Here is a 115343-nt window from a genome sequence, read left to right as displayed (position 1 = left end):
CGCCTCGTGCAGCTCGGACCGGCCGACGACCCGCACCTCCGGGCGCGGTCGCAGCTGGCTCGCGACGCCGGCCTCGGAGATGGGGTCCCTCGCCAGGACGTGCACCCCGATGCGCTCCATGTCCACTCCTCCCCGTCGCGGTCCACCCCCTCGGGGACCGCATGCCCGGGAGTCTGCCGCCGGCCGATCTTCGTGCAGTCAACAGGGACACAACGGGCATCCCGGGCTGCCCCGAAGTCCGGCCCGGCAGCACGGGGACCGTCCCGCGCGCCGCCCTACCGTCGGTCCATGACCACGACAGCCACCCTCGACCCGACCCCGGTCATGCTCGACCCGGGCGGGGCTGCGGCCGTCCCGCTGCAGATCTACAACAACGGCGAGCTCGTCGAGGGCTACCACCTCGAGGTGGTGGGCCCCGCGAAGGGCTGGGCCTCGATCGAGCCCGAGGACGTCTCGCTGTACCCCGGTGCCTCGACCACCGCCACGGTGATGTTCTTCCCGCCGCGCTCGGCCGCCGTGCCCGCGGGCGAGCTCCGGTTCGGGGTGCGCGTCGTCCCCACGGAGCACCCCGAGGAGACCGTCGTCCCCGAGGGCGCGGTCGAGGTGCTCCCGTTCATGGAGACGACCGCCGAGCTCGTGCCGCGGACCTCGCACGGCCGGCGTGGCGCCAAGGTGCGGGTCGCGGTCGACAACCGGGGCAACCAGCCGGTCACGGTGGCGCTGCGCGGGGCCGACCAGGCCGACGCCCTGCGCTTCGGGGTCAAGCCCGCGGTCTCCACGGTCGGCTCGGGCAACGCGGCGTTCACCGACCTGCGGGTCGAGCCGGTCCGGTCGATGTGGCGCGGGCAGCCGAGGACCCTCCCGTACACGGCGACGGTCGAGCCGCGGGACGGGACCCCGGTGACGCTCGACGGCACGTTCGTCCAGGAGCCGCTCATCCCGTCGTGGCTGCCCAAGCTGCTGCTCGCGCTGCTGGCTCTCCTCGCGGCCCTCGTGGCGCTGTGGTTCCTCGTGCTCCGCGGCGCCGTGGAGTCCGCGGCGCAGGAGGCGGTGAAGGGGGAGGTCGCCGCCGCGGAGGAGCACGCCGCGGCCGCCGAGCAGGCCGCCGAGGCTGCGGGGGCCTCCGCCGGAGGGGCCGAGCAGTCCGCGCAGGTCGCGGGCGACGCCGCGGTCAAGGCCGACGAGATCGTGGGCGGGACGCTCCTGCCACCCACCGAGATCCCGACGTCCGGGCGGCTCGAGGTCACGACGGTGGCCGGCTCCACGGCTGCGGACATCTTCGAGGTCCCCGAGGGGCAGACCATCGAGCTCACCGACCTGGTGCTGAGCAACCCGCAGGGCGACTTCGGCCGCGTCCGCCTCGAGATGGGCGAGCAGGTGATCCTCGACTCGGCGCTCGAGAACTTTCGCGACCTCGACTACCACTTCATCTCGCCGATCGTCGGCAACGCGGGTGACGAGCTTGTCATGACGCTCGTGTGCAACGAGGTCGGCAAGCCGCCCGGCGAGGCCACACCACCCGACGAGTGCGCGTCCTCGATCTACTTCGGCGGCTCGCTGATCACCCCGGCCGCCCCGGCGCCCTGACGGAGCGGGGCGATGCCCACCGGCCCGGCCCTGCGCGCGGGCGACAGCGCCCTGTGCCCGATGATGGACGGACCGAAGCCGCACGTCGGCGGCCCGATCACCCCCGCAGCGGCGGTGATGACGGTCCTCATCGGGTCGATGCCCGCGGCCGTCGCGAACGCGGTGCCGGGCGGCATCGTGTGCGTCTCCCCGGCACCGAACGGGATCGCGATGGGCAGCACGACCGTGCTGATCGGCGGGTTCCCCGCGGCCCGCCTCGGTGACCAGTCGCTGCACGGCACCCCGATCGCCCCGGGCCCAGGCTGCCCGACGGTGATCGTCGGCGGATGATCCACGCCCTCGGGCCGTCGCGCGCGCCGACGTCCGGCCGGCCCCGCACCGGCTGCGGGGGAGCGGGGGACAATCACCCGAGCGGCCCAGCCTGGACGGTTGACCAACACCCGCGCGAAGCCGCACACTTGAACCTGACAGTGCGCATCGCCTGCCCCCTGCGCGGTGCGCACTGTTCACACGTCACGATCGGGCGGGTCCTCTCCGAGGGCCCGCCCGATCGTCGTTCCGGCGGAGCCGGCGGGGTGCGGATCGACGTGCTGCCGGGTCCGGGCACGGCCGTGCGCACCGGCCCGCTCCGGGTCGCGCCGCCGGCCCCGCTCGGCCTCGTGCCGGCTCCGCTCGCCCTCGTGCCGGCCCCGCTCGCCCTCGTGCCGGCCCCGCTCGCCCTCGTGCCGGCCCCGCTCGCCCTCGTGCCGGCCCCGCTCGTCCTCGTGCCGGCTCCGCGCCCCGGACCGCACCGCGCTCGGCTCCCGGGCGCGCGTCGCTCGAGCGGATGACTTCCGCGGGATCACGCGCCTCCCGGCGTGCCATGCGGCGTCCCCGGAGGGTGGCGGTTAGCGTTCCGAGGGTGATCGTCCCTGCGCGCAACCTCGGCCCCGGTGCAGGCTCGGGCTCGCGACCCGACCCGAGCGCGCCCTCCACGACCCCCTCGGCCGCGGGCGGTGCCCCCGTCGACGGTGCGGTCGACACGCCCGACCCCGCCGCGGCGACCGCCCCCGTCCTCGTCGAGCCGCCGTCCGCCGAGGAGCTCGTCGCCGGTGCGCTCGCGGGCTGGCGCGCGCGCCTCGTGGAGACCGCGGGCGGCTCGACCCTCGCGGACGTCGACCTGCTCGGCGACGCGGCCCTCGACCTGTCGGCCGCGCACCCGTCGGGCATCGCGCAGCTCTTCGCGGGCCGCGAGACGCGCCTGTCGAACCTCGTGCGCGAGGGCGGTTCCCTCGCGACCGCCAAGCGCCGCGCCCGGGCCGTCGGCGCGCGCGCCGAGCAGTACGCGCAGCGCTACGGCATCGCCCCGACGTACCTCGCGATCGGCGTCGCGACGTGGACCGAGCGCACGACGCCCGACGTCGCCGAGGACGACGTCGCCGCCCTGGCCGCGGTCACGCGCCGAGCGGCCGGCACGGACCCCGACGACGCCCTCGCCCTGGGCGGCGTCACCGCACCGGCCGGTGCGACGACGGCGAGCGAGCCGCGCACCGTCCGTGCGCCCGTGCTCCTGCGACCGGTGTCGCTGCGGGCACGGGGGAGCGGCGAGAGCGACTACGAGCTCGTGCTCGAGCAGACCCTCGAGGTCAACCCCGTGGTCGCCCGCGCGCTGCGCAGCCGCGGGGCCCTGCTCGACCCCGGCGCCGTCGCGCGCGGCACGTTCACCGGCACGGGCTTCGACCCGCGCCCGGCGCTCGCCCGGCTCGCGTCGCTCGGCGGCGCGGTCCTCGAGGGCTTCCGGCTCACCGAGAGCCTCGTCGTCGGGACGTTCGTGCACCCCGGGCAGGTGCTCGTCGACGACCTCGACCAGCTCTCCGGGACGCTCGACCGCCACGAGGTGGTCGCGGCGCTCGCCGGTGTCGACGAGGCGCGCGAGCGCGTCCGGCGCCCGCTGCCCGAGATGCGCCGCGGCGACCGCGACCCCGACGTCGAGCGCGGCGTCGGCGACCTCGACGCCGCCCAGCAGCACGTCCTCGACCTGCTCGCGACCGGCGAGCACCTGTTCGTCGACGCGCCGACCGGCTCCGACGTGACCGGGACGCTCGCGGCGGTCGTCGCCGACGCGGCCGCGTCCGGGAAGACGGTCCTCTACGTCCCCGGGCACCGGCGTGCCGCGGGGGCCCTCGCGGCCCGGCTCGCGGAGCTCGGGCTCGACGACCTGCTGCTCGACGTCGCACCCGAGGCGGGCTGGCGCACCGCCGCCGCGCGCCGCCTGCTCGACGCGATGACCCTCGAGAGCACCCCGGTCGACGCCGCCCGCACGACGCTGCTGCGCCGGGACCTCGTCGCGCACCGCGAGCGCCTGCGGGCCTACGTCGACGCGCTGCACGCCGAGCGCACCCCGTGGGACGCGTCCGCGTACGACGCGCTCCAGGCGCTCGCGAGCCTGACGGCGACGCGCCCGGCCCCCCGCACGACCGTCCGGCTCGCACCCGACGTCGCCCGGGTGCTCGACGCCGAGAGCCGCGCGGTGCTCGCCGCGGACCTCGAGCGTGCGGTCACGCTCGGCGCCTCGACGCTGCGCCCCACCGACAGCCCGTGGTTCGGCGCCGACCTGACGACGGACCGCGCCGCGCGCGAGACGCTCGACCGGATCGGCCGGCTGCTCGACCACGTGCTGCCGATCCTCGCCTCGCGCGTCAAGGAGGTCGCCGCGGCGACGGGCCTGAACGAGGCGACGACGGTCGACGCGTGGGGCGAGCAGCTCGTGATGCTCGGTGGCATCCGCGGCGCCCTCGACGTGTTCCAGCCGCTCATCTTCGAGCGCACCGCCGCCGACCTCGTCGCCGCGACCGCGACCAAGCAGTGGCGCGAGGAGCACGGGATGCCGATGGGCTTCTGGCTCCGCCGGCGGCTGCGCAAGCAGGCGAAGGACATGGTGCGCCCCGGGCGCCCGGTCGCCGACCTGCACACCGCGCTCATCGGCGTGCAGGAGCAGCGCCAGATCTGGCAGGCGCACTGCCCGGCCGGCGGCTGGCCGCGCCTGCCCGAGGGCCTCGCGACCATCGAGGACGAGTACCGCACGGTGCGGGCCGACCTCGACTCGCTCGACGCGGTGCTCCGGACGACGCCCGGCGGGGGAGGGCTCACGGCCCTGACGCTGCCCGCGCTCGTCGAGCGCCTGCGCCGGCTGTGGGGCGACGCGCGCGCCCTCGACGCGCTCCCCGAGCGCACCCGCCTGGTCCGGTCGCTGACCGCCGCGGGCCTCGGCTCGCTGCTCGACGACTTCGCCGCGCGCCGCGTCGAGGCCGAGCTGGCCGGGCCCGAGCTCGAGCTCGCGTGGTGGAGCACCGTGTTCGAGCAGATCATCGGCGACGACCCCGCGCTCGCCGACTACGACGGCGCCGCCCTCGGCCGCCTCGCCGCGCAGTACGCCGCGCTCGACCGCGCGCACGTCGCGAGCCTGTCCGGGCCCGTGCGCCGCGCCGTCGTCGGGCACGTCGCGTCCGCGCTCCGGGCGAACCCGGGGCAGACGCAGGCGCTGTTCGCCGAGCTCGTCGAGGACCGCATCACGAACCTGCGCGAGACCGTGACCCGCTACCCGGACCTCGTGCGCCGCCTGCGCCCGGTCCTCGCCGCGTCCCCCATGCTCGTCCCGCAGGTCCTGCCCTCGACCCGCACCGTCGACCTCGTCGTGCTCGACGCCGCGGCGCACCTGCCGCTCGAGGTGGCGCTCGCCGCGATCGCGCGCGGCCGCCAGGTCGTCGTGCTCGGCGACGCCCGCTGCGCGTCCGGCAGCGCGGTCCGCGAGCTCGCCGAGGTGCTGCCGGGCGTCGCCCTGCGGGCCGACGCCTCGCGCCGCGACCCGCACCTGACGGCGTTCCTCGCCGCGCACGGCTACGGCGACGTGCTGAGCCCGACCCCGCTGCCGCAGAACGCCCCGCTCGTGCGCCTCGACGTCGTCGACGGCACGGGGATGCCGGATGCGACGAGCGGAGCGGTCGACAGCACACGCGCCGAGGTCGAGCACGTCGTCGAGCTCGTCCTCACGCACGCCCTGACGCGGCCCGACGAGTCCCTCGCGGTGATCACGCCGTCGTCCGTGCACGCCGAGCACGTGCGCGAGGCCGTCCTGACCGAGGTGCGCGACAACCCCGGGCTCTCGGCCTTCTTCGACGCCGGTGTCGCCGAGCCGTTCGTCGTCGCCGACCTCGCGGGCGTCGCCGGGCTCAGCCGCGACGCGGTGATCCTGTCCGTCGGCTTCGGCCGGACCCCGCACGGGCGGGTGCTGCACCGCTTCGGGCCCATCGGCGGCCCGGGCGGGGACGCGCTGCTCCTCGCCGCGCTGGGTGCGACCCGGCACCGGCTCGACGTCGTCTCGTGCTTCCGCGCCGGCGACCTCGACCCCGAGCGCCTGCGCGGTCCGGGCCCCCGGCTCCTCGCGGACCTGCTCGCGTTCGCCGAGCGCCGCAGCGCCGACTCGGGCGAGGTGTCGTTCACGCCGTCGACGACCGCACCGTCGGTCGCGTCGGTCGGTGCGCCGGTCGCGCCGGCTGCGCCGTTCGTGTCGATCGCTGCGCCGGTCGTGCCGTCCGCCGGCACGACCACGCCTGCCGACCCGACCGCGCCGGTGAGCCCGACCGGTGCCGGCGCGGCGACGACCTCGGCGGGCCGCTCGGCCGCCGACCCCGACACCATGACGCTCCCGCAGCACCCCGACGAGGGCACGGGGCACGAGCCCGACCGGCTCGTCGTCGACCTCGCGGAGCGGCTCTGGCGCCACGGCCTCACCGTCGAGCTCGACCACGGGCTCCCGGGCGGCACCCACATCCCCCTCGCGGTCGGCCACCCGGACCTCCCGGGCCGCCTGCTCGTCGCGGTCCTGACCGACGACGAGGCCTACGTCGCCGAGCCCAGCATCCGCGTGCGCGACCGCCAGGTCGCCGAGCGGCTCGAGCGCCTCGGCTGGACGGTCGTGCAGGTGTGGTCCGCTGCGGCGTTCCTCGACCCGCAGGCCGAGGTCGACCGGGTCCGCAGCGCCGTCGAGGCGGCGATCCCGGCGGCTCCCGCGGCGGTGCGCCCCGCGGCGGGCACCCGGGCCCCCGCCCGCGTCGACGAGCCCGAGGACGACGCGGACGTGGAGACCCCGGCGCACGGCGTCGCGATCGCGCCCGGCGGGACGACCGCACCGGGCGGGACGACTGCACTGGGCGAGACGACCGCGTCGGGCGGGACGACTGCGCTGGGCGAGACGACCGTGCCGGGCGGGACGAGCGTTCCCGGCGTGGCGAAGGGGCCGGTCGGGACGACCGTTCCCGGCGAGACGACGACGCCTGACGGGACGACCGTGCCCGGCGGGACGACCACGCCTGGAGACGACGGAGCGGCGGCGGCGGACCCGGGGGCACCGGGCTCCGGTGCCGGTGTCGGAGCCGCCGTCTCGCGTCCTCCGGAGTCCGACGGGCGGTCCGACGGGTCCGCGACCGCCGACTCGGCCTGGGCCGAGCCCGTGACCCGTGCGCGCCGCCGGACGCCTCCGCCCGCCGCACCGCAGAGCCCGCTCACCCCGCCGCGAGGGACCCTGACCGCGAGGACGAGCCCGTGGCATGCCGTGACACCTCCGGCCCCGCCGACGGCCCCCGCGCCGCCCGCCACCTCGCCCCCGGCCGCGGTCGAGGCCCCACGCACAGGCCCGGTCCCGGTGCGCACGGGTGCGTGGCCGACGATCCCGGCGGCCCGGCGCGGCGGCAGCACGGGGCCGGACGTTCCCGCGCGCCCCGGCGTCGAGGACGCCGACGGCCCGGTCCCTCAGGACGGGCACGCCGCCGAGGGTGGTTCCCGACGCTCGGACGCCCCGCACCCCGAGCCGGCACCCGCCGGGACCGGGCGGCGGGTGGCGAGCCCCGCGACGGGTGCGCTGCCCCAGGTCGAGCGCCGCTCGACGGGCGTCATCACGCGGGTCGGCGAGGGCGCCGCAGGATCGCGTCACGTCGAGCGCGTCAGCACGGGGAGCCTGCGCCGCGTCGCACCCGCGGGCACCACCACGAGCGCGGGCACCGCCACGAGCGCGGGCACGGCCACCGCGACGAGCACAGGGACGGCCACGAGCGCGGGCACGGCCACGGGCGCGGGCACGCCTACGAGCGCAGGCACGGGCAGCGCGCCGACGGTGCCCATGCCCGGTGACGCACCCGTCGCCGCCGCCGCCGGAGCCCCTGGGACGCACCGGCCGGGCACCGCACCCACGCCCGGCAGCGGGCGCCGGGCGCTCGTCGACGGCCCGGCCTCGGGACCGACGCCCCGCGTCGAGCAGCCGACGCTCGCCGTCCCTTCGCGACCGCGTCCGTCGATCCGCCCCGGCCTCCCGATCAACGCCTACAGCGACGACCAGCTCGACGAGGTCGTCACGTGGCTCGTCTCGGACGGCGTCGAGCGCGGTCGCGAGGAGCTCGCCGCCGCGGTGCGCGAGGCGCTCGGCATCACGCGCCGCAGCTCGCGGGTCGATGCGGTGGTCGCCGGCGCCGTCCGGCGCGCGACGTCCTGAGCCCGAGGCCGGTTCTGCCGAGAGGCAGCGCCGAGCCGCGGGTCTGCGCGACGGGCTCAGCCGTGTGCCGAGCGACGAGGGGGCTGGCCGGGCCGCGGGTCTGCGCGGCGGCGGGGCGACGCGGCGGCGAGTGCCGAGGGGCGGTCGGGCCGCGGGTCTGCGCGGCGGTGGGGCGACGCAGCGGTGGACTCCATGGGGTGGTGCCTGGCGCTGGGTCCGCGCGGCGGTGCGACGATGGAGCGGTGAACTCCGAGAAGCCCCGTGACGTCCCGACCGACGACGCACCGCGTCCGTCGGCGCGCCCGGTCGCGGACGCACCGCTGATCCCGACCCGGAGCGCCGACGACTCGGACGCCGGCTGGGGCGAGCGCACCGAGGACGCGGACGACGACCGCCTGCTCCGGGACGTCCCGCCCCACTGGTGACCCGCCGCCGTCCCGGACGCAGCACGCGCCGGACAGCACTGGTGACCCGGCGCTGTCCAGCACACGCCACGCGTGATGCGCCACGCGCGCGCACGCCCTCACCCCGCACGCACGACGGCCGCGGCGACCCGGAGGTCGGCGCGGCCGTCGAGGCGTGCAGGCGAGAGCGTCAGTCGCGCGGCGTCGTCGGGGGGAGCGAGGGGCCGGTGTCGTTGCGGAGCGCCGCGGACTGCTGTCCGGCGAGCAGGTCGCGGATCTGCTGGAGCAGCAGGATGTCCTCGGCAGGGGCCTTCGGCTCCTCCTCGAGGCCCTTCTTGCGGCGCTCGGCGAGCTTGTTGAGCGGCAGGACGATGAAGAAGTAGATCGTGATCGCCGTGATGAGGAACTGCAGGATGGCGTTCAGGATCAGGCCGATCGAGAACACCGTGTTGTTGATCGTGAAGGTCGCGACGTCGCTGATGTCGGGCTGACCGAAGATCAGGGCGATGAGGGGCCCGAGCAGCCCCGCCTGCAGCGAGGCCACGATCCCGGCGAACGCCGTCCCGATGATCACACCGACCGCGAGGTCGATCGCGTTGCCGCGTGAGATGAAGTCCTTGAAGCCGTTCAGCAGGCTCTTCACTGTCGCTCCTGTCCGTGGTGCACGCGCACGGCCGGGTGCACGCGTCGAACGGGATCATTCCACGAAGACGGCGCTGAGTCCGGACGAACCGGACAGCGCCACCGACTCCTCGGGGGACACGGCCAGCAGCACGAGCGGGGAGCGGTCGGTGTCCCCGCCGCCGCCCCCGAGCAGTCCGCCGCCGAACGGCTCCGCGCCGGACGAACCACCCCCGTCCGTCGCGGCGGGCCCCGCGAGCACCAGCGCGGCGCGGGCGAGCACGCGCCCGGTGCCGGGTGTCCCGTCGAGGTCGTCGCCGCCGACCACGTCCACGACGACTCCGGGCGTGAGCATCGCGGCGACGCCGGGGTCGGCCAAGCGGACTGGCGCGACGACGGTGCCGGGCGGGCCGTGCACCGACGCCTGGGTGAAGAGGCTCGGCACGACCGGCAGCCCTGGTGTCCCCGGCACGGCGAGCGTCGCGTCCGGGAGCTCGCCGGCGGCGCCCAGGCTCGCGTCGGGCACGAGATCGACCGGCAGCCGCACGGTGCGGACGTCGTCCGGGGCCAGGCGCTCACCCGCGGCGATGGCGCGGTCGAGGACGAGGACCGGCGCTGTCGGGGGCGGGACCGGCCGGACGGCGCTCACGACCACCGCGCACGCGCACCCGAGGAGCACGGCGGCCACGGGGAACCGCGCACGCCACAGGAGCAGCCGTGCACGCACGAGCGGCCGGGGTGCGGAGCGCGTGGTCGTGCGTGCACCTCGACCCGGCGCACGGCCCGGGGAGCGGTCGCGGGACGGCGGGGCGGCGCGGAGCAGGGGCATGCCGCGACGCTAGGTCGACGGCAGCCCGACGGTCGGTACCGGCCTCCCCGCGTCTGCTCCGGCGCTCAGCCCCCGGGGCTGGGGGTGCGCGACCCGCGCCCACGCGCCGAGTTCGGCCCGAGACCCTCCCGCGCCCGCCGCAGGGACGCGGCAGGTCGTGCTCCCGCCCCGCGTCCCGCGAGTGCCGCCGTCAGCCCGCGGCGGCTGCGGGAGCGGAGGACGACCCGCTCGACGCCGCGGGCTTCGCGGGCGTCGAGGTCGACGACGACCCCTCGCCGGACGAGCCGGAGGACCCCGACGAGGACCCACCGTTCGACGACGACGACGAACCCGACGAGGACGTGCTGGACGACGACGACGAGGAGCCCGACGAGGACGTGCTCTTGCCCGACGTGCGCGAGTCGTTGCGGTAGAACCCCGAGCCCTTGAACACGACGCCCACGGCCGAGAACACCTTGCGCAGGCGTCCCTCGCACTCAGGGCACACCGTCAGGGACTCGTCGCTGAACGACTGCTGGATGTCGAAGGCGTGCCCGCAGGCGGTGCACGCGTACGAGTAGGTGGGCACTGGTGTCTCCTGGTTCGGGCGGGACGGCCGGCCGGGGACGCCGGGCGCTCACGAGGGGCGCGCGACGCCGGCCTGGTCGTCCGACGTGCTGGCACTCTCCAACTTCGAGTGCCAAGTCTACCGGCGGACGCAAGCCCGGGCCGCGCCCCGCTCCACCGGGTGCGCGCGAGGGGCGGCGTGCACCCGGTGCGGCTTCCCGGCACGCACTAGTCTCGCTGCGTGCCTCGTCGTCGTGCCGTCCGACTGTCCCTCGCCGCCGCGGCGGCGGTCCTCGTGCTCGCTCTCGCGGCGACCGCCGTCGGGACCGTCCTCGTCGTCCGCGAGCCGCTGCCGCAGGTCGCCGGACGCGTCGAGGTGCCGGGCCTCGGGTCGACCGTGACGGTGAGCCGCGACGAGCGCGGTGTGCCGTTCATCGAGGCGGACACGTCGGGCGACCTGTTCCGCGCGCAGGGCTACGTGCACGCCCAGGACCGCTTCTTCGAGATGGACTACCGCCGCCACGTGACGGCCGGGCGCCTGTCCGAGCTGGTCGGCGAGAACGAGGCCGCGCTGCAGGCCGACGCCGTGATCCGCACCCTCGGCTGGCGCCGCGTCGCCGAGCAGGAGTGGGAGCTGCTCCAGCCCGAGACCCGCGAGAACCTGCAGGCCTACGCCGACGGGGTGAACGCGTACCTCGACCAGCGGGACCGGTCGGCGCTCGCCGTCGAGTACAGCATCCTCGACGTGCGCCTCGACCTCGCGGACCCGGAGCCGTGGACACCCGTCGACTCCCTCGCGTGGCTCAAGGCCATGGCGTGGGACCTCAAGGCGAACTACTCCGACGAGCTCGCGCGCGGCATGGCGTTCGAGACGATCGGCGACGTCGCACGCGTGGACGAGCTGTTCCCGGCGTACCCGCAGGACGTGAACCTGCCGATCCTCCAGGCGTCGAGCGTGCAGCCGACCGCCGCCGCGGAGCAGGGCGGGTCCGTCGACCTCTCGTCGTCGCACCTCCAGGAGGCCCTCGCGTCGGCCGAGCGGGCGCTGTCGTCGGTCCCGCACCTCCTCGGCGAGGGCGACGGCATCGGCTCCAACTCGTGGGTCGTCTCGGGCACGCACACCGCGTCGGGGCTCCCGGTGCTCGCGAACGACCCGCACCTCGGCATCTCCTCCCCAGGGATCTGGACCCAGGTGGGCCTGCATTGCCGCGAGCGCTCAGCGGAGTGCCCGTACGACGTCTCGGGCTTCTCCTTCGCCGGGCTCCCGGGGGTCGTGATCGGGCACAACAGCGCGCTCGCGTGGGGGCTGACGAACCTGGGTGCGGACGTCACGGACTTCTTCCTCGAGCGCGTGTCGGACGGCACGGCGCTGCTCGACGGCGAGCGCGTCCCGCTGAGCACCCGTCGCGAGGTCATCAAGGTCAACGGCGGCGACGACGTCGAGCTGGAGATCCGGTCGACCCAGCACGGGCCGATCGTCTCCGACGTCCTCGAGATCGGGGCGCTCGACGACGTCCCCGTCCCCGAGGGCTCGCCGTACGGGCGGTACGAGGTCGCGCTCGGGTGGGCCGCACTGACCCCGGGCCGCACGGCGGACGCGATCTTCGCGCTCGGGCGCGCCGCGGACGCGGACGACGTCGCGGCGGCGGCCGCGCTGTTCGAGGTGCCGTCGCAGAACATCGTCTACGCGACGACGGACGGGCACATCGGCTACCAGGCGCCCGGCCGCATCCCGGTGCGCGCGGACGTCGCCGGCTCGGCGGTGCCGTCCGACGGCTCCTGGCCGCGGCCCGGCTGGGACAGCGCGTACGACTGGCAGGGCTGGGTCCCCGCCGAGCAGATGCCCGCGGTCCAGGACCCCGCGGAGGGCTTCGTCGTCGCGGCGAACCAGGCGGTCACCCCGGCCGGCGTCGGCCCCTACCTCACGTCCGACTGGGACTACGGCTTCCGTGCGCAGCGCATCCGCTCGGTCCTGGAGGAGCAGATCCGCTCGGGCGAGCAGATCGACGTCGCGTCGACCCGGTCGCTGCAGGCCGACGTCGACAACCCGTACGCGCGCGTCCTCCTCCCGGCGCTGCTCGCCGTCGACGTCCCGGACTCGTTCGACGACGACGGCCAGGAGCTGCTGCGCACGTGGGACCTGCGCTCCGACCCCGACTCCGCTGCGGCCGCGTACTTCGCGTCGGTGTGGTCGAACCTGCTGGAGCTCACGTTCTGGGACGACCTGCCCGAGGGCTACGAGCCGACGGGTGGCGCGCGCTGGCTCGAGGTGGTCCGCCGTCTCCTCGAGACGCCCGACGGGTCGTGGTGGGACGACCGGAGCACCGTCGGCGTCGTCGAGGGGCGCGACGAGATCCTGACCCGCGCGCTCGTCGCCGCACGCCGGGAGCTCACGGCCGACCTCGGCAAGGAGCCGTCCGACTGGCGCTGGGGCAAGATCCACACCGCAGCCCCGGAGCACGACGTGCTGGGTTCGCCCGCACTGCCCGCGCCCGTGCGCCGGCTGGTGAACCCGGCCCCGCGCGAGGTCGGCGGCGGGGCGTCGCTGGTCAACGCGACCGCGTGGGACGCCGGGAGCGGCTCGTTCCGGGTGACGGCGGCGCCGTCGATGCGCATGGTCGTCGACCTGGCTGCCCTCGACTCGTCGGCGTGGATCACGATGACGGGCGCCTCGGGGCACCCGGGCTCCGTGCACTACGCCGACCAGCTCACCCCGTGGGCGGAGGGTCGGCTGTTCCCGTGGCCGTTCAGCGCGGACGCGATCGACGCCGCCGCGGCGGACGTCCTCGAGCTCGAGCCGCCGGCCTGACCTCGCGTCAGTCGACGGGGCGCAGGGGTGCGGGCACGCCCGCGTCCTCGGTGCGCAGGCAGTGCCAGCCCTCCGGGGTCGCGACGGCGTCGACGGTGCGGTCGTGCGCCTCGCGGGGGAGCGGGCGCAGGTCGGCGTCATACAGCTCCTCCGGGAACACGAGCGCGACGACGCGGACGCCGGGGCGTGCGTGCAGCAGCGCGCGGTCGTACCAGCCGCCGCCTTGGCCGAGCCGGGTGCCGCGCGTGTCCACGGCGAGCGCGGGGGCGACCACGACCTCCGCGTCGGCGATCGCCGCGGCACCGAGCGTCGGGGTGCCCGGCTCGGGCGGTCGGCCGGGGGCGCGCTGGCGCAGGTCATCGGGGCCGGCGTACTCGGCCCAGTCGCGCTGCAGGCCCGTGCCGAGCACGGGGAGCAGCACCCGGACGCCGCGCGCGGCGAGACGCTCGAGCAGCGGGCCCGTGTCCGGCTCGCCGGGGCGGGAGGCGTAGACCGACACGCACGAGGCCTCGGCGATCTCCGGGACGGTCTCGACGACGTCGGCGAGCGCGAGGCCGGCCTCGGTTCGTCGTCGGGGGGAGCGGGTGGTGCGCGCCTGGCGGATCGAACGGCGCAGGGCGTCCTTCAGGTCCTCGATCTCCGTGCCGTCAGAGGCGTGCGGATAAGGCTGAGCAGCGCTGCGCATGGGGACCAGTATGGCCAACGTTTGCACTCCCTGGGGGGATCGTGCGGGTGGAGATCCTGTGACGTCGGCCTGAACTGTCGTCCGACACGGCGTGGACACGGTGACACCGCGTGACCCCGCGCGCCGCCGCGGCCCGGGTGGGGGTGGGGCACGGCACAATGCGGGCATGAGATCCGTCCAGGACCACCTGGCGGCGGTGCTCGCCGCCGTGGGCCCGGTCGCCCCGCTCGACGTCGTGCTCGCCGACGCGGTCGGCTGCATCCTCGCCGCCGACGTCGTCGCGTCCGTCGACGTCCCCGCCCTGCGGCTCGCGGAGCGTGACGGGTACGCCGTCGCCGCGCAGGACACCGTGCTCGCGCTCGACGCCGGGGGCGCGGTGCAGAGCATGCCCGTCGCGCACGACGTCCTCGCGGGCGCCACCGCGCCGCTGCGCCTCGCGCCCGGTCAGGCCGTCCGGGTCGCCTCCGGTGCGCCGCTGCCGACCGGCGCCGACACGGTCGTCCCCGTCGAGGAGACGGACCACGGCACGGCGCGCGTGTCGTTCCAGCGCATCGCGCGCGCCGGTCAGCACATCCGCGAGGTCGGCTCCGACGTGCGGTCCGGCGACGTCCTCATCGCGGCCGGCACGCGGCTCGGTGCCCGCCAGCTCGCGGTCGCCGCGGCGCTCGGCCGGGGCCGGCTGCGCGTGCACCCGACGCCGCGCGTCGTCGTCGTCTCGATCGGCGACGAGCTCGTGGAGCCCGGTTCGCCGCCGCGCGACGGGTCGGTCTACGAGGCGAACGGGCACTGGCTCGAGGCCGCGGTGCGCGACACCGGCGCGGCCGCACGCCGCGTCGGCATCATCGGCGACGAGCGGGTCGCGCTGCGCGAGGCGCTCGAGGACCAGCTCGTGCGCGCCGACCTCATGCTCACGACCGGCGGGCTCAGCGAGTACGCGCGCGACACCGTCAAGGACGTGCTCGCGCCGCTCGGCACGGTCCGCTTCGACAACGTCGCGATGACGCCCGGGCACCGGCACGGCTTCGGGACGGTCGGGGGCGGGCTCGGGGGTGACGGCGCCGTGCCGATCTTCGCGCTCCAGGGTCACCCCGTCGCGGCCCAGGTGTCGTTCGAGGTGTTCGTGCGCCCCGCGCTGCGCGCGATGGCCGGGCACCCCGAGCTGTTCCGCCCGTCGGTCACCGCGACCGCCACGACGGGCTGGACGTCGCCCGCCGGGATGCGCCAGTTCGTGCCGGCCGTCGTCGTCGGCTCGCCCGACGAGGGCTACCAGGTCTCTCCCGTCGGCGACCCCTCCGTGGGGTCCGTCGCGGGGCTCGCGCGGGCCAACGCGCTCGCGGTCGTCGGCGAGCAGGACCTCGCGGTCCGTCCCGGCCAGCGCGTGCACTGCCTGGTGCTGGAGGGCTGATGGCGGCACGGTGGCCCGTCGTCCTGGCCGACGGCGACGTGCGGTTGCGCCCGCTGCGGAGGCGCGACCAGGGCGCGTGGATGGCGCTGCGCACGGCGAACTCGACGTGGCTCGAGCCGTGGGACGCGACCTCGCCCGTCCCGGTGCCGGGGCCTCGGCCGACGTTCGGGGAGTTCGTGCGCGCGCTCAACCGGCAGGCGCGCACGGGCGCGGCGCTGCCGTTCGCGATCGACTACGGGGACCGGCTCGTCGGGCAGCTGACCGTCTCGAGCATCACGTACGGCTCGCTGTGCTCGGCGGCGATCGGGTACTGGGTGTCCCGCGACGTCGCCGGGCGCGGGATCATGCCGACGGCGGTCGCGCTCGCGACGGACCACTGCTTCGGGCCCGTCGGGCTGCACCGTGTCGAGGTCAACATCCGGCCGGAGAACGCGCCGTCGCTGCGCGTCGTCGAGAAGCTCGGGTTCCGTGACGAGGGGCTGCGCGAGCGCTACCTGCACATCGGCAGCGAGTGGTGCGACCACCGGACCTTCGCCCTCACGGTCGAGGACGTGCCCGACGGTCTGCTCGCCCGGTGGCGCGCGAGCCGCTGACGGGCGGCGCGAGCCGGGGCCGCCACGTGGCCCGCGGGTCCACACCTCGACGGCGCACTACGGGACAGAACCGACATCGGCGTGGAGGTCAAGGCCGACACGCCGCAGGCGCGTCCCGAGAGCCGGGCGCCGCTGCACCTACCGTCGTGACGTGAACTACCAACCCACCGGCGTGGTCGTCCTCGCGGTCGCCGCCCTGTGGATCGCGTACCTGGTGCCGCACAAGCTGCGGTACCGGCAACAGCTGCTCGAGTCGCGGGCGGACGACCGTTTCTCCGGGGCGCTGCGCGTGCTCGCCGTCACCGGCCCACGGGGCCGGGAAGCGCGGCGGGACGCGGAGGCGGCGGCCCGGGCGTCAGCGGGCGCCGACTGCGGCCCGACGACGGAGAAGCGAGTCGGGCTCCTCACCCCGGGGCGGGGTGTCCCGCTCCTGACAGCCGGCAGAACCGGAGGCACGGCCGTGGATCGACCGCACGGGACGCAGGACAGGATCAGCGCGGACGCCGCGAGGCGGGCCGCTCAGCGTCGTGCCGCGCACGCGGCCGCCGTCGCCCGCCGGGGTGCTGCCGCGCGCCGGCGCGCCGTGCTGGCCCTCGCGCTGCTCGTCGCGACCGTCGCCGGGTGGACCGTCGTCGGGCTCAGCACGGTGACCGTCGTCGCGGGTGTCGTCCCGTCGGTGCTGCTTGGCGGGGTGCTCGTGCTCGGGCGGCGTGCCGTGCTCGCCGGGCGCGCGGCCGACGCCGAGTGGGAGCAGCGACGCCACGAGGCGCCGCCCGCGACCGGCTCGGTGCCGCTCGTGCGGAACCCACCGGCTGCTGCGCCGGCGCGTGGCGCGGCCGGCTCCGCGAGCGCGGGCGCGGGCGTCAAGGGGCGTGCGGTGCACCCGTCCGAGGCGCACACCGAGGTGTTCGCGCGCATCGTCGACAAGGTCGAGGGCACGACGGCGGCACGTGCGCCGATGTCCTCCGCGGGCCGCCCGGCGACGGGTGCGATCCCGGTGGTCATGAAGGCCGAGACCGGCGCCGAGCCGGCCGTCTCCGGGGCTGCGGCGGCGTCCGCCGAGCAGGCCGACGGAGAGCCGTGGTCGCCGGTGCCCGTGCCGCGCCCGACGTACACGACCAAGGCCGCGGCCCCGCGCCGCGAACCCGCACCGCTCGGGGACGTCGAGGGCTCGACGGCTGCGGCCGCCGACTCCGCCGGTCAGGGTCGCGTCGAGGTCCCCGCCGCCGACTCCCGCCCGGCCGTGCGTGGGGACGAGCGTGCGCCGCTCGAGCCGCCCGCCGCGACGACCGGGTCGATGAACCTCGACGAGATCCTCGCGCGCCGACGGGCCGCGGGGGAGTGAGCGTGGGGCCCGCCGTTCGGGTCTGGCCGGTGGTCGGTCCAGGGGCGGCGCGCCAGGGGCTCGATTTCACGTCCGGGGCTGTCCTGGGCTAAGGTTGAGCCCGCTCGAGGGGCTGTGGCGCAGTTGGTAGCGCGTCTCGTTCGCAATGAGAAGGTCAGGGGTTCGAATCCCCTCAGCTCCACCCCACGATCGGCCCCCGGTGCCCTGAGCGCCGGGGGCCTTTCTCGTTCCGGGCCCTCGCTGAGCCCGTGCGACCGTCCGCGACAGGCCGTCGACCCGCGTCAGCGCCGGGCGAGCGTGATGACCAGCCGACCGGTGTTCTCCGCGTTGCCGAGCTCCGTCAGCACGAGCTCGCCGCTCGCGCCGACGTACCTGCCCGTCCCGCCGACGACGGCGAGCGTCTTCACCGGCGCGTTCGACGCGCGGCCCTGTGCGCTGATCTGCCCGTCGGGCAGCTCGTACGTGACCTGGCACGCGAGGGCGAGCGGCGGGTCGGCGGGGACGATGGCGGTGACCGTGCACGTCCCGCCGCCTGCGCCGACCTCCCGGCCGCCGCGCAGCAGGGTGTCCTCGAACACGATCTGGTCGCCGCGGCTGGGGCTGAGGTCCGGGTCGGTGATCGACGTGACCTCGCGGACGCCGTCCGGGCCGAAGTCGAGCAGGAAGAAGCCGGAGAACTGCACGTCGAACGTGAGGGCGCGGTCGCGGTCCCGCCCTCGGTCGATCGTGTCGCCGCCGAGGGACGCGCCCGTGAGCACGAGAGCTCCGAGCGCGGTGGCGACGGCTGCGGCGAGTGGCTTGCGCATGGCGGCTCCTGACGACGGGCGGGCGTGCGGCCGACGGAACTGCGGCCACGTTCGACGCTCTGCGCGTGGTCCGAGGCGGTCAAGGCTCGCGACGGCGCCCCGCCCTCACGTGCACCGCTGGCGGCACCCGCGACCTGAGGACGAGACCGGGGGCGGTGCACACCCGGGGTCGAGGGCGCAGCCGCCGGCTGGTCACGGGCGAGGAGGTCCGAGACACCGGCCCGGCCGTCCGGGGGGACGCGGCTGCCCGCGGAGTTCGGTTCCGGGGCGGAAACCTCACGATGGCATGATGACGCGATGCCCGGCAGCCCCTCCGAGTCCCCCGGCGGCGCGCGCCGCACCTGGTCCGCCGTGAAGGCGTGGATCGACCCGCTCGTCGTGATGATCGTCGCGGTGCTCGTGCTCGGGCTCGTGCTCCCGGCCAGCGGGGTCGCCGCCGACGTGCTCGGCACCGTCAAGACCGCCGCGATCGTCGTCCTGTTCTTCCTCTACGGCGCCCGGATGGCGACGCGCGAGGTGTGGGACGGGCTGCGCGCCTGGAAGCTGCAGGGCTCGATGCTCGCCGCGACCTACGTGCTGTTCCCGGTGCTCGGGCTCGCGATCCAGCTGCTGCCCGACGCGGTCCTGGCGCCCGAGCTCAAGACCGGGCTGCTGTTCCTCTCGGTGCTGCCGTCGACGATCCAGTCGTCGGTGGTGTTCACGTCGATCGCGCGCGGCAACGTCGCGGGGGCGATCTGCGGGGCGACGGTCTCGAACGTGCTCGGGATCGTGCTGACGCCGCTGTTCGTCGCGGTGCTGCTCAGCCGGACCGGCGGCTCCCTCGGCGGGTCGGCCGCCGCGACGCTGCTCCAGCTGCTCGTCCCGTTCGTCGCCGGGCAGCTCGTGCAGCCCTGGATCGGGCCCTGGGTGCGCGCGCACCGGCCACTGACCCTCGTGACCGACCGGGCGGCGATCCTGCTGGTCGCGTACGCGTCGGTCAGCGAGGCGCAGGTCTCGGGGGCGTGGGACGAGATCACGTGGGTGTCGCTCGTCGTGCTGCTCGTCGTGTGCGCGGTGCTGCTCGCCGCCATGCTGGCGACGACCTGGAGCGCCGGTCGGTGGCTCGGGCTGAACCGGCCCGACCGGATCGCGCTGCTCATGTGCGGGTCGAAGAAGAGCCTCGCGACCGGGCTGCCCATGGCGTCGGTGCTGTTCAGCCCGGTCGTCGCGGCGAGCGTCGCGCTGCCGGTCATCGTGTTCCACCAGCTGCAGCTCGCGACGTGCGCGGTCCTCGCGCGGCGGCTCGCGAGCACCGACCCGGACGCGGTCCCGGCGCGCACGGCCTGACGCGCCGGAGGGTCAGCGCTCCTGGACCGGGTTGGGCGCCGCCTCGGGCGCCGGCTGGTCCGCGGGCCGCTCGGGCGACGCCTCGGGCTGCGCGACCGGCGCAGCGCCGTGCGGACCCGGCTGCGGCGCGTGGCCGCCGTACGCGGGCGGACCGCTCTGCGGCGGGGCGGCCGGCGCACCCACCCACGGGCCCGGCGGGTAGGGCTGCGGCGCCCGGGCCGGCCGGTGCGCGCGGACCCACCGCCGCAAATGGACGACGCCGAACGCCACGAGCCCGCCGAGCACGAGCCACGGCAGCAGCACCCCGAGCACGAGGACGAGGGTGCCGAGCATCGCGACGAGCGCGTCCCAGCCGACCGCGAGCCCCCCGAGGAAGCCCTCGGGCGCCGGCTCCTCCTCGACGACCACCGGCTCGTCGGACGGCTCGGTGATCGACACGCGCAGCGTCGAGAGCGCGACCTGCTCGGCGAGCCGGGCGCGCTGCGCCTGCAGCGTCTCGAGGTTCGTCTGCCGCTCGGACAGCGCGACCTCGGCGGTGATGAGGTCCTCGCTCGTCGTGGCCTTGCTCAGCAGGTCCTCCATGCGCGCCACCGAGACCTGCAGGGAGCGGATCCGGGCGTCGAGGTCGGTGCTGCGCGCCGTCACGTCCTCCGCGGAGAGGTTGACCGACTCGACGGTGCCGATCTCCTCGAGCGCGTCGAGCGTCGGGGTCAGGTCGTCCGACGGCACCCGCACCAGCAGCTCCGCGCCGGCCTCCTGACCGGAGGTCGCGGCCCGCTCGTAGCGCTCGTCGACGCGCCCGTCAGCCGCCTCGACGAGCCGCACGACCTCGTCCGCGGCGTCGCGCGGCTCCTCGGACGTCAGGAGCACCTCGCCGCTCGTGACGACCTGCCGCCCGCCCGCGTCGGACTCCTCGGCCGCGCCCTCGGCGCCCTCCGCGCCGGCCTCACCGCCGACGGAGCCCTGGGCGGCGTCGGCGGCCTGCGGGGCGTCCTGCAGCGACGCTCCCGCGTCCGACGCGGCCTCCGAGCCGCCCGAGTCACCCGCGGAGCAGCCCGCGAGCACCCCGACGATCAGCAGCGGCACGGCGGCCAGCACAGCGGTCCTGCGTCCTCGCACCCGGAGTCGTCCCATGCGGCGACCGTAGGGGTGGGCACCCGCCGGCCGGGCCGTCGTGGCCCGATCGTGACGGTTCCGTCATCCGATCGCTGCACAGGGGCCGCCGTGCGGGGCCAGGAGCGTGCGCGCGGACCTGCGCCTCGGGTGCGGGCCTAGACCCAGGTGTCGAGCCACATGTGCGCGTGCCAGAAGGAGTAGGGGATGACCCACGCGGTCCAGATCGGGTAGAAGAACGCGCTCACCGCGACGATCACCACCACGAACGCCGACACCCCGGCGATGGCGCGCCGCCGGTGCACGGGGTCGCCGTCGCGCTCGCCGATCAGCAGCCCGAGCACGTAGACGAGCGTCAGCACGACCCACGGCGTGAACGCGATCGAGTAGAACGCGAAGATCGTGCGGTGCGTGTAGGCGAACCACGGCAGCCAGCCCGCGGCGATCCCCGAGAGCACGGCGCCGGCGCGCCAGTCCCGCTGCCACACGAGCCAGCCGAGCGCGACGAGGATGGCGGCGGCCGCGGACCACCAGATCAGCGGGTTGCCGAGCGAGGTGATCGCCTGCGCGCACGCGTCGGCGCCGCACGCCTCGCGTGCCTGGTCGGGCGGCAGCGTCGAGACCTCGGCCGGGTAGAAGTACGACGTCGGGCGCCACTGCACGATCCAGCCCAGGGGGTGCGCGGCGTAGGAGTGCTCGGCGCTGAGCGACGTGTGGAACGCCCACATGTCGGTGTGGTACTTCCACAGCGAGCGCAGCCCCTCGGGCAGCCACTGCACGCCCTGCCCCGGGTTCTGCTCCGCCCACAGGCGTCCGTAGGCGTCGGGGGAGCGGAACCACGACCACCACGTGCCGACGTAGGTGAGCACCGCGATGGTCACCATCGCGACCCCGGCGAGCACGGCGTCCTTCACGAACGCCGCGAGCGGCCACGCGCGGACCCCGACGGCGCGGCGGGCCGTCGCGTCCCACAGCACGCTCATCAGCCCGAACACCGCGAGGAAGTACACCCCCGACCACTTGGTCCCGGCGCACAGCCCGAGGAGCACGGCCGCGGCGAGCCGCCACCACCGCACGCCCATCCAGGGCCCCCAGCCCAGCGCGGCACCCGAGTCCAGGACCGCCGCCGTGCGCGCCGCGAGCCGGCGCCGCGCCTGCTCGCGGTCGATCAGCAGCGCGCCGAACGCCGCGAGCGCGAAGAACATGACGAATCCGTCGAGCAGCCCGATGCGCGAGTGCACGATCGCCATGCCGTCGACCGCGAGCAGCAGCCCCGCGAGCGTGCCGAGTGCGGTCGACGCGAACAGCCGCCGCCCGATCCGCGCGACCATGAGCACGCTGAGGATCCCGGCGATCGCGGCGCCGAGGCGCCACGCCGCCGGGTTGTCGACGCCGCCGCCGAGCTGCAGCCCGAGCGCGAGCATCCACTTGCCGACCTGGGGGTGCACGACGTACTCCGCGGCGACCTGCAGCGCACCGGGGTCGCCCGCGGCGAACCGCTGGTTCGCGTCCTCGCCGAGCCACTGCGCCTCGTAGCCGCGCTCGAGCATCGAGTAGGCCTGCTTGACGTAGTACGTCTCGTCGAACACGAGGGTGCGCGGGCGGCCGAGGTCCCACAGGCGCACGAACGCGGCGAGCGCGGTCACGGCGAGCGGCCACAGCCAGCCCAGCAGGCGCGCGCGGGGGGTGGCGTCGAGCTCGAGCGTCGCGGTGCCGAGCAGGCGGCGGAGCAGGCGGGTCTCGGTCGCGACGATGGGCTCGGCATCGGACGCGTCGGACGCGTCGGCCGTGCCGGACCCGTCGGCGGCGTCCGTGCCGTCGACCCGCTCGGTGCAGTCGGCCTCCGCGTCACCGTCCGCGCCGACCTTCGCGGTCGTCACGGCGGGGAACCGGCGGCGGTCGTCGGGTCCGCCGGTCCGGTCCGCCGGTGCGGGCCCTCCCTCGGCCGTGCCCGCCCCGCGGTGGTCCGGGGGCTGCTCCCCGGGCGCGCGGGGACCTGCCGGGTCGGTGGACGTCGAGGCGCCCGTGGGCGCGGCGTCGTCGTCGAAGGTGCGCGGCACCCGGTCATCGTAGGGGGAGCGCTCCCGCGAGCGCCCCCTCCGGACCGGGGCCGTTCCGGTCCGTGGGCACCGGACAGCCTTCTCCCCGACCGGGCGTCGGAGGTGGCACACGTGGTCCGCAGGGCCGTGGCCCGGCGCCGGTCGCCGGGCGTCGGAGGGCACGGGTCGGCGGCCCGGCCGCCGCCGGTGGCCGGGCACCGCCGCACCGGGTGGCAGGCTTGCGGAGTGAGCGCACCCAGCACCCCGGCCGGCCGGCTCGTCCTCGCGGCGACCCCGATCGGCGACGTCGAGGACGCCTCGCCGCGCCTGCGCCGGCTGCTCGAGGAGTCCGACGTCGTCGCCGCGGAGGACACGCGCCGGCTGCGGGCCCTCGCCGCACGCATGGGCGTCACGGTCGGCGGGCGGGTCGTCAGCTACCAGGAGCACAACGAGGCGGCCCGGGCGCGCGAGCTGCTCGACGTCGTCGCGCAGGGCGGCACCGTGGTCGTCGTGACCGACGCCGGCATGCCGTCGGTCTCCGACCCGGGGTTCCGCGTGGTCGCCGCGGCGGTCGAGGCGGGGCTGCCGGTGACCGCGGCGCCCGGTCCGAGCGCGGTGCTGACGGCGCTCGCGCTCTCCGGGCTGCCGACCGACCGCTTCTGCTTCGAGGGGTTCCCGCCCCGCAGGGCGGGGGAGCGGGCCCGGGCGCTCGCAGGCCTCGCGACCGAGCGGCGCACGATGGTCTTCTTCGAGGCGCCGCACCGGCTCGCCGAGACGCTCGCGGCGATGGTCGAGGCGTTCGGCGGCGACCGGCCCGCGGCGGTGTGCCGGGAGCTGACCAAGACGTACGAGGAGGTCCGCCGCGGTCCGGTCGCCGAGCTCGCGGCGTGGGCGGCCGACGGCGAGGTGCGCGGCGAGATCGCGGTCGTCGTCGCGGGGGTCGCCGGGCCGGCGGCGACGTCGATGGCGGACCTCGTCGTCGAGGTGCTCGCGCGCGCCGACGGCGGCGAGCGGCTCAAGGACGCCGTCGCCGAGGTGGCCGTCGCGGGGCAGGTCGCGAAGCGGGACCTGTACGCGGCGGCGCTGGCGGCGCGCTCGCGCTGAGCCGGCGCCGGCGCCGGCCGCACTCGTCCGTGCCGGTGCGCGCACGCCCTGACCCACGCCCGCCCCGGCGCGCCGCCGGCCGCACACCGGCCCGCCCCGCAGTCGCCGGTCCGGACCCGACCGCCACGGCCCGCCGGATCACCCGGTGCCCTCGCTGTCGAATCGTTACGATGCTGCGGTGACCGGCGAGCTGCTCGAGGACCGCTACCAGGGCGGCCGACCCCTGCGCACGCTCGCCTACCTGTTCACGGGTCAGCGGCGGCGGCTCCTCGTCGCGGCCGTCGCCTTCGCGTTCAAGCACTCGCCGGTGTGGATCATGCCGGTGCTGACCGCCGAGGTCATCGACATCGTCGTCGACCACCGGCCGCTGCGGGACCTGTGGTGGGCCGCCGCGCTCATGGCGCTGTTCATCGGCCAGAACTACCCGCTGAGCGTGCTGTTCATCCGCCAGCTGTCCCTCTCGGTGCGGACCGTCGAGACGAACCTGCGCATGGCGCTGTGCCGCCGCCTGCAGGAGCTGTCGATCGGCTACCACCGCCGGATCAGCGCCGGCGTGCTGCAGGCGAAGATCGTGCGCGACGTCGAGAACGTCGTCGAGAGCACCCGCCAGACGTTCGACTCCGGCATGGCAGCGGTCACGACCCTCGCCGGCGCGATCGTCATCACCGCGGTGCGCGTCCCCGAGTTCCTGCCCGTGTTCGCGGTCGCGGTGCCCGCGTCGGCCCTGCTCGTCGTCGCGATGCGCCGGCGCATGACCGCGCGCAACGCCGCGTTCCGCGCGCAGGTCGAGCAGATGTCGGCCCGGGTCAGCGAGATGACGCACCTCATCCCCATCACGCGGGCCCACGCGCTCGAGAACGACGAGCTCGACCGCATGGACCGCTCGCTCGTGGGCGTCCGGGAGGCCGGGATCCGGCTCGACGTCGTCAACGGCAAGTTCGGCGCGCTCGCGTGGATCACGTTCCAGCTGCTCAGCGTCGCGTGCCTGGTCGGCGCCGCGTGGGTCGCGTGGACGGGGGTGTTCGACGTGAGCCCGGGGGACGTCGTGATGCTCTCGAGCTACTTCATGGCGCTCACCGGCTCGGTGACCGCGCTGCTCAGCCTCGCGCCCGTCGTGACCAAGGGCCTCGAGTCGGTCCGGTCGATGGGCGAGGTCCTGACCGAGCCCGACCTCGAGCGCAACGCCGGCAAGGCCGGGGTGACCGACGTCGCGGGCGCGGTCCGCTTCGAGGACGTGCGGTTCGCGTACGACGACGCGCCGGACGAGCACGCGGTCGACGGGCTGACGCTCGACGTCCGCGCGGGCGAGACGGTCGCGCTCGTCGGGCCGTCGGGCTCGGGCAAGTCGACGGTGCTCAACATGGTCATCGGGTTCCTCGCCCCGACGCGGGGGCGCATCCTGCTCGACGGCCGTGACATGGCGGAGCTCGACCTGCGCACCTACCGCCGGTTCCTGGCCGTCGTGCCGCAGGAGTCGCTGCTGTTCGAGGGCAGCGTGCGCGCCAACGTCACGTACGGCAGCCCCGAGCTGTCCGACGACGCGGTCCGCGCGGCCCTCCGGGACGCCAACGCGCTCGAGTTCGTCGAGGCGATGGGCGGGCTCGACGCCGTGATCGGCGAGCGCGGCGCGCGCCTCTCGGGCGGTCAGCGCCAGCGCCTCGCGATCGCCCGTGCGCTCGTGCGGGACCCGCGGGTGCTCGTGCTCGACGAGGCGACGTCGGCGCTCGACACCGCGTCGGAGCGCCTCGTCCAGGAGGCCCTCGCGCGCCTGATGAAGGGCCGCACGACGTTCGTCGTCGCGCACCGGCTCACGACGATCCGGGGCGCCGACCGGATCGCGGTGATGCGCGACGGGCGGCTCGTGGAGATCGGCGCGCACGAGGAGCTCGTCGCGCGCGGCGGTGCGTACGCGCAGCTGCACGCGATGGGGCCGCTCGCGGGCTGAGCGCCTACGCGTCGTACGACGCGACGAGCTCGACCCCGGCCGCAGCCAGCTCGGCGCGCGCCTGCGCACCGAGCTCGGGGGTCACGGGCACGGTGAGGTCGGTCAGGACCCGGGTGCGCAGCCCCAGCGCGTGGGCGTCGAGCGCGGTCGCGCGCACGCAGTGCGACTCGGCGATCCCGACCACGTCGACGTCGGTCACGCCACCCTCGCGCAGCAGGTCCGCGAGCGGGCGCCCGTCGGCGTCGACCCCCTCGAAGCCCGAGTACGCCGCCGCGTACGCGCCCTTCCGGACGCTGAGGTCGGGCAGCATCGCGGCGAGCGCGGGGTGGATCGCCGCCTCGGGCGTGTCCGCGACGCCGTGCGGCGGCCAGGTGTCGACGAAGTCGGGGGTGTCGCTGAAGTGCGCGCCCGGGTCGACGTGCCAGTCCTGGGTCGTGACCACGAGCGGGTACCGGTCCCGGTGCACGTCCACGTAGCGTGCGATCGCCGTGGCGACGCCGTTGCCGCCCTCGACCGGGAGGGAGCCGCCCTCGCAGAACGTCGGCTGGACGTCGACGACGAGGAGCGCGCGCACGGGCCCGGCGCCGGGAGCCGCCGCCCGGGGCGCGGCCTCGGGCGCCGTCGGGTCGGTGCCCTCGGCGGGGGTGGAGGTGCCGGTCGGCGTCGGCTGTGCCTGCGGGTTCTGCTGCGTCACGGTGCTCCTCCAGGTCGTGCGGACGGCCATGCGTCCCGAGTCTCGCAGCGTGGCGGACCGGGTGCGCCCCCGCACGCGGGCACTAGCGTCGGTCCATGGAGTTCCGCCGCATCCCGGGCCTGCCGCCCTACGTGTTCACGATCATCGACTCGCTCAAGCTCGAGGCCCGCCGAGCCGGCCACGACGTGATCGACCTCGGCTTCGGCAACCCCGACCTGCCGAGCCCGCAGGTCGCGGTCGACAAGCTCGCGGAGGCCGCCCAGAACACGCGCAACCACCGGTACTCCGCGTCACGCGGCATCCCCAAGCTCCGGCAGGCCGTCGCCGACCTGTACCAGCGCCGCTTCGGGGTGAGCCTCGACCCGGACACCGAGATCATCTCGACGATCGGCGCGAAGGAGGGCTTCAGCCACCTCATGTGGGTGCTGCTGCAGCCGGGCGACGCCGCGATCGTCCCGACGCCGAGCTACCCCATCCACATCTGGGGCCCGTACTTCGCCGGTGCCGACGCGCGGCAGGTCCCGATCGGCGACGGCGACGACGGCGCCGGGTACATCGACCGCGTCATGGAGGCGTGGGAGCTCGGCTGGCCCAAGCCGCGCGTCGTCGTGCTCTCGTTCCCGCACAACCCCACGACCACGACCGTGGACCTGCCCGACCTGCAGCGGCTCGTCGACTGGGCGCGCGAGCGTGACGTGGTGCTCGTGCACGACCTCGCCTACGCCGACATGTGCTTCGACGGGTGGACGCCGCCGTCGATCCTGCAGTGCGAGGGCGCCAAGGAGGTCGCCGTCGAGCTGTACTCGATGACGAAGTCGTTCTCCATGGCGGGCTGGCGCGTCGCGTTCCTCGTCGGGCGCCCGGACGTCGTGGGGGCGCTCGCGAAGCTCAAGAGCTACCTCGACTACGGCACGTTCCAGCCGATCCAGATCGCCGCGACCGTCACGCTCAACGAGGCCGCCGACTACCCGACCGAGCTCAACACCGTCTACGAGTCGCGGCGCAACGCGCTCTTCGACGGCCTGACCCGCATCGGCTGGGACATCCTCAAGCCGCGCGGCACGATGTTCGCGTGGGCGCGGATCCCCGAGCAGTACGCCGAGATGGGGTCGATCGAGTTCGCGCAGCACCTCGTGCGCGAGTGCGACGTCGCGGTCTCGCCGGGCGTCGGCTTCGGTCCCGGGGGTGACCGGCACGTGCGGTTCGCGCTCATCGAGAACGAGCAGCGGATCGCGCAGGCCGTGCGCGGGCTGCGGCGCGGGCTGACGCGGCTGGGGTGACGTGGCGCGCGGGATGGCGCCGAGTGCGGGCACACGCTGGGCGTGGGCTGACGCTGGGTGCGGGCTGACGCTGGGTGCGGGCTGACGCGGCCTGGGGTGACGTGGCGCGCGGGATGGCGCTACGCGCGAGCCGAGGTCCCGGCGCCCGACGCGGCTCCGGCGGCCCGGCGTCGCTGCGGTCGAGAGGCGCCCCTGCCCGCGAGCCGCGAGGCTGGCCGCATGGTCGAGCGGGCGCGGTGGAGCGGTCGAGGCGTGGACGGGACGGTCGCGCTCGCGGTGGCGCTGCTGCTGCTCGCGGGGTGCACCACGTCCGGCGCGGGCAGCGGGGCGGCGACGCCGGGGCTGAGCCCGGGGTCGTCGACACCGCCCGCGACCGGGTCCACCGCCACCGGTGCCCCGCTCGTCGAGGTCCCGACGGTCGAGGTCACCGCGGTCGACGAGGTCGCGACCGGGCTCGACGTCCCGTGGGGTCTGGACTTCCTGCCCGACGGCCGTGCGCTCGTGACGCTCCGCGACGCGGGACGGCTCGTCGTCGTCGACCCGGCGGGCGAGGTGACGGACGTCGTCGGGCCGGGGGCGGATGCGATCGCGGCGGCGACCGACGCCCAGGGTGAGGGCGGGCTGCTCGGCGTCGCGGTCCTGCCGGTCGAGGGGGCGCCCGGTGGGTCGGCCGCCGCGCCGGACCCCGGGGCAGGCGCGACGGTCGCCGTCTACCTGACGTCCCGGCGCGACAACCGGGTGCTCACCGCGGAGCTCGACGGCACGACGCTCGGCGAGGTCACCGAGGTCCTGACCGGCATCCCGAAGGGCCAGAACCACAACGGGGGTCGCCTGGAGGTCGGTCCCGACGGCTTCCTGTACGTGACGACGGGCGACACCTACGACACGTCGCTCGCGCAGGACCGCGACAGCCTCGGCGGCAAGGTCCTGCGGGTCACGGCCGAGGGCGAGCCGGCGCCGGGCAACCCGTTCCCGGGCTCGCCGGTGTGGACGCTCGGGCACCGGAACGTGCAGGGCGTCGCCTGGGCGGCGGACGGCCGGATGTTCGCCTCCGAGTTCGGCCAGGAGACGTGGGACGAGCTCAACGTGCTGACGCCCGGCAGCAGCTACGGCTGGCCCGTCGTCGAGGGGGCCGTCGGCGAGGACGAGGGCTTCGTCGCGCCGGTCGCGACGTGGGCGACGTCCGACGCGTCGCCGAGCGGGCTCGCGGTGACCGGCGAGGGCGTCTACCTCGCGGGCCTGCGCGGCGAGCGGCTGTGGCGCGTGCCGCTGCGGTCCGACGGCGTGGGGGAGCCGCAGGCGCTCCTCGACGGCGAGCACGGTCGCCTGCGCGCGGTCGAGGTGGCCCCGGACGGCTCGCTGTGGGTCGTCACGGGCAACACCGACGGCCGTGGGCGGGTGCGCGACGGCGACGACCGGATCCTGCGGGTCACCGTCGCGCCTGTCCCGTGACCCCGGCGGGCACCTCGAACGCAGGGCCGAGCTGCCCGCGCGTCCGGACCTTCAGCCGGGGTCGCTCGCGTGCCCGGCCGCCGGGCTCGGCCGAGCGCCGCCCAGCAGCTGCTCGACCGCCGTCTCCACGAGCCCGTCGAGCAGCTCGGGCCGCACGAGGCTGCCGTTGATCATCGACGCGATGCCCTGGAGCGTCGCGAACACGACGAGGCCCGTGCGCTCGGGGTCGCCGGCGGGGAGCGCACCGAGCTCCTGACCCTCCACGACCAGCCCGTGCATGAGGGTGAACGGGGCCGACGCGGCCTCGAGGATCCGCTCCGCGCCGGCCCGGTGCTTGCTCGTGTACATGAGCTCGAGCAGCGCGGCGTTCTCGGTCGCGAAGCGCACGTAGGCCGTCATGGCGGCGCGCAGGCGCCCGGGGAAGTCGGCACCGGCGTCGGCGAGCGCGCCGCGCAGCGCGGTGTCGAGCCGCGCGAACCCGGCCTCGGCGAGCGCGTCGAGCAGGGCCTGGCGGTTCGCGAAGTGCCGGCGCGGGGCGGCGTGGCTGACGCCGATCTCCCGCGCCAGGTCGCGCAGCGTCACCTGGTCGGGGCTGGTCTCGCGGAGGCGCTGCTCCGCCGCGTCGAGCAGGGCGGCGCGGAGGTTGCCGTGGTGGTAGCGGCGCTCGTCGGTCGTCTCGGGCACGCCGTCAGCCTACCGTCGATGTTGCCGTTGACGACATTGTCGCCGCTGCCTACTATGTTGCGCATGACAACATTCTCCGCGGCGGACGTCCCCGCCATGACCGGGCGCACCGTCGTCGTCACGGGTGCCAACAGCGGGATCGGCCGGGTCACGGCGCAGGTGCTCGCCGAGCGCGGCGCGCGCGTCGTCCTCGCGGTGCGCGACGTCGAGAAGGGCCGCGACGCGGCTGCGGAGATGGGCGGCGACGTCGAGGTGCGCCGGCTCGACCTCGCCGACCTCGCCTCGGTGCGCGCGTTCGCGGACGAGCTCACCGGGGACGTCGACGTCCTCGTCAACAACGCCGGCGTCATGATCCCGCCGCTCACGCGCACCGCCGACGGGTTCGAGCTGCAGCTCGGGACCAACCACCTGGGCCACTTCGCGCTCACGAACCTGCTCCTGCCGCGCGTCCGCGGGCGCGTCGTGACCGTCTCCTCCAACGGCCACCGGGTCGGGTCGATCGACTTCGGCGACCTCCAGTGGGAGCGCAAGGCGTACCAGCCGATGGCCGCGTACGCGCAGTCGAAGCTCGCGAACCTCCTGTTCACCACCGAGCTGCAGCGCCGGCTCGACGTGGCCGGCTCCCCGGTGATCGCGACCGCCGCGCACCCCGGCCTCGCCGCGACGAACCTCCTGCGGCCCGAGGGCCGGAGCCGTGCGCGCCACGCCGTCGAGCGCGCCCTCAGCGGGCTGATATCGCAGAGCGAGGAGCAGGGCGCACTGCCCACGCTCTTCGCCGCGGTCGCCGACGTCCCCGGCGACTCCTACGCCGGGCCGGGCGGCCTCCTCGAGAGCCGCGGCGCGCCGACGCTCGTCGGCCGGTCCGCGAAGGCCCGGGACCGCGCGCTCGCACGACGTCTGTGGGACGTCTCCGAGGAGCTCACGGGCGTCACGTTCCCGCGCGCGGCACTCGACCCTGCCGCCTGACGGCGTGCCGGACGGGCCTCGCCCTGCACCCGTGCGGAGGTCGGGCCCGCGTCGCCGAGCAGCAGCCGGGCTCACGCAGAGCGGCTCGAGCGAGACGGTGCGCAACGAGTCGTACAACGGCGCGCTCGCGGCCGACGCCTCGACGACGTTCGGCTTCCAGGTCAGCGGCGCGGCCCCGGGGACGCCCGCGCTCACGTGCACGCCGTCCTGACCCCGACACACCGGCGCCCCGTCGCGGCCACCACGGTCACGGCGGGGCGTCGGTGCGGTCCAAGGTGTCGCGACGGTCCACCCGCGGGCAATGACGAGGACCCGGCGCACGCCCCCGCCTACGATGTCGCCATGCCCGAGTCCCGCTCGTCCTTCTACCTGACCACGCCGATCTACTACGTCAACGACGCACCCCACATCGGGCACGCGTACACGACGGTCGCGGCCGACGTCCTCACCCGCTGGCACCGCCAGCGCCAGGAGCGGGTCTGGTTCCTCACGGGGACCGACGAGCACGGGCAGAAGGTCATGCGCACCGCCGAGGCGAACGGCGTGAGCCCGCAGGAGTGGGCCGACCGGCTCGTCGAGAGCCAGTGGCAGCCCGTGCTGCAGACGCTCGACGTCGTCAACGACGACTTCATCCGCACCACGCAGGAGCGCCACACGACGCGTGTGCAGTCGTTCATCCAGGACCTGCACGACAAGGGCGAGATCTACGCGGGCTCCTACGAGGGCCCGTACTGCGTCGGCTGCGAGGAGTACAAGCTCCCCGGCGAGCTGCTCGACGGCACCGGGGAGTACGAGGGTCAGAAGGTCTGCCCGATCCACGGCAAGCCGGTCGAGATGCTCTCCGAGCAGAACTACTTCTTCCGCATGAGCGCGTACACGGAGCGCCTGCTCGAGTTCTACGAGGCGAACCCGACGTTCGTGCAGCCCGCGAGCGCGCGCAACGAGGTCCTCGCGTTCGTGCGGCAGGGCCTGCAGGACCTGTCGATCTCCCGGAACACGTTCGACTGGGGCATCCCGATCCCGTGGGACACGAGCCACGTGCTGTACGTGTGGTTCGACGCGCTGCTCAACTACGCGACGGCCGTCGGCCTCGGGTCCGACGACCCGGAGGAGAAGGCGCGGTTCGAGCGGGTGTGGCCCGCGGACGTGCACCTCGTGGGCAAGGACATCCTGCGGTTCCACGCCGTGATCTGGCCCGCGATGCTGATGGCCGCAGGCCTCCCGCTGCCCGGGCAGGTCTTCGCGCACGGGTGGCTGCTCGTCGGCGGCGAGAAGATGAGCAAGTCGAAGCTCACGGGCATCGCCCCGAGCCAGATCATCGACACCTTCGGCTCCGACGCGTTCCGCTACTACTTCCTGCGCGCCATCGCGTTCGGGCAGGACGGCTCGTTCTCGTGGGAGGACCTGCACGCCCGGTACACCTCCGAGCTCGCGAACGGCTTCGGGAACCTGGCCTCGCGCGTCACGGCGATGATCGCGAAGAACTTCGGCGGCTCGCTGCCGGAGCCGGGGCCGCTCACGCCCGCCGAGGAGGCGCTCGCCGAGGTCGCCGCGCGTGCGGTCGCCGACGCCGAGTCCGCGATCGACCGGCTCGCGCTGCACGAGGCCATCGGGGCGGTGTGGACCCTGGTCGACGCGACGAACCTCTACCTGACCGAGCAGGAGCCGTGGAAGGTCGCCAAGGCGCCCGGCGAGGTCGGCGAGGACGGGCTCGGCGTCCCCGGCGGGCGGCTCGCGACGATCCTCGTGACCGCCGCGGAGGCCCTGCGCTCGCTCGCGGTGCTGCTGCACCCGGTGACCCCGCGCGCCGCGCAGTCGCTGTGGTCCGCTCTCGGCGCCGAGGCGGCGCTCGGTGCGCTCGGCGCGCAGCCCGTCGCGGACGCGGGCCGCTTCGGTGTGCTCCCTGCCGGCACCACCGTGACCAAGGGCGCGTCGCTGTTCCCGCGGATCGAGGAGCCGGCCGACCAGTGAGCCGGTCGCGCAGCCGCGAGCGCGGCTGGCCGGCCGACCCCGAGCCGCTGCCGTCCCCGGTCTGGGACAACCACACGCACCTCGAGAGCGTGCTCGCGTTCGACGTGCCCGACGACGCGGTGGGCGCGGACGGTGCAGCGGCGGCGCACGACGCGGCGTCGTCCGGCGAGCGGCCCGACGGTGACGCCGGCTCCGGCGGTGCTGCCGCGCGGCGCACGCTCGACGACCATCTGAGCCGGGCGGCGGCGGTCGGCGTCACGACGCTCGTCCAGGTCGGCTGCGACGTCGACGCGATCGCGTGGACCGACACGCTCCTGCGTGAGCACCCCGAGGGCCTCGCCGGCGTCCGGCTGCTCGGCGCCGTCGCGATCCACCCGAACGAGGCGGTGCTCCACGCACGGGTGCTCGAGGTCGCGCCCGACGGTCTCGAGCCCGCCCTCGACCCGCGCCACGAGCTCGACCTCGACGCGGCGGTCGCCCGCGTCGCCGAGGTGGCGCGCACCAACCCGCGGGTGCGGGCGGTCGGGGAGACCGGGCTCGACCACTTCCGCGCGGGCCCGCGCGGCCGGGAGGTGCAGGTCGAGGCGTTCCGCGCGCACGTCGCGCTCGCGAAGGAGCTGGGCCTCGCCCTGCAGATCCACGACCGCGACGCGCACGCCGAGGTGATCGAGGTCCTGGAGCGCGACGGTGCGCCGGAACGCACCGTGTTCCACTGCTTCTCGGGCGACGCGGCGATGGCGCGGCTCTGCGCGGGCCGCGGCTGGTACCTCTCGTTCGCGGGCCCGGTGACGTTCGGGGCCAACGACGACCTGCGGGCGGCGCTGCGCGCGGTCCCGCTCGACCGGGTGCTCGTCGAGACCGACGCCCCGTACCTCACCGCGCACCCGTTGCGGGGGCGGCCGAACGCGCCGTACCTGCTCGGCCTCACCGTGCGCCGGGTCGCCGCCGAGCGCGGCGTCGGGCTCGACGCGCTGTGCCGCACGCTGAGCGCGACCTCCGAGGCGGTGTACGGCCCGGCCTGACGCCGCCCGGACGCGACCACGCCGGCCGACGGCGCAACCGCGCCGCCCCGCCGGCACGACCGTGCCGCCCCGCCGGCACGACCGCGCCGCCCTGCCGGCACGACCGGGCCGCACCGGACGTGCCCCCGGCGGGTGAGACGTCCCGGCGAACCCGGACAAGCGTCCGGCTCCGGCTACCCGCCGGGGTCACGGATCGGTTACGGTCGGACGTGCCGCGCGCGGACCGTGCCCCCGGGGGTCACGGGTCACCGCAGGCGCAGCACCCACCGGAGGACCGAGAGGACGCCCGTGCCCGAGCCCGACGCGTTGCCGATGACGCGGCGCGAGCGTGCGGCGCTCGAGCGGGCGCAGGCGCGCACCGCGCTCCCCGGCCTGGCCCGACGCGCGGCCGGCGGTGCCCAGCGCCCGGCCTCGGCCCCGGCGCCCCGGACGGTCTCCCGCCCGGTCCGCCTCGCCGCGCAGGGCGTCGTGCTCGCGCTCGTCGCGGGCGGCACGAGCGCGTTCGCGGTGCTGCACAAGTCGGTCACGGTCGACGTCGACGGCGCGCCCGTCGAGGTCACGGCGTTCGGCCGCACCGTCGCCGACGTGCTCGCGGGTGCGGAGATCGAGGTGGGCGAGGGGGACCTCGTCGCACCGGCGCTCGACGAGCACATCACGAGCGGGTCCCAGGTCGTCGTGCGCCACGGGCGAGAGCTCCAGGTCGAGGTCGACGGCGCGCAGCAGACCGTGTGGACCACGGCGCTCACCGTCGGGGAGGCCGTCGAGGGCCTCGGCCTGCGCGGCGGCGACACGCTGCTGTCGGCCTCGCGGTCCTCGTCGCTCGGGCGCGACGTGCTGCGCGTCTCGACCGAGAAGACGCTCCACCTCGTGGTCGACGGGCAGGTCATCGACGGTGTGAGCAGCGCCCCGACGGTCCGCGAGGCGCTCCGGGAGATCGGCCTCGTGCTCGAGGAGGGCGACCACGTGTCCGTCCCGCTCGATGCGACGGCGGTCGACGGCCTCGTCGTGCTCGTCACGCGCGCGAGCCAGGGCGACCAGACGGTCACCGAGGTCGTGCCGTTCCAGACCGTCGAGGTCGAGGACCCCGAGCTCGTCAAGGGCAACAAGGTCGTCGAGACCAAGGGCCGGGCGGGTCAGCGGCAGACGACGTACTCCACGTCGCTCGTGGGCGGCGCGGTCGTCGAGCGGACCGTCCTCGCGTCGGCGGTCACCGTCGCGCCCGTCGACCAGGTGATCCGGGTCGGCACCGCCGAGCTCCCGGACCCCACGACGGTCGCGGTCGAGCCGGGGACGGCGCAGGCGATGGGCAAGGAGATGGCCGCCGCCCGCGGGTTCGGGGACGACCAGTTCGCGTGCCTGCTCGCGCTCTGGAAGAAGGAGAGCGGCTGGCGCGTCGACGCCGAGAACAAGTCGTCCGGCGCGTACGGCATCCCGCAGTCGCTGCCGGGCAGCAAGATGGCGACGGTCGCGGACGACTGGCGCACGAACCCGGCGACCCAGATCACGTGGGGACTGAACTACATCGAGGGCCGCTACGGCGACCCGTGCGGGGCCTGGGCGCACTCGCAGGCCAAGGGCTGGTACTGACCCGACCGGTCTCACGTGACGGTCTGTGACGTGACGGTGACGGCGCCGGGTCGGCAGCCGCCGGCTCGGGCGCCCCGCCGCCGCCGGCACTCCCGCGCTGCCGCTGCACGCGTCGGACGAGCGGGCGGGGACACGTCGCTGGCGGGAGCCGGCGGGGCCCCACACGGCCGTCTGCTATGTCCTGCTCTGCCCCGGTCTGGACCTGCGTCTCGGGGTGATCTCGCGCACAGAGGGTTGGGCGCCACATCACGGGTCGGTTACGGTCGCGTGTCGCTGCACCGGCCGGACGTCCCTCGCGGGGCTCCGACGCGGACCGCGGGCGACGGGCCCACGCGCCTGTGCGTGAGCCGTTGACGGCCGGATCGGGGATCCGGGAACGACGGGCACGTCCTCCCTCCAGGACGCGCAGAGCCACCGGCCCTCGGGCGACGGGGCACCGCCGTGCGCCGCGTGCGGTGCGCCCGCTCCCCGTGCCCGGGACCACCGACGTCTGGAACCGTGTGCGCTTCCCCTCCCTGAACCCCGCCGGCGACACCGCCGAGACAGCCACCGAGCCCCAGCTCACCGACACCCCCTCCCTGCGCTCGCGCCTCACCGGGTCCGCCGACTCCGGCCGCGTACGCCTCCGCCTCGTCGCCGCGCTCTCCGCGGCCCTGGTCCTCGTGACCGGCACGGCCGTCACGGCCCAGGCGCACAAGACCGTCACGCTCGACGTCGACGGCGTCGAGACCGAGGTCACGACCTTCGCCGGCAGCGTCGACGGGCTCCTCGAGGAGCACGACGTCACCGTCGGCACGCGCGACACGGTCGCCCCCGACGGGGCGCTGCAGGACGGCTCCGACGTCGTGGTGCGCCACGCGCGCCTCGTGACCGTCCGGACCGACGGCGTCGACGCGTCCGTGTGGACCACCGCGCTCAGCGCCGACGAGGCCCTCGAGGCGCTCGCGGGCCGCGGCGGCGATGTACAGCTCGTGGCCTCGCGCTCCAACGGCACGGGCCGCCCGTTCCTCGCAGGCGACCTGACGCTCGACGGGCCGGCCGACGTGCTGCGCGACGGCGAGACGATCCCTGTGCCCGACGGCGTGACCGACGTCGCGACGGCGCTCGAGCGGCTCGGCGTGGTGCTGGGCGAGCGCGACACCGTCGCCGTCCGGCCCGGTGTCGACGGCCGCGTGACCGTGGTGGTGACCCGCGTCGTCGTGCAGGACGTCACGACGACGGTCGAGCTCCCGTTCGCCTCGGTGACGCAGGACGACGCCGAGCGCTACGTCGGCCAGAAGGCTGTCGTCACCGAGGGTGTCGTCGGGGTCCGCACGGTCGTCGAGCGCGTCACGACGGTCGACGGGGTCGAGACCGCGCGCGAGCCGGTCTCGGACCAGGTCACGCAGGCCCCGGTCGACGAGGTCGTCGCGGTCGGCAGCAAGGCCCGCCCCGCGGCCACGCCCAAGGCGGCTGCGGCTCCGGCTGCGGAGTCCGCGCCCGCGACCGGTTCCCCGGTCACGGCGGGCGGCGACGCCGACTCGCTCAACTGGGCCGCGCTCGCGAGGTGCGAGTCCGGCGGCAACCCGTCGATCGTCTCGGCGAGCGGCAAGTACCACGGGCTCTACCAGTTCTCGGTCGCGACGTGGCAGGCGGTCGGCGGCGCCGGCGTCCCGTCCGCCGCATCGGCGGAGGAGCAGACGGCACGCGCCAAGATGCTCTACAACCGCTCCGGTGCCGGCCAGTGGCCGCACTGCGGGAAGAACCTGTTCTCCTGATCGACCGACGACGCCCCGCCCTCGCTGCCCGCAGCGGCGGCGGGGCGTCGTCGTCCCCGCCGGGCGGCTGCGGTTCCCGGTTAGGCTCCTGCGCATGACCGACACCCCCGGACCCCTGCTCGGGCCCGCGGAGATCCGGCAGCTCGCCGAGCGTGCGGGCATCCGTCCGACCAAGACCCTCGGGCAGAACTTCGTGCTCGACGGCGGGACGGTGCGCAAGATCGTCCGGCAGGCGGCCGTGCAGCCGGGTGAACGGGTCGTCGAGATCGGCCCCGGGCTCGGTTCCCTGACGCTCGGGCTGCTCGAGGCGGGCGCCGACGTGCTCGCGGTCGAGATCGACCCTGTGCTGGCCCGCCTGCTGCCGGCGACGGCGCGGGCGCACGTCCCGGGCCTCGTGGTCTCCGGCCCGCACGAGGGCGACCGGCCGGTCGCGGACACGGACGTCGACGCGGCCGCGCGGCTGACGATCGTGCTGGCGGACGCGCTCGACGTGCGCGCGCTGCCCGGGCGTCCGCCGACGGCCCTCGTCGCGAACCTCCCGTACAACGTCTCGGTCCCGGTGCTGCTGACGTTCCTCGAGCGCTTCCCAACGCTCGAGCGCGTGCTCGTGATGGTCCAGGCGGAGGTCGCCGACCGGCTCGCCGCGCCGCCCGGCAGCCGGGTCTACGGCGTGCCGTCCGCGAAGGTCGCGTGGTACGCCGAGGCGCGCCGCACCTCGACGATCGGGCGCAGCGTGTTCTGGCCGGTGCCGAACGTCGACTCCGCGCTCGTGCGCCTCGACCGCCGCGAGCCGCCGCGCACGTCCGCGACGCGCGAGCAGGTGTTCGCGGTGGTCGACACCGCGTTCGCGCAGCGGCGCAAGATGCTGCGCTCGGCGCTCGCCGGGCTCGCGGGCTCGGCCGACGCCGCGGTCGCCGCGCTCGAGGTCGCCGGCGTCGACCCGCAGGCCCGCGGGGAGCGCGTCGACGTGGACGGGTTCGCCCGCATCGCCGCGGCGCTGGCCGACGCGTCGCCCACCGACGCCGCGTCCGCCGACTCGTCACCCACCGACGCCGCGCTCGCCGACGCCTCCGCGCCGTCCCCGGGCCGACCTGGCACAGTGGAACCGTGACGTCGAGCCCCACGGAGATCCGCGCCGACCGTGAGGTCCGGGTCCGCGCACCCGGCAAGGTCAACCTGTCGCTGCGCGTCGGCCGGCGCGAGGCGGACGGGTACCACCCGCTCGCGACGGTGTTCCAGGCGGTCTCGGTGTACGAGGACGTCGTCGCGACACCCGCCGAGGGGCTCTCCCTCTCGGTGACCGGGCCGCAGGCGCACCTCGTGCCGACCGACGGGTCCAACCTCGCGCTGCGCGCCGCGCGCGCGCTCGCCGACCACGCCGGGATCGACGAGGGCGTGCACCTGCACGTGCACAAGGCGGTCCCGGTCGCGGGCGGCATGGCGGGCGGCTCGGCGGACGCGGCGGCCGCGCTCGTGGCGTGCGACGCGCACTGGCGCACGGGCCTGCCGCGCGAGGAGCTGCACGAGCTCGCGGCGTCGCTCGGCTCCGACGTGCCGTTCGGGCTGCTGGGACACACGGCGGTCGGCTCGGGGCGCGGCGACCTGCTGACCCCCGCGCTGTGCCGCGGCGAGTACCACTGGGCGTTCGCGGTGCAGGACGAGGGGCTCTCGACCCCGGCCGTGTACGCGGCGTTCGACGAGCTGCACATGGGCGGCGGCGGCCACGAGACCGAGGTCGCGCTCATGCAGGCGCTGCGCGCGGGCGACCCGCGGGCGCTCGGGCGGGCCCTGCACAACGACCTCCAGTCCGCCGCGCTCGAGCTCGCCCCGAACCTCGCCGAGCCCCTCGCGGTCGCCGAGGACGCGGGCGCGCTCGGCGTCGTCGTCTCCGGCTCTGGGCCGACGATCGCCGCGCTGGCCCGCAGCCGCCAGCACGCGCTCGTCATCGCCGCGGCCATGACCGCGGCGGGCGTCGCCGACTCGGTGCTCACCGCGGTCGGCCCCGTCCCCGGCGCGCGCGTCGTGACGTCCGGGCCCGAGTGACCTGACCCGCGGCTCCCGCGACCCTGGCCCGCCGCCGCCGCCGCCGTCGTCGTCCGTCCGCCCCCACCCGGCCGGGCGGCCACGACCGGCACCGGGCGGCGCCCGACGTCGTCGCCCGCGTACCCTCGCCTGGTCGTGCACCCGCACCCCACCCCCAGCGGAAGAACCTGATGGCCCACCTGCTCGGAGCGGACTCCGTGTCGCTCACCCTCGGTACCCGCACGCTCCTCGACGACCTGAGCATCGGCGTCGACGACGGCATGCGCGTCGGTGTCGTCGGCCCCAACGGCGCCGGGAAGTCGACGCTGCTGCGGGTCCTCGCCGGCCTGCAGCCTGCCGACTCCGGCCGCGTGACCCGCGCGGGCGGGGTCCGCGTCGCGCTCCTCGACCAGCGCGACGAGCTGCCCCCGGGCGCGACGGTCCGGGAGATCGTGCACGGCGACGCCGACGAGCACACGTGGGCGCGCGACCCCCGCGTCCGCTCGGTGCACGCCGGGCTGCTGGCCGACCTGGACCTGACCGACGACGTGGCCAACCTCTCGGGCGGCCAGCGCCGCCGCGTCGCGCTCGCAGCGCTGCTCGTGCGCGACCACGAGGTCCTCGCGCTCGACGAGCCGACCAACCACCTCGACGTCGAGGGCGTCGCGTGGCTCGCGGAGCACCTCGTCGCCCGCTACGCGCGCGGCACGGGGGCGCTCGTGGTCGTCACGCACGACCGGTGGTTCCTCGATGCGGTGTGCACGCGCACGTGGGAGGTCGCCGACGGGTCGGTCGAGCAGTACGACGGCGGGTACGCGGCGTACGTGCTCGCCCGCGCCGAGCGTCAGCGCACCGCGTCGGTCACCGAGGAGAAGCGCCAGAACCTGCTGCGCAAGGAGCTCGCGTGGCTGCGCCGCGGGGCACCCGCACGGACCTCGAAGCCAAAGTTCCGCCTCGACGCGGCCGCCGAGCTCATCGCCGACGAGCCGCCGCCGCGCGACCGCCTCGAGCTCACCCGCATGGCGACGAGCCGCCTCGGCAAGGACGTGCTCGACCTCGAGGACGTCACGCTGCGCTTCGACGCCCCGGACGACGCGACGGGGGCCTCGACGACGCGCACGCTGCTCGACGACGTGACCTGGCGGCTCGGGCCGGGGGACCGGTACGGGGTCGTCGGCGTCAACGGCGCCGGCAAGACGACGCTGCTCAAGCTCCTCTCGGGCCGCCTCGAGCCGACCACCGGGCGCGTCAAGCGTGGCAAGACGGTCCAGGTCGCCGAGCTCACGCAGGACGTCGAGGACCTCGACGAGCTCCGGGAGCTGCGGGTCGTCGAGGTCGTCGAGCGCGAGAAGCGCACGGTCGTCGCGGGCGGCAAGGAGCTCACCGCCGCGCAGCTCGTCGAGCGTCTCGGGTTCACCAAGGAGCGGGCCCGCACGCCGGTCCGCGACCTCTCGGGCGGCGAGCGCCGCCGCCTCCAGCTCCTGCGCCTGCTCGTCGGCGAGCCGAACGTCCTGCTGCTCGACGAGCCCACCAACGACCTCGACACGGACACCCTCGCGGCGCTCGAGGACCTGCTCGACGGCTGGCCCGGCACGCTCGTCGTCGTCTCGCACGACCGGTACCTGCTCGAGCGCGTGTGCGACCGCCAGGTCGCGCTGCTCGGCGACGGCCAGGTCCGCGACCTGCCGGGGGGCGTCGAGCAGTACCTGGAGCTGCGCCGCGCGGCCATGGCCGGCGGTGGCGGCTCGGGTGCGCCCGGCGCACTGAGCGCCGACACCGGCCGGCCCGGCGCCGGCGCCGGGGTGCCCGCGCCCTCGGACGCCGGCGGCGACGAGGGAACGGCGGCGCCGTCCGCGGCCGACCAGCGCGCCGCGCGCAAGGAGACCCAGCGGATCGAGCGCCGGCTCGCGAAGATCACGGAGCTCGAGGGGAAGCTGCACGAGAAGATGGCCGCGCAGGCGACCGACCACCAGGCGGTCCTGGCGCTCGACGCGGAGCTGCGCGCGCTCGCGGTCGAGCGGGAGGAGCTCGAGGAGGCGTGGCTCGAGGCGGCCGAGACCGCCGGCTGAGCGCCCCTCCGGCGGCCGGTACCGGCGGCGAGCCCCACTCCGGCGGCCGGTACCGGCCGCGAGCCCCGTCGTGCCGGGGCCGTCACGCGGGCGGGCCGGCGTCGTGCCCGGTCGTCCCACGGACGGGCCGCGTCGTGCGGTGTGCCGACCCGCGTCGCGTCAGGGCGCGTCGAACGGGGCGACCACGTCCCGCAGCAGGGTCGCGAGCGTCGTGTGCTCGGCCTCGGTGAGCACCGCGAGCAGCCGCCGCTCCACGTCGAGCAGGTCGCTGAACGCCGCGTCGACCCGCGCCAGGCCGGTGTTCGTGAGCTGCACGAGCACCCCGCGCCGGTCCTCCGGGGACGGCTGGCGCTCGACGAGCCCGCGCTCGGCGAGCCGGTCGATCCGGTTCGTCATCGTGCCGCTCGTCACGAGCGTCTGGGTCAGCAGCGCGCCGGGGGAGAGCCGGTAGGGCGCACCCGCGCGCCGCAGCGCGGACAGCACGTCGAACTCCCACGTCTCGAGCTCGTGGCGCGCGAACGCGCCGCGCCGCGCGAGGTCGAGGTGCCGTGCGAGGCGGCTGACGCGCGAGAGGACCGTCAGGGGGGTGACGTCGAGGTCCGGTCGCTCGCGCCCCCACGCCTCGACGATGCGGTCGACCTCGTCGCGCACCTCGGTCCGGGCGGCGCCGGTCCCGGCGGCCGGCGCACGCGCGGGCTCGCCGCCCCGTCCGTGCGCCGCTCGAGCCGTCATGGCGCGAGGTTACTCGACATCGAGATACCCGGCGGGAGCCGTCGGCGGCGCGTCAGCTCTCGGTCGAGGTGAGCGTCGGGCGGCGCTCGAGCCCCGAGAGCCCGTTCCACGCGAGGTTGACGAGGTGCGCCGCGACGTCGGCCTTCCCGGGGCGGCGCGCGTCGAGCCAGTACTGCCCGGTGAGCGCGACCATGCCGACGAGCATCTGCGCGTAGATCGGGGCCGTCTTGGGGTCGAGGCCCTGGCGCTTGAACTGGTCGGCGAGCAGGTGCTCGACCTGGGTCGCGACGTCGCCGATGAGGCTCGAGAACGTGCCGGTCGCCTGCGCCACGGGGGAGTCCCGCACGAGGATCTGGAAGCCGTCGGTCGACGTCTCGATGTAGGTCAGGAGCGCGAGCGCGGTGCGCTCGACGAGCACCTTGGGGTGCCCGCCACCCGCGAGGGCCGCGGTCAGCGCCCCGGTGAGCGCGCGGATCTCCCGGTCGACGACGACGGCGTAGACGCCCTCCTTGCCGCCGAAGTGCTCGTACACGACGGGCTTCGACACCTCGGCGCGCGCGGCGATCTCCTCGACGCTCGTGAGCTCGAAGCCCTTCTCCGCGAACAGCCGCCGGCTGACGTCGAGCAGCTGCTCGCGCCGCTGGACGCCCGTCATGCGCGCGCGCGTCGTCCGCCTCGTCTCGGTAGCCACGCGCCCATCATCGCAGCCGCCTGCGGGCACCGGGGCGGCGCGGGCTGGCAGACTGGTCGGCCGACGGTCGTCCCGTCGGTCGCCGGCTCGTGGCGGCCGACGGGCCTGCGCGTCGGTGCGGGCCCCGGGCGGCTCCGGGCAGCTCACGGCAGCTCCGGGCAGCTCCGGGCAGCTCCGAGCACGGTCGAGCCGACGATCCGCCCTGGTGTAACGGCAGCACGCAGGCCTTTGGTGCCTTGCGGTCCGGGTTCGAATCCTGGGGGCGGAGCACACGCGCGGTCGGTGTGCGGGGTGCGCGGGACGCGCGCGGCACCGGCGCGCCGCCCACCCGCGCCGCCCACCCGCGCCGCCCACCCGCGGGGTGCGCTGCGCCACCCCGCACCGCTCCCTGCGCTCCCGCCGGGACGAACCGGGCGCACCCCCGCGAACCCGGCGGCGCGGGTGCGGGCCCGAGCCTCGCGCCGGCCCCACCGGACAGCCGGCGGCGCGGGAGGCCCTCCGCGCGGCGGTAGAGTGCACTCGCGCCAGATCCGCCGCCCGAGCCTTCGGGCAGTCCGCGAGGAGCACCCACAGGTGACCACCCCCCGCCCAGCCGCCGTCGTCGTCCTCGCCGCAGGTGAGGGCACCCGGATGCGCTCGGCGACACCCAAGGTCCTGCACACGATCGCCGGCCGGAGCCTGCTCGGGCACGCGCTCGCCGCAGCCCGCCGGCTCGAGCCGGCGCGGGTGACCGTCGTCGTCCGCCACGAGCGGGAGCGTGTCGCCGCGCACGCCCGCGAGCTCGACCCCACGGTGCTGCTCGCCGACCAGGACGCGATCCCGGGGACCGGCCGCGCGGTGCAGTGCGCGCTGTCGGTGCTCGACGCCGCGGCCCAGGCCGAGCAGGTCGCCGCCGCCGACGGCCCGGGCAGCAGCGGCAGCGCCGCGGGCCTGCAGGTCGAGGGCGCCGTCGTCGTCCTCGCGGGCGACGTCCCGCTGCTCGACGGCGACACGCTCGCGGAGCTGCTCGCCGCGCACGTCGCGGACGCCAACGCCGTCACGGTGCTCACGACCGAGGTCGACGACCCGACGGGCTACGGCCGCATCCTGCGCGAGGCCGGCACGGCCGACGTGCTCGGGATCGTCGAGGAGAAGGACGCCGACGAGTCGCAGCGCGAGATCCGTGAGATCAACTCCTCGGTCTACGTCTTCGACTCGGGTGTGCTCCGCTCGGCGCTCGGCCGGCTGGGCCGCGACAACGCGCAGGGCGAGGTCTACCTGACCGACGTGCTCGCGATCGCGCGGGCCGACGGCGGGCGCGTGCGCGCGCTGCGCACCGACGACCCGCTGCTCGTCGAGGGCGTGAACGACCGCGTGCAGCTCGCGGCGCTGCGTGCGGAGCTCAACCGCCGGCTGCTCGAGGACTGGATGCGGGAGGGCGTCACGGTCGTCGACCCGGCGACCACGTGGGTCGACGTCGACGTCGAGCTCGCGCGCGACGTGACGCTCCTGCCCGGCACGCAGCTGCACGGCGCGACGACGGTCGGCGAGGGCGCGACGGTCGGCCCGGACACCACGCTCACGGACGTGAAGGTCGGCGCGGGCGCGAGCGTCGTGCGCACGCACGGTTCCGGTGCCGTCGTCGGCGCGGGCGCCACGGTGGGTCCGTTCGCCTACCTGCGGCCCGGCACCGACCTGGGCGACCGCGGCAAGATCGGCACGTTCGTCGAGACCAAGAACGCGCAGATCGGCGAGGGCTCGAAGGTCCCGCACCTGTCGTACGTCGGGGACGCGACGATCGGCGTCGAGACGAACATCGGTGCGGCGAGCGTCTTCGTGAACTACGACGGCGTGAACAAGCACCGCACGACGATCGGCTCGTACGCCCGCACCGGCTCGGACAACATGTTCGTCGCGCCGGTCACGGTGGGCGACGGCGCGTACACCGGGGCGGGCAGCGTCATCCGGCGCGACGTCCCGCCTGGGGCGCTCGCCGTGAGCGCGGGCCCGCAGCGCACGATCGACGCGTGGGTCCTGCGCGCACGCGCGGGGACGCCCGCCGCCGACGCCGCGGCGCGCGCGCTCGGCGACCGCAGCACCGAGGACCTGTCGCCGCAGGCGCGCCTCGAGCTCGAGCGCGCCCAGCGGGCAGCTGCGGGCCGGCCCCCCACACCGCCACCGACGCTCCCGGACCACCCCGCGGAGATCCACGACCTGCCGGCCGACACGAAGGACACCGCACGATGATCGGGACCGTGTCGAACGACGGCGAGCGACGGCTGGTGCTCGTCTCCGGCCGAGCCCACCCGGAGCTGGCGACCTCGGTCGCCGAGGAGCTCGGGACCTCGCTCGTCCCCACCACCGCCTACGACTTCGCGAACGGCGAGATCTACGTGCGGTTCGGGGAGTCGGTGCGCGGCTCGGACGCGTTCGTCCTGCAGAGCCACGCGGCGCCGATCAACCAGTGGCTCATGGAGCAGCTGCTGATGGTCGACGCGCTCAAGCGCGCCTCGGCGAAGACGATCACGGTCGTCGCGCCGTTCTACGGCTACGCGCGCCAGGACAAGAAGCACCGGGGCCGCGAGCCGATCTCGGCGCGGCTCATGGCCGACCTGTTCCGGACCGCGGGCGCCGACCGGATGATGAGCGTCGACCTGCACGCGGCGCAGATCCAGGGCTTCTTCGACGGCCCGGTCGACCACCTGTGGGCGATGCCGATCCTCACCGAGTACGTCCGCTCGCGCGTCGACACGACGAACGTCACGGTCGTCTCGCCCGACGCCGGCCGCATCCGCGTCGCCGAGCAGTGGGCCGCGAAGCTCGGGGGCGGCCCGCTCGCGTTCGTGCACAAGACGCGGGACATCAACCGGCCCAACTCGACGAAGGCGAACCGCGTCGTCGGCGACGTCGAGGGCCGCAGCTGCGTGCTCGTCGACGACCTCATCGACACGGCCGGCACGATCACGGGCGCGGTGCGGGTGCTGCTCGAGGCCGGCGCGAAGGACGTCATCGTCGCGGCGACGCACGGTGTGCTCTCCGACCCCGCGGTCGATCGCCTGTCGCAGTGCGGGGCGCGCGAGATCATCATCACCGACACGCTGCCGATCGCCGACGACCGTCGCTTCGAGCAGCTCACGGTGCTCTCGATCGCCCCGCTCATCGCGCGTGCGATCCGCGAGGTCTTCGACGACGGCTCGGTCACGTCGCTGTTCGACGGCCAGGCCTGACCGACCCGCACGACGTCCGCCCGGCCGCCGCACGCGCCCGGGCCGCGCGCTCGACGCTCGGCGCGGGTGGGGCACCGGCACACCGCCCGGCCCACCCGCGCGGCGTGTCCGGCGGGCTCACCCCGGGACCGGCTTGGGGTCCTGGCCCCGGGCGGGTAAGATCGTCAGGTTGCCTCGGCGAGGGACGTCGGACGGTCAGGTCGCGGGATGCCATCCCGCACGATCGGACCACCACGATCTCCGTGATCGACTGGGCGGATGCCTCCGCGTGCCCGTCCTGCGCCCCGCGTCGAGGCCACCACCTGCTCGTCCTGCGCTGAACATCATCAGCGGCGGCCGTCCTCCCCGGGCGGCTCGTCCCCCTGCTCGCTGCCCTGCACCACCGTCCTCACTTGGGAGTCATCGTGTCCGAGGTCAAGCTCGTCGCCACCACCCGCACCGATTTCGGCAAGGGCGCCGCGCGCCGCACCCGCCGTGCCGGCCGCATCCCCGCCGTCCTGTACGGGCACGGCTCGGACCCGCTGCACGTGTCCCTGCCGGGCCACGAGACGTTCCTCGCGCTCAAGCACGCCAACGCGCTCTTCGCGATCGAGATCGACGGCGAGACGACCCTCGCGATCACCAAGGACGTCCAGCGCGAGCCCGTCCGCAACGTCATCGAGCACGTCGACCTGCTCATCGTGAAGAAGGGCGAGACGATCTCCGTCGAGATCCCCGTCGTCATCACGGGCGAGTCGTTCTCGGGCACGATCCACATCGTCGAGCACCAGACCGTGACCCTCGAGGCCGAGGCGACGCACCTGCCGCAGTCCGTCGAGGTCTCGATCGAGGGCCTCGAGGCCGGCGCGACGGTCACGGCCGGCGAGCTGACCCTCCCGCAGGGCTCGACCCTCGTCACGGACGCCGACGCCGTCATCGTCTCGATCACGGCGCCGCAGGCCACGGCCGCCGACCGCGAGGCCGACGCCGCCGCGGCCGACCTCGCCGCCTCGCAGTCGGCCGCCTCGGCCGCCGCCGCGGAGGCCTGAGCCACCACGCGCACGGGGTGACGCGCTCGCGCACCGCCCCGCTCGGACGCACCTCGGCGCCCGGTACCGTCTCGGTGCCGGGCGCCGCTGCGTCGTCCCGGGCACCGGACCGATCGGAAGGACCGCCATGACCGAGGGCCCCTGGCTCGTCGTCGGCCTCGGCAACCCCGGCGCGCAGTACGCCGGGAACCGCCACAACGTCGGCCAGATGGTGCTCGACGAGCTCGCGCGGCGCACGGGTGCGAGCTTCGGGTCGCGCGGCGGGATCCTCTCCCGCCGCCCGCAGGCCGTCGTCGCCGAGACACGGCTCGGGACGCTCCCCGGCGGCGCGCCCGGCCCCCGCGTCGTGCTCGCGAAGCCGACGACGTACATGAACGTGTCGGGCGGTCCCGTCGCGTCGCTCGCGCAGTACTACGACGTGCCGCCCGAGCGCGTGGTGATGGTGCACGACGAGCTGGACATCCCGTACGCGGAGCTGCGGCTCAAGCGCGGCGGCGGCGAGGGCGGGCACAACGGCCTGCGCGACACGACCAAGGCGCTCGGCACGAAGGACTACGTGCGCGTCCGGGTCGGGGTCGGCCGGCCGCCGGGCCGCATGGACGCCGCGGACTTCGTGCTGCGCGACTTCTCCGCCGCCGAGCGCAAGGACCTGCCATGGCTCGTCGACGCGGCGGCGGACGCTGTCGAGCTCGTCGTCGTCGAGGGGCTCGAGAAGGCCCAGCTGCGCGTCCACACCAAGGGCTGAGCAGCCCACCGGATCGTCACCCACGGTTCACCCGGATGCCGTGGCATCGGGTGAAATCGGACATTTGGCGTTGTGACGCCCATGAGGTCGTCCTACCCTTTCACCAGCACATTCAGCGCTGGACGGGGGACGTATGACGCTGACGGCAGAACCAGGGCTGGACGAGTCGGAATGGACGCAGGAGCGTCGCGCGCGGTCGATCGAGGCCCGCCGCTCCTGGGCCTCCGACCTTCCTTTCGAGCGGCGACCGACGCCGTACAACTCCGACGAGACGACCTACCCGATGCGGTGGGCCCGCGCGAGCGTGGCGTACGCGCGCACCGCCGTGCTGCTCGACGCGGTCCTCGCGGCCGGCGTGACCTTCGCGGTCCTCGGCTGGTCGGCGGGCTACACGCTCCCGAGCGCCGCCTGGGCGGTCGCGGGCGCGCTCGCGTTCGTGTCGTTCGTGGCGACCGCCAAGGGGTACCAGCGCTCCGCGCTCGGTGACGGCCCGCGGGAGTTCCAGTCGGTGCTGCGCGGCACGCTGCACCTTGCCGGCGCGCTCATGGTCCTCGGCTTCCTGCTCAACGCCCCGGTACCGCGCTCGCTCGTCGTCGTCGGGGTCCCGGTCCTCGCGGTGCTCTCGTGGTGGGTGCGGCACGTGCACCGCCGCCGCCTGCACCGTCAGCGGATGCAGGGCCAGGCGATGATGCGCACCGTCGTGGTCGGGGACGCCGCCTCGGCGCTGCGCGTCACGCGCAACCTCGGCGGCGCCACGCACCACGGCTACCAGATCGAGGGCATGTGCCTCCCGGAGGCCCAGCCCGGCGGCGACGTCGGCGGTGTGCCGGTCCTCGGGGCGATCGCGGACGTCGTCCAGGTCGTCGCCGACCGTGCGGCGGAGGTCGTCATCGTGACCGGCTCGTCGCTCAGCGGTGACGCGCTGCGCCGGCTGTCGTGGGCGCTCGGTCGTGCCGGTGCGCATCTCGTGGTCGCCCCGGACATCGTCGAGGTCGCGAGCCCGCGGCTGACGGTCCGCCCCACGGCCGGGCTCTCGCTGCTCCAGGTCGAGATCGAGGCGCCGCGCGAGCGGCTGCTCGCGAAGTCGGTCATGGACCGCACGCTCAGCGTGCTCGCGCTGCTCGTCACCTCGCCGGTGATCCTCGGTGCCGCGGCGGCGGTGGCCCTGACCTCGAAGGGCGGGGCGTTCTACCGCCAGACGCGCGTCGGGGTCGACGGGCGGACGTTCACGATGTGGAAGCTCCGCACGATGGTCGCGGACGCCGACCGGGTGCGTCAGGAGCTGCTCGAGTCGAGCGACCGCGACGGCCTCATGTTCAAGATGCACGCCGACCCGCGCATCACCCCGGTCGGCCGGGTCCTGCGGCGGTTCTCGATCGACGAGCTGCCGCAGCTGCTCAACATCATCCGGGGCGACATGTCGCTCGTCGGCCCGCGCCCGCCGCTGCTCGAGGAGGTGCAGGCGTACCCCGACGCCGTGCGCCGCCGGCTGCGCGTGCGCCCGGGCCTCACAGGGCTGTGGCAGGTCAGCGGCCGCGCGGACCTCGCGTGGGAGGACTCGGTGCGGCTCGACCTGCGGTACGTCGACAACTGGTCGGTCACGATGGACCTGATGATCCTGTGGAAGACGGGCCGCGCGGTCCTCTCGGGCTCCGGCGCGTACTGACTCGCAGGGGGCGCACCGGGACCGAGCCCGCAGGGGCACCGGTACCGCGCACAGCACGACCGGTCCGACGACGACGGCGGGGCAGGCTCCCTGAGGAGCCTGCCCCGCCGTCGTCGCTGGGTCCCCGGGGGACCGCCGGGCTCAGGCGCCCTTGGTGATCTTCACCGCGGAGCCGTCGGTGAACTGGTTGTTCACGTTGCCGACCGTGACGGTGGTCGGCGCGACGATCGCGCACTTGGCGTGCCGCTGCGCGGTCCCGAAGACGTTGTTCGAGGCCGTGAAGCCCTTGATCGGGCCGTACGTGGAGCCGATCGCGATGTTGATCGAGCACCCGCCGCCGTCGATCTTGTTGCCGGTGACCGTCACGTTGGAGACCGCCGCGCGGTCCTGCGTGGTCTGCATCGCCGAGGAGTACGCACCGTCGATCGTGTTGCCACGGAAGGTGAAGTTCGACCCGCCCTGGATCTGGATGCTGTCGGCGTGGCTCGGGCCACCCTTCTGGTTCGGGTCCTGGGCGTAGAACAGGTTCCCGTGCAGCCAGGAGTTCTCGAGCGTGACGTTCGAGCCGGTGATGTGGACCGAGTCGATGACGTTCGCGATCTCCGTGCGGCGGACCGTGAAGTTGTGGCCGATGATCCCGTTGATCCACGGCGAGGCCTCGGACGGGATCAGCTCGCTGTCCTCGAGGGTGAACGGGTACGCCCCGGTGTCGTTCGTGATGAGTGCGAAGCTGCCGGTGAGAGGGCGGCCACGGACGATCGAGCGCTTGATCGTGACGTTCGGCGCCTTGACCTTGATGAAGCCGCGGACGTCGACCGCGTCCACGACGGCACCCGGCGTGGTGACGACCAGGTCACCGGTGACGACCTTCAGCGCCGTCCCGGCCGGGACACCCGTCGAGGCGGCGTTCGCGAACTGCGGCTGCGCGGGCGTCGGGGTGGACGTCGCTGCGGGCTTGGGGGTCGCCGTGGCGGTCGGCGTCGGGGTCGCCGTGGGCTTCGGCGTCGCCGTCGGCGTCGTCGTGCCCGGGACCTCGAAGCTCGCGACGCTCAGGGCGACACGGACGCTCGCCTCGAGGTTGTAGACGGTGACCTTGCCGGCGGCCGTGGACGGCAGCGGGAGCGTGAACGTGGCGCTGCCCTCGTCCTGGACCGGGGTCGTCAGCACGACGTTGCTCGTGCAGGCGGTCGTGAGCGTCGAGCCCGCACACACCGACAGGTGCGTGGGCTTCCACGCCCACCGGCCCTTGACGGTCATCGTCACGGCGGTGGCGCCGGCGGGCACCGACGGCAGCGCGACGACCTTCGACGAGTTGTACGAGAGCGTGAACTCGGGGATCGCGGTACCGGTGTTCGTCACGGTGCTGAGCGGGACCGAGGCAGCCTGGGCCGCCACGCTCGTGGCGCCGGTGAGCAGGAGCGCGCCGACGGCGGCGAGCGCCAGCCCGCGGGAGCGGCGCGTGGTGCGTGATCGGTTCAGGGGTGCTGCGAACATGACAATCTCTCCTCTTCAGGTGCATTCCGGACGGAACGCACATCCCATGCTCGTCAGCGTGGTTGTAGCCGCTTCCCGCGACCGCGTTCCCGAAAAGGGACAGTAGGCCATCGGTGCGACACCCGTAAGTGAGCGTTCTCACTCATGGGGCCCAATCGGCTGCCGGTGGCCGAGGGTGAAGCCTGTGACCTGCAACTTCACCCGCTCGACGGTGAAATAAATCACGCGGGAGCGTGCGGTGGCCGCCATTTTGGGGGGATCTGCCGGAATTTTCGGGCGAGATCGGGGGGAATGTGCAGTTCACGCGCTCGGCGCCAGAATGTGCCCGGCCCGTGCCTGCACGTCCTGAGGGATTCTCGGGTGTGACCTCCACCACGCCGCCCCCGCGTGCGCGGACGAGAATTCAGTGCGACGGGGGTTTACGCCCGCGCCCGGTGGCCGGGCGTCATGACGACGGCGGGGCGGCCCCGAGAGGCCGCCCCGCCGTGTGGTCCTGCTGTGCGCGAGCTGCGTCGCGCGGTCCTGCGGTGCGCGAGCTGTGTCGCGCGGTCCTGCGGTGCGCGAGCTGTGTCGCGCGGTCCTGCGGGTGCTAGGAGCTCACGACCCCCGCGAGACCTTGACCGCGGCCCCGTTGACGTACGTGTTGTTCGTGTTCGTGACCGTGACGCTCGAGGGCGCGATGATCGCGCACTCGGGGACCCGGGTGTCGAGCCCGAACACGTTGTCGGTGACCTTGAGCCCGGCGATGGCCGGACGGCTGCCGATCGCGACGTTCACCGAGCAGCCGCCGCCGTTGATCTTGTTGCCCTGGATCGTGACCTGCGAGACGGCGTCACGGTCCTGGGTCGTCTGGAAGGCCGAGGAGTACGCGCCTTCGATCGTGTTGCGGCGGAACGTGATGTTCGAGCCGCCCTGGATCTGCACGCTGTCGGCGTGGCTGGGCCCGCCGCCCTGGTTCGGGTCGTTGCCGTAGAAGAGGTTGTCGTGCAGCCAGGAGTCCTCGACGAGGACGTTCCCGCCCGTGATGTGCACCGAGTCGATGACCCGCGTGATCTCGGTGCGCCGCACCTCGAAGTTGCTGCCGATGATGCCGTTCACGTACGGGGACGCCTCGTTGGGGCGCAGCTCGCTGTCCTCGAGGACGAAGCGGTACCGGCCCAGGTCGTTCGTGACGAGGCCCATGTTCCCCGTGAGCTTCTTGCCCCGGATGATCGAGCGCTTGATCGTGACGTTGTCCGCCTTGACGGACACGACGCCCTGGATGTCCAGCCCGTCGATCACGGTGCCGGGCTGCGTGATGACGAGGTCTCCCGCGTGCGTGGTGAGCGCCGTGCCGGAGGGGACTCCGGTGGTCGCGGCGGTCGCGGGGCCGCTGGGTGTCGCCGGCGCGGGCTCCGGAGCGGCCGTGGCGGTCGCCGTCGGCTTGGCGGTCGGCGTCGGGGTGGCGGTCGGGGTGGGCGTCGGCGTGGGGGCCGGAGCCGCAGCGGGAGCCGTCGTGTACGACTGCACCTCGGCGCGGACCCGCGCGCTCGCGTCGGCGTTGTAGAACGTGACCCGGTTCTTGGCGTCCGCGGGGAGCGCCAGGGTCACGGTCACGGTCTTCTCGCGCTGCTTGGGCGTCGTGAGGACCACGTTGCTCTTGCAGCTCTGGGTCGCGGTCGTCCCGGCGCAGAGCGAGACGCGGGTCGGCTTCCAGGACCACCGGCCGCGCACCTTGAGGGTCACGGCGGTCGCGTTCGTCGGTGCGGACGGCAGCGCGACGGTCCGCGCGGAGCCGTACGCGAGCGTGAACTCGGCGATGGTGGGGGCTGTGGTCGCCGCGGCGACGGCCGAGACGGCGGGGGCGGCCGTGGCGGCCACCTGTGGAGCGGCGGAGGCGGGGGTCGAGGCGGAGGCGGTCGCCTGGGAGGCGGTCCACGGCACGAGCGCCAGCAGGAGCGCGCCCACCGAGGTGAGGGCGAGGCGCCGGTGCGTCGAGCGCCGGGTGGGCGCTCCGGTCACGTGTGTACCCGTCATGGACACTCCTTTTTCTTTCGGTGCAGCCGAAATGGGCGCACGCGTCACGCGTCGAGTCGCGGGGGCCGGGCCGCAGGGGCGGCCGCGTCCGGACGACACTAGGCCATCCGGGTGACGGCCGACAGGCCCGTGAACACGCGGAACGGACAGCTCGGACGCGTCCGACCGGGCGCGCCGCGCGGCCCGACCTGCACGTACGGACATCTGTCCGACTGCATCCTGTCGCGGATGCGTGACACGTTTCACACTCTGTCGTGGGCTATTCGGTTGAGATCGAACATTGGGGCAGGGTGTACGCATGGACGTTGCATCAACGCGGAAGTGCGGGCGATGAGCGCCCGCGTGGCCACCGTACTCAGCCGTTTCGCCAGTCGGGCGAAAGATGAGAGTTATCTCATCGACGAGGGCATCGGCGGGGGGTACCTCCTGCACGTCGTGCTCGAGCGCGTGGCCATGAAGGTGCGCGGCCTCGTGCTCTTCCCGACCCGCTCCGAGCGCCCCTCGGTCGGCGCCCGCGCGCGGGTCCGGAGCAAGGGGGACCTCGTCGTCGGGCGCGGCGTCACCATCGGCTCCGACGCCTACGTCGACGCGCTCTCGGTCGACGGCGTCCGGCTCGGTGACCACACCACCGTCGGCCGCGGCACCCGCATCGAGTGCACCGGGAGCCTGCGCCAGCGGGGCCGCGGGCTCACGGTCGGGCGCCGCGTCGGCCTCGGCACCGACAGCTTCTACGGGTGCGCCGGCGGTGTGACCATCGGCGACGACACGATCGTCGGCAACTTCGTCAGCTTCCACTCCGAGAACCACGTCGCCGACCGGCTCGACGTGCCGATCCGCGAGCAGGGCGTGACCCACGCCGGCATCCGGGTCGGCGCGGGCTGCTGGATCGGCGCCAAGGTCACGGTGCTCGACGGCGCGCAGATCGGCGACGGCTGCATCGTCGCCGCCGGCGCCGTGGTCGCGGCCGGCACCTACCCGCCGAACGGCATCTACGGCGGGGTCCCCGCCCGGCTGCTCAAGACGCGCGCCGCCCGGCCGGAGGTCGCGGAGTGAGCGCGCGCACGCTGCTCGTCGCGCACCCGTCGCCCGACCTGTACGGCTCCGACCGGCAGCTCCTGGAGACGATCACCGCGGCCGTCGGAGGCGGGTGGCGCGTCGTCGTCGTCCTGCCGGTGGCCGGGCCGCTCGTCCCGCTGCTCGAGGAGCGGGGTGCGCGGGTCGAGGTCGTCGACCACCCGGTGCTGCGCAAGGCGCTCCTGCGTCCCGCACAGCTCGTCCGGCTGCCGTGGCGGATGCTCGCCTCGACGGTGCGCCTGCGCCGGCTCGTGCGCCGGGTCGACCCCGCGCTGGTCTACGTCAACACCGTCACGATCCCCGAGTGGGTGCTCGCCGCGCGCCTGGCCCGCCGACCGGTCGTCTGCCACGTGCACGAGGCGGAGGACGGGCACCCCGGGCTCGTGCGGCGCGCGCTGGCCGCGCCGCTGCTCCTCGCGCGCTCCGTGATCGCGAACAGCGCCGCCGCACGCGACGCCGTGACCGACGTCGTGCCCCGGCTGCGGCACTCGGTCGTCGTGGTGCACAACGGCATGCCCGGGCCGGCCGAGGGGCCGACGCCGCTGCGTGCGCGCACCCCGGGCGACCCCGCGCGGCTCGCGCTCGTCGCACGGCTGTCGCCGCGCAAGGGCATCGACGTCGCACTCGAGGCGACCGCGCTGCTCACGGCCGCCGGGCAGGACGTGACGCTCACGGTGTGCGGCACCGTCTTCCCGGGCTACGAGTGGTTCGAGGACGAGCTGCGCGCACGTGCGGCCCGGCCGGACCTCGACGGCCGCGTGACGCTCGCCGGGTACGTGCACCCGACGTGGCCCGAGCTCGCGTCCGCCGACGTCGTGCTGGTCCCGTCGCGCCTTGAGCCGTTCGGCAACACCGCGGTCGAGGCGATGCTCGCGAGCCGCCCCGTCGTCGCCTCGCGCGTGCAGGGCCTCGCCGAGGTGGTCGACGACGGCCGCACCGGCCTGCTCGTGCCACCCGGGGACGCCGCCGCGCTCGCGCAGGCCGTGGCGTCGCTGCTCGACGACCCGGCGCGGGCGCACGAGCTCGCCGCCGCCGGTCGCGCCGAGGCAGACCTGCGGTTCACCGCCGAGCGCTACGGGGACGCGGTGCTCACGGTGCTCGACCGGGCGACGGGGCGCACGGCCGAGGCGGTGGAGCCGTCGGGTCGCTGACCCCGGCACCTCAGGCGGGGAGCGCCCGCATCTCGCGGTACCACTGCGGGAGCTTGCCGAGCAGGAACACGACGTTCGCCGCCATGAGCAGCGCGTAGACCGCGACGAACACGTCGTGGAAGCCGAGCAGCAGGAACGTCACGCACAGCACGCCGTAGTCGGCCGGCAGCACGAGCACCGAGCGCAGGACCGGCGCCGGCTCGGCGGACGCCGGGGTGGCAGCGGGCGCGGCCGGGGACGCCGCGCCCGCACCGTCGAGCGCCGCCCGGCCCCGCCGGCGCAGCTGCTCCGAGAGGATGATCGCGAAGAAGAAGACGCTCGCCTCGGCGCCGAACGCGAGCGGGACGAGCAGGAGCGCGTCGGGCAGGTCGAAGAACCGGTACCACGCGACCAGCACGGCGACGTGGATCAGCGCGGTCTTCGTCGCGTCGACGACGTGGTCGAGCCACTCCCCGGCGGGGCTGCCCGTCCCCGTGAGCCGCGCGAGCTGACCGTCGGCCGCGTCGAGCGCGAAGCCGAGGACGAGCAGGACGGCGACGAGCACCCCGGTCGCGACCGTCGGGCGCAGCGTCGCGAGCAGCGCGATCGCGACCGCGCTGACCGTCGCGCTCGCGGCGGTGACCTGGTTCGGGGTCATGCCTCGCCGGTAGGCGAACGCCGCGAGCTGGCGCCCGACCGGCCGGTTGACCCAGCGCGACCACCCCGGCGCGCCGCGGTTGCTCTTCTGGGCTGCGGCCAGCCGGGCGACGACGTCGCGGTGGCTGGGTGCGGGACCGTCCACCAGGGGCCGGGATGTCATGGTGTCGAGCTCCTCGTCTCGGGCCCGGCGGCGACGACGCCGGACGTGGCGCCCTCCGCGAGGGGCCGGTGGCTTCGGTGGGTCACGAGCAGGCGAAGGCCCGCGAGCGACCCGCGCAGCGCCGCACCGACCGGGGCCACGGGGTGCGCGAACTGGCGGCGCCCGCCGCGCAGCAGCACCTCGACGGCGTACCCGGGGGTGCGCAGCGCCCACCGCAGCCGGTCGCGCGGGCCCAGGTGGCGCGCGGCGAACAGCAGGCGGTTGCGGCAGTTCCAGTAGTAGTAGGTCGTCGACTTCGCCTGCGGGTGCGCCGTGGCCTGCGTGCCGCCGACGTCGTGCGTCGCGCGCACCCGGGGGTCGACGAGCAGCCGGCCACCCACGGCGGTGCACCGCCACGACAGGTCGACGTCCTCCCAGTAGAGGAAGTAGTCGTCGTCGAAGCCGCCGATCGCGTCCCAGAGCGTCACGCTCAGCACGAGGACCGTGCCCGCGAGCCACGCCCCGGCGAGGTCCGGGTCGCTGCCGTCGGCGGCGCGCGTGCGCCCCTCGCGCACGAGCACCTGCGAGCCGCGGAACTGGAGCCTGCCGCTCGGCAGCACGATGAGCGGGGAGAGCATGGTGAGCGGCTCGGCGCGGGTCGTCGCGACGAGCTCCGCGAGCCCGGCCGCGGGGATCGAGGCGTCGGGGTTGAGCAGGAGCAGCGTGTCGGCGCCCGCCGCGCGCGCGGCCGCGGACCCCGCGTTCATCCCGGCGCCGAAGCCCACGTTGTCGAGCTCGAGCAGCGACCAGCCCCGCTCGCCGGCGAGCTCGCGCACCGCGTGCCGCTCGGCGTCGCCCGAGAAGTTGTCGACGACGTGCACCCGTGCGCCGCCCGCAGTGAGCTCGTCCGGCAGGTTCGTGCGCAGCAGGTCGCTCGACCCGTAGTTCACGACGACGACCCCGAGGCCGCGCAGGTCGACGGCGGTGCGGTCCGTCGTCGCGCCCGTCGTCCCTCCGTCCGCGGTCACCGGCCGGCCCTCCGCGAGAGCGCGGTCCGCACGACGGCGAGCACCGCCTGCAGGTCGCGGCGCACGGGCGGCACGGTGAACCCGAGCGCGTAGACGACGACGAGCCCGAGGGCGGCGAGCGCGAGCTGGCCGACGGGGGAGCCGTGGACCGCGAGCGTCGCGGCGTACCCGGCCGCGGCCGCGAGCGACGCCACGGCGAGGATGCGCAGGGCGCCGAGCACGAGCGCCCGTGCCGGCAGCGGCGTGCGCCGGGACAGCCACCAGATCGACAGCGGCCACTCGAGCGACGCGGCGACCGCGATCCCGGCGGCGACGCCGGTGATGCCCCACGTGCTGCCCACCACCACGCACGCGATCTTCACGACGGCCGTGACCGTCGAGTAGCGGAACAGGTCCGCGGTCAGCCCACGCGCGAGGTAGACCCAGAAGCCGACGTAGGCGAGCGTCTGCATCGCACCGGCGACCGCGAGGAAGCGCAGCACGGGGACCGTCGCGAGCCACTGCTCGCCGAGCGCGACGCGGACGACCGGCTCCGCCGCGCCCGCGACCAGCGCGACGCCGACGACGAGCGTGTAGCCGAGGGTCTGCTGACCGCGCCGGACGTAGTGGGCGAACCGCTCGGTGTCGTCGCTGAGCCGCGACAGGACGGGCAGCGCGACGGTCGTGGTCGGAGCACGCAGCTGGCTCAGCGTGGTCGTGAGGAGCTGGTACCCGCGGTTGTAGTACCCGAGGTCGCCTGCGCCGAAGCGGCGGCCGATCACGAACGAGTCGGCGTTGTTCGCGACGTACCCGAGCACCTGCGTGGCGGCCAGGTTGCGCCCGAACCGGAGCAGGTCGCCCACCGGTGCCGAGCGGTCCGGCCGGCGCGGGAGCCAGCGCGCCCACACCCCGAGCATCACGAGCAGCACGAGCGCCTGCGTGACCTGCTGCGCGACGAGCGCCCAGTACCCCTGCCCGGCGAGCGCGAGCGCGACGCCCACGGCGAGCGCGACCGCGGGTGCGGTCAGGTCGCTCGTCGCGAGCGCCGAGAACCGCATGCGGCGCACGAGGTCCGCGCGGTACTGCGTCGCCATGCCGTTGAGCAGGAACGTCACGGCGAGCGCGCGCGCGACGGGCGTCACGTCGGGCTCGTCGTACAGCGCCGCGAGGAGGGGCGCGCCGGCGAGCACGGCGAGCGCGAGGACCGCGCCGAGCGCGGTGTTGATCCAGAACAGGTTGGTCCGCTGCCCGCGCGAGAGCTCGGGGGCCTGGATCGCGGCGGAGGACAGGCCGAAGTCGCGCAGGATCTCCCCGACGCCGATCACGGCGAGCACCATCGCGAGGAGCCCGTAGTCGTGCGGGTCGAGGAGCCGCGCGAGGAGCACGACCGACAGCACCTGGATCCCGATGCGGACGACCTGGCCGGCCATGGTGACCGCGCCGCCGCGGGCTGCGCGCGCTCCCAGCCCCGCGGCGGGGGGTGCGGACGATGACATCGGCGACGGCTCCGGTCGTTCGGTGGGGGCGGGGGGCTGTCCCGACCGCCGGGGTGTGCCCCCGGGGTGAGGTCGCCGGTGCCGACGCCGCACGGGCGCGCGACAATCGGCCCCGATCAGCAGGGACGAATCTACTCGGGCGCACCGCGGGGTCGTCCCGGCCGTCCGGGTGAAAAGTACGTTTTGCGTGCCGGGGGGCTCCGCACCGTCCGTATCCTTTCGCTGACGATCGAGGGCCGACCGTCGGCCACAGAGCCGGATCCCGCAGGTGCGGGCCGCGCCCGCCCCGCCACCCGCGGGCCGGACGGCTGCACGTCAGCCGCGGTGGGGCAGCACGAGGGGGAGTGTCGTGACGGCAAGGACCAGCCTGCGGATCGCGCTCGTCGGGACGCGCGGCGTACCGGCGCGCTACGGCGGCTTCGAGACGGCCGTCGACGAGGTCGGTCGCCGGCTCGCCGCGCGCGGGCACGAGGTCACGGTCTACTGCCGCTCGACGGGCGAGGAGGCGGCGCCCACGTACGCCGGGATGCGCCTCGTGCACCTGCCCGCGGTGCGCACGCGCTCGCTCGAGACGCTCTCGCACACGGGCCTGTCGGTGCTGCACCTCGCGGCGCACCGGGTCGACGCCGCGATCGTCTTCAACGCCGCGAACTCCCCGTGGCTGCCCGTGGTGCGCGCCGCGCGGATCCCGGTCGCGACGCACGTCGACGGCCTCGAGTGGAAGCGCGCGAAGTGGGGCCCCAACGGACGCCGGTACTACCGCGCCGCGGAGAGCCTCTCGGTGCGCTGGTCGGACGCGCTCATCGCCGACGCGGAGGGCATCGCGCAGTACTACCGCGACGCGTTCGCGGTCGAGACGACGCTGCTGACCTACGGTGCCCCGCGGCTCGACGGCCTGGGCTCCGAGCGGCTGCGTGCGCTGGACCTCGAGCCCGACGGCTACCACCTCGTCGTCGCCCGCTTCGAGCCCGAGAACCACGTCGACCTGATCGTCGAGGGCTACGTGCGCAGCGGCGCGACGCTGCCCCTCGTCGTCGTCGGCGGCGCCCCGTACTCCGACGCGTACACCGCGCGGGTGCGCGGGCTCGCGGACGGCCGGGTGCGCCTCGTCGGGCCGGTGTGGGACCAGGACCAGCTCGACGAGCTGTACGCGCACGCCCGGACGTACCTGCACGGCCACTCGGTCGGCGGCACGAACCCCTCGCTCCTGCGGGCGATCGGGGCCGGCACCGCGGTCACCGCGTTCGACGTGAGCTTCAACCGCGAGGTGCTCGGCGCGGACGGCCGGTTCTTCGCCGACGCGGCCGGCGTCGCGGCGGCGGTCGAGGAGTCCGAGCGGGACGCCGCCGGCACCGCCGCTCGCGCAGCCGGCCTGCGGCTGCGCGCCGACGCCTACGACTGGGACCGCGTGGCCGACGGCTACGAGCAGCTGTGCCACGACCTGCGCGCGCGCCGCGTCCCCGGCCCGCGCCGTGCCCGGCGCCGGCCGGTCGCCCTCGACGGCGCCCCCGCGTCCGTCCCTGCCGACTCGGAGGCGCTGCGATGAGCGAGACACCCACCACCCCGGCGGGGCCCTGGGCCCGGCTGGGTCCCCGCAACCGGCTCGTCGCCGCCGCGCTCGTCGCCGTGGTCGTCGTGGCGCTCGTCGTGTGGGCGGTCGTGCGCGCCGGCGCCGGTGAGCCCGGCGCCGCGGCGTCGCCGACGGCGAGCCCGACGGCCTCGCCGTCCGTGTCCCCGTCGGCCTCGCAGTCGCCCGTCGTCGCGGGCGCCACGACCGAGGGCTCGGAGGAGGCCGCGACGGCGGCACCCGACGCGGCGGCCCCCGTCGACGCCCCACCCGCCGCGGCGCCCTCGCCCAGCACCGTGTCCTCGGCCGTCGGCGAGACCGCGGAGGTCGCGCCGCGCGTCACCGTCACGGTCGACGCGCTCGAGGCCATCCAGGGCGACGGTGACGGGCCCGGGGAGATCGACGGGCCCTCCGTCCGGTTCACCGTGCGCGTGGCCAACGGCTCCGACGCCGGTCTCTCGCTCGTGGGCGCGGTCGTCAACGCGTACTTCGGTGAGGCGCAGACCCCCGGCATCCAGCTGAGCGGCTCGGGCTCGAGCCCGCTGCCGTCCTCGGTCGCCGCGCGCGCCGACGTCACGGGCACCTACGTGTTCCTGCTCCCGGCGGGCGCCACGACCACGCGCGTCGAGGTGTACTCCGTGCCCGGCGCCGCCGTTCTCGACTCCACGGCCCCGACGCCCTCCTGAACGCACCCGTTTGCGCCGACTTTCACCCGGTCGGCAGCCCAGGGTGTCCGGTTCGCGCGGATATCCTACGAATCGGTCCTCCGCGACCGCAAAACCCCCTGTCGACGTTTTTCGTGGCAATCGAGGACCCCATGCGCCAGCACGTTCACCTCGGTCGTCGGCTCGCCGCCGGCCTGACCTCTCTCGTGATGGCGGCCGGCGTGGTCGCCGTCGCCGCGCAGCCGGCTGCGGCCGACACCGCGCCCGCCGACCCGGTCGTCCCCGAGACGGTCGCCGCGGACGGCCTGCCCACCGTCCAGATCGACGGCGTCGTGTGGGACCAGGAGATCGTCGGCAACCGCGTGTACGTGGCCGGCAGCTTCACGACCGCGCGGCCCGCGGGTGCGGCGCCCGGGACGAGCACCGTCCCCCGCTCGAACCTCCTCGCGTACGACCTCACGACGGGTGCGCTCATCACGAGCTTCGCGCCGACGCTCAACGCGCAGGCCCGCAGCCTGTCCGCCTCGCCGGACGGCACGCGGCTGTACGTGGGCGGCGAGTTCACCCAGGTGAACGGCGCGACGCGCTACCGCATCGCCGCGTTCGACGCCGCGACCGGTGCGCTGCAGAGCTTCGCGCCCGTGGTCAACGCCCGGGTCGCGGTCGTCGAGGCGACGAACACCTCGGTCTACATCGGCGGGATCTTCTCGCAGGCGGGCTCCGCGGACCGCGTCCGCGTCGCGCAGCTCGACGCGACGACGGGCCTGGCGACGCCGTTCGCCGCGACACCGGCCGACGGCCAGGTCGCCGCGATCGCGATCTCCCCGGACCGCTCGACCGTGGTCATCGGCGGCAGCTTCACCGCGGTCGACGGCTCGGGCACCCCGGGCTACGGGCTCGCCCGCCTCGACGCGAGCACGGGCGCCTCGCTGCCCCTCGCCGTCAACGGCCTGGTCCGCAACGGCGGCGAGAACGCGTCGATCTACAGCCTGGCCGGCGACGCGCGCGGCTTCTACGGAACCGGTTACGTCTACGGCGCCGGCGGCAACCTCGAGGGCACGTTCTCCGCCGACTGGGAAGGCAACCTGCGCTGGGTCGAGGACTGCCACGGCGACAGCTACGACGTCTACCCGAGCGGTGACGTGACCTACACCGTCGGGCACCCGCACTACTGCGCGACCGTCGACGGGTACCCGCAGACGGAGCCCTGGACGGCGTACTACGCGAACGCGTTCACGAACTTCGTGACGGGCCCCGTGGGGCGCAACCTCTACAGCAGCTACTTCCAGTACGAGGGAAACCCCGGCCCGAGCCTGCTGACGTACTTCCCGGCATTCACGCCGTCGAATTTCACGGGTGCCAGCCAGGCCACGTGGACGGTCACCGGGAACGGCGACTACGTCGTCTACGGCGGCGAGTTCACGCACGTCAACGGCACGCGCCAGCAGGGCCTCGTGCGCATGGCCAAGAAGAGCATCGCGCCGAACAAGCAGGGCCCGCGCCTGTACTCCACGACCTTCCCCGTCTCGGCGCAGTCGCTCGAGGCCGGCGAGGTCCGGATCGCCTGGAACGCCAACTTCGACCGTGACAACGAGACGCTGACGTACCGCGTGCACCGCGGGACCACGGTCATCAACGAGCAGGTCGTGAGCGCGAAGTTCTGGAACCTGCCGCAGCTGGGCTTCGTCGACACGACCGCGGCCCCGGGCAGCACCCAGCAGTACCGGGTCTCGGCCCGTGACGCGTTCAACAACGTGCAGTACTCCGACTTCGTCACCGTGACCGTCGCGACGGACGGCACCCTGACGCCGTACGCCCAGAAGGTCCTCGACGACGGCGCCCGCTCGTTCTGGCGGCTCGGCGAGGCGTCCGGCGACACCGTGCGCGACTGGGCCGGCTTCAACCCCGGCACCGCGCTCGCCGGGGTCACCCGCGGCACCGCAGGTGCGCTCGGGGGCGACCCGGACACCGCGTCGACGTTCGACGGAACTGACACCGGTCGCGTGGCGTCGCAGCGTGCGCAGATGGGCCGCGACGCGTTCACCGTCGAGGCGTGGTTCAAGACGACCACGCGCGCCGGCGGCAAGATCGTCGGCTTCGGCAACCTCGCGAGCGGCAACAGCACGCGCCACGACCGGAACCTGTACATGAACACGTCGGGCCAGGTGCTCTTCGGGGCGTTCCCGGGCACGACGCGCACCGTGCAGTCGCCGACGGCGCTCAACGACGGGCAGTGGCACCACGTCTCCGGCACGCTCGGTGCCGACGGCATGTCCCTGTACGTCGACGGCAAGCGTGTCGCGAGCCGCGCCGACACCGTCAGCGCGCTGGCCTTCGACGGCTACTGGCGCATCGGCGGGGACTCGACCTGGTCCGGCGGACGCAACTTCAACGGCTCCATCGACGACGTCGCCGTCTACGACCGCCCGCTGACCGCGGCCGAGATCGACAGCCACTACGTCCTGTCGGGCCGTGCGTCGACCCTTCCTCCCGCCCCGACCGACGCGTACGGCCAGGCGGTCCACGCGGACTCCCCGGACCTGTACTGGCGGCTGGGCGAGACGTCCGGCACGACGGCTGCGGACTCGGGCGTGCGCAACATCACGGGCGCCTACCGCAACGGCGTCGTGCTCGGGCAGCCGTCGGGCGTCGTCGGCACGACGAACACCTCCGCGCGGTTCGACGGCGTCAACGACACCATGGGCAGCAACGTGCAGTTCGTGAGCCCGTCGGCGTTCACGCAGGAGCTGTGGTTCAGCACGACGTCGACCACGGGCGGCAAGCTCGTCGGCTTCGGCAGCGCCTCGAGCGGGCTGTCCGCGAGCTACGACCGCCACGTCTTCCTCGACGCGACCGGCCGGCTCACGTTCGGCGTCTACCCGGGCACCCAGGTCGAGATCACGTCGCCCGCGGCGTACAACGACGGCGCGTGGCACCACCTGGTGGCGTCGCAGTCCGCGGCCGGGATGCGCCTGTACGTCGACGGCGTGCTCGTCGGCTCCAACGGCGAGGCGCGGGCGCAGACCTACGCCGGCTACTGGCGCGTCGGTGGCGACAGCTCGTGGAACGGGACCCCGGCCTACCTGGCCGCCCGTGTCGACGAGGTCGCCGTCTACGGCCGGGCGCTCACCGACGACGAGGTGCGCGAGCACTTCACGCTCGGCAGCGGCACCACGCCGGCCAACTCCCTGCCGGTCCCGGCCTTCACGGCGACGCCGGGCGAGCGCACGGTCACGGTCGACGGGTCGGCCTCGACCGACTCCGACGGCACCGTCGCGGCCTACGCGTGGAGCTTCGGTGACGGTGGCACGGCGACCGGCGCCACGGCGACCCACCCGTACACCGTGGGCGGCGAGTACACGGTGACGCTCACGGTGACCGACGACAAGGGCGACAGCGCGTCGACCAGCCAGCAGGTCACGGTCACCGACCCGCCGCCGAACGTGCCCCCGGTCGCGGCGTTCACGTCGACCACCTCCGACCTCTCGGTCGCGGTCGACGGCTCGACGTCGTCCGACCCGGACGGCACGGTCGCCGCGTACGCCTGGACGTTCGGCGACGGCGGCACGGCGACGGGCGCGACGGCGACGCACGCCTACCTCGCCGCGGGGACGTACCCGGTCACCCTGACGGTCACGGACAACAAGGGCGCGACGCACCAGCGGACCGCCCAGGTGACCGTCACCGACCCGCCCGTGGTCACCGACCTGGCCCGCGACGCGTTCGACCGGACCGTCGCCAACGGCTGGGGCAACGCGGCCACCGGCGGCACGTGGACGCCCACGACCGCAGCCTCGGGCTTCTCGGTCGCCGCCGGGACGGGCACGCACCGCATGGCCGCGGCGGGCGCCAACGTCGTGAACTACCTCAACGGGGTGTCCTCGACGAACACCGAGGTCACGGTGGCCGTGGTCCCCGACCAGGAGCCCACGGGCGGCGGCACGTACGTGTCGGTGCTCGGGCGCCGCGTCGACGCGACCAACGACTACCGCGCACGCCTGCGGCTCTGGCCGGGCGGCAAGGTCACGCTGCAGCTCCAGCGCGGCGCGACCACCCTGACGGCGGCCGACGTGGCCGGCGTGACCTCGGTCGCCGGCCAGCCGCTGCGGGTCCGCCTGCAGGTCACCGGGACGGCACCGACGACGGTCCGCGCGAAGGTCTGGCGCGACGGGACGGCCGAGCCCACCGCGTGGCAGCTCACGACGACCGACGCCACGGCGGCCCTGCAGGTGCCCGGCTCGATCGGGCTGCACTCCTACCTCTCGGGCTCGTCCACGACGCTGCCCGCGACGGTCGGCATCCGCGACCTGTGGGCAGGTCCGGCGCAGTGACGCACGAGGATGGCGGCGGCGCACGGCCCCTGGGGGCGGGCGCGGGGGAGCCGTCGGCGGCAGACCTGTCGGTCACGGTGGCGGTGCTCACCTACCTGCGGCCCGACGACCTGCGCGCGGTGCTGCCGACGCTCGTCGCGCAGGCCGCCGAGCTGGGGCCCCGGGCCCGCGTGGTCGTCGTGGACAACGACCCCGCGGCCGGGGGCCGGGACGTCGTCGAGGAGGTGGTCGGTGCGCGGTACGTGCACGAGCCGCAGCCCGGCATCGCGCACGGACGCAACCGCGCGCTCGACGAGGCCGCCGGCGACGACCTCCTGGTCTTCATCGACGACGACGAGCGCCCGAGCGAGGGATGGCTGCGCCGGCTCGTCGAGCAGTACCTCGTGGACCGGCCGCTCGCGGTCGTGGGACCGGTGGTCTCGGAGTACGTCGTGCAGCCCGACCCGTGGGTGCGTGCCGGCCGGTTCTTCGACCGGCGCCGCCTGCCGACCGGGACCGCGGTGACCCTCGCGGCGACGAACAACCTGCTGCTCGACATGCGCCAGGTCGCCGCGTCCGGGCTGCGCTTCGACGCCCGCTTCGGCCTCACGGGCGGCAGCGACTCGCTGTTCACCCGGCAGGCGGCGGCGCGCGGTCTGCGCATGGTCTGGTGCGACGAGGCCGTGGTCACCGACGTCGTGCCCCCGAGCCGGGTGACGCGCGCGTGGGTCCTGCAGCGCGCCTACCGGGCCGGGAACACGTGGACCCGCGTGAGCCTCGTCGTCGCCGGGTCGCCCGCCGCACGGCTCCGCACCCGGGTGTCGCTGCTCGCGCTCGGCGGCGTCCGGGTCGCGGTCGGGGCCACCCGCACCGCCCTCGGGCTCGTCACGCGGTCCGCCGCGCAGAAGGCCCGGGGACGCCGGACCCTCGCGCGGGGCGCCGGAGTGCTCTCGGGGCTCGCGGGGAGCGTCTACACGGAGTACGCGCGGCCCGCCGCGCCCGAGCCGGCGAGCTCGCACTGACGTCGCAGGGCGCGGCGCCCGGCCGCGGCACCGGCCCGTCGGTGACCGTCGCCGTGGCGACGTTCCGCCGCCCCGTGACGCTCGCGAGCACGCTGAGCCGGGTCGTCCCGCAGGCGGAGGCTCTCGCGAGCGAGGTGCGGGTGCTCGTCGTCGACAACGACCCCGACGCGAGCGCCCGCGACCTCGTCGTCGGGGACTGGGCCGGTCGCGTCGAGTACCGCCACGAACCGCGGCCGGGCCTGGCCGCCGTGCGCAACCGGGCGCTCGACGAGAGCGCCGCGAGCGACGTCCTCGTCTTCGTCGACGACGACGAGCTGCCGCGGGACGGCTGGCTCGCCCACCTCGTCGACGCGTGGTCGCAGTGGGGGTGCGCGGCGGTCGCGGGCCCCGCGGTCAAGCGGCTCGCGGAGCCCGTCGACCCGTGGGTGCGGGCGAGCGCGTTCTTCGCCCCGCGCGCGACCCGGGTGACCGGTGCCGTGGTGCCGGGCGCCGCGACGAACAACCTGCTGCTCGACCTGCGCGTGCTGCGCCGGCTCGGGCTCCGCTTCGACGAGCGCTTCGGCACGAGCGGCGGCGAGGACACGATGCTGACCCGGATGCTCGGCGCCCGGGGCGAGACTGTGCGCTGGTGCGCGGAGGCCGTGGTCGACGACCCGGTGCCGGCGGACCGTGCGACGCGTGCGTGGGTGCTGCGCCGCTCCTACCGCACGGGCACGACGTGGAGCCGTGTGCACCTCGCCCTGCAGCCGAGCCTGCCGGGGCGTGCGCGGGCGCGGCTCTCGCTCGTCACCCGCGGGGCCGCGCTCGGGGCGCTCGGCGCCGCGCAGGCGCTCACGGGCACCCTGACCCGCTCGCTCGTGCGCCGGGCCCGCGGCGAGGTCCGGGCGGCGAGCGGCTGGGGCGTGCTCGCGGGCGTCGCCGGGCGGACCTACGGCGAGTACGCGCGCGCCGCCGCTCCCGGGGGCGCCGCGGGCGGTGGCTCCGCGGCGGGCGGCTCGGTGCGCAGCAGCGCGAGCCCGAGCGCCGCGACGAGCGCCGGCGCCGACGCGTAGAGCGGGCCGAACAGCAGGTCCCACACGACGAGGAACGTGAGCCAGACCGTCACGCCGCTCGCCTGCTTCGCCGTCAGGGCGCCGGCGAGCGCGAGCACGACGAGGACGAGCACGGCGAGCGCGAGCGCGGCGCCCGCGATGCCGAACGCCGCCCAGAGGTCGCCCACCACCGAGTGCAGCCGGAACTGGGTGCCGAACATGAACCGCTCGACGTACCCGTTGTCGGGGTCGTAGTGGATCGCGGCCATGCCCTCCTTGGCCGTCACGACGTCGCGCGGGCTGGGCAGCGTCCCGGGGCCGAAGCCGAGGGGGCGCTCGCGCATGAGCGCGGCGGTCGCGGCGAGCTCCGGCCGTCCGCCGAGCAGCAGCGAGCCGGACGTGCGGACCTGGGCGAGGGTGCGCTGCTGGGCCGACTCCCCGAGGTGCCCGTCGAGCACGAGCGCGACGCCGAGGTTGTAGGTCGCCGCCACGACGGCGCCCATCACGAGCAGGATCCGTCCGCGCCGGCGCCACGAGCTGCCCTGGGCCTCGACCGCTGCCGGCACCGTCTGCCACAGCAGCAGCGCGGCCGCGACGAGGTAGATCGCGAACGCGGACCGCGAGTCCTGCGTCGCCGAGAACAGCGCCAGCACGACGAGGGCGGCGACGTCGACGAAGCGGCGGCGCGAGAGGCGCACCGCGGACAGCACGACGATCGACACGGGGACCGCGAGAGCGAACTTCCAGGGATTCCCGCCCCACCCGCCCGGGCTCGCGAGCTCGGAGGCGAGCGCGCCGAGCCCCAGCCAGATGCCGACCCACGCGTCGGGCAGCACGGTCCGCGCCCACAGGACGACTCCGACGCCGCCGAGGATGCCGAGGAGCAGCAGCGAGGCGCCGGTGGCCAGCCCCTGGCTCACCGTGTGGTCCGCCGCGGACCACATACTCAGCCACACACCGTTGAGCAGCGCGAGAGCGCCGAGGCCCACGACGAGCCGCGCGCCGGCGAACCGCCGCAGCGCCGGGAGCCACACCGGCAGGAGCGCCACCGCCACGAGGATCCCGGGGACGAGCTCCTGGCCGAGGCGGATGCGCAGCCCGGTGAGCAGGAGGGCCGCGACGGCGATCCACCGGTTGAGCTGGACACCGGGCTGGGCCACGTCGGCGTGCACGACCGAGCGCGGCCGCGGGCGACGCGGCCCCGCGACGGGTGCGCCGACGGGCGTGGCGGCGGGCGCGGTCACGCGTCGTCCCGCTGCGTCGTCGTCCGGGCGCGCCGGATGCGGCGCACGGCCTCGTGCTCGTGCTCGTCGCTCGTGTCCATGTCTCCCCGTCCCGTGCGCCCCCATTCTCCCCCCTCGCGGCGGTGCCCGGCCTCGGCCGATGGGGTGGGCGAATCGGACAAACCTCACCCGGTCGACGGTGTCGGGCCGAGGTTCCCCGCGGCTAGGGTGACGAACGGGACATGGTCCCCGCGGCCGGCACGACGTGTCGCGCACCGCCGACGCAACGGGGAACGAGGGAGTCGACGATGCTGTCCGAGCCTGCCGAGGGGGAGGCGGGCGTCACCGGCACGCATGCCGGGACCCCGCTCGTGGCCATACCCACCTACAACGAGCGCCTCAACATCGAGGACATCGTCGGCCGTGTCCGCGCCGCGGTCCCGGGCGCTCACGTGCTCGTGGTCGACGACGGCTCGCCCGACGGCACCGGCGACCTCGCCGACGCGCTCGCGGCCGCCGACCCGCACGTGCACGTCATGCACCGCACGAGCAAGGCCGGGCTCGGGGCGGCGTACCTCGCCGCGTTCGCGTGGGCGTTCGAGCGCGGGTACGGGGTGGTCGTCGAGATGGACGCGGACGGCTCGCACCTGCCCGAGCAGCTGCCCTCCCTGCTCGAGGCCCTCGACGAGCGGTCCGCGGACCTCGTCATCGGCTCGCGCTGGGTCCGGGGCGGCTCGGTCGTCAACTGGCCGCTGCACCGCAAGCTGCTCTCGCAGGGCGGCAGCATCTACGCGCGCGTGATGTGCGGCATCCCCGTCCGGGACGCGACCGCCGGCTACCGCGCGTACCGCGCGGACTCCCTGCGGCGCATCGTCGCGGACGGCATCGAGAGCCAGGGCTACTGCTTCCAGATCGACCTCGTGCGCCGGGCGCACCACGCGGGCATGCGCGTCGTCGAGGTGCCCGTCATGTTCGTCGAGCGCGAGCGCGGCGAGTCGAAGATGAGCCGGGACATCGTCGTCGAGGCGATGGGGCGCGTCACCCGCTGGGGGTTCGAGCGCCTCACGCACCGCGCGCCCGCCCGCCCGTCGGTCCCGGCCGGCGCCCCGCGATGACGACGCGCGTCCCGGAGGCCGACGAGTCGGCGCCGCGGACGAGCCCGGGGGAGGGGCCGGAGCCCGCGGCCCGCGGCTGGCTGGTGCCGGTGCTCGTCGGCGTCGGCGCGGCGCTGCTGGGGTTCGTCGGGTCGTGGGTGCCCTCGGGCTGGCGGGACGAGGCGGCGAGCCTCTCGGCCGCGACGCGCAGCTGGGCGGCGCTCGGCCGCTACCTCGACGAGATGGACGCCGTGCACGGCGTCTACTACGGCGCGCTGCACCTCTGGCTCGACGTGTGGGGGCCGTCCCTGCTCGCCGCCCGGGCTCTGAGCGCGGTCGGCGTGGGCCTCGTGGCGGCCGGGACCGTCGTGCTCGGACGGTCGCTCGGCGGGGCCCGGCTCGGGCTGCTCGCCGGGGTCGTCGTCGCCGTGCTCCCGCGCACGACGTGGCTCGCGACCGAGGCACGGTCGGGGGCGCTCGTCGCCGCGGCCGCGGTCTGGGCCACGGTCGCGCTCGTGACGGCGCTGCGCCGTGGGACGCTCCGCTGGTGGGCCGTGTACGCGGTGCTCGTCGGCGTCGGGGCGTCGCTGTGGGTCTTCCTCGGGCTGCTGGTCGTCGCCCACGCGATCACCGTGCTCCTCGCGCGGCCCGGCCGTGCGGCGACCGTCCGGTTCGTCGGTGCCGCAGTGCTGGGCGGGGTGCTCGCCGCGCCGGTGCTCGTGCGCTCCGCGGGCCAGACGGGCCAGGTGTCGTGGATCCCCGAGCCAGGGCTGCGCTCGCTGCGCGGCGTCGTCGTCGAGCAGGCCTTCGGCACCGACGGGCTGCTCTCCCTCCCGCTGGCCCTGGTGTGCTGGGCCGCGGTCGCGCTGGTGCTCCTGCGAGCCGTCCGCTCCGGGCGCGACGCCCTCGCGCTGTCGCCGGTCGTCGTCGCGCTGCCGTGGCTCGTCGTCCCGACTCTCGGCGTGCTGGCCTACTCGGTCGTCGCCTCGCCGGTGTACACCCCGAAGTACCTCGCGTTCACCGTGCCGGCCCTCGCGCTGCTCGTCGGCGGGGCCCTGATGCTGCTGCGCGGCCGCACCCAGGTGGCCGCCGCGCTGGCCCTCGTCGTGCTGCTCGCGGTGCCGTCGTACGCCTCGGAGCGCCGCACCACGGCGAAGGACCTCTCGGACTGGGCGCCCGCGGTGCGGCACCTCGAGGCGTCCGCGCGCGCCGGTGACGCCGTGGTCTACACGGACCTGCTCAACGCGAACGGCGACGCGACGTCCTCGGCGCGCGCGATCGCGCAGACCTACCCCGACGCGTTCGACGGGCTCGAGGACCCCACGCGGCTGCCGACCGCGGACCCCGAGGGCGAGGTGTGGGACCGCAGCAGCACCGTCGAGGAGCAGCGCGCGGAGCTCCTGGGCGCGACCCGGGTGTGGCTCGTGGCCGACGCCGGGCTGGCCGTGGACGGCGCGGAGCGCACCGGGCTCGAGAGCCTCGGGTTCGAGGTCGTCGACGAGTGGCAGGGGAACCGCACCGCGGTGCTGCTGCTCGAGCGCGTCGGCTGACCGGCCGCAAGGCCGACGCCTGTGGGCGACGCCTGGGGGCGACGCTCGCGGACGCTCCCGTGGGCGACTCGGGCGGGTGCCCAGGAGCGTCGCTGCCGAGCGGTCGGCGTCGACCCCTGGGCGCCGCTGCTGAGGGCGGCGCGAGGGGGCCCTCGCCTGTCGCTCCCGACCGGTCGGCACCGCGCACCCGAGGTGATGGGCTCCCGACCGACGACCGGCGACCGACGACCGACGACCGACGGCCGACGACCGGTCGACCGGTCGCCCGGTCGACCGACGCCCGGTCGAGCGGGGCGTGCCGCGTCAGGAGTCCGCGGGAACCGTGGCCACGTCGTGCGGGGAGGGCGGCGCGCCCTGCGGGTCCGCCGGCGACGCGGAGGTCGACGCCGCGGGCGCGGGCTTCGGTACGGGGGCGGACGCGGACACGGACGCCGCAGGAGCGGCACCGGGCTGCCGGGCGTCGGCCCGGGCGGTGTCGACGCCGGACGCCGGACGCCCCTGGGGCGCGGCACCGGGCGCCGGCGCCGGAGCGGCGGGTGCCGCCTGAGCGGTCGAGGCTGCAGGAGCGGCCGCAGCCCGAGGAGCGGCGGCAGGGCCGGGAGCGGACGCAGCGTTGGGAGCGGACGCAGCGCCGGGAGCGGACGCAGCGCCGGGAGCGGCGGGACCGGCCGGAGCCGCCGAGACCTCCGGCAGCGCGCGCGTCGTCGAGGCGTCCACGGGCTCCGCGGCGGGCGTCTCCTCGGAGCGGACCTCCCCGGGGCGCGCCGCGACCGGCAGCCACGCGGCGGGCGGGCGGTCGGCCGCGCCGGCGGCCTCCTCCATCGCGCGCAGGGCCTCGGGCAGGCTCGGACCGACGAAGCGCGGGGCGGCCGCCACGTCGGGCACGGCGGGGGCGGGGCGGTCCGCGAGAGCGGGGGCGGGAGCCGGGACGGGGGCCGGGAGCGGCGCCGGCCGCGTCGGCGGGCGTCCGGCGGCGGCGTGCAGCGGCCGGGACGCGTCGGGCCTGGCCGTGCGGCGCACCCCGCGGCGGCGGCGCTCCTGCGGCCGGGTGTCCCCACCGGGCACCGACCCGTACACGTACGCCGCGCCGGACTCCTTCGAGGAGACCTGGTTGAGCACGATGCCGAGGATCCGCGCGGCGACCGTCTCGAGCGAGGTGAGGGCCTCGGTGACCTGGTGGCGGTGCGCCTTGCGGCAGCCGACCACGAGCAGCGCCCCGTCGGTGAGCCGTGCGAGCACGGCCGCGTCGGTCACCGGGAGCAGGGGTGCGGAGTCGAGCAGCACGACGTCGTAGCGCAGGGCGGCCTCGCGCAGCAGCTCGACCATCGAGTCCGAGTCGAGCAGCTCGCTCGGGTTGGGCGGGATCTGGCCGGCGGCCAGCACGTCGAGCGTGCCGTCGCCGAACGGCTGGACGACCTCCTCGAGCTGCGCGTCGCCGATGAGCACGGTGGTCAGGCCGACCGCGCCCTCGAGCCCGAGCATCCGGGAGACCGACGGCCGGCGCAGGTCGGCGTCGACGAGCAGGATCCGCGAGGAGCCCTCCGCCATGGCCATCGCGAGGTTGATCGTCGTGACGGACTTGCCCTCGCCGGGCAGCGACGACGTCACGACGATGGTCCGCCCCGAGCCGCGCAGGTTGAGGAAGCGCAGGTTGGTGCGCAGGCGGCGGAACGCCTCCGCGCGGTCGCTCTGCGGGCGGTCGCGGACCACGAGACGGTCCTCGACGTCGCGGCGCTCCCAGCGCACGACGCTGAGCACCGCGGCGTCGGTCACCCGGCGCAGGTCCCGGACGCTGCGGATGCGCGTGTCGACGATCCGGCGGCCGAGCAGGAAGACGACGGCCGCGGCGAGCCCGAGGAGCATCCCGGTCGCGGCGAGCAGCTTCGTGTTGGGGGAGAACGCGTACGCCGGCGGCGTCGCGGGACCCGTCGTGGTGATCTGGATGGCCGGGCGGTCGGCGTCGCGCTCGCCCATGAGCTCGGCGACCGACGCCGGGAGCTGGTCCGCGACCCCGTTGGCGATCGCGGCGGAGCGCTCGGCCTCGCCGCTCACCACGGAGATCTCGAGGATCGAGGTGTCCAGCGGGCTCTCGACGGTGATCGTCTTGGCGAGCGAGCCGGCGGTCGTGCCGAGGTCGAGGTCGTCGATGACCTTCTCGAGCACCACGGGCTGCACGGCGAGGCGCGCGAGGCTCGGGACGGTGTTCTGCACGAACGTCGAGCCCTGGACGTCCTCGCCGACGGTCGCGCCGGGCGGGACGGCGATGAAGACGCTGGCCTTCGCCCGGTAGCTCGGCGGGACCGTCTGCGCGTACGCGTACCCGCCACCGAAGCCGAGGACGGCGGCGACCACGAGCAGCAGCCAGTTCCGTCGCAGGATCGACAGGTACTCGCTCGGTTCCATCGACCGTCCTTCGTCGGGGCAGCTGCGGCCGGTGGGGGCGTCGGGCCCGTCTCGCGGTGCCCACGTCCCGGGTGCGTGCGTCCACCTGGGGCTGCGCCCCGGGCAACCGTTCCATCGTGACACAGCGCCAGGTGCCCGAGGCTCCCCGCCCACCCGGACGGTCGAGGCCGCGCGGGTGAATTACCTCCCGGTGTGTCGTCAATGCCCGTTTGCGTCGATATCGTGGCGCTGCGACGACGCCGGCCGGGCCGCTCTCGCGACCCCGCCACCACTTCACGGACCGGGGGACCAGGCATGGCACGTATCGGCTACGCACCGGGTGCGTACGACCTGTTCCACGTCGGTCACCTCAACATCCTGCGGCTCGCCAAGCAGCACTGCGACCACCTGATCGCGGGCGTCGTCTCCGACGAGATGCTCGAGCTCACCAAGGGCTCGCGGCCCGTCGTGCCGCTCGCCGAGCGCATGGAGATCGTCCGGCACATCTCGTTCGTCGACCAGGTCGTCGCCGAGGTCGTGCCCGACAAGGTCGACACGTGGCGCTCGGTCGGCTTCGACGTCATCTTCAAGGGTGACGACTGGCGTGGGACGCCCAAGGGCGACAAGCTCGAGCGCGACTTCGCGGCGGTCGGCGTCGAGGTGCACTACTTCCCGTACACCGCGCACACGTCGAGCACCGCGCTGCGCCGTGCGCTCGCGCGCCTCGACGGGGTCGCCCCGCCGGCCGACGGGCCGCCGGTCGAGGCCCCGGCGCTCCCCGTGCTCGGGTCCGGGGTGCTCAGCCAGGCCTGAGCGCCCGGACCGCCCGGCCGCCGTGTGCGTGTGGGACGCGGCTCGTAGACTTCCAGCACGACGACCCCGGGACCGCACGGTTCCGGGGCGCCTGTGCTGTCGTGCCCTCGTTGCCGCGTCGTCCCGGCGGCCGCGGGAGCGCCTGCGAAGGGAACCATGAACCTCACCGGCCTGCTGCCCGCCCTCCTCGCCGACCCGAACGCCGCGCGCGCCGTCGAGCTCGTCCGCTCGCGGGGAGAGGTTGACGTCGTCGGCCCCGCGGGCGTGCGTCCGCCGCTGCTCGCGGCGCTCGCGGGTGCGCGCGCCGCGGGCGAGCCGGGCGCGGCCGGGCCGGCCGGGGGAGTCGCGGGGCGCCCGCTCGTGGTGGTCACGGCGACGGGGCGCGACGCCGACGAGCTCGCCGCGTCCCTGCGCTGCTACCTGCCCGACGACGCGGTCGCGGTGCTGCCCGCGTGGGAGACGCTCCCGCACGAGCGGCTCTCGCCCCGCAGCGACACGGTCGCGCGGCGGCTCGCGGTCTTCCGCCGGCTCGCGCACCCGTCCGACGACGAGGGCCTGACCGGCCCGATCCGCGTCCTCGTGGTGCCGGTGCGCGCGCTGCTGCAGCCCGTCGTCGACGGTCTCGGGGAGCTCGAGCCCGTCGCGCTCGCGGTGGGCGACCGGGCGGACCTCGCCGAGCTCGCGGACCGGCTCGTCGGCGCGGCGTACGCGCGCGTCGACATGGTCGAGAAGCGCGGCGAGTTCGCGGTGCGCGGCGGGATCCTCGACGTGTTCCCGCCCACGGAGGACCACCCGCTGCGCATCGAGTTCTGGGGCGAGGACGTCGAGGAGATCCGCTGGTTCTCCGTCGCGGACCAGCGCAGCCTCGAGATCGCCTCGCACGGGCTCTGGGCTCCGCCGTGCCGGGAGATCCTGCTCACGGACGACGTGCGGGGGCGCGCGATCGCCCTCATGGACCGCCTGCCGGGCGCCGCGGAGATGCTCGAGAAGCTCGCCGACGGCATCGCGGTCGAGGGCATGGAGTCCCTCGCGCCCGCGCTCGTCGAGCGCATGGTCCCGGTGCTCGACCTCGTGCCCGACGACGCGCTGCTCGTGCTCGTCGACCCCGAACGGGTCCGGCGGCGCGCGCACGACCTCGTGGCCACGACCGAGGAGTTCCTCGCGGCGGCGTGGACGTCGGCGGCGGCGGGCGGGGCGACGCCGCTCGACCTGTCCGCGGCGTCGTTCGCCTCGTTCGCCGAGGTGCGGGCGCTCGCGGCGGTGCGCGGGCTCGGGTGGTGGACGCTCAGCCCGTTCACGCTCGACGCCGAGGGGGTCGCGCGCGCCGAGGAGACCGGCAACCGCATGGAGCGCGTGGGGCTCACGGACGACCACGCGACCGGCGACGTGCTGACCGGCGCGGGCGAGACGCTCGTCGTGGCGGCGCGCGACGTCGAGCGGTACCGCGGCGAGGTCGACCGGGCCGTCGCCGACGTGCGCGCGCTCCAGCGGGCAGGCTGGCACCTCGTGCTCGCGACCGAGGGCCACGGCCCCGCGCAGCGCATGACCGAGCAGCTCAAGGCCGCCGACGTGCCCGCGCGGCTCGTGCCGACGATCGGCGAGCCGCCCGAGGGCGGCGTGGTGCTCGTCGTCCCCGCACCCGTCGGCCCGGGGTTCGTCGCGGAGGCCCTGCGGCTCGCGGTGTTCTCCGAGTCGGACCTGACCGGGCGCACCGGCACCTCGACGCGCGACATGCGCAAGATGCCGTCCCGCCGCCGCAACACCGTCGACCCGCTGCAGCTGCGCCCCGGCGACCACGTCGTGCACGAGCAGCACGGGGTCGGGCGCTTCGTCGAGCTCGTGCAGCGCACGATCGGCTCGGGGTCGACCGCCGCGACCCGCGAGTACATGGTCATCGAGTACCAGTCGAGCAAGCGGGGCCAGCCGGGGGACCGGCTGTTCGTGCCGACGGACCAGCTCGACCAGGTGACCAAGTACGTCGGTGGCGAGGCGCCGAGCCTGAACAAGATGGGCGGCGGCGACTGGGCCAAGACGAAGGGCCGCGCGCGCAAGGCCGTCAAGGAGATCGCCGCCGAGCTCATCCGCCTGTACTCGGCGCGCATGGCGACGCCCGGGCACGCGTTCGCGCCGGACACGCCGTGGCAGCGCGAGCTCGAGGACGCGTTCGCGTACGTCGAGACCCCCGACCAGCTCGCCACGATCGACGAGGTCAAGGCCGACATGGAGAAGGCGGTCCCGATGGACCGGCTCGTGTGCGGCGACGTCGGGTACGGCAAGACCGAGATCGCGGTGCGGGCGGCGTTCAAGGCGGTGCAGGACGGCAAGCAGGTCGCGGTGCTCGTCCCGACGACGCTGCTCGTCCAGCAGCACCTCGACACCTTCACCGAGCGGTACTCGGCGTTCCCCGTCGTCGTGAAGGCGCTCTCGCGCTTCCAGACCGCCGCCGAGAGCAAGGCGATCGTCGAGGGCCTCGCCGACGGCAGCATCGACGTCGTCATCGGCACGCACCGGCTCATCACGGGCGAGGTCCGGTTCAAGGACCTCGGGCTCGTGATCGTCGACGAGGAGCAGCGGTTCGGCGTCGAGCACAAGGAGACGCTCAAGGCCCTGCGGACCAACGTGGACGTGCTCGCGATGAGCGCGACCCCGATCCCGCGCACCCTCGAGATGGCGGTCACGGGCATCCGCGAGATGTCGACGCTCGCCACGCCGCCCGAGGAGCGCCACCCGGTGCTCACGTTCGTCGGCGGGTACGACGAGAAGCAGATCACCGCGGCGATCCGCCGGGAGCTGCTGCGCGAGGGCCAGGTGTTCTACGTGCACAACCGCGTCGAGTCGATCGAGCGGGTCGCGTCGCGCCTCAACGAGCTCGTGCCGGAGGCGCGGGTCGCCGTCGGGCACGGCAAGATGCCCGAGCACCAGCTCGAGCAGGTCATCGTCGACTTCTGGGAGAAGAAGTTCGACGTGCTCGTCTGCACCACGATCGTCGAGACGGGCCTCGACATCTCCAACGCGAACACGCTCATCCTCGAGCGCGCCGACCTGCTCGGCCTCTCTCAGCTCCACCAGCTGCGCGGGCGCGTGGGCCGTGGGCGCGAGCGGGCGTACGCCTACTTCCTGTACCCGCCGGAGCGCCCGCTCACCGAGACCGCACACGACCGGCTCGCGACCATGGCGGCGAACACCGACCTCGGCGCGGGCATGGCGATCGCGATGAAGGACCTCGAGATCCGCGGCGCGGGCAACCTGCTCGGCGGCGAGCAGTCCGGGCACATCGAGGGCGTCGGGTTCGACCTCTACATCCGGATGGTCGGGGAGGCGGTCGCGGGCTTCCGCGGCGAGGTCGAGGAGGAGCTGCCCGACGTCACGATCGAGCTGCCCGTCGACGCGCACCTGCCGCACGACTACATCGCGCACGAGCGCCTGCGCCTCGAGGCGTACCGCAAGATCGCGGCGGCGGTCGACGAGGCGGCGCTCGGGGAGGTCCGCGCCGAGCTCGTGGACCGCTACGGCCCCGTGCCGGACGCGGTGAACAACCTCTTCGACGTCGCGGCGTTCCGCACCGTCGTGCGGGCGGCCGGGCTGAGCGACGTGACCGCGCAGGGGAAGTTCGTGCGCTTCGCGCCGGTCGAGCTGCCCGAGTCGGCGCAGCTGCGGCTCAAGCGGCTCTACCCGGGCACCGTGCTCAAGCCGGCGATCCGCACGATCCTCGTGCCGTTCCCGACGACGGCCCGCATCGGTGGCAAGCCGCTGCACGGCGAGGCGCTGCTCGCGTGGGCACGCCAGCTCATCGACGCCGTTGTCCTCGGCGACGTCTCCGCCGCGGCCACGGTGGGGACGGTCGCACGGCGCTGAGCCTCCCCCGATCGCCGGGCGCACAACCCTGGGACGAGGTGCGACGATGACCTGGACACCGGTGTGAAGCCATCGCACCACTGACCGCGCGTACCCCGCCGGGGTGCCGCGGACGACGAGCTGCACGCGCGGCCGCCCCAGGTCGCCGTCGCGTGCGGCGGCCGAGCGCGCGTGAGCGCTCACGTGGGGGCGAGGGGGGTGCGCAGCCAGGTGAGCCCGGTCGTGCACATGCTCGTCTACCTGGCCGCCGCCGCGGTCTTCGTCGTGGTCGCCGTCGGCGCGTTCCGGCGCCGGGGCCCGCGCACCGTGACGGCGACCTCGCTCGGGGTGCTGGCCGTCGCCGGGGCGTGGTGGAGCGTCGCGGACGCCGTGAGCGTCGGACCCTTCGACCCGCGCGTGCAGTCCGTCGCCGCGCTCGCGTCGTTCCCCGGTGTCGCCGTCGCCGTCGGGGCGTTCGCGTGCCTCGGCCGCAGCGCGACGGGGACGGGGTGGGTGCCGAGCCGCGCGGTGCTCGCGGGCCTGAGCGTCGAACCGATCCTGGTGACGGTGGCCGCCGCGACGAACCCGTGGCACGCGCTGTTCTACTCCGGCCACGCGGCGGTGACGCTCGGCGACCCGGTGCTGTGGGAGCGTGCCCCGCTGTTCTGGCTGCACGCGCTGTACTCCTACGTCCTCATCGCGGCGGGCCTCGTGTTCGTCGCGCGCGGCTGGTGGACGGCGCCGCCGGCGTTCCGTCGCCAGCGCTGGCACCTGCTGCTCGCCTCCGTCGTCCCGGTCCTCGTCAACGTCGTCAACCTCACCGGCGCGTTCGGCGACCTGGGTGACCCGACGCCGCTCGGCTTCGCGGTCACCGCCGGAGTCATCGGGAACGCGATGTTCCGGCAGGACTTCATCGCCTTCGCGCCCGTCGCGCGCGACGTGCTCATCGAGCGGATCAGCGACCCGGTGATCGCGCTCAGCCCCGACGGGCGCCTGATCGACGCGAACCCGGCGGCGCTCAAGCTGCTCGTCGCGACCGCCGGCCCGCGGCTCGGCACCACGCAGCTCATCGGGATGCCCGCGCGGGTCGTGATGTCGTGCTGGGGCCTGTTCGACGCCGAGGGCCGGCTGATCGCCGCGGAGGACGAGCCCGCGCACCTCACGCTCACGGTCGCCGGGACGCCCGTCGACCTCGAGGTGCGCGCGTCGCCGCTGGTCGACGGGCGCGGCCGGGAGATCGGCACGGTGCTCGTCGCGCGCGACGTGACCGAGGTCAACGCGCAGCGGGCCCGGCTCGTCGAGCAGCTCGCGACGATCGAGCGGCTCCGCAGCGACCTCGCCGAGCAGGCGGTGCGCGACCCGCTCACCGACCTGCACAACCGGCGGCACCTCATGGACCGCTTCGGCCCGATGCTCGACGCGGCCGCCGGCGCGGGGGAGCCGCTCGCCGTCGTGGTGCTCGACCTCGACCGGTTCAAGCGCGTGAACGACGAGCACGGTCACCTCACCGGGGACGCGGTGCTCATCGCGATGGCGCAGCGGCTGCGCGAGTGCGTGCCCACGGGTGCGCTCGCGGCGCGCTGGGGCGGCGAGGAGTTCGTGGTCGTCGTGCCGGGCGCCGACCTGACGGAGGGGGCTGTGCTCGCCGAGACGCTGCGGCGCCGGTGCGAGGCCGAGCCGCTCGGGAGCGGCGAGCGCGTCGTGCGGTGCACGCTGAGCGCCGGCGTCGCCGCGTACCCGGTCAGCGGCGGGACCGTCACGGACCTGCTCCTCGCCGCCGACCGGGCGCTGTACGAGGCGAAGGACCACGGGCGCAACCTCGTCCGGCGCGCGCCCCCGCCGGGCGACGGCTCGCGCGCACCCGCCCGGCCGGTGCGGGTCGAGCCCGCGGACGACGACGAGCGCGACGAGGCCGACGACGAGGTCGCCGGGGCCTGAGCGCACTCGGACGAATGATCCTGACCGTACGGTCGGCCGACGGCTTGCCTTTGCGTCCCGGCTGCCGATGGTGCAGGTCGACGGGGCCCACCGGGCCGCGCAGCGCCGGGAAGGTGGGTATGGGTCCGCTCGTCGCGTCCGTGTACGCCGCGTCGGCGATCCTGTGCATCACCGTCGCGGTCTACGCCTGGCGCAACCGCGTCGGGCGGGTCGTGACGGCGACGTCGCTCGCGGCGGTCGCGGTCGGTGCCGGCTGGTGGTCGGTGGTCGCGGCGCTCCAGGCCGGCGACGCCCCCGAGGTCGTCACCGCGGTCACGAGTCTCGTCGTCTACCCGGGCATCGGCTTCCTCGTCCTGTCCTTCACGGTCCTCGCGCGCAGCGTGGCGATCGCCGACTGGTCCCCGAGCCGCCGCCTGCTCGCGCTGCTCGCCATCGAGCCCGTGCTCGTGACCGCGGTGGCCGCGACGAACCCGTGGCACCGCCTGCTGTACCACGGGCCCGGGACGCACGAGCTCGCGACCCCGCAGCTGTGGGAGCACGGTCCGGCGTTCTGGGCGCACACCGCCTACAGCTACGGGCTCCTGCTCGTGGGCATGGTCACGCTCGCGGTCGGGTGGCGGAAGGCGCCGCAGGTCTTCCGTCGCCAGCACCTCAGCGTGCTGCTCGCGTCGCTCGTGCCCGTGGCGGTGAACGTGCTGAGCATCGCCGGTGCGCTCCCGGGCCTGACGCAGCCCACGCCCCTCGGGTTCGCCGCGACCGGGGCGATCATGGCCTGGGCGATCTTCCGGCAGGACCTCATCGCGTTCGCCCCGGTCGCGCGCGCCCTCGTGGTGGACCGCATCGGCGAGTACGTCATCGTGATCAGCCCGGACGGACGCATCCTCGATGTCAACCCCGCGGCGGACCGGTTCGTCCGGTCGATGAACCCGGGCGGGCCGGCGACACTCCTCGGGTCGTCGGCCTCGTCGGCGCTCGGCGGGTTCGACGTGAGCGACCTGCTCGCCGGGTGCGGGGACGTGAACCGCGTCGTGCAGGGCCACGACCGGACGGTCGAGCTCCAGCTGAGCTCGTCGCGGCTGGTGGACAACCGCGGGGTCGACCTCGGGGTGGTGCTGGTGGGGCGGGACGTCACGGAGGCCAACGAGCAGCGGCGCGAGCTCGCGGCAGCGAACGAGCGCCTGGGGGAGCAGCTGCGCACGATCGAGGTGCTCCGGGCCGACCTGGCCGAGCAGGCGTCGCGCGACCCGCTGACAGGGCTGCTGAACCGTCGCCGCCTGATGGTCGGCCTGGCCGAGGCGATGGCCGCGTCGCACGAGGACGGTGCACCGGTCGCGGTGCTCATGGTGGACGTCGACCACTTCAAGCAGGTCAACGACCGGTGGGGTCACCGCGCGGGCGACGAGGCCCTGGTGTCCCTCGCGCGGCTGCTCTGCGAGGTCACGCCCGAGGACGCCCTCGTGGGCCGCTGGGGCGGCGAGGAGTTCCTCGTGGTGCTGCCCGGCGCCGGCACCGCGGAGGCGGCCGCCGTCGCGGAGACGGTCCGCGCCCGGTGCGCCGAGCCACGTCCGGGCGCGGCGGCGGACGGTGCCCCGCACGCGCGGACGGTCAGCATCGGCGTCGCGGCGACCCGGTCCCCGACCGCGGCGCCCGACATGCTCGTCGACGCGGCGGACTCCGCCCTCTACGACGCCAAGCACGGCGGCCGGGACTGCGTGCGCGTGCACCCCGGCCTCGCGGCCGACGAGCAGCGGGCGGCGTCGGCCCGGACGTGAGGCGTACGCCTACGATGGGCCCCGATCCACGAGCGACGACGCGGGAGGTCCCAGGGTGACGACGGTGACGACGGTTCCGGACGAGCACGCAGGCCGGTGGACCGGCACGCGCCGGCGGGCACGGCGGCGCGCGGGCGCGGTCCTGGGGCTCGTGACCGCGGTGACGCTCACGGGGTGCGCCGGGCAGCCGGGTGCCGCGGCGGTCGTCGACGGTCGCGTGATCGCGGTCGAGGACGTGCACACCGCCGTCGAGCAGCTCTCGCCGTTCTTCGAGGGGGCGACGTCCCAGAACGTGCTCGCGGTGCTCGTCCAGGAGCCCACGATCCGCGCGTTCGCCCAGGAGCACGGCGTCGCGGTCTCCGACCAGGCGGCGCGCGCACAGCTCACCGACGCGGCCGCCCAGCTCGACGAGCCGACCACGGACGAGTTCGGCGAGCCGGCGGTCGCGGTCTCGCGGTACCTGCTCGTCTGGGAGCAGCTGACGGCGCTCCCGGACGCGCAGACGCTCGTCCCCGACCTGCAGCTCGAGCTCGGCGAGCTCGACGTCGAGGTCAGCCCGCGGTTCGGCGCCGTCGACGAGGCCAACGAGCTCGTCGCGGTCGACCGGCCGTGGCTCGTGACGAGCGACGACGAGACCGCGGTCGAGTGACCGCCGCCGGCGCGGGGGGCCGGTCCGGGGACGGGGTGCGCGAGCTCGTCGCGACGATGGACCGGCTGCGCTCGCCGGGCGGGTGCCCGTGGGACGCGCAGCAGACCCACACGAGCCTCGTGCCGTACGCGCTCGAGGAGGCCTACGAGGTCGCCGAGGCGGCCGAGGCCGGCGACCGCGCCGACCTGCGCGAGGAGCTCGGGGACCTGCTGCTCCAGGTCGTCTTCCACGCGCGCATCGCGCAGGAGCACCCGACCGAGCCGTTCGACCTCGACGACGTCGCGCGCGGGATCACCGCCAAGCTCGTGCGGCGTCACCCGCACGTGTTCGGGACCGACGGCGGTGGCGCGGCGGCGTCCACGGGTGCGCGCGAGGGTGCCGGCGGGCGTGCCGAGACCGGTGACGGCGCGGGCGCGGGAGCGCCGACCGGGACGGGCGACCTGCACGTGCAGTGGGACCGGATCAAGCAGGCGGAGAAGCAGCGGTCGTCGGTGCTCGAGGGGATCCCGCTGGCGCTCGGTGCGCTCGCCCGGGGCCAGAAGGTGCTCGGCCGGGCGCGCCGTGCCGGTCTCGAGCTCGGGGGTGCGGCGGCCACCGGCTGGCGCGCCGAGGCCCAGGTCACGTCGCCCGCCGACCCGACCGCAGCCGGGTGGCAGGAGGCCGAGGTCGGGCGACGGCTGCTCGAGCTCGTCGCGACGGCCGACGAGCTCGGCGTCGACGCCGAGTCGGCGCTGCGCGCGGCGGTCCGCGGTGTCGAGCAGCAGGTCCAGCAGATCGAGCGCTCTTCCGCCGCGCAGTAGGAAGCCGCTTTCCCAGGACGGAGGTCCGGGGTCGGGCGACACGCCGCGCGCCACGATGTCACCGTAGGGGGACGGCAGCCGGGCCGTCGCGACGCACAGGCGCGCGGCCCGCACGGGTGGGAGCGAGGGCGCATGACGACGGCACTGACAGTGGCGGCGCTCGTGGAGCGCGCGGCGGGGGAGCAGCGCGTCGCGCTCGTCCCCGAGGTCGTGACCCGGCTCGTCGCGGAGGGCTACGAGGTGCTCCTCGAGTCCGGCGCGGGCGCGGGGGCGTTCCACCCCGACGACGCGTACGTCGCCGCGGGCGCCAAGGTCGACGCGCTCGACGCCGTGCTCGCCGCGGCCGACGTCGTCCTCGCCGTGCGCCGCCCCGAGCCGGCGGTGCTCGACCGGCTGCGACCCGGGCAGGTGCTGATCGGGCTGCTCGACGCGCGCGGCGACGCCCGGGCGGGGCTCGACGCGCTCGCCGACCGCGGGGTCGTCGTGCTGTCGCTCGACCTGCTCCCGCGCACGCTCTCGCGGGCGCAGACCATGGACGCGCTCAGCTCCCAGGCGGCCGTCGCGGGGTACCGCGCGGCGCTCGTCGCCGCGGAGGCGTTCGGCCGGTACGTCCCGATGATGATCACGGCCGCCGGGACCGCGCGCCCCGCGACGGTCCTCGTGCTCGGCGCCGGCGTCGCCGGCCTGCAGGCGATCGGGACGGCCCGCCGCCTCGGTGCGCAGGTCAGCGGCTACGACGTGCGTCCCGCGGCCCGCGAGGAGGTCACGTCGCTCGGCGCCGGCTTCCTGCGGACGTCCGTGACGGCCGGAGCGGGCGAGGGCGGCTACGCCCGGGCGCTGACCCCCGAGGAGCAGGCGCTCCAGCAGGCCGAGCTCGGGCAGCAGATCCGCACGTTCGACGTGGTGATCGCGACCGCCCAGGTGCCCGGTGGGCGCCCGCCCGTGCTCGTCACGGCCGAGAACCTCGCCGCGATGCGGCCCGGATCGGTCGTCGTCGACCTCGCGTCCGGGCCGCGCGGGGGCAACGTCGAGGGCTCCGTCCCCGGGCAGCGCGTGCTGACCGACGGCGGCGTCACGGTGATCGGGGCCGGTGACCTGCCGTCCGGGATGCCGACCGGCGCGTCCGCCGCCTACGCACGCAACGTCACGGCGCTGCTCGCCGCGGTGGTCCGCGACGGCGCGCTCGCGCTCGACCCGCAGGACGAGGTGGCGGGCGCCGTCTGGGTGCGCCGCACGGACCCGGCGGACGCCCCGGCCGCCACGACCCGCCCGGAAGGGGTGTGACATGAGCGCCGAGCTGCTCAGCAACCTGGCCCTGTTCGTCCTCGCGCTGCTCGTCGGCTTCGAGGTGATCAGCAAGATCCCCGCGACGCTGCACACGCCGATGATGTCCGGCGCGAACTCGATCCACGGCGTCGTGCTCGTGGGTGCGATCCTCGTCGCGGCCGTCGCCGACGACCCGCTCGCGTACGTCCTGACGTTCGTCGCCGCGGCGTTCGCCGCGATGAACGTGGTCGGCGGGTACGTCGTGACCGACCGGATGCTCGAGATGTTCCGGGCCCGCCCGAGGCCGGTCGCCGCTGCCCCGGACGCCGCCCCGACCGAGTACGGGGCGGCGCGATGAACGGCGAGGCGCTCCCGCTGCTGGACGCCGTCGTGCGCGTCGTCTACCTGGGTGCGGCCGTGACCTTCGTGCTCGGCCTGCACCTCATGCGATCCCCGGCGACCGCGCGGCGGGGCAACCTGCTCTCGGCGTCCGGCATGGTGGCGGCGGTGCTCGCGACCGTCGCGCTGGTCCTCGTGGGGGAGGGCGAGCAGGGCGGTGTCGTCCCGGTCGCGGGCGTGGCGCTCCTGGCGGGGACGGTCGTCGGCTCCCTCGCCGGGCTCGTGGGCGCGCGCCGCGTGCAGATGACCGCGATGCCGCAGCTCGTGTCCGTGTTCAACGCGGTCGGCGGCGGCGCGGCGGCGGTCGTCGGCATCGTCGACTTCCTGCGCCTGCACGGCGACGGCACGCTGACCGCGGGCGTCTGCGTGCCGGTCGTGCTCGACGTGGTCATCGGTGCGGTGACGTTCTCGGGGTCGCTGGTCGCGGCCGGGAAGCTCCAGGGCTGGGTCTCCGGTGCACCCGTCGCGTTCCCCGGCTCACGACTCGCGAGCATCGTGTCCGCCGCGGTCGCGCTCGTCGGGGGCGTCGGGGTCGTCGGGAGCCCCAGCGCGTGGCTGCTGTGGGTCGTGGTGCTCGCGGCGCTCGCGTTCGGCGTGCTCATGGTGCTGCCGATCGGCGGCGCGGACATGCCCGTCGTCGTCTCGCTGCTCAACGCGTTCACCGGGCTCGCGGTCGCGATGGCGGGCTTCGTCGTCGACAACCAGATCATGATCGTCGCGGGCGCCCTGGTCGGCGCGAGCGGCGCGATCCTCACCCAGCAGATGGCCGAGGCGATGAACCGCTCGGTGCTCTCGATCATGGTCGGCGGGTTCGGCACGGGTGACGCGGCCGCGGGCGACGACGCAGCGGCCGGGCCGGAGGGCCTCGAGGTCCGACGCGTCGGCGCCGAGGACGTCGCGATCCAGCTCGCGTACGCCCGCAAGGTCATCATCGTCCCCGGTTACGGCCTCGCCGCCGCCCAGGCCCAGCGCGAGTGCGGCGAGCTCGGCCAGCTGCTCACCGACCGCGGCATCACGGTCTACTACGCGGTGCACCCGGTCGCCGGCCGCATGCCCGGGCACATGAACGTGCTGCTCGCGGAGGCGGACGTGCCCTACCCGCAGCTGCTCGAGATGGACGAGGTCAACCCGGAGTTCGAGACCGCCGACGTCGCGCTCGTCGTGGGCGCGAACGACGTCACGAACCCCGCGGCGCGCCGGCCGGGCAACGCGATCTCGGGGATGCCGATCCTCGACGTCGACCACGCCCGCTCGGTCGTCGTGATCAAGCGCTCGCTCGGGCACGGGTACGCGGGGCTCGACAACGAGCTCTACGGCGACCCGAGGACGAGCATGCTGCTCGCGGACGCCAAGAAGGGCCTCGCCCAGATCCTCGCGGGGGTCAAGTCGTACGTGGGCTGACGCCGCGACCCGCGACCCGCGACCCGCGACCCGCGACCCGCGACGCGCCCGACGCGCGCCGCCCCGCAGTCCCGTCGACATGCCGTCGAACCCCCGCCCGGACCCCTCCGGGCGGGGGTCCGTCGCACGTGTCGCGGACGGGTGGGTGTCCACCTGTCCAAGGTCCCACCACGGGGTCGTCAGGACGGCACTAGGCTGAGGGCGCAAACCCACCCGTCTGTCGAAGGAGCACCCATGGCCAGCATCGAGGCCGTCGGCGCCCGCGAGATCCTGGATTCTCGCGGCAACCCCACTGTCGAGGTCGAGGTCGCTCTCGACGACGGCACCATCGCCCGCGCTGCCGTGCCCTCGGGCGCGTCCACCGGGGCGTTCGAGGCCGTCGAGCGCCGTGACGGCGTCAAGGACCGCTACCTGGGCAAGGGTGTCGAGGACGCGGTCAACGCCGTGATCGACGACATCGCGCCCGAGCTCATCGGCTTCGAGGCCACCGAGCAGCGCCTCGTCGACCAGGCCCTCATCGACCTGGACGGCACGCCCAACAAGGGCAAGCTCGGCGCCAACGCGATTCTCGGCGTCTCGCTCGCGGTCGCCAAGGCCGCGGCCGACTCGGTCGACCTGCCGCTCTTCCGCTACGTCGGCGGCCCGAACGCGCACGTCCTGCCGGTCCCGATGATGAACATCCTCAACGGTGGGTCGCACGCCGACTCCAACGTCGACATCCAGGAGTTCATGGTCGCGCCCATCGGCCAGGGCACGTTCCGTGAGGCCCTGCGCACCGGCACGGAGGTCTACCACTCGCTCAAGTCGGTCCTCAAGAGCGAGGGCCTCTCGACGGGCCTCGGCGACGAGGGCGGCTTCGCGCCGAACCTGCCGAGCAACCGCGCCGCGCTCGACCTGATCATCACGGCGATCGAGAAGGCCGGCTTCGTCCCCGGCAAGGACGTCGGTCTCGCGCTCGACGTCGCGGCCACCGAGTTCTTCCGGGACGGCGCCTACCAGTTCGAGGGCCGCGCGGTCGGCACCGAGGAGCTCGTCGCCTACTACAAGCAGCTCGTGACGGACTACCCGCTGGTCTCCATCGAGGACCCGCTGTCCGAGGACGAGTGGGACGCCTGGGCGCACCTGATGGGTGAGGTCGGCGACAAGGTGCAGATCGTCGGGGACGACCTGTTCGTCACCAACCCGGTCCGCCTGGCCAAGGGCATCGAGCTCCGCTCGGCGAACTCGCTGCTCGTCAAGCTCAACCAGATCGGCACGCTCACCGAGACGCTCGACGCCGTGACGCTCGCGCAGCGCAACGGCTTCACGACGATGATCTCGCACCGCTCCGGCGAGACCGAGGACACCACCATCGCCGACCTGGCCGTCGCGACGAACTCCGGCCAGATCAAGACGGGCGCCTCGGCGCGCGGCGAGCGGATCAACAAGTACAACCAGCTGCTCCGCATCGAGGAGGAGCTGGACGACGCCGGCCGCTACGCCGGTGCGAGCGCGTTCCCGCGCTGGAAGCAGGCCTGAGCCCTGCGCCTGAGGCGGCGGCGCTCGTGAGCGCCTGACGCTGCGGCACCCGGAGGCCGGCGACCCACGTGGTCGCCGGCCTCCGGCGCGTCCGGCCCCGGCTCGTCTGCCACGGACGGGTGACGGACACGGCCGGCGGCCCGCCTGCGCTGCGTGCGGCCCGGCCCGGGGCACAATCGACGCATGTCCCCGCGCCGCCCTGCCTCGCCGAGCCCGGGCAAGGGCGCCGGCTCGCGGGCGGGGGGAGCCGCGTCGCGGCCGAGCGGACCGCGCACGGGGGCGAACCGCGTCGTGAGCGGACGCCCGCCCGTGCCTCGCACCGGGTCGACGCCGGTCACGCCACGCGCGGCGACCCGCCCGTCGTCCCCTCGCCCCGCGTCGCGCGGAGCGTCGACGCCGCCCCGCGGGGTGCCCCGCACCGAGAGCGTGCAGGTCCGCGTGCCGCGGCTGTTCACGGTACGCGTCATGGTCCTGGGCGTCGTGAGCCTGCTCGCGTTCATCCTCGTCTTCCCGACCCTGCGCTCCTACCTCGCGCAGCGCGTCGAGCTCGAGCAGCTGCACCTCAAGGTCGCCGAGGCGCGTCAGCGCAACGAGGACCTCGAGGCGGACCTCGCGCGGTGGGACGACGAGCAGTACGTGATCGCGCAGGCGCGCGACCGGCTCGCGTTCGTGCTGCCCGGCGAGACGGCCTACCGGGTCCGCGACCCCGAGATCGTGCCCGAGCCGACGGCCCCGGAGATCGCGGCGCAGGGCAGCGGGCCGGTGCTCGGCGACGACTCGACGCAGCCCTGGTACTCGGTGGTCTGGGACTCGGTCCGGATCGCCGGGGAGGCCACGCTCGAGCCGGAGGCGGACGGGACGCAGCCCGCGCCGGGGGACAATGAGCAGGCGCCGGCCGGCGACGAGCCGGCCGCGACCCCCTGACCACCGACCCCCGCCGCGCGGGGGCGAGCCCGAACGGACGTCCCGTGAGCGAGAACCCCGCCGTCGGCACCGTCGACCCGAGCGACGTCCCGCGCGCGCGGACCGACGCGCCCGAAGTGTCCAGGGCCGACGTCGCCGTGCTCGCCGAGCAGCTCGGCCGCCCGCCGCGCGGGGTCGTCGGCATCGCCGCGCGCTGCGTGTGCGGGCGCCCGCTCGTCGTGCGGACCGCGCCGCGCCTGGACGACGGCACGCCGTTCCCGACGACGTACTACCTGACCTGCCCGCCCGCGGTGGCGGCCGTGTCGACGCTCGAGGCGAGCGGCCTGATGAAGGAGCTGACGGCGCGCCTCGCGGAGGACGACGCGCTCGCGCGCGCGTACCGCGGCGCGCACGAGGCCTACCTGCGCGACCGGGAGGCGCTCGGCGACGTCCCGGAGATCGCGGGCGTCTCGGCGGGCGGCATGCCGACCCGCGTGAAGTGCCTGCACGTCCTCGTCGGGCACGCGCTCGCGGCCGGCCCGGGCGTCAACCCCGTGGGCGACGAGGTGCTCGTGCTGCTGCGCGGCGCGTGGCGCCCGGACCGCTGCACCTGCTGAGCGGGCACGGCGCCCGGCGGCGCCGGGTGCGAGGATGCCGCCATGACGCGTGTGGCTGCCATCGACTGCGGGACCAACTCCATCCGACTCCTCGTCGCGGACGTCGACGTCGAGGCGGGGACCCTCGTGGACCTCGACCGCCGCATGGAGGTCGTCCGCCTCGGCCAGGGGGTCGACCGCACGGGCCGGATCGCCCCTGAGGCGCTCGCCCGCACGCTCGACGCGGCCACCCGGTACGGCGCGGTGTGCAGCGCGCTCGGCGTCGAGCGGATCCGCTTCGTCGCGACGTCCGCCTCGCGGGACGCCGAGAACCGTGCGGACTTCGTGGCCGGCGTGCGCGACGCGCTGGGCGTCGAGCCGGAGGTCGTCGAGGGCGAGGAGGAGGCGGCCCTGTCGTTCCGCGGGGCGACGGGCGTGCTCGCGGGCCGGCACCCGGGACCGTTCCTCGTCGTCGACCTCGGCGGCGGCTCGACCGAGCTCGTGCTCGGCACGGACACGCCCGAGGCCGCGTACTCGATGGACGTGGGCTGCGTCCGGCTCACGGAGCGCCACCTGCGCAGCGACCCCCCGACGGGCGCCGAGGTCGCGGCGGCGCGGGCCGACGTCGCGGCTGCGCTCGACGTCGCGGCGGGCGTCGTCCCGCTCGGCAAGGCCGTGACCCTCGTCGGCCTGGCCGGCTCGGTGACGACCGTGACCGCGCACGCGCTCGGCCTGCCCGCGTACGACCCGGCACGCATCGACGGGTCGGTCCTGCCGGTCGAGCAGGTCCTCGCGGCGTGCGACGACCTGCTCGCGCGCGACCGTGCGTCGCGTGCGGCGCTCGGGTTCATGCACCCGGGCCGGGTCGACGTGATCGGCGCCGGAGCGCTCGTGTGGCACGACGTGGTCGCCCGCGTGCGCGACGACGTGGCTGCGGCCGGGGGCGAGCTCACGCACGTGGTGACCTCCGAGCACGACATCCTCGACGGCATCGCCTGGAGCGCCGCGGAGCGCTGAGCGGCGCGCCGCGCCCGGGTAGCGCCTTCTGGCCGGTACTGCGCACTATGCAGTACTGTGCCGACTGCGGGTCCGGGGTCACCGGCGCGCGACCGGGGAGGACGGCCATGGACACGACGCAGCTGCTCAAGGGGGTCCTCGACGTCGCGGTGCTCGCCGTGGTCGCCGAGGAGGACGGCTACGGGTACGACGTCGTCCGCCGGCTGCGCGCCGCGGGGCTCGAGGAGGTCGGTGACGCCTCGGTGTACGGGACGCTGCGCCGGCTCTACTCGTCGGGCGCGCTGACGTCCTACGTCGTCCCGAGCGACGAGGGCCCGCACCGCAAGTACTACGGCATCAACGCTCAGGGCCGGGCGATGCTCGACGCGCAGCGCAAGGACTGGCACGAGTTCGCGCGGACCATGTCGCGCCTGCTCACGACGGAGGGTGTGCGATGAGCACCAGCACGGGGACCCACGCGGCCGACGTCGCCGGCTACGCGGCGGCGGTGCGGCGCCATCTCGCGGGGCTCTCGGCCGAGCAGGTCGAGGACCTGACGGACGGCCTCGAGGCGGACCTCGCCGACGCGGTCGCCGACCACGACGCGCGCGGGGCCGGGGCCGGCGAGCACGACCTCGTCGCGCGGTTCGGCGACCCGCGGGCCTATGCCGCCGAGCTCCGCACGTCCGCGGGCCTGCCTGAGCCGGGCGCGCCGGCCGGCGCAGTGAGCCAGGCGCTCGCGCGCCCGGCGCGGTTCGCACGCGAGCAGGCCGACCGTGCTCTCGCGGCGCTGCGCCCGCAGCCCTGGTGGGGACCGTTCGAGGAGCTCGCCCGCAGCATGCTGCCGCTCGCGTGGTTCGCCCGCGCCTGGGTGCTCTACCAGGTGCTGCGCGGGGTCCTCACCGGGTCCGAGCTCGTCTGGATGCCGCGCTCGTTCGGCGGCTGGGTCGCGCTCGCCGCGCTGACCGTCGTGAGCGTGCAGTGGGGTCGCGGGCTGTGGCAGCCCGGTGGGGCGGGCCGGTGGGTCCGCGGGGCGGCGACGGTCGTCGCGGCGCTCGCCGTCCTCCCGGTGGTCGGCACCGTGAGCGCGGACACCGAGCGCGTCCACGTGGTCTACGAGACGCAGACGCTGCCGGGCGCGACCGTGCCGCAGGACGGCGTCGTGGTCGACGGCGTGCCGGTGAGCAATCTCTTCGTGTACGACGCGCAGGGCAACCCGCTCCGCGACGTCCAGGTCTACGACGACCGGGGCCGCGCCGTGCGCACCACGTTCGACGACGGCCAGTCCGACTGGGCGCTGCCGGGCGTGCGGGAGCCGTGGTCGTTCGTGGCGGTCGCGGACGTCGACGGGCGCCAGCGCTGGAACGTCTTCCCGCTGAGGGGAGCGCCCAGCAGCGAGTTCGAGTGGGACGAGGACGCCGGGTACGTCCTGGTCGGCGAGAGCCGCACGCCGCCGATGCCGTTCGCCAAGGCGCCGTCCCTCGTGCTTCCCGGCGATACCCCGAGCACCGTGACCCCGTCGACCCCGTCGACCCCGTCGACCCCGGAGCCGACGACGGCCGGTGCCGGCACGGGCGACGGCGCGGGCCAGGCCGGCGCCGGGACCGCCGGCGTCGACCCCACCGCGGCGGCGGAGCCCTCGTCGCAGCCCTGACGCAGGGCCGGGCGACGCACCGGGCGCCGACGTGCGGCGTCGCCCGCCCGCTCGGCGCGGGTCCCCGGGGGCGCCCCGCACGAGCGGGCGCTGTGCCCAGGATCACGGGCCGCGCGCTCGCTGCGGCCAACGGGCGGCGTTACCGTGATTCCATGTCTCACGATGCGTCGACCACGGTGGACAGCGGGCCTCGCACAGGCCCCGACAGCGCCCACGCGGGGCAGCGCGGGAAGCCTCGCAAGGTCCCCCGTGTCGTCGTCCTCGGGGGCGGCACCGTCGGCCTGTACGCGGCTCGGCGGCTGCGCAAGCGGCTCGGCAAGCGTGAGGCGGCCATCGTCGTCGTCGACCCGCGTCCCTACATGACCTACGCGCCGTTCCTGCCCGAGGCCGCCGCCGGCAGCATCGACCCGCGCAACGTCGTCGCACCGCACCGTCGCGCGTTCAAGCACGTCGACGTCCTGCAGGGCAAGGTCACCGAGATCCGGCACGCGGACCGCACCGTGCAGATCACGCCCGCCGAGGGCGACTCGTACTGGATCACGTACGACCACCTCGTCGTCGGCCTCGGCTCGGTCGCGCGCACGCTGCCCATCCCCGGCCTCGCGGACATGGCGATCGGCTTCAAGAACGTCGAGGAGGCCATCGCCGTCCGCAACCACGTGCTCGGGCGCATCGACCTCGCGTCGAGCACCTGGGACCCGGACCTGCGCAAGAAGATGCTGACGTTCACGTTCGTCGGCGGTGGGTTCGCCGGTGTCGAGGCGCTCGCCGAGGTCGAGGACATGGCCCGTGCGGCCGTCCGGTACTACGGCGCCATCGAGCAGGAGGAGCTGCGGTTCGTGCTCGTCGAGGGCTCGCCGCGCATCCTCCCCGAGGTCAGCGAGGAGCTCGGCGGGTACACGCTCGAGCAGCTCCGCAAGCGCGACATCGAGATCCACCTCTCGACGTTCCTGAGCTCGTGCGTCGACGGTCACGTCGTGCTGTCGAGCGGTGTCGAGTTCGACTCCGAGACCATCGTGTGGACCGCCGGCGTCAAGGCCAACCCGGTGCTGCAGAACTCGGACCTCCCCCTGGACAAGATGGGCCGCGTCATCTGCCTGCCGACGCTCCAGGTGGCCGACGAGAACGGCAACGTCGTCGCCGACGCGTACGCCGCCGGCGACTGCGCCGCGGTGCCCGACCTGTACAACCCCGGCAAGTTCTGCCCGCCGAACGCCCAGCACGCGCTGCGCGAGGGCAACCACCTGGGCGACAACCTCGCGCGCGTGCTGAGCTCGGCGCCCGTCACGGAGTACAAGCACCGCAACGTCGGTGCGGTCGCGTCGCTCGGCATGTACAAGGGCGTCGCGCAGATGTTCGGCAAGATCAAGGTCCGCGGCTTCCCGGCGTGGGTCCTGCACCGCACGTACCACGTGTTCGCGATGCCGACCGTGAACCGCAAGATCCGCATCATGGCCGGCTGGACGGGTTCGCTGCTGCTGCGCCGCGAGGTCGTCGCGCTCGGTGCGCTGCAGGACCCGCGCGCCGAGTTCAAGGCCGCAGCCGCCCCGCCGAAGCCGAAGGCGGGCGGTGTCGAGGCCGACAACGCCGCGACGAAGCGCGAGTCCTCGCCCGAGCACGCGGCCGACTCCGGCGGCCCGGACGCCGCCGCGGTCACGTCGCACGGCCGCGCGGACGAGAACCCGCCCGGTGCGTCCTCGGCGCTGACCTCGGCCGGGTCCCCGGCGTCCGACCCGACCGGGACGGGCGACGCGTCGAAGGCCTGAGCGCACCGCACGACGAGCGCGGCCCCCGTGTCCTGCCGGCACGGGGGCCGCGCTGCGTCCTGCGCCTGGCAGGATGAGCGCGGCCCCCGTAGCCCAACCGGCAGAGGCAACCGGCTTAAACCCGGTCCAGTGCGGGTTCGAACCCCGCCGGGGGCACCGGCACGATGCCGGGTCACGGGCGCCGGGTCACCGGCGCCGGGCCTGCTCTGCACCCTGCCGCGGGTACAGGCGCCCGTCGCACGCCGCCGGTGGGCACGCGCACCTCGCCGGTGCCGTCGGCCCGGGTCAGCCCGCGCGGCGCAGCCCGACCACGGGGAAGTCGACGGGCACGGCGAGCGCGATGTTCACGTAGTTCGTGAACAGGTTGAGCGCCACGTGCGCGAGGACCTCGACGACGTGCTCGTCGCCCCAGCCCTGGTCGCGGACGGCCTGGACGTCCTCGGCGGTGACCTGGCCGCGCTGCTCCACCACGGTCAGTGCGAAACGGAGCAGCGCCGCGGTGCGGGGGTCGTCGGAGTCGCCGTCCTGCGCGGCGGCGAGCGCCTCGCGCGACACGCCGGCCTTGCGCCCGAGCGCGGTGTGCGCGGCGAGGCAGTACTCGCACGCGTTGCGGTTCGCGACGGCGACCGCGATCTGCTCGCCGACGGCGGCGCCGAGCGTGCCGCCCGCGAGCGCCCCGAACGAGCCCCACAGGCTGGTGAGCGCGGCGGGGGACTGCGCGACGGCCCGGAACATCGTGGGCACGGTGCCGAACGCGCCGTGGATCTCGTCGAGCTGCGCGCGGACGGTGCCGGTCGCGGACTCGCGGGCGACGAGGGGGACGTGCGACATGGTGTTCTCCTGGTGTCGTGGTGCGGTGTCGTGGTGCGGTGTCGCTGCCCGGTCCGGGTGGCGACGTGCTCCTAGGCTGCCGTGTCCGGCCGGACGAAAAGAGGCAGATGCTCCGCGGTACGTACCAGATCGTCCAGCGACCTGGCACAGTGGTCGGGTGCCCCACCTCGACCGGCTCTCGCCCCTGCTCGACCGCTTCCGAGTGCGCACGCGCCTGTTCCACGCCGGGCCGCTGTGCGGGGTCACGACGTTCGCCGCGCAGCCCGGTCGTGGGTTCCTGCACGTGCTGCGCGACGGCGAGATGGACCTGACGCACCAGGGTCCCGGCGGCCGGCTCGAGACGGTGCACGTCGACAGGCCCAGCCTGCTGCTCTACCCGCGGCCGCTCGAGCACGCCTTCCGCACCGCACCCACGGAGGGCGCCGACTTCGCGTGCGCGACGCTCGACTTCGACGGCGGCGCGACCCACCCGCTCGTCCGGACGCTGCCGCCCGTGCTCGTGATCCCGCTCGACGCGGTCGCCGGCCTCGGCACCGCGCTGGACCTGCTGTTCGCCGAGGTCGACGCCGTGCGCTGCGGCAGCCGCGTCGTCGCGGACCGGCTGTTCGAGGTCGTGCTCGTCCAGCTGTTCCGTTGGCTGCTCGACCACACCGAGGACCTCGCGCTGCCCGCGGGGCTGCTGCCGGGCCTCGCCGACGAGCGCCTCGCCCGCACACTCGTCGCCGTGCACGAGTCCCCGGGCCGGCCGTGGACGCTCACCACGATGGCCCGCGAGGCGACCATGTCGCGCAGTGCGTTCGCCGCGCGCTTCCGGGAGGCCGTCGGGCAGCCGCCCGCCGAGTACGTGACGCGCTGGCGGCTGACCGTGGCGCAGGACCGGCTGCGCGCGGGCGCGTCGGTGGCGGCCGTCGCGGCGGAGCTCGGCTACGCGAGCCCGCCGTCGTTCTCGCGGGCCTTCACCCAGGTGCTCGGCTGCTCGCCGCGCGCGTGGCTCGCCGCCGTGGGGGACGCCGCCTGAGGGAGCGTCCGAGGGGGCGGGGCGGCCGGGCAGGGCGGGGCTGGGCCGGAGCAGGGTGGTGCGGCGGGCCGGGACGCCGTCATCCGGGCGAGCGGCGCCCGACCCGCTGCCGTCAGCGCGCGGACGCGTCGGGCGCCGGCTCCGAGGGGAACGTCGACCCCGGGTCCACCCGGCTCATCACGGCGGCACCGATCGCGCGCAGCTGCTCGAGCTGGTCCGGCGCGAGGGCGTCGATGACGAGCCGGCGGGCCTCCTCGACGTGTCCCGGCGCACTGCCGACGGTCTTCGCGAGGCCCTCGTCGGTCAGGATCGCGTTGGTCGCGCGGGCGTCGACCGTCGAGCGCTCCCGGCGGATGAAGCCGGCCCGCTCGAGCCGCTTGGCGACGTGCGAGAGGCGCGACAGCGAGCCGTTGGTCAGCTGCGCGAGCTCGCTCATCCGCAGCGTCCGGTCGGGCTGCTCCGAGAGCATCGCGAGCACCATGTACTCGTAGAACGACAGCCCGGCGTCCCGCTGGAGCTGGGCGTCGAGCGCGCCCGGCAGCGTGATGGTCATGGCCGAGAGCGCGAGCCACGCGCCGCGCTCGGCGGGGGTCAGCCAGCGCGGCTCCGCCGTCGGGCTCGCGCCGGCGTCCTCCGGGGTCCGGTCCTGCGGCTCGCTCACGGGGTCCTTCCGGGGCTGGTGGCTGCCGTCGCGGCCGGCGTAGGGCTCACGGTCGTGCGGGCGGCGCGTCCGGGCGGTCCGGGTCCGCGTCCGGAGGCGTGTCGTCGAAGCGCCGCTCGCGTGCCCGCAGGTCCGCCTCCCAGTCGCGCAGCATCCGCTCGTGCGTGTCGTCGGACCTCCGCACGCTCGCGAGGAACTCGGGGTCGTCGTCCGGAGCGAGCGGCCGGGGCCGCTCGTACTCCGGGAAGCCCGCGGTCGCGGTGCTCGGCCACGGGACGTTCCGGGAGCGGGCGCTGCGCTCGGGGCGGCCGGCGACGAGCCACGCGATCGCGCCCACGATCGGCACGACGACGATGAGCAGCACCCACAGCGGCTTGGGCAGGTTGCGCACGAGCACCGAGTCGGTCTGGATGCAGTCGATCAGGCAGTACACCAGCAGTGCCAGCTCGAGGAGGTACGGCAGGTAACGCACGACGGCCCTTTCCCACGGCGAGACGCATCCGTGCGGGAGCGCCAGGAGCACCGTAGGGGAGCGGGTGGTGCGCTGTCAGGCGCCTGGGTGTGCGGTGCCACCGGATCACCCGCAGGCGCGCGGGACCGGTGACCTGCCGGTCTCGACGGGGCCTCGCCGACCGGCGGCAGCTCCGCCCGCCCGGGCACCCGTCGCTCCCGGCGGCGCCGGCTCAGTCGAGCCCTGCCGCCTGCTCGGCATCCTCGATCGACCGCGCCCAGTCCTTCTTGGACGCGCGCCAGTCCTCGTCGGCGGCGCCGAGGCGCCAGTACCCCGAGATGGACAGCCCCGTGCGCGGGAGTCCTCGCTCGACCCGCAGGTGGTGACGGAGCTCCTTGACCGTCCCCGCCTCGCCGTGCACGAACGCGTCGACCCGGCCGTCCGGCCACGCGAGGTCGCGCACGGCCTCGACGAGCCGCAGCCCGACGACGCCCGTGCCCTGGTGCACCCACCGGACGCGGACGCCCGCGGGTGCGGTCAGCGGGAGCTCGTCGCCCGGGCCGTGCACTTCGAGGATCGCGTCACCGACCGCGTCGGGGTGCTCAGCAGCGAGCCGCTCGAGCACCACCGCGACCGCGGGCAGGGCGCTCGCGTCGCCCACGAGCAGGTAGCGGTCGGCCGCCGGGTCCGGGCTGTACGCGCCGCCGGGCCCGAGGAGCAGGACCTCGTCGCCCGGCCGGGCGGAGGCGGCCCACGGGCCGGCGACCCCCTCGTCGCCGTGCACGACGACGTCGATCGTGAGCTCGGCCGACGCGGCGTCGAAGGCCCGCACCGTGTACGCGCGCACGCGCGGCTGGTCCTCGGCGGGCAGCGAGGCGCGCAGCGCGTCGAGGTCGACGCGGCCGTCGGGCCGCTCGGACGCGGCGGCGAGCGCGGCCGGCGGCACGAAGACGACCTTCACGTAGGAGTCGGCGTGGGTCGGCGCATGGACGGCACGCAGCCCGGGCCCGCCGAGGACGACCCGCACGAGCTGCTCGGCGACGCGCTCGGTCCGCAGCACCGCCGCGCGCACCGGCGCCGGGCGGGCGCGGGTCGGGGAGGCTGCGGTCGTGGGGGCGTCGGGCATGCGCGTTCCTCGTCTCTGCCGCGGTGGGAGGGCCACCGGCACGGGCGAGCCTAGGCGGTCGACCTGTGCCGCGCGCAGCCCTGTCGTCGCGCCGCCACGGCCCGCTCAGCGCCCCACGAGACCCGACTCGTACGCGAGCACCACCGCCTGCACGCGGTCACGCACGCCGAGCTTCGCGAGGATGCGGCCGACGTGGGTCTTGACCGTCGCCTCGGAGAGGTACAGGCGCAGCGCGATCTCGTTGTTCGACAACCCCTCGGCGACCGCACCGAGCACCTCGGCCTCGCGGGCCGTGAGCTGGGCGAGCAGCGCGTGCGCCGGGTGGGGTGCGGGCGGCTGCTGCCCCGCCGCGGGCAGCGCGTCGGAGAACATCTCGAGCATGCGGCGCGTGACCCGCGGCGAGACCACCGCGTCCCCCGTCGCGACGGCGCGGATCGCCGAGACGAGCTCGGCGGGGCGGGCGTCCTTCAGCATGAAGCCGCTGGCCCCGGCCCGCAGCGCCGCGAACGCGTACTCGTCGAGGTCGAACGTCGTCAGGATGAGCACGCGCGTGCACGCACCCGAGGCCACGACCTGCTCGGTCGCCTCGATGCCGTTGAGCCCCGGCATCCGCACGTCCATGAGGACCACGTCGGGTGAGAGCTCCGCCGTCAGCCGCACCGCCTCGGTCCCGTCGCCGGCCTCGCCGACGACCTCGAGGTCGTCCTCCGCCTCGAGCACGAGCCGGAAGCCCATGCGCAGCAGCGCCTGGTCGTCCGCGAGCAGGACGCGCGTGCGTCCCCGGCTCGTCGGGGTGCCGTCCGTGCGACCGTCGCTCACGTGCTCTCCTCGTCCCAGTGCAGTGCCGTGCGGACCCGCCAGCCCGGACCCGACGGTCCCGCCTCGACGGTCCCGCCGTAGATCGCGGCGCGCTCGCGCATCCCGATGATGCCCCGGCCGCTGCCGGGCGTGGGCGGCGGTCCACCCGGGTGGGTGACGCCGCCGTCGTCGGTGACCTCGATCTCGACCGTCCCGTCCGTGCGGGTGACGCGCGCCTCGACGTGCCCGGTGCCGCGCGTGTGCCGCAGCGCGTTCGTGAGCGCCTCCTGCACGATCCGGTAGACCGCGAGCTGCAGCCCCGTGTCCCGCGGCAGCGCGGTGCCGGCCACCGTCAGGTGCGCGGGCAGCCCCGCGCGACGGTAGCCCTCGACGAGCGCGGCGAGGTCCGTGCCGCCCGGCGGGGGGCCGTACGACGCGTCGTCGTCACGCAGCACGCCGAGGACGCGCCGCATGTCGGTGAGCGCGGCACGCCCGGTCTCGGAGACCTGCGTGATGGCCGCCTGCGCGCTCGCGGGCGAGCGGGGGACGGCGGCCGCGGCCCCGTCGGCGAGCGCGATCATGACGGAGAGGCTGTGCGCGACCACGTCGTGCATCTCGCGCGCGATCCTGGCCCGCTCCTCGGCGGTCGCGAGCTGGGCACGCTGCTCGGCCTCACGGGTCAGGGCGTGCCCGCGCTCGACGATCGCCCGGCCGTGCAGCCGCCGGTTGCGGACGCCGACGCCGGTCGCGGTGCCGACGAGCACGACGAACGCGAGCCCGGCGATCTCGACGCCGCGCGTCTGCGGCGGTGCCCACAGGAACGTCGCACCGGTCAGGAGGAGCGTCGGCACGACCACCGCGACCCCGGCCTGTCGCGGCGTGCACTGCGTCGCGACCGCGTACAGCGCGAGCCCGAGCCCGACGTCGAAGCCGTTGAGCCCGCCGTGCAGACCGAACGAGACGAGCCCGAGGATGGTGACCGCCCCGACCGACCACAGGGGTGCCCGCCGCCGGGCGAGCACCGCGCCGGTCCCCGCGAGGGCGAGGACCAGCGCGGGAGCGGCCGGACGGTGCGCGAGGGCGCCCGCGAACGCGGGGACGGCGAAGAACGCGGCGACGAGCCAGTCGGTCGCCACCGGGTTCCGGCGCAGCCACCGCCGCACGGGGCCGACCGGTCGCGCGTCGAGCTCGTCGAGCAGCAGGGGCACGCCGGAGGGCGCCGCCCCGGGACCCTCCTCCCGGTGCGGCGCCCACGGCGCGGGTTGGCTCAGGCGTCCCTCCGACGCACGAGCACCGCGGCGGCGGCGAGGATGACCACGCCCCACGCCAGGAGGACCCCGAAGCCCTGCCACGGGGTGAGCTGCGGCGCGTCGGACATCTGCGCCGTCATGTCCATGAACTGCTGCGACGCCGTGAGGCGCTGACCGGCGGTCCCGGGCAGGAACGGCGCGGTGTTGCGGAAGAAGTCCGTCGGGATCGCCGAGAAGACGGTCTCGACGACGAGCAGCAGCCCGAGGACGGTCGCGAGGGCCGCCGCCGAGTGCCGGAGCAGCGCGCCGAGCGCGAAGGCGAACAGCGCGATGGCCGTGAGGTACAGCGGTGCGCCGAGCAGGATCCGCTGCGTCTCCGCGGAACCGAGGTCGATCGCGTGCTCGTCGCCCAGCACCGGCCGGGTCACCAGCCACGTCAGCGCGGTCGCGACGGCGCCGGTCAGGAACGACACGACGAGGACGACGAGGAGCTTGGCGGCCAGCACGGGCAGCCGCGCGGGTGCGGCGGCGAACGTGGAGCGGATCATCCCGGTCGAGTACTCGCCCGTGATCGTGAGCACGGCGAGCACCACGATGGCGAGCTGGCCGAAGTACACGCCCGGGCTCAGCAGGAAGCTGGCGTCCATGGGCGGCGCACCGTTGGCCTGCGCGTCGGGACGCGTCGAGAAGAACGCGACGAGGAAGCTGATGCCCACGAACGCGAGGACCGTGAGCGGCAGGATCCAGTAGGTCGACCGGACGGTCCAGAGCTTGATCCACTCGGATCGCACGAGGTGCGGGAACGACAGGTGGGCGCGGGCGGCGTGCGGCGGCACGGTCGGTGCTGCGCTCGTCGGCTTGGTCAGGGTGCTCATCGGGCCTGCTCCTGGGCTGCTGCGCGGACGGTGGACTCGCCGGCCCCGACCGAGTGGTACTCGACCTGGTCGGCGGTGAGCTGCATGTAGGCGTCCTCGAGCGAGCCGCTCAGGGGGGTGAGCTCGTGCAGCACGAGACGGTTCGAGGCGGCGGTCTCGCCGATGGCCTCGGCGGACGCGCCCGTGATCTCGAGCAGACCGGGCTCGGTCGTCGTCACGGTGACGTCGGCGCTGCGCAGGAGCTCGACGAGCTGTGTGGCGTGCGGGCTGCGGACGCGCACGGTCGTGCTCGTCGCCCGGTTGATGACGTCCTGGACGGGGGCGTCGGCGATGATCCGCCCGCGCCCGATCACGATGAGGTGGTCGGCCGTGAGGGCCATCTCGCTCATGAGGTGCGAGGACAGGAACACCGTGCGGCCCTCGGACGCGAGGTAGCGCACGAGGTTGCGGACCCAGAGCACGCCCTCGGGGTCGAGGCCGTTGACGGGCTCGTCGAGGATGAGTGTGCGGGGGTCGCCGAGCAGGGCCGACGCGATGCCGAGCCGCTGGCCCATGCCGAGCGAGAAGCCGCCGACGCGCTTCTTGGCGACGGTCTGCAGGCCGGTCATCTCGATGACCTCCTGCACGCGCGCCCTGCCGATGCCGTGGGTCGCGCCGAGGGCCGCGAGGTGGTTCGCGGCCGAGCGTCCGGTGTGCACGGCCTTGGCCTCGAGCAGCGCGCCGACCTCGACGAGGGGCGACCGGTGCTGGGCGTACGGCCGGCCGTTCACGGTGACGGTGCCCTGCGTCGGGCGGTCGAGCCCGACGATCATGCGCATCGTCGTCGACTTCCCGGCGCCGTTCGGGCCGAGGAAGCCGGTCACCTTCCCGGGCTGGACGGTGAAGCTGATGCCGTCCACCGCCGTCTTCGGCCCGTACCGCTTGGTCAGGCCGTGTGCCTCGATCATGTGTCGTCCTCGTGAGAAGCAGGGGTGGGTGGACTCCTCGAACGTAGGCCCGGGCGGTGGCTCCCCGGAACGTCCTTGGGTCTCATCCTTCTCCGCCCTGGGGATACGCCGTAAGGAGGACAACCCCCGAACGGACCCTGGGGTGACCCTGAGGCCACCCCGAGAGGCTGGGGGGAGGTGCTCCGGGGACGACGTGGGAACGATGCCGACCGCGCGTGCGTTGCGTACGGTAGAACCGGCCGCCAGCGACCAGGAGGAAGCCGTGAGCAACCCCGTCTTCAACAACAGCGAGACGTTCCGCGACCCGAACGCCAGGCGCGGGCGCGGGCAGGGCCGGAGCCCGGTCCAGCCGGGGCAGGCCGCCGGGTACGGCGCCGCCGGCACCCAGACGATCGACGCCGTCAGCCTCGACAAGATGTACGAGGCGCCGTCGGCGACGACCGCCCAGACCGGGCGACTGACCTACGACGACGTCATCGTCAAGACCGGCGGGCTGCTCGCGATGCTCGTCGTCGTCGCCGCGGCGACGTACGCGTTCGCGCCGGGCCTGTGGGTCATCGGCATGATCGTCGGGCTCGTGCTCGGACTGGTCAACGCGTTCCGGCGCAACCCGAGCCCGCTGCTCATCGCGGCCTACGCGATCGCCGAGGGCGTGTTCGTCGGTGGCATCAGCAAGTTCTACGAGGACGCGTTCGGCGACGGGCTCGTCCCGCAGGCCGTGCTCGCGACCCTCGCGGTCTTCGGCACCTCGCTCGTGCTGTTCCGCTCGGGCAAGGTCCGGGTCACCCCGAAGTTCACGCGGTTCCTCATCATCGGCCTCGTGGGCTACCTCGCGTTCTCGGTGCTGAACCTCGTGCTCGCGTTCGTGTTCCCGAGCGAGATGTTCGGCCCGCTGCGCGGCGGTGTCCTCGGCGTGATCGTCGGTCTCGTGGCCGTGGGTCTCGCGGCGATGTCGCTGATCATGGACTTCGACTCGATCAAGCGCGGCGTCGAGCAGGGCGCCCCGGCGAAGCTGGCCTGGACGGCCGCCTTCGGCCTCATCGTGACGCTCGTGTGGCTCTACCTCGAGCTGCTGCGTCTCCTCGCGATCCTGCGTGGCGACTGACCGCACGGCCCGCTGACTGCAGGACCGACCGCCCGGATGCGATGATCGCTCCGGGCGGTCGTTGCGTGAGGCGACCACCCGCGCCCCTCCCCGCGCCCCGCGGCCGACCGTCGCGCGCGCCCCCTCCCACCTCCCGGAGCACCCCGCCGTGAAGTACGCGCAGCACATCTCCGAGCTCGTCGGGCACACCCCGCTCGTGAAGCTCTCCTCCGTGACCGACGGCCTCGCCGCGACCGTCCTCGCGAAGGTCGAGTACCTCAACCCCGGCGGGTCCGTGAAGGACCGCATCGCGCTCAAGATGGTCGAGGCCGCGGAGGCGAGCGGCGAGCTGCTCCCGGGCGGGACGATCGTCGAGCCGACGAGCGGGAACACCGGCGTCGGGCTCGCGCTCGTCGCGCAGCGCAAGGGCTACCGCTGCGTGTTCGTGTGCCCGGACAAGGTCTCGCAGGACAAGCGGGACGTGCTGCGCGCGTACGGCGCCGAGGTCGTCGTCACCCCGACGGCGGTCGCCCCGGACCACCCCGACTCCTACTACTCGGTGTCCGACCGCCTGACGCAGGAGATCGAGGGCGCCTGGAAGCCGAACCAGTACGCCAACCAGAACGGCCCGCTGAGCCACTACGAGTCGACCGGCCCCGAGATCTGGGCCGACACCGACGGGCGCGTCACGCACGCGGTGCTCGGCGTCGGCACGGGCGGCACGATCAGCGGCACCGGGCGGTTCCTCAAGGAGGCCTCCGCCGACCGTGCGGCCGGCGACGGCGGGCGCGTGCGCGTCGTGGGCGCCGACCCCGCGGGCTCGGTGTACTCGGGCGGGGACGGGCGGCCGTACCTCGTCGAGGGCGTCGGGGAGGACTTCTGGCCGACCGCGTACGACCCGTCGGTGCCCGACGAGATCATCGCGGTCTCCGACGCCGACTCGTTCGCGATGACGAGGCGCCTCGCACGCGAGGAGGGGCTGCTCGTCGGCGGCTCGTGCGGCATGGCCGTCGTGGCGGCGCTCCGGCTCGCCCGCCGGCTCCAGGACGACGACCCCGAGGCGGCGGCGAAGGCCGTGATCGTGGTGCTGCTGCCCGACGGCGGGCGCGGCTACCTGTCGAAGATCTTCAACGACTCGTGGATGCGCTCGTACGGGTTCCTGTCCTCCGAGCAGGGCGCGACCGTCGCGGACGTGCTGCGCAGCAAGGGCGGCGAGCTCCCCGCGCTCGTGCACACCCACCCGAACGAGACGGTGCGCGACGCGATCTCGATCCTGCACGAGTACGGCGTCTCGCAGATGCCGGTCGTCGGCGCCGAGCCGCCCGTCAAGATCGGCGAGGTCGCCGGGTCCGTCAGCGAGCGCGGGCTGCTCGACGCGGTGTTCTCCGGTGCGGCGACGCTCGCCGACCGCGTGGACCGGCACATGGCGGCGCCGCTGCCGCTGATCGGCTCGGGGGAGGGTGTCGAGGACGCCCGGAAGGCGCTGCAGTCGGCCGACGCGCTCATGGTCGTCGACGACGGGCAGCCCGTCGGCGTGCTCACCCGGCACGACCTGCTGGGGTTCCTCGCGCGCTGAGCGGCTCGCGCGCCGAGCGGCCGGCGACCCGCGGTCGCGTGCGCCGGGCGGGCGTCGTCGTGTGACACGCTGCTGCCCGGCCGCCGGGGGCACGCCCGCCGGCCCGACCGCCGGACGACGCGCGCCGGCGCACACCCGCGAGGAGCGACGATGCCCCTGTTCGACCTGCCGCTCGCCGAGCTCGAGACGTACCGCCCCGAGCTCGACGAGCCGACCGACCTCGACGCGTTCTGGGCGGCGACCCTCGCCGAGACCCGGACGCACGACCTCGCCGTCGAGGTCACGCCGGTCGACGCGGGCCTCACGCTCGTCGAGACGTCCGAGATCACGTTCGCGGGCTTCGGCGGGCACCCCGTCAAGGGCTGGCTCTCGCGGCCCGCCGGCGCTGACGGCCCGCTCCCGGCGGTCGTGCAGTTCATCGGGTACGGCGGCGGGCGCGGGTTCGCGCACGAGCGGCTGCAGTGGGCCGCCGCCGGCTACGCCTACCTGCTCATGGACACGCGCGGGCAGGGCAGCAAGTGGGGCAACGGCGGGCACACGCCGGACCCCGTCGGCTCGGGGCCGGCCGTCCCCGGGTTCATGACCCGCGGCATCCTCGACCCCGCCGAGCACTACTACCGCCGGGTCATCACCGACGGGGTCCGCGCGGTCGAGGCCGCCCGGTCGCTGCCGTTCGTCGACCCCGGGCGCGTCACCGTCGCGGGCGCGAGCCAGGGCGGCGGGCTCGCGCTCGGCGTGGCCGGGCTGGTCGACGGGCTGCTCGCCGTCATGCCCGACGTGCCGTTCCTGTGCCACTTCCGGCGCGCCGTCCAGATCACCGGCTCCGACCCGTACGGCGAGATCACGAACTACCTCGCGGTGCACCGCGACGCCGAGGAGCAGGTGTTCCGCACGCTGTCCTACCTCGACGGCGTGCACCTGGGCCGCCGCGCGACCGCCCCGACGCTGTTCTCCGTCGCGCTCATGGACACGGTCTGCCCGCCGTCCACCGTGTACGCCGCCTACCACTGGTACGGCGAGCGCGCCGGGGTCACCGACAAGCAGATCGAGGTCTACCCGTACAACAACCACGAGGGCGGCGAGGGCTGGCAGCTCGCGCGCCAGCTCGCGTGGCTGAACGGGCGGTCCGGGGTGCGCTGAGCAGGGCGCGCCGAGCCGCGCCCGGCGGCGTCGACCGAGTCCGGAGACCGGAGTCCCGGCGCAGCCGGTGCCCGTGCCTGCGCCCGTGACGTCGCGGCTTCACCCCGTCCACCAGGCGTCCCCGGCGCGCACGAGGCGGTGGCGAGCGGCGAGGATGGGTGGCGTACCGACATCAAGGCGAGGAGATCCATCCATGACCGCACAGCTGCCCCAGGCCTCCGGCTCGTTCGGCGAGAAGCCCACGCTGACGTTCCCCGAGGGCCAGGCGCCCGCCGAGCTCGAGGTCCAGGTGCTCAGCCGCGGCGACGGCGCGCTCGTGGAGGCGGGCGACGACCTCGTGGTGCACTACCTCGGCCAGACGTGGAACGGGCACGTGTTCGACAACTCGTACGACCGCGGCTCGTCGATCAACTTCCCGATCGGCGTCGGCGCGGTGATCGCCGGGTGGGACGAGGGTCTCGTCGGGCAGCAGATCGGCTCGCGCGTGCTGCTGTCGATCCCGCCGCACCAGGGGTACGGCGACCGCGGCGTGCCGCAGGCCGGCATCAAGGGCGGCGACACGCTCGTCTTCGTCGTGGACGTCGTCGGCGTCAACTGACACCTGCTCGACGGAGGGGCCGCGACACCTCGGTGCCGCGGCCCCTCGGTACGTCCGGACCGGTCGACCGGCGCCGGGGCCGGTCCGCACCGACGCGCCGCCGTGCGGGGCCTCGGCGTCAGCCGAGCAGCACGTGCCGCTCGAGGAACGGCCCGCGGAACACCCCGCCCGGGTCGCTGCGCGCGACGAGCGCCCGGAAGTCGGCCATCCGCGGGTAGAGCCGCGCGAGGTCACGGCCGGTGTCGGCGAAGATCTTGCCCCAGTGCGGCCGCTCCTCGAACGGCGCGAGCGCCTCCTCGATCGCCGGCAGCAGCGCCTCGACCTCGGCCTGCCGCGGGAGCCACGTGAAGTGCAGGCCGATGCGCGGGCCGCCGTACGCGGTCGACAGCCACAGGTCGTCCGCGCCGATCGTGCGGATCTCCGAGACCTGCAGCAGCGGCGCGATGCGGTCGCTCAGCCCGCGCAGCGCCTCGATGGCGCCCACGGCGTGCTCGCGCGGCACGAGGTACTCCGACTGCAGCTCGTCGCCGTTGCTCGGGGTGTACCGCAGCCGGAAGTGCGGCAGCCGGTCGTGCCAGGGGCCCGGTACGCCGAGCTGGTCCGTGCAGTTGACGGGGTCGATCCCGGGCAGCGGGTGCAGCTTGACGGGCGACGGTGCCGCACCGAACAGCTCCGTGCGCAGCTCGTGCCGCTCGCCGGGGACCACGCGCGTCTTGCGCCACACCTGCTGCACGGCGTCGCCGGTCCAGTCCACGAACAGGCTCACGCTGTCGGCCGACGACGTGACCGCGTCGAGGTTCGCGAGCGCGGCGTCCCACGGCAGCCCGGTGTGCACCTCCTGGGCGACGTCGTACGTCGGCTCGACCTCGAGCGTGAGCCGGACGACGACGCCGAGCGCCCCGAGCGAGACGACCGCGCCGGGGAAGTCGGCGTCGGCCCGCGTGAGCGTCCGGAGGCTGCCGTCGGCGGTGACGAGCTCGAGCCCGACGACCGCCGTCGCGAGGTTCGCCGACGCGTCGCCCGAGCCGTGCGTCGCGGTCGCGACCGCCCCCGCGACGGAGATGTGGGGGAGCGAGGCCAGGTTGTGCAGCGCCCAGCCGCGCGCGTGCAGGTGCTCGGCGAGCGTCCCGTAGCGCGTCCCGCCCGAGACCGTCACCGTCCGCGCCGCCCCGTCGAGCTCGATCACCGGCTCGAGCCGCTCGAGCGAGACGAGCCCGCCGGTCGTGTCGGCGATGTCCTGGAAGCAGTGCCGGGTACCGATGGCCCGCACCCGGCCGGCCGCGCCGCCCCGGGCCGCCGCCACGACCTCCTGGACCTGCTGGACCGTCTCCGGCCGGTGCACCTCGGCCGCCTGGAACGTGTAGTTGCCGGACCAGTTCCGCAGGGTCTCCGTCGTCGCCATGACCCGATCATCGCAAGGGTGCGCGAGACTGGCGCCATGAGCACGGATGCCCCGCTCCCGCGCGTGACGATCACCTACTGCACGCAGTGCCGGTGGCTGCTGCGCGCCGCGTGGTTCGCGCAGGAGCTGCTCACGACGTTCCACCGCGAGCTCAGCGAGGTCGCGCTGCGGCCGGCGACGGGCGGGGTGTTCACGGTCGACGTCGACGGGGAGCTGCTGTGGGACCGCGCCGAGCGCCGCGGCTTCCCCGAGATCACGGTGCTCAAGCAGCTCGTCCGGGACCGCGTGGCCCCCGACAAGCCGCTCGGGCACTCGGACGCCAAGGCGGCGACCGGTGCGTCGGACGCCGCCGCACCGCAGGACGGTGCCGCGGACGACCGTGCGGCCGAGGACGCGCCCGCGGAGGACCGCGCCGCCGAGGACCTGCCCGCCGACGACGCGCTCGCCGCCGACGGAGGCTGACCCCGTGACGACCCGCTGCCCGTGCCTGAGCGGCCTGCCCTACGACGAGTGCTGCGGCCCGCTGCACCGCGGTGAGCGGGCCGCGTCGACCGCGGAGCAGCTCATGCGCTCGCGGTACAGCGCCTACGCGGTGCGCGACGCGGCGTACGTCTGCCGCACCTGGCACGCGAGCGGGCGCCCACCCGCGCTCGACCTCGACGACGGCACGCGGTGGTACCGGCTCGACGTGCTCGGCTCGACCGGCGGAGGCGCCGGTGACACGCACGGGACCGTGGAGTTCCGGGCGTTCTACCGCTCGGTCGACGGCGCGGGGTCGCTGCACGAGGTCAGCCGGTTCGTGCGCGACCGCGGTGCCTGGGTGTACCTCGACGCGCTGGGCTGACACCGCGCCCCGCAGCTCGCGCCCCGGACGCGCGACGACCCGGCCCCCGAGGGGACCGGGCCGTCGCCGCTCACGCCGTGCTCACGGGACCGGGCAGGCGACCCCGGTCGAGTGCACCGGGCAGTACCCGTTCGGCACCTTGTGCAGGTACTGCTGGGGGTAGTCCTCGGCGTAGTAGAACGTCCCGGCGCCGCCCTCGCCGTCGACCGGGCGGACCTCCGTGGTGATCTCGCCGTAGCCGTTGCGCCGCAGCTCGGGCTCGTACAGCGCGCGGGTCGCCGCTGCGGCCTCCGCCTGCTCGGGCGTCGTGGTGAAGACCGCCGAGCGGTACTGGGTGCCGACGTCGTTGCCCTGGCGGTAGCCCTGGGTCGGGTCGTGCAGCGTCCAGAACGTGCGCAGCAGCTCCGTGGTCGGCAGCACCGCGGGGTCGTACGCGACGAGGACCGTCTCGGTGTGCCCGGTCAGGCCGGTGCACGTCTCCTCGTACGTCGGGAACGGCGTGATCCCGCCCTGGTAGCCGGCGGCGGTCGTCACGACGCCGGGCAGGTTCCACATCTCCTTCTCGGCTCCCCAGAAGCAGCCGAGCGCGAGGTAGATCACCTGTGTGCCCTCGGGCCAGGGGCCGCGCAGCGGGGTGCCGAGCACCGCGTGCGTCGCGGGGACGGCGTAGGGGTAGTCGTCGCGGCCGGGCAGCGCGCGCTCCGGCGTCACCATCTGGGACTTGAGGGCCGATCCGAACAGCCAGCTCACAGGGGGTCCACCTCTCGTCGGGTCGACGCGCCGGCGCCCGCTGGGTGCGTGCGGGTGGGCCGTGCGTCGCCAGGCACAACGGTCCGGCGGGGTGCGTCTGTTCCCGTACCCCGCGCGCCGCCGCCCCGGACCCGCACCCCGGCGCGCGCCCGGTCCGGCGTCGCGTCCCAGGTCCCGCCCGCGCGCGTCGCCCCGGTGCGCGTCCACCGCGTGCGGACCCGGTGCACGGCCTAGCCTGGGACCGTGACGACCGACCCGTTCCCCACCCCCGACCTCGACCACGACTGGGCCACCGCCGGGTTCGCGACGAGGGCCATCCACGCAGGCCAGGACCCCGACGCCGCGACCGGCGCCGTCGTCCCGCCGATCTACCAGGTCTCGACCTACAAGCAGGACGGCGTCGGCGGGCTGCGCGGCGGCTACGAGTACTCGCGCTCGGCGAACCCGACGCGTGCGGCGCTCGAGGAGGCCCTCCGGGCGGCCGAGGGGGGTGCGGCGGCCTTCGCGTTCGCGTCCGGCCTCGCGGCGGAGGACACGCTGCTGCGTGCGGTCCTGCGCCCCGGTGACCACGTCGTCGTGCCCGACGACGCGTACGGCGGCACGTACCGCCTGTTCGCGCGCGTGCTGGGCCCGTGGGGCGTCGAGCACACGCCCGTGAACCTGAGCGACCCCGGCGCGGTGCTCGCGGCGATCCAGCCCGGCCGCACCAAGGTCGTCTGGGCCGAGACGCCCACGAACCCGCTGCTCGGCATCGCCGACATCGCGGCCCTCGCCGCGCACGCGCGGTCGGCGGGTGCGCTGCTCGTCGTCGACAACACGTTCGCGACCCCGTACCTGCAGCAGCCGCTCGCGCTCGGCGCCGACGCGGTCGTGCACTCGACCACGAAGTACATCGGCGGGCACAGCGACGTCGTCGGCGGCGCGGTCGTGGTCGCGGACGGCGCGCAGCTGCCCGTGGGGCTCGTCGGGCCGACGGGGACGGCCGCGCTCGCGGACGCGGTCGGCTTCCACCAGAACGCGTCGGGCGCCGTCGCCGGCCCGTTCGACTCGTGGCTCACGCTGCGTGGCCTGCGGACCCTCGCCGTCCGCATGGACCGCCACCAGGCCAACGCCGCGGCGGTCGCCGAGCTGCTCTCGGCGCACCCCCGCGTCACCCAGGTGATCTACCCGGGCCTCCCGAGCCACCCCGACCACGAGGTCGCCGCCCGCCAGATGAGCGGGTTCGGCGGCATGGTCGCGTTCCGCACCGGCAGCGAGCAGTCCGCGCTCGACGTGTGCAGCCGCACGCGCGTCTTCACGCTCGCGGAGTCGCTCGGCGGGGTCGAGTCGCTCATCGAGCACCCCGGGAAGATGACGCACGGCTCGGTGCTCGGGACGGTGCTCGAGGTCCCGGACGACCTCGTGCGGCTCTCGGTCGGCATCGAGGACGTCGCCGACCTGATCGCCGACCTCGAGGGGGCCCTGCGATGACGACGACCCACCCGACCGGACCCGTGCCGACCGCGCAGGGGCCCGCCGCGGGCACGGCGACCCCGCGCGCCGCGCAGACGGACGCGCGCTCGGCCGTCCCCCCGTCCGTCCAGGCCGCCGCGGCGTGGTCGTGGCGGATCATCGTGATCGCCGCAGCGCTCGCCCTGCTGCTCGCGGTCATCGGCTACTTCAAGGTGCTCGTCGTCTCGGTCGCGATCGCGGTGCTGCTGACCGTGCTGCTCGCGCCGTTCGTGCGGTTCCTGCAGCGCCGGGCACGGTTCTCCCGCGGGCTCGCGTCCGGGACCGCGGTGCTCGCGCTGCTCGCGCTCGTCGCCGGGCTGCTGACGCTCGCGGGCCGCTCGCTCGTCAACGGTTTCGCCGAGCTCAGCGACCAGGCGCAGGAGGGCTTCCGCGAGCTCGCGCGGTGGCTGTCGTCGGGCCCGCTCGACCTCAGCACCGACCAGATCGACCGCTACATCGACCAGGCGCAGTCCCAGGTCAGCGACAACGCGTCGTCCCTCGTCTCGGGTGCGCTCTCGGTCGGCACGACGGTGGGCCACGTCGCCGCCGGTGCGCTGATCACGCTCTTCTGCACGTTCTTCTTCCTGCTCGACGGCCGTCACGTGTGGGCGTGGTTCGTCGGGCTCATGCCGGTGACCTCGCGCGACCGCATCCACCAGGCCGGCCGGCGCGGGGTCGTGACGCTCGGCGGCTACACGCGCACGCAGATCCTCGTGGCGCTCGTCGACGCGATCGGCATCGGCCTCGGGGCGCTGATCCTCCAGGTCCCGCTCGCGCTGCCGCTCGCGACGCTGGTGTTCCTCGGCTCGTTCATCCCGATCGTCGGGGCGCTCGTCAGCGGCTCCGTCGCCGTCCTCGTCGCGCTGGTCGCACACGGGCCCGTCGTCGCGCTCATCATGGTCGGCGTCGTGCTGCTCGTGCAGCAGATCGAGGGCCACGTGCTCCAGCCGCTGCTCATGGGCCACGCGGTGTCGCTGCACCCCGTCGCGGTCCTGCTCGCCGTGGCCGCGGGCTCCCTCGCCGCCGGGATCGTCGGCGCGCTGTTCGCCGTCCCGATCGTCGCGGTGATCAACACCGTCGTCCTGTACCTGCACGGGCACGACAAGTTCCCGGGGCTCGGTGACGACGACCATGCGATCGTCCGTGGTGAACCGACCGCGCCCGAGGAGCCGGACGCGGCCGGCTCCGCGGCGGTCGTCCCGCCCAGCGAGGTCGACCGCAGCACACCGGGAACCTCCCGCCTGACCGGTGAGGCGTGAGCGACCTCGACGTCGTGCGCGGGGTCGGGCTCGACGACGTCCGGTCCGCCGCGGCGCTGCTCGACGGTGTGGCGACGCGCACCCCGGTCGACTACAGCCGTGCGCTGAGCCGCGTCGCGGGCACCGACGTGTGGCTCAAGTGCGAGAACCTGCAGCGCGCGGGCTCGTTCAAGGTCCGCGGCGCGTACGTGCGGATGGCGCGGCTGACCGCGGAGGAGCGGGCCCGCGGTGTCGTCGCGGCGAGCGCCGGCAACCACGCACAGGGGGTCGCGCTCGCGGCGCGGCTGCTCGGGATCGACGCGCTCGTCTTCATGCCCGCGGACGCCGCGCTGCCCAAGGTGGCCGCGACGCGCGAGTACGGCGCCCGGGTGGTGCTGGCCGGGACGTCGGTCGACGACGCGCTCGTCGCCGCCCGCGAGGAGGCCACCCGCACGGGCCGCGTGCTCATCCACCCGTTCGACCACGCGGACGTGGTCGCCGGCCAGGGCACCGTCGCGCTCGAGATCCTCGAGCAGGTGCCGGACGTCCGCACGATCGTCGTCCCCGTCGGCGGCGGCGGCCTCGCCGCGGGCATCGTCGCAGCCGTCGCCGCGGCACGACCCGAGGTCCGGGTCGTCGGCGTGCAGGCCGCACGTGCCGCCGCCTACCCGGCGTCGCTCGCCGCCGGCCACCCGGTGCCGATGACGGACCTGCGCACGATGGCCGACGGCATCGCGGTCGGCACCCCCGGCCGGGTGCCGTTCGACGTGCTGCGCGAGCACGGCTGCGAGATCCGGACCGTGACCGAGGAGGACCTCTCGCGGGCGCTGCTGCTCGTCGCCGAGCGTGCGAAGCTCCTCGTCGAGCCGTCCGGCGCGGCGGGCGTCGCGGCGGTCATGGCGTCGCCGGGGGCGTTCGAGGGTCCGGTCGTCGCCGTCCTCTCGGGCGGCAACATCGACCCGCTCGTGCTGCTGCGCGTCGTGCGGCACGGCCTCGCCTCCGCGGGGCGCTACCTGCAGCTGCGCGTGCGGATCGACGACTCGCCGGGGACGCTCGCAGGGCTGCTGTCCGAGCTCGCGGCGACGGGCGGGAACGTGGTGCACGTGAGCCACGTGCGCACCTCCGTGGACCTCGCGATCGACGAGGTCGAGATCGAGGTGCAGGTCGAGACCAAGGGGCCCGAGCACTGCGGCGAGGTGCTCGCACACCTGCGGGCCCGCGGCTTCCGGCTCGCGGACCACTGACCTCGCGGACCACGGACCTCGGGGACCACGGACCTCAGGGACCACGGACGCCGACGGGCGAGGCCCCGGCGGACGTGCGTCCGCGGGGCCTCGCCCGTGCGTGGTGGGACGGCGTCGTCCCGGTGCTGCGCGGCCCGTGGGCCGGATGCGTGCGTCAGCCCGTGAAGGGGTGCGCAGCCTTGATCTCGACCGCGATCTCCCGGCCGTTCGGCGCCTCGTAGGCGACCGTGTCGCCCACCGCGCGCCCGTTGATCGCGGCGCCGAGCGGGGACGTCGGGGAGAAGACCTCGATGTCCGCGGAGCCGGCGATCTCGCGCGATCCCAGCAGGAACTCCATCTCGTCGCCGGCGACGAGCGCGGTCACGACCATGCCGGGCTCGACGACGCCGTCGTCCGGCGGCGTGCCGATCTGCACGTTCCGCAGCTTCTGCTTGAGCTCCCGGATGCGCGCCTCCTGCTTCGCCTGCTCCTCGCGGGCCGCGTGGTAGCCGCCGTTCTCCTTGAGGTCGCCCTCGTCGCGCGCGGCGGCGATGCGCGCGGTGATCTCGGCACGACCCTCACCCTCGAGGCGTGCGAGCTCGGTCTTGAGCCGGTCGTGCGCCTCCTGCGTCAGCCACGTGGGCTGCGACGTCTCGGTCACGGTCGCTCCTTCCTTGCCATCATCGACTGGTGCACACGTGCGGGTACACGGGACGTGCACGTGTGCGGTGAGCCTGCCCTGCCAGCTGCCTGCCGGTCGCGTCGACCGGAGGTTCTCGCCGACCCTGGGCGGCGTATGAATCGACAAGGATAGCAAGACGGGTGTCCGGGTGGTGCACGCGCCGGGGGTGAGGCCGTCGCGACCGCGGGGTGATCGCGGGGTGAGCGGCGGGGTGTGCGGGGCGAGGCGGGTGCGGGCGCCCGGGTGAGCGCCTCAGGCGTCGGGCGCCACGACGCACGTCTCGACGGTCCCCGTGACTGCGAGCTCCGCGGTCGCGACGGTCTCGGTGAGGCGCACGACGCTCGTGCGCGCGGGCCCGACGGTCACGGTGCGGAACCCGACCTCGGCGGCGGCCTGGTTGAGCGCGAGCAGCCGGCACTCGACCGTCGCCGCGGGGTCCTTCGTGACCTCGAACGTCATGACCACGCGGTCGGGCTCGACGCGGAAACCGTGGTCCTGCCAGCGCACGACGTCGCGCTGCATGCCCGACATGATCCACGCGAGCACCGCGACGACGACCACGCCGGCGACGACCGCCACGACGACCCACGTGCGGCGCGGCACCGACGTCTCGCGTCCGTACCGGCCCGCCGGGGTGCCTGCGTCCTGCTCCGTCACGTGGTCCGCTCCTGGTCGTCGAGCACGCCTGCCGGTCGACCCGGCCGAGGCCGCACCTCCCGGACGCTCGTCCGGGAGGTGCGGCCCCGGGCGGGCGTCGTGCACCCGGCGTGCGGCGAGGTGCGCGATCATTGTCCCTCGCCCCGTGCGCGCCACGCGCACGGGTGACCCACCCACGGAGGCCCCACGTGACCGGAGAACGGCTGCGCCTGCTGGCGGTGCACGCCCACCCCGACGACGAGTCGAGCAAGGGAGCAGCGACGACCGCGCGGTACGCGGCCGAGGGCGTCGACGTCCTCGTCGCGACCTGCACGGGCGGCGAGCGCGGCGACGTGCTCAACCCGAGCTACCCGCCGGTCGCCGACCCGGACCGGATGCACGAGATCCGGCGCGAGGAGATGGCGGCGGCCGCGAAGGCGCTCGGCGTGCGCCAGGAGTGGCTCGGGTTCGTGGACTCGGGGCTTCCCGAGGGCGACCCGCTGCCGCCCCTGCCCGAGGGGTGCTTCGCGCTGCAGCCGCTCGAGGTCGCCGCGCGCCCGCTCGTCGAGCTCGTGCGCCGCTTCCGCCCGCACGTGATCACGACGTACGACCCGACCGGCGGGTACCCGCACCCCGACCACATCATGTGCCACCGGGTCTCCGCCGAGGCGTTCGCCGCCGCGGGCGACCCCGAGCGCTACCGCGACGCCGGCGAGCCGTGGACGCCGCTCAAGCTGTACTACAACCACGGCTTCTCGATGGCGCGGATCCGCGCGGCGCACGAGGCGCTCGTCGAGCGCGGCATCGAGTCCCCGTTCGGCGAGTGGGTCGAGTCGCGCGCGGCGCGGGAGATCCCCGAGCGGGAGGTCACGACGCGGATCTCGTGCGCCGACTTCTTCGGTGCGCGCGACGACGCGCTGCGCGCGCACGCGACCCAGATCGACCCCGAGGGCTTCTTCTTCGCGATGCCGCGCGACCTCGAGCGCGAGGTGTGGCCCTACGAGGAGTACGAGCTCGCCGAGTCGCGCGTCCCGGTCCGGCTGCCCGAGGACGACCTGTTCGCCGGCGTGCGTCCCCCTGCCCCGACGAGCTCCGCGGGCACCCCGTGACCGGCGCGGCGCTCGTCGTCCGGCTCGCGGCGACGCCGAGCCCGACGCCCGTCGAGGTCCCGCTGTCCGTGCAGGCGTCCCCGGGGGTCCTCGGCTTCCTCGTGACGTTCGTGGTCGCGGTCGCGGCGATCCTGCTCGCGCTCTCGCTCACGCGGCACCTGCGCGTCGTCGACCGCCGGGCCGCGCAGCTCGCGCG

94 protein-coding genes, 3 tRNA genes and 1 pseudogene (1 of these 98 running past the window's edge) are annotated in these 115343 nt (G+C 75.1%); 68 read left to right on the top strand and 30 right to left on the bottom strand.

The genetic code is table 11. The features are described 5' to 3' along the window. A protein-coding gene (locus ACWFNE_RS18410; RefSeq protein ID WP_412868887.1) for a LuxR C-terminal-related transcriptional regulator crosses the window boundary here: on the bottom strand, positions 1-120 show its beginning. 504 nt of this gene lie to the left of the window's left edge; the window shows 120 of its 624 coding nt (coding positions 1-120); the start codon lies at positions 118-120; the stop codon falls past the left edge of the window. A gap of 168 nt (positions 121-288) precedes the next feature. Here ACWFNE_RS18410 and ACWFNE_RS18405 point away from each other — a divergent pair, with 168 nt between their 5' ends. From ACWFNE_RS18405 to ACWFNE_RS18385, 5 genes are all read left to right on the top strand, one after another. Beyond that, on the top strand, positions 289-1587 hold the full coding sequence (locus tag ACWFNE_RS18405) for a COG1470 family protein (protein ID WP_452123868.1): 1299 nt from the start codon (positions 289-291) through the stop codon (positions 1585-1587). Between the two features lie 12 nt (positions 1588-1599). After that, the gene (locus ACWFNE_RS18400; RefSeq protein WP_452123867.1) at positions 1600-1917 is read left to right on the top strand and encodes a PAAR domain-containing protein; all 318 of its coding nucleotides are present in this window, start codon (positions 1600-1602) and stop codon (positions 1915-1917) included. Between the two features lie 245 nt (positions 1918-2162). Further along, a complete protein-coding gene (locus ACWFNE_RS18395) occupies positions 2163-2417 on the top strand; it encodes a hypothetical protein (RefSeq protein WP_452123866.1) in 255 nt (84 codons plus the stop codon). Positions 2418-2488: 71 nt separating this feature from the next. Beyond that, positions 2489-8110: a hypothetical protein gene (locus ACWFNE_RS18390; RefSeq protein WP_452123865.1), complete on the top strand. Its 5622-nt coding sequence runs from the start codon at positions 2489-2491 to the stop codon at positions 8108-8110. A 242-nt stretch (positions 8111-8352) separates the two neighbouring features. Then, positions 8353-8535: a hypothetical protein gene (locus ACWFNE_RS18385; RefSeq protein WP_452123864.1), complete on the top strand. Its 183-nt coding sequence runs from the start codon at positions 8353-8355 to the stop codon at positions 8533-8535. Positions 8536-8704: 169 nt separating this feature from the next. On the opposite strand, the gene mscL is transcribed toward ACWFNE_RS18385, so the two are convergent. The 3 genes from mscL to ACWFNE_RS18370 all read right to left on the bottom strand — a co-directional run bounded on the left by mscL (position 8705) and on the right by ACWFNE_RS18370 (position 10532). Next, positions 8705-9157, bottom strand: a complete 453-nt coding sequence (mscL, locus tag ACWFNE_RS18380) for a large conductance mechanosensitive channel protein MscL (protein ID WP_452123863.1) — start codon at positions 9155-9157, stop codon at positions 8705-8707. A gap of 54 nt (positions 9158-9211) precedes the next feature. Next, a complete protein-coding gene (locus tag ACWFNE_RS18375; RefSeq protein ID WP_452123862.1) occupies positions 9212-9964 on the bottom strand; it encodes an SAF domain-containing protein in 753 nt (250 codons plus the stop codon). A gap of 190 nt (positions 9965-10154) precedes the next feature. Further along, positions 10155-10532: an FmdB family zinc ribbon protein gene (locus ACWFNE_RS18370; protein WP_452123861.1), complete on the bottom strand. Its 378-nt coding sequence runs from the start codon at positions 10530-10532 to the stop codon at positions 10155-10157. 219 nt (positions 10533-10751) lie between these two features. On the opposite strand from ACWFNE_RS18370, the gene ACWFNE_RS18365 reads away from it, so the two are divergent. Then, the gene (locus tag ACWFNE_RS18365; RefSeq protein ID WP_452123860.1) at positions 10752-13319 is read left to right on the top strand and encodes a penicillin acylase family protein; all 2568 of its coding nucleotides are present in this window, start codon (positions 10752-10754) and stop codon (positions 13317-13319) included. A gap of 7 nt (positions 13320-13326) precedes the next feature. Here the strand turns inward: ACWFNE_RS18365 and ACWFNE_RS18360 are convergent, their stop codons facing one another. Next, on the bottom strand, positions 13327-14004 hold the full coding sequence (locus ACWFNE_RS18360; protein WP_452123859.1) for a 5-formyltetrahydrofolate cyclo-ligase: 678 nt from the start codon (positions 14002-14004) through the stop codon (positions 13327-13329). A 166-nt stretch (positions 14005-14170) separates the two neighbouring features. Between ACWFNE_RS18360 and ACWFNE_RS18355 the strand changes: the two genes are divergently transcribed. The 4 genes from ACWFNE_RS18355 (at position 14171) to ACWFNE_RS18340 (ending at position 17528) form a co-directional block, all read left to right on the top strand. Then, positions 14171-15409, top strand: a complete 1239-nt coding sequence (locus ACWFNE_RS18355; protein ID WP_452123858.1) for a molybdopterin molybdotransferase MoeA — start codon at positions 14171-14173, stop codon at positions 15407-15409. Beyond that, the gene (locus ACWFNE_RS18350) at positions 15409-16002 is read left to right on the top strand and encodes a GNAT family N-acetyltransferase (RefSeq protein ID WP_452123857.1); all 594 of its coding nucleotides are present in this window, start codon (positions 15409-15411) and stop codon (positions 16000-16002) included. Before ACWFNE_RS18355 ends, ACWFNE_RS18350 begins: the two co-directional genes overlap by 1 nt. Before the next feature lie 151 nt (positions 16003-16153). Next, the gene (locus tag ACWFNE_RS18345; RefSeq protein ID WP_452123856.1) at positions 16154-17347 is read left to right on the top strand and encodes a hypothetical protein; all 1194 of its coding nucleotides are present in this window, start codon (positions 16154-16156) and stop codon (positions 17345-17347) included. A gap of 108 nt (positions 17348-17455) precedes the next feature. Continuing rightward, positions 17456-17528 (top strand) — tRNA-Ala (locus ACWFNE_RS18340). Between the two features lie 100 nt (positions 17529-17628). On the opposite strand, the gene ACWFNE_RS18335 is transcribed toward ACWFNE_RS18340, so the two are convergent. Beyond that, positions 17629-18153, bottom strand: a complete 525-nt coding sequence (locus tag ACWFNE_RS18335; RefSeq protein ID WP_452123855.1) for an allene oxide cyclase barrel-like domain-containing protein — start codon at positions 18151-18153, stop codon at positions 17629-17631. A 297-nt stretch (positions 18154-18450) separates the two neighbouring features. Between ACWFNE_RS18335 and ACWFNE_RS18330 the strand changes: the two genes are divergently transcribed. Next, a complete protein-coding gene (locus tag ACWFNE_RS18330; RefSeq protein ID WP_452123854.1) occupies positions 18451-19479 on the top strand; it encodes a bile acid:sodium symporter family protein in 1029 nt (342 codons plus the stop codon). 12 nt (positions 19480-19491) lie between these two features. Here ACWFNE_RS18330 and ACWFNE_RS18325 read toward each other — a convergent pair whose 3' ends face one another. Together ACWFNE_RS18325 and ACWFNE_RS18320 are read right to left on the bottom strand one after the other, a co-directional pair. Next, positions 19492-20613, bottom strand: coding sequence for a DUF4349 domain-containing protein (locus tag ACWFNE_RS18325; protein ID WP_452123853.1), 1122 nt, complete (start codon positions 20611-20613; stop codon positions 19492-19494). A gap of 137 nt (positions 20614-20750) precedes the next feature. After that, positions 20751-22652: a phospholipid carrier-dependent glycosyltransferase gene (locus tag ACWFNE_RS18320; protein ID WP_452123852.1), complete on the bottom strand. Its 1902-nt coding sequence runs from the start codon at positions 22650-22652 to the stop codon at positions 20751-20753. A gap of 225 nt (positions 22653-22877) precedes the next feature. On the opposite strand from ACWFNE_RS18320, the gene rsmI reads away from it, so the two are divergent. Together rsmI and ACWFNE_RS18310 are read left to right on the top strand one after the other, a co-directional pair. Beyond that, positions 22878-23735 carry a 16S rRNA (cytidine(1402)-2'-O)-methyltransferase gene (rsmI, locus tag ACWFNE_RS18315; RefSeq protein WP_452123851.1) on the top strand — a complete coding sequence of 286 codons (858 nt, stop codon included), beginning with the start codon at positions 22878-22880 and terminating at the stop codon, positions 23733-23735. 178 nt (positions 23736-23913) lie between these two features. After that, on the top strand, positions 23914-25680 hold the full coding sequence (locus ACWFNE_RS18310) for an ABC transporter ATP-binding protein (RefSeq protein ID WP_452123850.1): 1767 nt from the start codon (positions 23914-23916) through the stop codon (positions 25678-25680). Positions 25681-25684: 4 nt separating this feature from the next. Here ACWFNE_RS18310 and ACWFNE_RS18305 read toward each other — a convergent pair whose 3' ends face one another. Further along, positions 25685-26254, bottom strand: coding sequence for an isochorismatase family protein (locus ACWFNE_RS18305; protein WP_452123911.1), 570 nt, complete (start codon positions 26252-26254; stop codon positions 25685-25687). Between the two features lie 215 nt (positions 26255-26469). Between ACWFNE_RS18305 and ACWFNE_RS18300 the strand changes: the two genes are divergently transcribed. Beyond that, a complete protein-coding gene (locus ACWFNE_RS18300; protein ID WP_452123849.1) occupies positions 26470-27654 on the top strand; it encodes an aminotransferase class I/II-fold pyridoxal phosphate-dependent enzyme in 1185 nt (394 codons plus the stop codon). 219 nt (positions 27655-27873) lie between these two features. Continuing rightward, positions 27874-29106 carry a PQQ-dependent sugar dehydrogenase gene (locus ACWFNE_RS18295; protein WP_452123848.1) on the top strand — a complete coding sequence of 411 codons (1233 nt, stop codon included), beginning with the start codon at positions 27874-27876 and terminating at the stop codon, positions 29104-29106. A 51-nt stretch (positions 29107-29157) separates the two neighbouring features. Here ACWFNE_RS18295 and ACWFNE_RS18290 read toward each other — a convergent pair whose 3' ends face one another. Further along, positions 29158-29790 (bottom strand): TetR/AcrR family transcriptional regulator, encoded by a 633-nt coding sequence (locus tag ACWFNE_RS18290; RefSeq protein WP_452123847.1) that lies wholly within the window; start codon positions 29788-29790, stop codon positions 29158-29160. 63 nt (positions 29791-29853) lie between these two features. On the opposite strand from ACWFNE_RS18290, the gene ACWFNE_RS18285 reads away from it, so the two are divergent. The 9 genes from ACWFNE_RS18285 (at position 29854) to ACWFNE_RS18245 (ending at position 41184) form a co-directional block, all read left to right on the top strand. After that, positions 29854-30756 (top strand): oxidoreductase, encoded by a 903-nt coding sequence (locus tag ACWFNE_RS18285; protein WP_452123846.1) that lies wholly within the window; start codon positions 29854-29856, stop codon positions 30754-30756. A gap of 4 nt (positions 30757-30760) precedes the next feature. Then, the gene (locus ACWFNE_RS18280) at positions 30761-30967 is read left to right on the top strand and encodes a cellulose binding domain-containing protein (RefSeq protein ID WP_452123845.1); all 207 of its coding nucleotides are present in this window, start codon (positions 30761-30763) and stop codon (positions 30965-30967) included. Between the two features lie 131 nt (positions 30968-31098). Next, positions 31099-32727, top strand: a complete 1629-nt coding sequence (gene metG / locus ACWFNE_RS18275; protein WP_452123844.1) for a methionine--tRNA ligase — start codon at positions 31099-31101, stop codon at positions 32725-32727. Beyond that, positions 32724-33749 carry a TatD family hydrolase gene (locus ACWFNE_RS18270; protein WP_452123843.1) on the top strand — a complete coding sequence of 342 codons (1026 nt, stop codon included), beginning with the start codon at positions 32724-32726 and terminating at the stop codon, positions 33747-33749. The genes metG and ACWFNE_RS18270 overlap by 4 nt, the downstream gene beginning before the upstream one ends. 288 nt (positions 33750-34037) lie before the next feature. After that, positions 34038-35336, top strand: a complete 1299-nt coding sequence (locus ACWFNE_RS18265) for an aggregation-promoting factor C-terminal-like domain-containing protein (RefSeq protein WP_452123842.1) — start codon at positions 34038-34040, stop codon at positions 35334-35336. A gap of 470 nt (positions 35337-35806) precedes the next feature. Beyond that, positions 35807-37093 carry a transglycosylase family protein gene (locus tag ACWFNE_RS18260; RefSeq protein WP_452123841.1) on the top strand — a complete coding sequence of 429 codons (1287 nt, stop codon included), beginning with the start codon at positions 35807-35809 and terminating at the stop codon, positions 37091-37093. 94 nt (positions 37094-37187) lie between these two features. Further along, positions 37188-38204 (top strand): 16S rRNA (adenine(1518)-N(6)/adenine(1519)-N(6))-dimethyltransferase RsmA, encoded by a 1017-nt coding sequence (gene rsmA, locus ACWFNE_RS18255; RefSeq protein ID WP_452123840.1) that lies wholly within the window; start codon positions 37188-37190, stop codon positions 38202-38204. Beyond that, positions 38201-39136 (top strand): 4-(cytidine 5'-diphospho)-2-C-methyl-D-erythritol kinase, encoded by a 936-nt coding sequence (locus tag ACWFNE_RS18250; protein ID WP_452123839.1) that lies wholly within the window; start codon positions 38201-38203, stop codon positions 39134-39136. The genes rsmA and ACWFNE_RS18250 overlap by 4 nt, the downstream gene beginning before the upstream one ends. A 170-nt stretch (positions 39137-39306) precedes the next feature. Then, the gene (locus ACWFNE_RS18245) at positions 39307-41184 is read left to right on the top strand and encodes an ABC-F family ATP-binding cassette domain-containing protein (RefSeq protein WP_452123838.1); all 1878 of its coding nucleotides are present in this window, start codon (positions 39307-39309) and stop codon (positions 41182-41184) included. A 159-nt stretch (positions 41185-41343) separates the two neighbouring features. On the opposite strand, the gene ACWFNE_RS18240 is transcribed toward ACWFNE_RS18245, so the two are convergent. Continuing rightward, positions 41344-41916, bottom strand: coding sequence for a MarR family winged helix-turn-helix transcriptional regulator (locus ACWFNE_RS18240; RefSeq protein WP_452123837.1), 573 nt, complete (start codon positions 41914-41916; stop codon positions 41344-41346). 52 nt (positions 41917-41968) lie between these two features. Continuing rightward, entirely contained in the window at positions 41969-42571 is a 603-nt protein-coding gene (locus ACWFNE_RS18235; protein ID WP_452123910.1) for a TetR/AcrR family transcriptional regulator, read from the bottom strand. 232 nt (positions 42572-42803) lie between these two features. Here ACWFNE_RS18235 and ACWFNE_RS18230 point away from each other — a divergent pair. From ACWFNE_RS18230 to ACWFNE_RS18205, 6 genes are all read left to right on the top strand, one after another. Further along, positions 42804-42875, top strand: a tRNA-Gln gene (locus ACWFNE_RS18230). 305 nt (positions 42876-43180) lie between these two features. After that, positions 43181-44833 (top strand): bifunctional UDP-N-acetylglucosamine diphosphorylase/glucosamine-1-phosphate N-acetyltransferase GlmU, encoded by a 1653-nt coding sequence (gene glmU / locus ACWFNE_RS18225; RefSeq protein WP_452123836.1) that lies wholly within the window; start codon positions 43181-43183, stop codon positions 44831-44833. Beyond that, positions 44830-45813: a ribose-phosphate diphosphokinase gene (locus ACWFNE_RS18220; protein ID WP_452123835.1), complete on the top strand. Its 984-nt coding sequence runs from the start codon at positions 44830-44832 to the stop codon at positions 45811-45813. The genes glmU and ACWFNE_RS18220 overlap by 4 nt, the downstream gene beginning before the upstream one ends. Before the next feature lie 404 nt (positions 45814-46217). Beyond that, entirely contained in the window at positions 46218-46841 is a 624-nt protein-coding gene (locus tag ACWFNE_RS18215) for a 50S ribosomal protein L25/general stress protein Ctc (RefSeq protein ID WP_452123909.1), read from the top strand. 127 nt (positions 46842-46968) lie between these two features. Next, entirely contained in the window at positions 46969-47586 is a 618-nt protein-coding gene (pth, locus tag ACWFNE_RS18210; protein WP_452123834.1) for an aminoacyl-tRNA hydrolase, read from the top strand. 133 nt (positions 47587-47719) lie between these two features. Further along, positions 47720-49252: a sugar transferase gene (locus ACWFNE_RS18205; RefSeq protein WP_452123833.1), complete on the top strand. Its 1533-nt coding sequence runs from the start codon at positions 47720-47722 to the stop codon at positions 49250-49252. 141 nt (positions 49253-49393) lie between these two features. Here ACWFNE_RS18205 and ACWFNE_RS18200 read toward each other — a convergent pair whose 3' ends face one another. Together ACWFNE_RS18200 and ACWFNE_RS18195 are read right to left on the bottom strand one after the other, a co-directional pair. Continuing rightward, positions 49394-50746 carry a hypothetical protein gene (locus ACWFNE_RS18200; protein WP_452123832.1) on the bottom strand — a complete coding sequence of 451 codons (1353 nt, stop codon included), beginning with the start codon at positions 50744-50746 and terminating at the stop codon, positions 49394-49396. A 597-nt stretch (positions 50747-51343) separates the two neighbouring features. Then, a complete protein-coding gene (locus ACWFNE_RS18195) occupies positions 51344-52762 on the bottom strand; it encodes a hypothetical protein (protein ID WP_452123831.1) in 1419 nt (472 codons plus the stop codon). A gap of 330 nt (positions 52763-53092) precedes the next feature. On the opposite strand from ACWFNE_RS18195, the gene ACWFNE_RS18190 reads away from it, so the two are divergent. Both ACWFNE_RS18190 and ACWFNE_RS18185 read left to right on the top strand, forming a co-directional pair. Beyond that, entirely contained in the window at positions 53093-53815 is a 723-nt protein-coding gene (locus tag ACWFNE_RS18190; protein WP_452123830.1) for a DapH/DapD/GlmU-related protein, read from the top strand. Next, positions 53812-54987 carry a glycosyltransferase family 4 protein gene (locus tag ACWFNE_RS18185; RefSeq protein WP_452123829.1) on the top strand — a complete coding sequence of 392 codons (1176 nt, stop codon included), beginning with the start codon at positions 53812-53814 and terminating at the stop codon, positions 54985-54987. Before ACWFNE_RS18190 ends, ACWFNE_RS18185 begins: the two co-directional genes overlap by 4 nt. Before the next feature lie 10 nt (positions 54988-54997). On the opposite strand, the gene ACWFNE_RS18180 is transcribed toward ACWFNE_RS18185, so the two are convergent. Genes ACWFNE_RS18180 through ACWFNE_RS18170 form a run of 3 tightly spaced genes read right to left on the bottom strand, consistent with a single transcriptional unit; the run spans position 54998 to position 58268 of the window. After that, positions 54998-55786: a CDP-alcohol phosphatidyltransferase family protein gene (locus ACWFNE_RS18180; RefSeq protein ID WP_452123828.1), complete on the bottom strand. Its 789-nt coding sequence runs from the start codon at positions 55784-55786 to the stop codon at positions 54998-55000. Then, on the bottom strand, positions 55783-56793 hold the full coding sequence (locus ACWFNE_RS18175; protein WP_452123827.1) for a glycosyltransferase family 2 protein: 1011 nt from the start codon (positions 56791-56793) through the stop codon (positions 55783-55785). The genes ACWFNE_RS18180 and ACWFNE_RS18175 overlap by 4 nt, the downstream gene beginning before the upstream one ends. Next, on the bottom strand, positions 56790-58268 hold the full coding sequence (locus tag ACWFNE_RS18170) for a lipopolysaccharide biosynthesis protein (RefSeq protein WP_452123826.1): 1479 nt from the start codon (positions 58266-58268) through the stop codon (positions 56790-56792). Before ACWFNE_RS18170 ends, ACWFNE_RS18175 begins: the two co-directional genes overlap by 4 nt. Positions 58269-58617: 349 nt before the next feature. Between ACWFNE_RS18170 and ACWFNE_RS18165 the strand changes: the two genes are divergently transcribed. From ACWFNE_RS18165 to ACWFNE_RS18135, 7 genes are all read left to right on the top strand, one after another. Beyond that, complete coding sequence (locus ACWFNE_RS18165) at positions 58618-59814, top strand: DUF1972 domain-containing protein (RefSeq protein ID WP_452123825.1); 1197 nt, start codon at positions 58618-58620, stop codon at positions 59812-59814. Then, the gene (locus ACWFNE_RS18160) at positions 59811-60521 is read left to right on the top strand and encodes a hypothetical protein (protein WP_452123824.1); all 711 of its coding nucleotides are present in this window, start codon (positions 59811-59813) and stop codon (positions 60519-60521) included. The genes ACWFNE_RS18165 and ACWFNE_RS18160 overlap by 4 nt, the downstream gene beginning before the upstream one ends. Before the next feature lie 131 nt (positions 60522-60652). Next, positions 60653-64831, top strand: coding sequence for a LamG-like jellyroll fold domain-containing protein (locus ACWFNE_RS18155; protein WP_452123823.1), 4179 nt, complete (start codon positions 60653-60655; stop codon positions 64829-64831). After that, positions 64828-65832, top strand: coding sequence for a glycosyltransferase family 2 protein (locus tag ACWFNE_RS18150; RefSeq protein WP_452123822.1), 1005 nt, complete (start codon positions 64828-64830; stop codon positions 65830-65832). Before ACWFNE_RS18155 ends, ACWFNE_RS18150 begins: the two co-directional genes overlap by 4 nt. Before the next feature lie 41 nt (positions 65833-65873). Next, positions 65874-66884 carry a glycosyltransferase family 2 protein gene (locus tag ACWFNE_RS18145; RefSeq protein WP_452123821.1) on the top strand — a complete coding sequence of 337 codons (1011 nt, stop codon included), beginning with the start codon at positions 65874-65876 and terminating at the stop codon, positions 66882-66884. Between the two features lie 1510 nt (positions 66885-68394). After that, on the top strand, positions 68395-69201 hold the full coding sequence (locus ACWFNE_RS18140; RefSeq protein ID WP_452123820.1) for a polyprenol monophosphomannose synthase: 807 nt from the start codon (positions 68395-68397) through the stop codon (positions 69199-69201). Then, entirely contained in the window at positions 69198-70730 is a 1533-nt protein-coding gene (locus ACWFNE_RS18135; RefSeq protein WP_452123819.1) for a glycosyltransferase family 39 protein, read from the top strand. Before ACWFNE_RS18140 ends, ACWFNE_RS18135 begins: the two co-directional genes overlap by 4 nt. Positions 70731-71033: 303 nt before the next feature. Here ACWFNE_RS18135 and ACWFNE_RS18130 read toward each other — a convergent pair whose 3' ends face one another. Beyond that, positions 71034-73133, bottom strand: a complete 2100-nt coding sequence (locus tag ACWFNE_RS18130; RefSeq protein WP_452123818.1) for a polysaccharide biosynthesis tyrosine autokinase — start codon at positions 73131-73133, stop codon at positions 71034-71036. Positions 73134-73427: 294 nt separating this feature from the next. On the opposite strand from ACWFNE_RS18130, the gene ACWFNE_RS18125 reads away from it, so the two are divergent. From ACWFNE_RS18125 to ACWFNE_RS18045, 17 genes are all read left to right on the top strand, one after another. Further along, positions 73428-73925 carry an adenylyltransferase/cytidyltransferase family protein gene (locus ACWFNE_RS18125; protein WP_452123817.1) on the top strand — a complete coding sequence of 166 codons (498 nt, stop codon included), beginning with the start codon at positions 73428-73430 and terminating at the stop codon, positions 73923-73925. A 156-nt stretch (positions 73926-74081) separates the two neighbouring features. Then, positions 74082-77780 carry a transcription-repair coupling factor gene (mfd, locus tag ACWFNE_RS18120; protein WP_452123816.1) on the top strand — a complete coding sequence of 1233 codons (3699 nt, stop codon included), beginning with the start codon at positions 74082-74084 and terminating at the stop codon, positions 77778-77780. A gap of 171 nt (positions 77781-77951) precedes the next feature. Then, positions 77952-79697: a diguanylate cyclase gene (locus ACWFNE_RS18115; RefSeq protein ID WP_452123815.1), complete on the top strand. Its 1746-nt coding sequence runs from the start codon at positions 77952-77954 to the stop codon at positions 79695-79697. Positions 79698-79816: 119 nt separating this feature from the next. Beyond that, entirely contained in the window at positions 79817-81469 is a 1653-nt protein-coding gene (locus ACWFNE_RS18110; protein WP_452123814.1) for a histidine kinase N-terminal 7TM domain-containing protein, read from the top strand. 64 nt (positions 81470-81533) lie between these two features. Next, the gene (locus tag ACWFNE_RS18105) at positions 81534-82118 is read left to right on the top strand and encodes a hypothetical protein (RefSeq protein WP_452123813.1); all 585 of its coding nucleotides are present in this window, start codon (positions 81534-81536) and stop codon (positions 82116-82118) included. Positions 82119-82153: 35 nt separating this feature from the next. Next, the gene (locus ACWFNE_RS18100) at positions 82154-82918 is read left to right on the top strand and encodes a MazG family protein (protein ID WP_452123812.1); all 765 of its coding nucleotides are present in this window, start codon (positions 82154-82156) and stop codon (positions 82916-82918) included. Between the two features lie 132 nt (positions 82919-83050). After that, the gene (locus tag ACWFNE_RS18095) at positions 83051-84202 is read left to right on the top strand and encodes an NAD(P) transhydrogenase subunit alpha (protein ID WP_452123811.1); all 1152 of its coding nucleotides are present in this window, start codon (positions 83051-83053) and stop codon (positions 84200-84202) included. Position 84203: 1 nt separating this feature from the next. Continuing rightward, on the top strand, positions 84204-84542 hold the full coding sequence (locus ACWFNE_RS18090; protein ID WP_452123810.1) for an NAD(P) transhydrogenase subunit alpha: 339 nt from the start codon (positions 84204-84206) through the stop codon (positions 84540-84542). Next, positions 84539-85984 carry an NAD(P)(+) transhydrogenase (Re/Si-specific) subunit beta gene (locus ACWFNE_RS18085; RefSeq protein ID WP_452123809.1) on the top strand — a complete coding sequence of 482 codons (1446 nt, stop codon included), beginning with the start codon at positions 84539-84541 and terminating at the stop codon, positions 85982-85984. Before ACWFNE_RS18090 ends, ACWFNE_RS18085 begins: the two co-directional genes overlap by 4 nt. Positions 85985-86218: 234 nt before the next feature. Beyond that, positions 86219-87502, top strand: coding sequence for a phosphopyruvate hydratase (gene eno, locus ACWFNE_RS18080; RefSeq protein ID WP_452123808.1), 1284 nt, complete (start codon positions 86219-86221; stop codon positions 87500-87502). Positions 87503-87910: 408 nt separating this feature from the next. After that, positions 87911-88426, top strand: a complete 516-nt coding sequence (locus ACWFNE_RS18075; RefSeq protein ID WP_452123807.1) for an FtsB family cell division protein — start codon at positions 87911-87913, stop codon at positions 88424-88426. Between the two features lie 116 nt (positions 88427-88542). Continuing rightward, positions 88543-89022, top strand: a complete 480-nt coding sequence (locus ACWFNE_RS18070) for a DUF501 domain-containing protein (protein WP_452123908.1) — start codon at positions 88543-88545, stop codon at positions 89020-89022. A 42-nt stretch (positions 89023-89064) separates the two neighbouring features. After that, entirely contained in the window at positions 89065-90018 is a 954-nt protein-coding gene (locus ACWFNE_RS18065) for a Ppx/GppA phosphatase family protein (RefSeq protein ID WP_452123806.1), read from the top strand. 107 nt (positions 90019-90125) lie between these two features. Next, the gene (locus tag ACWFNE_RS18060) at positions 90126-90455 is read left to right on the top strand and encodes a PadR family transcriptional regulator (protein WP_258724040.1); all 330 of its coding nucleotides are present in this window, start codon (positions 90126-90128) and stop codon (positions 90453-90455) included. Next, positions 90452-91651, top strand: coding sequence for an HAAS signaling domain-containing protein (locus tag ACWFNE_RS18055; protein ID WP_452123805.1), 1200 nt, complete (start codon positions 90452-90454; stop codon positions 91649-91651). Before ACWFNE_RS18060 ends, ACWFNE_RS18055 begins: the two co-directional genes overlap by 4 nt. 152 nt (positions 91652-91803) lie before the next feature. Then, entirely contained in the window at positions 91804-93417 is a 1614-nt protein-coding gene (locus tag ACWFNE_RS18050; protein WP_452123804.1) for an NAD(P)/FAD-dependent oxidoreductase, read from the top strand. 82 nt (positions 93418-93499) lie between these two features. Further along, a tRNA-Leu gene (locus ACWFNE_RS18045) sits at positions 93500-93573 on the top strand. A 129-nt stretch (positions 93574-93702) separates the two neighbouring features. Here the strand turns inward: ACWFNE_RS18045 and ACWFNE_RS18040 are convergent. Continuing rightward, the gene (locus ACWFNE_RS18040; RefSeq protein ID WP_452123803.1) at positions 93703-94248 is read right to left on the bottom strand and encodes a carboxymuconolactone decarboxylase family protein; all 546 of its coding nucleotides are present in this window, start codon (positions 94246-94248) and stop codon (positions 93703-93705) included. Between the two features lie 157 nt (positions 94249-94405). Between ACWFNE_RS18040 and ACWFNE_RS18035 the strand changes: the two genes are divergently transcribed. After that, positions 94406-95266, top strand: coding sequence for an AraC family transcriptional regulator (locus tag ACWFNE_RS18035; protein WP_452123802.1), 861 nt, complete (start codon positions 94406-94408; stop codon positions 95264-95266). 112 nt (positions 95267-95378) lie between these two features. Here ACWFNE_RS18035 and ACWFNE_RS18030 read toward each other — a convergent pair whose 3' ends face one another. The 7 genes from ACWFNE_RS18030 to ACWFNE_RS18000 form a co-directional block, all read right to left on the bottom strand. Further along, positions 95379-95927 carry a MarR family winged helix-turn-helix transcriptional regulator gene (locus tag ACWFNE_RS18030; RefSeq protein WP_452123801.1) on the bottom strand — a complete coding sequence of 183 codons (549 nt, stop codon included), beginning with the start codon at positions 95925-95927 and terminating at the stop codon, positions 95379-95381. Between the two features lie 46 nt (positions 95928-95973). Next, the gene (locus ACWFNE_RS18025) at positions 95974-96399 is read right to left on the bottom strand and encodes a PLDc N-terminal domain-containing protein (protein ID WP_452123800.1); all 426 of its coding nucleotides are present in this window, start codon (positions 96397-96399) and stop codon (positions 95974-95976) included. Between the two features lie 211 nt (positions 96400-96610). Further along, complete coding sequence (locus tag ACWFNE_RS18020; protein WP_452123799.1) at positions 96611-97504, bottom strand: siderophore-interacting protein; 894 nt, start codon at positions 97502-97504, stop codon at positions 96611-96613. Between the two features lie 105 nt (positions 97505-97609). After that, positions 97610-98323 carry a response regulator gene (locus tag ACWFNE_RS18015; protein WP_452123798.1) on the bottom strand — a complete coding sequence of 238 codons (714 nt, stop codon included), beginning with the start codon at positions 98321-98323 and terminating at the stop codon, positions 97610-97612. Next, on the bottom strand, positions 98320-99510 hold the full coding sequence (locus tag ACWFNE_RS18010) for a sensor histidine kinase (RefSeq protein ID WP_452123797.1): 1191 nt from the start codon (positions 99508-99510) through the stop codon (positions 98320-98322). Before ACWFNE_RS18010 ends, ACWFNE_RS18015 begins: the two co-directional genes overlap by 4 nt. A 59-nt stretch (positions 99511-99569) precedes the next feature. Beyond that, positions 99570-100427, bottom strand: coding sequence for an ABC transporter permease subunit (locus ACWFNE_RS18005; RefSeq protein WP_452123796.1), 858 nt, complete (start codon positions 100425-100427; stop codon positions 99570-99572). After that, positions 100424-101374 carry an ABC transporter ATP-binding protein gene (locus ACWFNE_RS18000; protein ID WP_452123795.1) on the bottom strand — a complete coding sequence of 317 codons (951 nt, stop codon included), beginning with the start codon at positions 101372-101374 and terminating at the stop codon, positions 100424-100426. Before ACWFNE_RS18000 ends, ACWFNE_RS18005 begins: the two co-directional genes overlap by 4 nt. 262 nt (positions 101375-101636) lie before the next feature. Between ACWFNE_RS18000 and ACWFNE_RS17995 the strand changes: the two genes are divergently transcribed. From ACWFNE_RS17995 to ACWFNE_RS17980, 4 genes are all read left to right on the top strand, one after another. Next, a complete protein-coding gene (locus ACWFNE_RS17995) occupies positions 101637-102479 on the top strand; it encodes a Bax inhibitor-1/YccA family protein (RefSeq protein WP_452123794.1) in 843 nt (280 codons plus the stop codon). Positions 102480-102627: 148 nt separating this feature from the next. Further along, positions 102628-104034 (top strand): cystathionine beta-synthase, encoded by a 1407-nt coding sequence (locus ACWFNE_RS17990; RefSeq protein WP_452123793.1) that lies wholly within the window; start codon positions 102628-102630, stop codon positions 104032-104034. 150 nt (positions 104035-104184) lie between these two features. Continuing rightward, positions 104185-105174 (top strand): acetylxylan esterase, encoded by a 990-nt coding sequence (locus tag ACWFNE_RS17985; protein ID WP_452123792.1) that lies wholly within the window; start codon positions 104185-104187, stop codon positions 105172-105174. A 193-nt stretch (positions 105175-105367) separates the two neighbouring features. After that, the gene (locus tag ACWFNE_RS17980) at positions 105368-105772 is read left to right on the top strand and encodes an FKBP-type peptidyl-prolyl cis-trans isomerase (RefSeq protein ID WP_452123791.1); all 405 of its coding nucleotides are present in this window, start codon (positions 105368-105370) and stop codon (positions 105770-105772) included. A gap of 118 nt (positions 105773-105890) precedes the next feature. On the opposite strand, the gene ACWFNE_RS17975 is transcribed toward ACWFNE_RS17980, so the two are convergent. Beyond that, on the bottom strand, positions 105891-107174 hold the full coding sequence (locus tag ACWFNE_RS17975) for an FAD-binding protein (RefSeq protein ID WP_452123790.1): 1284 nt from the start codon (positions 107172-107174) through the stop codon (positions 105891-105893). Positions 107175-107210: 36 nt separating this feature from the next. Here ACWFNE_RS17975 and ACWFNE_RS17970 point away from each other — a divergent pair, with 36 nt between their 5' ends. Both ACWFNE_RS17970 and ACWFNE_RS17965 read left to right on the top strand, forming a co-directional pair. Then, the gene (locus ACWFNE_RS17970; RefSeq protein WP_452123789.1) at positions 107211-107636 is read left to right on the top strand and encodes a SelT/SelW/SelH family protein; all 426 of its coding nucleotides are present in this window, start codon (positions 107211-107213) and stop codon (positions 107634-107636) included. Positions 107637-107640: 4 nt separating this feature from the next. Further along, complete coding sequence (locus ACWFNE_RS17965) at positions 107641-108018, top strand: YchJ family protein (protein WP_452123788.1); 378 nt, start codon at positions 107641-107643, stop codon at positions 108016-108018. 81 nt (positions 108019-108099) lie between these two features. Here ACWFNE_RS17965 and msrA read toward each other — a convergent pair whose 3' ends face one another. Continuing rightward, positions 108100-108732 (bottom strand): peptide-methionine (S)-S-oxide reductase MsrA, encoded by a 633-nt coding sequence (gene msrA, locus ACWFNE_RS17960; RefSeq protein WP_452123907.1) that lies wholly within the window; start codon positions 108730-108732, stop codon positions 108100-108102. Between the two features lie 279 nt (positions 108733-109011). On the opposite strand from msrA, the gene ACWFNE_RS17955 reads away from it, so the two are divergent. The 3 genes from ACWFNE_RS17955 to ilvA are packed head-to-tail and all read left to right on the top strand — an operon-like array spanning position 109012 to position 112741. Continuing rightward, positions 109012-110238, top strand: a complete 1227-nt coding sequence (locus ACWFNE_RS17955) for a cystathionine gamma-synthase (RefSeq protein ID WP_452123787.1) — start codon at positions 109012-109014, stop codon at positions 110236-110238. Continuing rightward, complete coding sequence (locus ACWFNE_RS17950) at positions 110235-111518, top strand: AI-2E family transporter (RefSeq protein ID WP_452123786.1); 1284 nt, start codon at positions 110235-110237, stop codon at positions 111516-111518. Before ACWFNE_RS17955 ends, ACWFNE_RS17950 begins: the two co-directional genes overlap by 4 nt. Continuing rightward, positions 111515-112741, top strand: a complete 1227-nt coding sequence (ilvA, locus tag ACWFNE_RS17945) for a threonine ammonia-lyase (RefSeq protein ID WP_452123785.1) — start codon at positions 111515-111517, stop codon at positions 112739-112741. Before ACWFNE_RS17950 ends, ilvA begins: the two co-directional genes overlap by 4 nt. A gap of 154 nt (positions 112742-112895) precedes the next feature. On the opposite strand, the gene greA is transcribed toward ilvA, so the two are convergent. Both greA and ACWFNE_RS17935 read right to left on the bottom strand, forming a co-directional pair. Then, a complete protein-coding gene (gene greA, locus ACWFNE_RS17940; RefSeq protein WP_452123784.1) occupies positions 112896-113381 on the bottom strand; it encodes a transcription elongation factor GreA in 486 nt (161 codons plus the stop codon). Positions 113382-113654: 273 nt separating this feature from the next. After that, a complete protein-coding gene (locus ACWFNE_RS17935) occupies positions 113655-114059 on the bottom strand; it encodes a DUF4307 domain-containing protein (protein ID WP_452123783.1) in 405 nt (134 codons plus the stop codon). 188 nt (positions 114060-114247) lie between these two features. On the opposite strand from ACWFNE_RS17935, the gene mca reads away from it, so the two are divergent. Together mca and ACWFNE_RS17925 are read left to right on the top strand one after the other, a co-directional pair. Further along, positions 114248-115147, top strand: coding sequence for a mycothiol conjugate amidase Mca (gene mca, locus ACWFNE_RS17930; protein WP_452123782.1), 900 nt, complete (start codon positions 114248-114250; stop codon positions 115145-115147). After that, positions 115144-115343, top strand: a pseudogene (locus tag ACWFNE_RS17925) (hypothetical protein); the annotation flags it as partial. The gene mca and the pseudogene ACWFNE_RS17925, both read left to right, overlap by 4 nt.

It is taken from the genome of Cellulomonas sp. NPDC055163 (assembly GCF_053607065.1).
This window is presented reverse-complemented; position numbering and strand designations above follow the sequence as displayed.

What these genes read in the sequence shown, in the direction of transcription:
- ACWFNE_RS18110 (WP_452123814.1), top strand. Translation starts at nt 79,817, where the DNA reads ATGGGTCCGCTCGTCGCGTCCGTGTACGCCGCGTCGGCGATCCTGTGC.
- mfd (WP_452123816.1), top strand. Translation starts at nt 74,082, where the DNA reads ATGAACCTCACCGGCCTGCTGCCCGCCCTCCTCGCCGACCCGAACGCC.
- ACWFNE_RS18350 (WP_452123857.1), top strand. Translation starts at nt 15,409, where the DNA reads ATGGCGGCACGGTGGCCCGTCGTCCTGGCCGACGGCGACGTGCGGTTG.
- ACWFNE_RS18065 (WP_452123806.1), top strand. Translation starts at nt 89,065, where the DNA reads ATGACGCGTGTGGCTGCCATCGACTGCGGGACCAACTCCATCCGACTC.
- ACWFNE_RS18205 (WP_452123833.1), top strand. Translation starts at nt 47,720, where the DNA reads ATGACGCTGACGGCAGAACCAGGGCTGGACGAGTCGGAATGGACGCAG.
- ACWFNE_RS18235 (WP_452123910.1), bottom strand. Translation starts at nt 42,571, where the DNA reads ATGACGGGCGTCCAGCGGCGCGAGCAGCTGCTCGACGTCAGCCGGCGG.
- ACWFNE_RS18000 (WP_452123795.1), bottom strand. Translation starts at nt 101,374, where the DNA reads ATGATCGAGGCACACGGCCTGACCAAGCGGTACGGGCCGAAGACGGCG.
- ACWFNE_RS18005 (WP_452123796.1), bottom strand. Translation starts at nt 100,427, where the DNA reads ATGAGCACCCTGACCAAGCCGACGAGCGCAGCACCGACCGTGCCGCCG.
- ACWFNE_RS18220 (WP_452123835.1), top strand. Translation starts at nt 44,830, where the DNA reads ATGATCGGGACCGTGTCGAACGACGGCGAGCGACGGCTGGTGCTCGTC.
- ACWFNE_RS18355 (WP_452123858.1), top strand. Translation starts at nt 14,171, where the DNA reads ATGAGATCCGTCCAGGACCACCTGGCGGCGGTGCTCGCCGCCGTGGGC.
- ACWFNE_RS17985 (WP_452123792.1), top strand. Translation starts at nt 104,185, where the DNA reads ATGCCCCTGTTCGACCTGCCGCTCGCCGAGCTCGAGACGTACCGCCCC.
- ACWFNE_RS18135 (WP_452123819.1), top strand. Translation starts at nt 69,198, where the DNA reads ATGACGACGCGCGTCCCGGAGGCCGACGAGTCGGCGCCGCGGACGAGC.
- ACWFNE_RS18170 (WP_452123826.1), bottom strand. Translation starts at nt 58,268, where the DNA reads ATGTCATCGTCCGCACCCCCCGCCGCGGGGCTGGGAGCGCGCGCAGCC.
- ACWFNE_RS18325 (WP_452123853.1), bottom strand. Translation starts at nt 20,613, where the DNA reads ATGGGACGACTCCGGGTGCGAGGACGCAGGACCGCTGTGCTGGCCGCC.
- ACWFNE_RS17970 (WP_452123789.1), top strand. Translation starts at nt 107,211, where the DNA reads ATGAGCACGGATGCCCCGCTCCCGCGCGTGACGATCACCTACTGCACG.
- ACWFNE_RS17980 (WP_452123791.1), top strand. Translation starts at nt 105,368, where the DNA reads ATGACCGCACAGCTGCCCCAGGCCTCCGGCTCGTTCGGCGAGAAGCCC.
- ACWFNE_RS18095 (WP_452123811.1), top strand. Translation starts at nt 83,051, where the DNA reads ATGACGACGGCACTGACAGTGGCGGCGCTCGTGGAGCGCGCGGCGGGG.
- eno (WP_452123808.1), top strand. Translation starts at nt 86,219, where the DNA reads ATGGCCAGCATCGAGGCCGTCGGCGCCCGCGAGATCCTGGATTCTCGC.
- ACWFNE_RS18240 (WP_452123837.1), bottom strand. Translation starts at nt 41,916, where the DNA reads ATGACGGCTCGAGCGGCGCACGGACGGGGCGGCGAGCCCGCGCGTGCG.
- ACWFNE_RS18060 (WP_258724040.1), top strand. Translation starts at nt 90,126, where the DNA reads ATGGACACGACGCAGCTGCTCAAGGGGGTCCTCGACGTCGCGGTGCTC.
- rsmA (WP_452123840.1), top strand. Translation starts at nt 37,188, where the DNA reads ATGACCGACACCCCCGGACCCCTGCTCGGGCCCGCGGAGATCCGGCAG.
- ACWFNE_RS18160 (WP_452123824.1), top strand. Translation starts at nt 59,811, where the DNA reads ATGAGCGAGACACCCACCACCCCGGCGGGGCCCTGGGCCCGGCTGGGT.
- ACWFNE_RS18360 (WP_452123859.1), bottom strand. Translation starts at nt 14,004, where the DNA reads ATGCGCAGCGCTGCTCAGCCTTATCCGCACGCCTCTGACGGCACGGAG.
- ACWFNE_RS18140 (WP_452123820.1), top strand. Translation starts at nt 68,395, where the DNA reads ATGCTGTCCGAGCCTGCCGAGGGGGAGGCGGGCGTCACCGGCACGCAT.
- metG (WP_452123844.1), top strand. Translation starts at nt 31,099, where the DNA reads ATGCCCGAGTCCCGCTCGTCCTTCTACCTGACCACGCCGATCTACTAC.
- ACWFNE_RS18090 (WP_452123810.1), top strand. Translation starts at nt 84,204, where the DNA reads ATGAGCGCCGAGCTGCTCAGCAACCTGGCCCTGTTCGTCCTCGCGCTG.
- ACWFNE_RS18020 (WP_452123799.1), bottom strand. Translation starts at nt 97,504, where the DNA reads ATGCCCGACGCCCCCACGACCGCAGCCTCCCCGACCCGCGCCCGCCCG.
- msrA (WP_452123907.1), bottom strand. Translation starts at nt 108,732, where the DNA reads ATGGTGACGCCGGAGCGCGCGCTGCCCGGCCGCGACGACTACCCCTAC.
- ACWFNE_RS18155 (WP_452123823.1), top strand. Translation starts at nt 60,653, where the DNA reads ATGCGCCAGCACGTTCACCTCGGTCGTCGGCTCGCCGCCGGCCTGACC.
- ACWFNE_RS18040 (WP_452123803.1), bottom strand. Translation starts at nt 94,248, where the DNA reads ATGTCGCACGTCCCCCTCGTCGCCCGCGAGTCCGCGACCGGCACCGTC.
- ACWFNE_RS18200 (WP_452123832.1), bottom strand. Translation starts at nt 50,746, where the DNA reads ATGTTCGCAGCACCCCTGAACCGATCACGCACCACGCGCCGCTCCCGC.
- ACWFNE_RS18130 (WP_452123818.1), bottom strand. Translation starts at nt 73,133, where the DNA reads ATGGAACCGAGCGAGTACCTGTCGATCCTGCGACGGAACTGGCTGCTG.
- ACWFNE_RS18400 (WP_452123867.1), top strand. Translation starts at nt 1,600, where the DNA reads ATGCCCACCGGCCCGGCCCTGCGCGCGGGCGACAGCGCCCTGTGCCCG.
- ACWFNE_RS18125 (WP_452123817.1), top strand. Translation starts at nt 73,428, where the DNA reads ATGGCACGTATCGGCTACGCACCGGGTGCGTACGACCTGTTCCACGTC.
- ACWFNE_RS18330 (WP_452123854.1), top strand. Translation starts at nt 18,451, where the DNA reads ATGCCCGGCAGCCCCTCCGAGTCCCCCGGCGGCGCGCGCCGCACCTGG.
- ACWFNE_RS18055 (WP_452123805.1), top strand. Translation starts at nt 90,452, where the DNA reads ATGAGCACCAGCACGGGGACCCACGCGGCCGACGTCGCCGGCTACGCG.
- ACWFNE_RS18335 (WP_452123855.1), bottom strand. Translation starts at nt 18,153, where the DNA reads ATGCGCAAGCCACTCGCCGCAGCCGTCGCCACCGCGCTCGGAGCTCTC.
- pth (WP_452123834.1), top strand. Translation starts at nt 46,969, where the DNA reads ATGACCGAGGGCCCCTGGCTCGTCGTCGGCCTCGGCAACCCCGGCGCG.
- ACWFNE_RS17950 (WP_452123786.1), top strand. Translation starts at nt 110,235, where the DNA reads ATGACGACGACCCACCCGACCGGACCCGTGCCGACCGCGCAGGGGCCC.
- ACWFNE_RS18180 (WP_452123828.1), bottom strand. Translation starts at nt 55,786, where the DNA reads ATGACATCCCGGCCCCTGGTGGACGGTCCCGCACCCAGCCACCGCGAC.
- ACWFNE_RS18295 (WP_452123848.1), top strand. Translation starts at nt 27,874, where the DNA reads ATGGTCGAGCGGGCGCGGTGGAGCGGTCGAGGCGTGGACGGGACGGTC.
- ACWFNE_RS18050 (WP_452123804.1), top strand. Translation starts at nt 91,804, where the DNA reads ATGTCTCACGATGCGTCGACCACGGTGGACAGCGGGCCTCGCACAGGC.
- ACWFNE_RS18285 (WP_452123846.1), top strand. Translation starts at nt 29,854, where the DNA reads ATGACAACATTCTCCGCGGCGGACGTCCCCGCCATGACCGGGCGCACC.
- ACWFNE_RS18195 (WP_452123831.1), bottom strand. Translation starts at nt 52,762, where the DNA reads ATGACGGGTACACACGTGACCGGAGCGCCCACCCGGCGCTCGACGCAC.
- ACWFNE_RS18405 (WP_452123868.1), top strand. Translation starts at nt 289, where the DNA reads ATGACCACGACAGCCACCCTCGACCCGACCCCGGTCATGCTCGACCCG.
- ACWFNE_RS18300 (WP_452123849.1), top strand. Translation starts at nt 26,470, where the DNA reads ATGGAGTTCCGCCGCATCCCGGGCCTGCCGCCCTACGTGTTCACGATC.
- ACWFNE_RS18190 (WP_452123830.1), top strand. Translation starts at nt 53,093, where the DNA reads ATGAGCGCCCGCGTGGCCACCGTACTCAGCCGTTTCGCCAGTCGGGCG.
- ACWFNE_RS18245 (WP_452123838.1), top strand. Translation starts at nt 39,307, where the DNA reads ATGGCCCACCTGCTCGGAGCGGACTCCGTGTCGCTCACCCTCGGTACC.
- ACWFNE_RS18085 (WP_452123809.1), top strand. Translation starts at nt 84,539, where the DNA reads ATGAACGGCGAGGCGCTCCCGCTGCTGGACGCCGTCGTGCGCGTCGTC.
- ACWFNE_RS18375 (WP_452123862.1), bottom strand. Translation starts at nt 9,964, where the DNA reads ATGCCCCTGCTCCGCGCCGCCCCGCCGTCCCGCGACCGCTCCCCGGGC.
- ACWFNE_RS17975 (WP_452123790.1), bottom strand. Translation starts at nt 107,174, where the DNA reads ATGGCGACGACGGAGACCCTGCGGAACTGGTCCGGCAACTACACGTTC.